The sequence below is a fragment of the Streptomyces sp. NPDC048644 genome (genome assembly GCF_043199105.1).
GTDB lineage: Bacteria > Actinomycetota > Actinomycetes > Streptomycetales > Streptomycetaceae > Streptomyces.
This window is the reverse complement of record NZ_JBICVO010000006.1, coordinates 244,821-360,163: the sequence shown is the minus strand read 5'-3', so window position 1 is coordinate 360,163 and position 115,343 is coordinate 244,821. Positions and strand designations below refer to the sequence as shown.

Here is a 115,343-nt window from a genome sequence, read left to right as displayed (position 1 = left end):
CCACGTCCGCGGTGGGCGCCTCTGTTTCACGGGAAACAGAGGCAGCTGGAAGTGAGGCGACCTTTGCCGCTGCCACGCCCCGCTCGGGAGCCAGGACCGGTACGGCCGACGGCGATGTCGTTCCCCGTCCCACCGTGGGTCCGCCTTGCTCGGTGCTCTGCGGTGCCGCGGGGATCAGCGCACCGAGCCCACGGCCGAGCCCTCTACGTCGTTCGCTCACTGCGTCCCCTCCGGCGTGCTGTGCTGCGCTTCATAGTTCACACTCAGCCCCTGGCCCGCGGTCTGACCCGCGCCGCGCAGGGCAATCTCTCTGGCTGCTTCAAGGTACGAGAGCGAGCCGCTGGATCCCGGGTCGTAGGTGAGCACCGTCTGCCCGTAACTGGGCGCCTCGGAGATGCGCACCGAGCGCGGGATGCTCGTACGCAGCACCTCGTTGCCGAAGTGGCTGCGCACCTCGTCGGCGACCTGGGAAGCCAGCCGCGTACGGCCGTCGTACATGGTGAGCAGAATCGTCGAGACGTGGAGCTTGGGGTTGAGATGACCCCGCACCAGCTCGACGTTGCGGAGGAGTTGGCCCAGGCCCTCCAGCGCGTAGTACTCGCACTGAATCGGGATCAGCACCTCGGCACCGGCGACCAGAGCGTTCACGGTCAGCAGGCCGAGCGAGGGCGGACAGTCGATGAGGATGTAGTCCAGCGGCTGTTCGTACGCCTGGATCGCCCGGTCCAGGCGGCTTTCCCGCGCCACCAGCGAGACCAGCTCGATCTCGGCGCCGGCCAGGTCGATGGTGGCGGGCGCGCAGAACAGACCCTCGACGTCCGGCACCGGCTGCACCACATCGGAGAGCGGCTTGCTCTCCACCAACACGTCGTAGATCGACGGCACTTCGGCGTGGTGGTCGATTCCCAGCGCGGTGGAGGCGTTGCCCTGGGGATCGAGATCGACGACGAGCACGCGGGCTCCGTGCAGCGCCAAGGAGGCGGCCAGGTTCACCGTGGTCGTGGTCTTGCCAACCCCACCCTTCTGGTTGGCGACCACCATGACGCGTGTCTGTTCAGGCCGCGGCAGCGCCTCACCCGCGCGGCCAACTGTCTCCACCGCCAACTGAGCTGCACGACCGATCGGGGTGTCGTCCATCGGGGGTGGCGTTTCACGTGAAACATCCTCCCCGAGCGACTCGCTTCGGGGACCGGGGACCGGATCGGTCATCGGTCCCGCGATGTTGGCGTCGGACCGCACGGATTCACTCTCCTCGACATCAGGCTCGCAATGTTCAGAGCCTGCCATGCTTTCGGTACCACGAACCAGTGAGGTCCGTTCTCCTGTGGATGAATCCACTTCTGTGGATACTTCAGTGACCCGTGTGGGTTTGCGGTCGCGTGGCGCGGAAGCCGCTCGACCACGCCCGATGATCCCTTGCAACAGAGAACGACGTTTCACGTGAAACACGATGCCAGCGTCGCGCCCGATTGAGCCGCGACACTCCGCCTCATGCCCATTTGGTCGCCTTTGCGGCACGTGCCGCCACCCGCCCGCTGTCGGGCACGTGCTCTGATCCGTATCGGGCTGCGCGCCCCCGCGTCAGCGGCGTCGCGCCCGCGAAACCCGGCTCGCCCGCGCCGCCTTCGCCCGCTTGGCAGCGAAGCGCACACCGCCGGGGCTCTCGCCCACCTCGACACGCACCACGGTCGAGAGCGGATCCACGATCCCCTCGCCGACCTGCACCACCGAGGTCGCCACCACGCCGAGCTTGCTCAGCGCGGCGCGCGCACCCTTCAGCTCCTCCTCCGCGGCATCGCCCTTGAGCGCCAGCATCTGTCCGTAAGGACGCAGCAGCGGCACTCCCCAGCCGGCGAGCCGGTCGAGCGGGGCAACGGCTCGCGCGGTCACCACGTGCACCTGCGGCAGCTTCCCCATGACTTCCTCGGCGCGCCCCCGTACGACGGTGACGTGGTCGAGGCCGAGCAGTTCGACGACCTCCTGAAGAAAGTTCGTACGCCGCAGCAGCGGCTCCAGGAGCGTGATCTTCAGGTCCGGACGCACCAAGGCCAGCGGGATGCCGGGCAGTCCGGCGCCCGAGCCCACGTCACAGACCGAGACGCCCTCGGGAACCACCTCGGAGAGCACCGCGCAATTGAGCAGGTGCCGCTCCCACAGCCTCGGCACCTCACGCGGGCCGATCAGCCCTCGTGTCACACCGGCGTCGGCGAGCAGTTCGCCGTACCGCACGGCCTCCGCAAAGCGCTCACCGAATACCTCCTGCGCCTCTTTCGGCGCGGGAGGGAGCTCCGCTGCTGCCTCCGTCACGGGAACCGCCCTTCCTCTGGACTGCTGATGCTGCCGGGAACCGGGGATATGTCCCCCGGGATAACACAGAAGGCTGACAAGTTTTGGCCCCGCCTGCGAGCAGACGGGGCCAAAGACATCTGGATGTGTGGAGCTGGGTCAGGCCGGGAGGACAACCACTCGGCGCTCCGGCTCCTCGCCCTCCGACTCACTGCGCAGACCCGCCGCCGCCACGGCGTCGTGGACGACCTTGCGCTCGAACGGCGTCATCGGGTCCAGCTTCACCGGCTGGCCGGTGCTCTGGGCCTCTTCCGCCGCCTTCGCACCCAGCGCGGCCAGTTCCTCGCGCTTCCGCGCCCGGAAGCCGGCGACGTCGAGCATCAGGCGGCTGCGGTCGCCGGTCTCGCGGTGCACCGCGAGGCGGGTCAGCTCCTGCAGCGCCTCCAGCACCTCACCGTCGCGGCCCACCAGCTTCTGAAGGTCGCGGCTGGTCGAGTCGCTGATGATCGACACCGCGGCGCGGTCGGCCTCGACGTCCATGTCGATGTCGCCATCGAGATCCGCGATGTCCAGCAGGCCCTCGAGGTAGTCGGCGGCGATCTCCCCTTCCTGCTCCAGGCGGGTCAGGGTGTCGGTGCCCTCGGCGGCAGGGGTCGTGTCCGTCACGAAAGGACTCCTTCTTACTTCTTGGACGGGTGCTTGGGGCGCTGCTGGCCCTTGCGCTGTCCGGACTTGGTGGTGCGGGATCCGGAGGAGCTGCCCTTCTCGGCAGAGCCGCCCTTCCCCTTGCCGCTCTGCGTGGTCTTGCTGTCCTGCGGGGCCTTCTTCTCCAGCGACTGCTTCTTCGAGGCGTCCTGGTCGGTGGCCCCGGACTGCGAGCCGGCCCGGGTGCGCGCACCCGGCGTGCCTGCGGGACGTGCACCGCCGGCGGGGGCGGACGTCTGCCGCTTGGACTTCGGCTGCCGCTTGGGCTGCTGGCGGTTCTGCCGGGCTTCCTCGGCGGCCTGCTTCGCCTCGATCTCGGCCGGGTCCTCGACGATCTTGCCCTTGGCCCGCAGCCGCTCCTGGCGCTCGGTGAACGCCTTGCTGCCGGGGGTGGGGTTACGACGGATGACGAACATCTGCTGGCCCATGGTCCACACGTTGGTGGTCAGCCAGTAGATGAGAACACCGACGGGGAAGTTGATGCCGAAGACGGCGAACATGACGGGGAAGACGTACATCAGCATCTTCTGCTGCTGCATGAACGGCGTCTTCACCGTGAGGTCGACGTTCTTGGTCATCAGCTGGCGCTGCGTGTAGAACTGCGAGCCCGACATCAGCACGATCATGATGATCGTGACCACCCGGACGTCGACCAGCGAAGCACCCAGGGACTGGATCTTCTCGGCGCTGTCCATGAACTTCGCGGCCAGCGGGGCACCGAAGATGTGGGCCTTCTGCGCGCTCTGGAGAAGCGCCGGGTCGATGACACCGACGGTCTTGTTCTGCGCGATGTGGCTGAGGACCTGGTACAGCGAGATGAAGAACGGCGACTGGGCCAGAATCGGGAGACAGCTCGAGAGCGGGTTGGTGCCCGTCTCCTTGTAGAGCTTCATCATCTCTTCGGACTGGCGCTGCTTGTCGCTCTTGTAGCGCTCCTGGATGGCCTTCATCTTCGGCTGGAGCGCCTGCATGTTCCGCGTCGACTTGATCTGCTTCACGAAGAGCGGGATCAGGCAGACGCGGATCAGGACCACCAGCGAGACGATGGACAGCCCCCACGCCGCGCCACTGTTCTCGTCAAAAATGAGGCTGTAGAACGAGTGGAACTGGACAATGATCCAGGAAACAGCGTAATAGAGAGGTTTGAGGATCGTGTCCACGAATCAGGCTCCTTGGGCGTTGGGCTGAGTCTCGGGCTGGGCGACGGGCTCAGGGACGGCAGTCCCGCCCAGGCGGCTCCTCAGCCGCTGATGCCAAACCGGATGCTTCCGGGGAGGAACGTGGTCGACGCCACCGAGCGACCACGGGTTGCAACGCAGGATGCGCCAGGCAGTCAACGCAGTCCCTTTTACCGCGCCGTGCCGGTCGATGGCCGTGTAGCCATAGTGCGAGCACGACGGGTAGTACTTGCAGACCGGGCCCAGCAAGGGGCTGATGGTCCACTGATACAGCTTGATCAACAGCAGCAGCGGGTACTTCACTGTGCGCTCCCTCCCGGTTCCCGACCGGGGATCCGAGGGTTGCCCCCCGTGGGATTGCCACTGCGCGGTACCCCACCCAGCAGCCGCTCCAAGGCGGCGTCCAGGTCACGGGCCAACTGTTCATGGCCCGACTCACCCGCACCGGGCAGCGCCCGTACGACAACCAGGCTACCGGCGGGCAGCCGGTACAGCCGGTCGCGCAGGAGATGGCGCAGCCGGCGCTTGACCTTGTTGCGGACGACGGCGCCCCCAACGGCCTTGCTCACGACGAAACCCGCACGCGCGGGGGAAACGTGTTCCCCCGCTGCGTGCGGGTCCGTTGCACCGCTACGAAAATGAACGACAAGGAGCGGGCGCCCGGCCCTGCGTCCCCGGCGTACCGCGGTCGCAAAGTCCTCGCGCCGCCTCAGCCGATGCTCGGTAGGCAGCACGTCATGGACCTAGGGTCTGGCTGCTCAGGCCGACAGGCTGGAGCGGCCCTTGCCACGACGCGAGGCCAGGATGGCGCGGCCGGCGCGGGTCCGCATGCGCAGACGGAAGCCGTGGGTCTTCGCGCGGCGACGGTTGTTCGGCTGGAAGGTGCGCTTGCTCACTCGGGGGCTCCAGGAATACTTGTTGCCTCATGCGAGACAGATGTGGGGCGTCGACTGGCTGTCACCGTGCGCCCACGAGTAGCTCGCAACGCCCAAGTGCACCGCTTCATGACCACTGAGAGTGATCTTTGCCCATCGGAGGCAGGCGGCAGCAGCCATCGACAACTCGACCTGGTCACGGTACGCGCGGCTACGCCATCCGGTCAAACCGGTGGTACCGGGCCCCGTGCGGGACTCTTGTCAGGACACACTATGCACAGCCTGTGGACAACGACTTGAATCCCCAGGCCCGGCCTGACTACCGTGGCCGAACCCCGATTCCTTCCCGCCCGTCCTGAGAATCACACATTCGTGGGACTGCTGAGAGAGCGTGCCCCGTGGCTGATGTACCTGCCGATCTTGCCGCAGTGTGGCCGCGCGTCCTCGAGCACCTCCTACGGGCGGACGGCGACGGCCTCAAGCCCAAGGACCAGGACTGGCTCAAGCGGACGCAGCCGCTGGCGCTGGTCGCCGACACCGCGCTGCTCGCCGTCCCCAATGAATTCGCCAAGGGCGTGCTCGAAGGCCGGCTGGCACCGCTGATCGGCGAGGCACTCAGCCACGAGTGCGGGCGTCCGATCCGAATCGCGATCACGGTCGACGACTCCGCCGAAGAACCGTCGGCTCCGCAGGCACCCCCGCAGTACCAGCAGCCGCAGCAGCACCAGGGCCAACAGCAGCAGTCGCATCCGCAGCAGCCGCCGCAGCAGCACGATGCCTATGACGGCTACGACAACAGGCAGGGCTACAGCCGTCAGGGCGACGAACTGCCGAACGTCCGGCCCGCCTACCCCGACTATCAGCAGCAGCACCAGCAGCCCCGCCACGAGCCCGGTTCCTGGCCGCAGCACTCCTCGTCCATGGGCGCAGGCCCGCGCGAGGAGTACGGCTGGCAGCAGCAGCGCCTCGGCGGCTTCCCCGAGCGCGATCCGTACGCCTCGCCGCCGCCGTCACACATACAGCAGCAGCACCCCCAGCATCAGCAGCCGCAGAACGACTACCGCCAGCAGGGGCCCGAGCGCTCCGGCGGGCCGCAGCACGGGGACGGCCGGGGGCCGTACGACCAGCAGCCGCCGCGCCGCGACCGCTCCGAGCACCAGCCCCCGCACGGCCGGCATCTCGACCCCGGCTCCCAGCTGCCCGCCCCCAGTGGTGCGCCGAGTCCGCTCGCCGCGCAGCCTGCGCCCGCGACGGGCCCCGGAGAGCCGACCGCCAGGCTGAATCCGAAGTACCTCTTCGACACCTTCGTCATCGGCGCGTCGAACCGCTTCGCGCACGCCGCTGCGGTCGCCGTCGCCGAAGCGCCGGCCAAGGCGTACAACCCGCTGTTCATCTACGGCGAGTCCGGCCTCGGCAAGACGCACCTGCTGCACGCGATCGGGCACTACGCGCGGAGCCTGTACCCGGGCACCCGGGTGCGGTACGTGAGCTCGGAGGAGTTCACCAACGAGTTCATCAACTCCATCCGCGACGGCAAGGCGGACGCGTTCCGCAAGCGCTACCGCGACATGGACATCCTGCTCGTCGACGACATCCAGTTCCTGGCGAGCAAGGAGTCGACGCAGGAGGAGTTCTTCCACACCTTCAATACGCTGCACAACGCGAACAAGCAGATCGTGCTGTCCAGTGACCGGCCGCCCAAGCAGCTGGTCACCCTGGAGGACCGGCTGCGCAACCGCTTCGAGTGGGGTCTGATCACCGACGTCCAGCCGCCCGAGCTGGAGACCCGGATCGCGATCCTCCGCAAGAAGGCGGTCCAGGAGCAGCTGAACGCCCCGCCGGAGGTGCTGGAGTTCATCGCCTCGCGGATCTCGCGCAACATCCGTGAGCTGGAGGGCGCGCTGATCCGGGTCACCGCGTTCGCCTCACTCAACCGGCAGCCGGTGGACCTGGGCCTGACCGAGATCGTGCTCAAGGACCTCATCCCGGGCGGTGAGGACGCGGCACCGGAGATCACGGCGACGGCGATCATGGCGGCGACCGCGGACTACTTCGGGCTGACCGTCGACGACCTCTGCGGGTCCTCGCGCAGCCGGGTCCTGGTGACGGCCCGCCAGATCGCCATGTACCTCTGCCGGGAGCTGACCGATCTCTCGCTGCCGAAGATCGGCGCGCAGTTCGGCGGCCGTGACCATACGACGGTGATGCACGCCGACCGCAAGATCCGGGCGCTGATGGCCGAGCGCCGCTCGATCTACAACCAGGTCACCGAGCTGACCAACCGCATCAAGAACGGCTGACGCGCGGGGCGGGAGCCCGTACGGGCCGCCGCTGCCGCGCTCCAGGGCGCTTCGGGACGGGTTCCCGGGGCGCCCTTCGCCGTACGGGCTCCTGCGGCGGCGGCAGCGCTCCCGCCGGGGCCTCCCGGGCAGCGGTGTGCGGTCCTCCGAACGCCGGATCCGGCCTTCCTGACCCCGCCCGCCGTCGTCCCGAACCTGTGGAAGGCACCGGCTCTGTTCGATTCCGCGCCAGGTCACGGCCTCTCTCCACAGATTGGGCAAGAATCTTCCGTCCACACCCTGGGGACTGGAAAGTTATCCCTGTGGGATCCACAGGCCGGTGTCCTGACGGATCATCGGACGAGGTCAGAGGGCTGGGGATTTGTGGTCAACCGTAATCCACAGGCTGTGGACGAAGGATCTGTCCACAGAGGTGGATTTCACTTGTCCACCGGCTGCCCACAGGTGAGCGAGGGTTGTCCCCAGCTTCTCCACACCCCTGTCCACTGTTCGGCAACGCAACACCCGCCCTCACCGTGCCGAGTGAAAGCGGTCACACCAAGGTGGTGGGTTGGGCTGTGGGGAACGTGGGTAAAACTGGGGACGGCGCTGGGGAGAAGTGGCCCTCGCCTGTGTATCGGGTGTGCAGAACTTCGGGCGGTCCACAGAGAGCCCGGGTTATCCACGACCGCCACCCACAGGGCCGGTGGACAAAAAATCCGCGTTGACCTGCGAAAAAGCAGTTGTCCACGGTTTCCACAGGCCCTACTACTACGACCACGGATATCTACCGGGGAACTCGCTCGGAAACGGGGCCTGTGCACAACTCGGGTCCGGAGCGCCGACCGCCCGTCGAGTCGACTTGACCCCGAGCAGCACCGACTGTCGGTGGCGTGCGTCAGACTGGTCTCCGGCAACTCAGCCGACGACGAAAGCCAGCAGGGCGAGAGCCAGCAACAGCAGGAGGCGGTTTCCGGTGAAGATCCGGGTGGAGCGCGATGTACTCGCGGAGGCAGTGGCCTGGGCGGCCAAGAGCCTCCCGGCCCGTCCGCCGGTGCCCGTCCTCGCGGGCCTGCTGCTGAAGACGGAGGACGGCACCCTGTGCCTCTCCGGCTTCGATTACGAGGTCTCGGCACGCGTCTCGGTGGACGCCGAGGTGGAAGAAGAGGGCACGGTCCTCGTCTCCGGCCGGCTGCTCGCCGACATCTGCCGCGCCCTCCCCAACCGCCCGGTGGAGATTTCCACCGACGGTGTACGCGTGACCGTCGTCTGCGGCTCCTCCCGCTTCACCCTCCACACACTGCCTGTGGAGGAGTACCCGGCCCTGCCGACGATGCCCACCGCCACCGGCACCGTCCCCGGTGAGGTCTTCGCCGCTGCCGCCGCCCAGGTGGCCATCGCCGCCGGCCGTGACGACACCCTTCCGGTGCTGACCGGTGTGCGGATCGAGATCGAGGGCGACACCGTCACCCTGGCCTCCACCGACCGCTACCGCTTCGCCGTCCGCGAGTTCCTGTGGAAGCCGGAGAACCCGGACGCGTCCGCCGTCGCGCTGGTACCCGCCAAGACGCTGCTGGACACCGCCAAGTCGCTGAGCAGTGGCGACACCGTGACGCTGGCGCTGTCCGGCTCCGGTTCGGGTGAGGGCCTGATCGGTTTCGAGGGGGCCGGGCGCCGTACGACCACCCGGCTGCTGGAGGGCGACCTCCCGAAGTACCGCACGCTCTTCCCGACCGAGTTCAACTCCGTGGCGGTGATCGAGACCGCGCCGTTCGTCGAGGCGGTCAAGCGCGTGGCGCTGGTGGCGGAGCGGAACACCCCGGTCCGGCTGAGCTTCGAGCAGGGTGTGCTCATCCTGGAGGCCGGCTCCAGCGACGATGCACAGGCTGTGGAGCGCGTCGACGCGGACCTGGAGGGCGACGACATCTCGATCGCCTTCAACCCCGGCTTCCTCCTGGAGGGCCTGTCGGCCATCGACTCCCCGGTGGCCCAGCTGTCCTTCACGACCTCGACGAAGCCCGCGCTGCTCAGCGGCCGGCCCGCGAAGGACGCCGAGGCGGACGACGCGTACAAGTACCTGATCATGCCGGTGCGGCTCTCGGGCTGACGGCCTGCGGCCGGGGCATCAGCCTGCGCGGCCCCGCCCGGCGATCGGTCAGGGCGGCGCCGCGCGGGGGCTGCCCTGACCGGTCCAGGACCCCTTGGGGCGACCGGCTTATGAGCGCTTGAGCCCACAGGTGTGCACGCACCTTCGGGCGTAGGCTCGATGCAGGTACGAAAAGCAACGACTACGTGCAAAGAGGGTCTCTGATGGAGCTCGGTCTCGTCGGTCTCGGCAAGATGGGCGGCAACATGCGCGAGCGCATCCGCCGCGCCGGCCACACCGTCGTCGGATACGACCGCAACCCTGACCTGGCGGATGTCCACAGCCTCGAAGAGCTTGTGGGCAAGCTGAAGGGTCCGCGGGTGGTCTGGGTCATGGTGCCTGCCGGTGCCGCCACCCAGGCGACGGTCGACGAACTGGCCGAGCTGCTCTCGCCGGGCGACATCGTCGTGGACGGCGGCAACTCCCGCTGGACCGACGACGAGAAGCACGCCGAGGAGCTGAAGGCCAAGGGCATCGGCTTCGTCGACTGCGGCGTCTCCGGCGGTGTCTGGGGCCTGGAGAACGGCTATGCGCTGATGTACGGCGGCGCCGCCGATGACGTCGCCAAGGTGCAGCCGATCTTCGACGCGCTCAAGCCCGAGGGTGACTTCGGCTCGGTGCACGCCGGCAAGGTCGGCGCCGGCCACTTCGCGAAGATGGTCCACAACGGCATCGAGTACGCCATGATGCAGGCGTACGCCGAGGGCTGGGAGCTGCTGGAGAAGGTCGACTCCGTCACCGACGTGCGGGAGATCTTCCGCTCCTGGCAGGAGGGCACGGTCATCCGTTCCTGGCTGCTCGACCTCGCGGTGAACGCCCTGGACGACGACGAGCACCTGGAGAAGCTGCGCGGGTACGCCGCCGACTCCGGTGAGGGCCGCTGGACGGTCGAGGCGGCGATCGACAACGCCGTGCCGCTGCCCGCGATCACCGCGTCGCTGTTCGCGCGGTTCGCGTCCCGTCAGGACGACTCCCCGCAGATGAAGATGATCGCCGCGCTGCGCAACCAGTTCGGTGGCCACGCGGTGGAGAACAAGAAGTAGTCAGCAGGTCCGCAGCCGCGGGAGGTCGGCGCAGCTCCATGCACGTATCGCATCTGTCGCTCGCCGACTTCCGCTCGTACGCCCGGGTCGAGGTCCCGCTCGAACCGGGCGTGACGGTGTTCGTGGGCCCCAACGGCCAGGGCAAGACCAACCTCGTCGAGGCGGTCGGCTATCTGGCCACGCTCGGCAGCCACCGGGTCTCGTCCGACGCGCCGCTGGTGCGGATGGGCGCCGAGCGCGCGATCATCCGCGCCGCCGTCGTCCAGGGCGAACGGCAGCAGCTGGTCGAGCTGGAACTGAACCCTGGCAAGGCCAACCGCGCCAGGATCAACAGGTCCTCGCAGGTCAGGCCGCGGGACGTGCTGGGGATCGTCCGGACGGTGCTGTTCGCGCCCGAGGACCTGGCGCTGATCAAGGGCGATCCGGGCGAGCGCCGCAGGTTCCTGGACGAGCTGATCACCGCCCGCTCGCCGCGGATGGCAGGGGTGCGCTCGGACTACGACCGGGTGCTCAAGCAGCGCAACACCCTGTTGAAGACCGCGGCGCTGGCGCGGCGGCACGGCGGGCGCCAGATGGATCTGTCGACGCTGGACGTGTGGGACCAGCATCTGGCCCGCGCGGGCGCCGAGTTGCTGGCGCAGCGGCTCGATCTGATCGCCGCACTGCAACCGCTGGTGGACAAGGCGTACGAGCAACTGGCGCCCGGCGGCGGCCCGGTGGGGCTCGACTACCGCGGCTCGGCGGGCGAGGCGATGGCCGAGGCGTCGACCCGTCAGGAGCTGTACGGCGTACTCCTGGAGGCGCTGGGCGGCGCCCGGAAGAACGAGATCGAGCGCGGGGTGACGCTGGTCGGGCCGCATCGGGACGATCTGCTGCTGAAGCTCGGTCAGCTGCCGGCGAAGGGGTACGCGAGCCACGGTGAGTCCTGGTCGTACGCGCTGGCGCTGCGGCTGGCCTCCTACGACCTGCTGCGGTCGGAGGGCGAGCACGCCGTGGGGCTTTCCCCGGAGGGCGGTGGCGAGCGGCGGGTGGGCGAGCCGGTCCTCGTACTCGACGACGTCTTCGCCGAGCTGGACGCGCGGCGCCGGGAGCGGCTGGCGGAGCTGGTGGCGCCCGGCGAGCAGGTGCTGGTGACGGCGGCGGTGGCCGATGACGTGCCGGGTGTGCTGGCCGGTGCGCGCTTCGCGGTGTCCGACGGCACCGCGGAAAAGCTGGCGCCGTGACGTCCTCGCAGCCGGAGCCGCCCAAGCCGCCCGAACTGTCCGGCATCGATCTGGCGCGGCAGGCGCTGGTCGCGGCGAAGGAGCAGGCACGGGCCCGTGGCGCAGCCGCGCAGCAGAAGAAGCAGGCCAGGCGGGGCGGGCTGCGGTCGGGCGCGCGGGCGGACGGCCGGGATCCGCTGCCGCTGGGCGCCGCCATCAACCGTTTGATCACGGAGCGCGGCTGGGAGACGCCGGCGGCGGTCGGCGGCGTGATGGGGCGGTGGCCGCAGCTGGTGGGGCCCGAGGTGGCGCAGCACTGCGAGCCGCAGAAGTACGACGAGGACGCCCGGGTGCTGACGGTGCAGTGCGACTCCACGGCGTGGGCGACGCAGCTGCGGCTGCTGGCGCCGCAGCTGGTGGCACGGCTCAACCAGGACCTGGGGCAGGGCACCGTCAAGCTGATCAAGGTGCTGGGGCCCGGCGGTCCCGCGCGACGGTACGGACCGCTGCGGGCGCCGGGCAGCCAGGGTCCTGGGGACACGTACGGCTGAGCCGTGCGGAAGCCCTGGTGAGGGGTGTCCGGATGCGGGGCTGATGAGACTCCGCTCACGGTTGCGGCCGGTTGACAGCCCGAAGCGCTGAGTGCCCGCGTGAGCGTCCTGAGGCCCCTTCTCAGATATGGGGAGTCGGCGGACGTGAGTTCAGGGCGGCACATGACGACTCAGGTGCCTGCAAACCCCCATGAGTGTCGGCGCTACCGGTAGACTGATGGCAATCCCGCCCACTTGCGGAACATGTCGAACGACGCAGCCGCTCCCGCCTGTCTTGTCAGGGGTTTTCCCCACAGGCGCGGAAGGGCTCGTGCTGTGCCAGAAAGGGCGCTTCGTGGCCGACTCCGGCGACCTCAACGAGAACAACACGGCTTCTACCGAAGAGGGGGTTCCGGCCGGCGCCATGGGCGACTCCTCGGCGGAGACGTCGTACGACGCCAGCGCGATCACCGTCCTCGAGGGCCTGGACGCGGTACGCAAGCGCCCCGGCATGTACATCGGCTCGACGGGTGAGCGGGGTCTGCACCACCTCGTCCAGGAGGTCGTCGACAACTCCGTCGACGAGGCGCTGGCCGGGCACGCGGACACCATCGACGTGACGATCCTGCCCGACGGCGGCGTCCGCGTCGTCGACAACGGCCGCGGTATCCCGGTCGGCATCGTGCCGTCGGAGAACAAGCCGGCCGTCGAGGTCGTGATGACGGTGCTGCACGCCGGCGGCAAGTTCGGCGGCGGCGGCTACGCGGTCTCCGGTGGTCTGCACGGCGTGGGTGTCTCCGTCGTGAACGCGCTGTCGCAGCGGGTGGCGGTCGAGGTCCGCACGGACGGCTACCGCTGGACGCAGGAGTACAAGCTCGGTGTGCCGACCGCGCCGCTCGCCCAGCAGGAGGCGACGGACGAGACCGGCACCTCGGTGACGTTCTGGGCCGACGGCGACATCTTCGAGACCACCGTCTACAGCTTCGAGACGCTGTCCCGGCGCTTCCAGGAGATGGCGTTCCTCAACAAGGGCCTGACGATCGCGCTGCGGGACGAGCGCCCCGATCACGTGGACGAGGAGGGCAAGCCGCTCTCCGTGCGCTACCACTACGAGGGCGGCATCGTCGACTTCGTGACGTACCTGAACTCGCGCAAGGGCGAGCTGGTGCATCCGACGGTCATCGACGTGGAGGCCGAGGACAAGGAGCGGATGCTCTCGGTCGAGATCGCGATGCAGTGGAACACCCAGTACACCGAGGGTGTCTACAGCTTCGCGAACATCATCCACACCCATGAGGGCGGTACCCACGAGGAGGGCTTCCGCGCCGCGCTGACGGGCCTGATCAACAGGTACGCGCGGGACAAGAAGCTGCTGCGCGAGAAGGACGACAACCTCACGGGCGAGGACATCCGCGAGGGTCTGACGGCGATCATCTCGGTCAAGCTCGCCGAGCCGCAGTTCGAGGGCCAGACCAAGACCAAGCTGGGCAACACCGAGGTGAAGACCTTCGTCCAGAAGGTGGTCTACGAGCACCTCACCGACTGGCTCGACCGCAACCCCAACGAGGCGGCGGACATCATCCGCAAGGGCATCCAGGCGGCCACCGCCCGGGTCGCCGCCCGTAAGGCGCGCGATCTGACCCGCCGCAAGGGGCTGCTGGAGACGGCGTCGCTGCCTGGCAAGCTCAGCGACTGCCAGTCCAACGACCCGACGAAGTGCGAGATCTTCATCGTCGAGGGTGACTCGGCCGGCGGCTCGGCGAAGTCCGGCCGTAACCCCGAGTACCAGGCGATCCTTCCGATCCGAGGCAAGATCCTCAACGTCGAGAAGGCGCGGGTCGACAAGATCCTGCAGAACAACGAGGTCCAGGCGCTGATCTCGGCGTTCGGCACCGGGGTCCACGAGGACTTCGACATCGAGAAGCTCCGATACCACAAGATCATCTTGATGGCGGACGCCGACGTCGACGGCCAGCACATCAACACCCTGCTGCTCACCTTCCTCTTCCGCTTCATGCGACCGCTGGTCGAGGCCGGGCACGTCTACCTCTCCCGCCCGCCGCTCTACAAGATCAAGTGGGGCCGGGACGACTTCGAGTACGCCTACTCCGACCCGGAGCGCGACGCGCTGATCCAGATGGGCAAGCAGGCCGGCAAGCGGATCAAGGACGACTCGGTCCAGCGGTTCAAGGGTCTCGGCGAGATGAACGCCGAGGAGCTGCGGGTGACGACCATGGACACCGATCACCGGGTGCTCGGCCAGGTCTCGCTCGACGACGCGGCCCGTGCGGACGACCTGTTCTCGGTGCTGATGGGCGAGGACGTCGAAGCGCGCCGCTCGTTCATCCAGCGCAACGCCAAGGACGTCCGTTTCCTCGACATCTGAGCCCTGTCGGCCCGTACAACAGCCGCAGCTCGAAAGGATTTTGAACCAGCATGGCCGACGAGAATCCCCCGATCATCCCGGACGGCGTGACCGCCGAGGGCGCCCCCGCCGCCATTGAAGGCGTGGGCATGCGCGTCGAGCCCGTCGGGCTCGAAACGGAGATGCAGCGCTCCTACCTCGACTACGCGATGTCCGTCATCGTCTCGCGTGCGCTGCCCGATGTCCGCGACGGCCTCAAGCCGGTGCACCGCCGCGTGCTCTACGCGATGTACGACGGCGGCTACCGGCCCGAGAAGGGCTTCTACAAGTGCGCCCGCGTCGTCGGTGACGTCATGGGTACGTACCACCCGCACGGCGACTCCTCGATCTACGACGCCCTGGTGCGTCTGGCGCAGCCGTGGTCGATGCGGATGCCGCTGGTGGACTCCAACGGCAACTTCGGTTCCCCGGGCAACGACCCGGCCGCGGCCATGCGGTACACCGAGTGCAAGATGAAGCAGCTCTCCATGGAGATGCTGCGGGACATCGACGAGGAAACCGTCGATTTCCAGGACAACTACGACGGCCGTAACCAGGAGCCGACGGTCCTGCCGGCGCGCTTCCCGAACCTCCTGATCAACGGCTCGGCCGGTATCGCGGTCGGTATGGCCACGAACATCCCGCCGCACAACCTCCGCGAGGTCGCCGCCGGTGCCCAGTGGGCGCTGGAGAACCCCGAGGCGTCCAACGAGGATCTGCTGGAAGCGCTGATCGAGCGCATCAAGGGCCCCGATTTCCCGACCGGCGCGCTGGTGGTGGGCCGCAAGGGCATCGAGGAGGCGTACCGCACCGGCCGTGGCTCGATCACGATGCGTGCGGTGGTGGCGGTCGAGGAGATCCAGAACCGCCAGTGCCTGGTGGTCACGGAGCTGCCGTACCAGGTCAACCCGGACAACCTCGCGCAGAAGATCGCCGACCTGGTGAAGGACGGCAAGATCGGCGGCATCGCGGACGTCCGCGACGAGACGTCATCGCGCACCGGCCAGCGGCTGGTCATCGTCCTCAAGCGGGACGCGGTCGCCAAGGTCGTCCTCAACAACCTCTACAAGCACACCGACCTCCAGACGAACTTCGGCGCCAACATGCTCGCGCTGGTGGACGGGGTGCCGCGCACCCTCTCCCTGGACGCGTTCATCCGCAACTGGGTCAACCACCAGGTCGAGGTCATCGTCCGGCGGACGAAGTTCCGGCTGCGCAAGGCCGAGGAGCGGGCGCACATCCTGCGCGGTCTGCTCAAGGCGCTGGACGCGATCGACGAGGTCATCGCGCTGATCCGGCGCAGCGAGACGGTCGACGTGGCGCGCGAGGGCCTGATGGGCCTGCTGTCCATCGACGACATCCAGGCGAACGCGATCCTGGAGATGCAGCTGCGCCGGCTGGCCGCCCTGGAGCGCCAGAAGATCACCGCCGAGCACGACGAACTCCAGCAGAAGATCCACGAGTACCAGTCGATCCTCGCGTCGCCGGAGAAGCAGCGGCAGATCATCAGCGACGAACTGGCCGCGATCGTCGACAAGTTCGGCGACGACCGGCGCAGCAAGCTGGTGCCCTTCGAGGGCGACATGTCCATCGAGGACCTGATCGCCGAGGAGGACATCGTCGTCACGATCTCCCGCGGCGGCTACGTGAAGCGGACGAAGACCGACGACTACCGCTCGCAGAAGCGCGGCGGCAAGGGCGTCCGCGGCACGAAGCTCAAGGAAGACGACATCGTCGACCACTTCTTCGTCTCGACCACCCACCACTGGCTGCTGTTCTTCACGAACAAGGGCCGGGTCTACCGCGCGAAGGCGTACGAACTGCCGGACGCGGGACGGGACGCGCGCGGCCAGCACGTGGCCAACCTGCTGGCCTTCCAGCCGGACGAGCAGATCGCCCGGATCCTGGCGATCAGGGACTACGACGCCGCCCCGTACCTGGTGCTCGCCACCAAGGCGGGTCTGGTCAAGAAGACCCCGCTCAAGGACTACGACTCGCCGCGTTCCGGCGGCGTGATCGCGATCAACCTGCGCGAGCAGGAGGACGGCACGGACGACGAACTGATCGGTGCCGAGCTGGTGTCGGGCGCCGATGACCTGCTGTTGATCAGCAAGAAGGCGCAGTCGATCCGCTTCACCGCCACGGACGAGGCGCTGCGCCCGATGGGCCGCGCGACCTCCGGTGTGAAGGGCATGAGTTTCCGCGAGGACGACGAACTGCTCTCGATGAATGTGGTGCGCGCCGATACCTTCGTCTTCACCGCGACGGACGGCGGGTACGCCAAGCGCACCCCCGTGGACGAGTACCGCGTCCAGGGCCGCGGCGGTCTGGGCATCAAGGCGGCCAAGATCGTGGAGGACCGGGGTTCGCTGGTCGGGGCGTTGGTCGTCGAGGAGAGCGATGAGATCCTGGCGATCACCCTCGGCGGTGGCGTGATTCGTACGCGGGTCAGCGAGGTCAGGGAGACCGGCCGTGACACCATGGGCGTCCAACTGATCAACCTGGGCAAGCGTGATGCCGTTGTCGGCATCGCACGGAACGCCGAGGCCGGGCGCGAGGCCGAAGAGGTCGATGGGGTCGAGGGGCCCGATGAGACCACTGAGGCCGAGGGGACCGAGTCGGCGGCGGCCGAGGGCGGGCAGCCCGCGGCGGAGTAGCACGAGGAGTAGGTCGTGAGTGGAGCCACGGGCGCTGCGGCGGGTGGATCGGGAGCCGGGAAAGGCTCGTCATCCGGACCCGCAACCGTGACGGAAGACAGCGCCCGTGGCTCCGCCGCGCCCGGCGGCCCCCGGGAAGAGGGCCCGTACCAGGGGGGAACCGTGACCGATACACGCCAGCCGTACCCGCAGTCACAGCCGCAGCCCGCGCCGCAGCCGGGCCGGCAGCAGCCCTACGAGCCGCCTCAGGCGTACGCCACGGGCGGCGGCAAGGGCGGCGCCCCGTCGGTGCGGCTGCCCCGCACCGGGGCCCGTACGGAGCCGCGGACGCGCAAGGCCAGGCTGCGGGTGGCGCGGGCCGATCCGTGGTCCGTGATGAAGGTCAGCTTCCTGCTGTCCATCGCGCTGGGTGTCTGCACGATCGTGGCGGTCGCCGTGCTGTGGATGGTGATGGACGCGATGGGCGTCTTCACCACCGTCGGCGGGACGATCAGCCAGGCGACGGGGTCGAGCGACGGCAGCGGCTTCGACCTGGAGTCGTTCCTCTCGCTGCCGCGGGTGCTGATGTTCACCACGATCATCGCGGTGATCGATGTCGTTCTCGCGACGGCGCTGGCGACCCTCGGATCGTTCATCTACAACCTGTCGGCGGGCTTCGTCGGCGGGGTGGAGCTGACGCTCGCCGAGGACGAATGACGGGTCGGGGAGCGGGTCGTGGAGGCGGCCCGCGAACCGATTTTGGGAACGCCTCTGAAGTGCGCTAATCTTTCGGTGCAGCGAACGAGCGGCTATAGCTCAGACGGTTAGAGCGCTTCCCTGATAAGGAAGAGGCCCCAGGTTCAAGTCCTGGTAGCCGCACCGCAGCATCGGCCCGGCCGGAGATTTCTCCGGCCGGGCCGATGCTTTTGCAGGGGGCGGAAGTTGGCACTGCGCGCGCCGCCGGCGCCAGGTCGTTGCCAACGGTGGACTAGGTAACCGATCGGTATCGACCGGTGTGTATCATCGGCCCACATAGGTCCCCTACGTCAACGAAAGACGAGGTCGCGCGGTGAAGAAGCTTCTCCTGGTCGCACTGGCCGCCATCGGCGGGCTCCTCGTGTACCGCCAGATCCAGGCGGATCGCGCCGAGCAGGATCTGTGGACGGAGGCGACCGACTCCGTGCCCGCAGGTTCGGGTGTGTGAGACCAGACGCACAGCACATTTCGTACGGACCCCGGTCGCCGGTTGGCGGCCGGGGTTCCGTGCGTCGCGGGACGGGTGGGGGCCGCGGCGGTGGCCGCGGGCGGGACGGCCGGCGGCCGGGGTCGCAGGACCGTGACGCCCCACTCATGAATTTGCTACAGCACATTATTGAGTTGCATTGGCAAAGTCTAGGTAGGCGGGCCTGCCGCACGGTGCGCGAGGGGGACGAGAAACGTGTCACGACGACATCGAGGAAGGACGGCGGCGCTGGTCGGAGGGCTGCTGCTGGCCCTGTGCGGGACGCCGCTCCAGACCGCCGCAGCCGCGCCCGCCGCGCCCGTGGCACCGGCCGGTGACGGTTCCGGAATGGTGATGGTGCTGGACTCGTCCGGCTCGATGGCCGGCGGCGACGGCTCCGGCAGCACCCGAATCGCCACCGCGCGCAAGGCCGTTGGCACGGTCGTGGACGCCCTGCCCGACGGGTACCCCACCGGACTGCGGGTCTACGGAGCCGACCGGCCCAAGGGCTGTGCCGACACCCGCCTCGCCCAGCCGGTCACCGCGCTGGACCGGTCCGGCATCAAGAAGGCGGTGGCCGCCGTCGAACCCAAGGGCGACACCCCCATCGGGCTGTCCCTGCGCAGCGCCGCGAAGGACCTGCCGGCCGCCGGCGCCGGCTCCGACGGCAGCCGGACGATCCTGCTGATCTCCGACGGCGAGGACAACTGCCGTACGCCGCCGCCCTGTCAGGTGGCGGCACAGCTCGGCAAGAGCGCCGCCAACCTGCGGATCGACGCGATCGGCTTCCAGGTCGCGGGCAAGGCCAGGGAACAGCTGGAGTGCGTCGCCAAGGCGGGCAACGGCCGTTACTACGATGCGCCGGACGCCGGGTCGCTGACCCGCCAGCTCCAGAGAGCCGGTCAACTCTCCGCCGACGGCTACCGCTTGAAGGGCGACAAGGTCCGCGGCACGGCCACCCGCACGGGCGCGCCGGGCATCGTTCCGGGGCAGTACCGCGACACCATCGGCCCCAACGAGACGCGGTATTACGCCACGGACCTCGACGCCGCCTCCACCGCCGACTTCTCGGCGACCGTGGTGCCGCAGCCAGGCGCCGCCGTCGACTCCCTCGACGCTCTGAACACCAAGGTCGTGTACGGCACCGACAGTTCCTGCGACTCCACCACGGAACTGTTCGGCCAGCACGAAGGAGCCGCCCCGCTCACCTCCGGCGTCAGCCGCATCCCGTCCCAGAGCGGCACCGGCGGCTGCGACAAGGCCGGCCGCTACTGGCTGGCCGTCCAACGGAAGGCGGCCAGGGGATCGGAGGCCGCACGCTGGCCGCTGGAGCTGATGTTTCACGTGGAACATCCGCTGAAGAAGGGCGTCACCCCGGCTCAGTCGGAGCCGGAGTACGGCGCGGGCGGCAAGGGCGCCTCGCTGCCCACAGGAGCCCCTCAGGACGTCACAGGCGGCTCCGGCTTCAACGATGCCCGCACGCTGCGTCAGGGCGTCTGGCGGGACCGTCTGCTGCCCGCACAGACCCTCTGGTACAAGGTGCCGGTCGGCTGGGGCCAGCAGCTGCGCTACGACGTGCAGTTCGCCAACGAGCCGACGGTCAACGGCCACGGCGGCCACTTCTCCTTCGGGCGCACCCAGGTCTACACGCCCCACCGCGCTCCGGTGGGCAGCGGAACCGGTGAGTTCACCCAGCAGACCCTGTACACCGGCCGTCCGGCCCTGCTCCGGATGGGAACCGTGCCGGTCGCCTGGACCAACCGCTACGAGACGAACCCCAATGTGAAGCCGGTGCACAGCAACGGCGACTTCTACATCGCGGTGACGCTGGGCGCCAAGGCCGCCGAGATCGCCCGCGATCCGCAGATCGGTGTGGTGCTGCGGGTCGCGGTGCTGGGCACGGCGAAGTCCGGCCCGCAGGCCGGTTCGGTCGCGGTGCAGCGGACCGCACCGGACGATTCCGCAGCCTCGGCGGACAACGGGCCCACCCGCGGTGGAGGATGGACTTCCGGTCCGCTGCTGCCGGTCGTCTCCATCGGCGTGGGCGTGCTGCTGCTCGCCGGGCTCGCGGTGGCCTTCCTCCGCGCGCGCAGGAAGCCGCGGCCGGACGGCGGGAATGCGGATCCGACGAGGGGTGGATCGTGGTGACGGGGCGTACGACGCACAGCGGGCTCGCCGTACTGACGGCGCTGGCGGTGGTGACCATCATGCCGGGAGCGGTGGGTGTGGCCTCGGCCGACGGCCTCCCCGCGTACCGGACGGCGGACGGCGCCACCCCGCTCCGGGGCACCGCCAGCGCCGCGGACGCCCAGGAGTTCGGCAAGGGGCCGCACACCGACACCCTCAAGCGCGGCGAGCAGAAGTACTACGTGGTCACTCTGGACGCCCGCACCAACGCCTACTTCTCCGTGGTCGCCGCCCCGCCGCACGGCACCAAGGTCGAGGACCACCGCGACAAGCTGACCCTCAGCGTGCAGGACAGCAGCGGCACCACCTGCGACAGGGATGCCGACGCGGCCTTCCACGGCGGCGGTGCGCCGTACCCCATCGGCGACTACGCCACCCGCCGGATCGGCGGCGACCGTACGAACTGCCAGAGCGCCGGCCCGTACTACCTCGTCGTCGGCCGCGAGGGCTCGGCCACGTCCGGGCCCGACACCTGGCCGATCGAGCTGACCCGCATCGCCGAGCCCGCCCTCAAGGGCAGCACCCCGGCGAAACCCGCCGAGGGCAGCCGGCCCACCGAGACGCCGGCGCCGCCCACCACGGGCAGCAAGCGCAAGGCCCGGGGCGGCACCGGGTTCAACGACGCGGGATCCATCGGCCAGGGCCTGTGGAAGGACCGCATCCGGCCGGGCGAAACCCGCTTCTACCGGGTGCCCGTCGACTGGGGCCAGCGGCTGAACCTGAGCGCCGAACTCCCCAACTCCACTGCCACGGCCTCCGCGCACGTCTCGGACGCGTTCGGCCTGACCGTCTACAACCCGGCACGCGGCACCGTCGACGACGACGCCTTCGTCCCGTACGACGGGAAACCGGCCGCCGCCAAGATGTTCACCGCGCCGGTCGACTACGGGAACCGCTTCGACTACAGCGACGCCGTCCAGGCGATGCGGTTCGCGGGCTGGTACTACCTGGAGGTCACCCTCCACCCCGACACCACCCAGTTCTTCCCCCAGGGCGCCGACCTCACCCTGCGGGTGGACGTACGGGGCAAGGCCCACGCCGGGCCCGGATACGCCGAGCCCACCCGCGACTTCACCGTCACACCCGACGACCGCGAGACGGCCGACAAGGGCCTGACCGCGCAGGAAGCGACGGACGGCGGCAGCCTCAGGACACTGGGCTACGCCGGGCTCGGGGCGGGCGTGGTGCTGCTGGCCGGTCTGGCGGCTTGGACGCTCGTGGCACGGCGGCGGGGCGCGGCGGCGGTACCGGCCGCGCCGCCGCCCTTCCCGCAGCAGGTGTCCCCGTCCCAGCCCACCGAGCCCGCCCAGCGCCCGGTACCGCCCGCGCCGCCTTCCCAAGAGGACCTGCCGCCACAGCAGTTCGGGCAGCCGGGGGACCGGTAGCGGCTGACCGTCCCGGCGTCCCCTGGGACGGACGCGTCAGGAGGAGAGCAGCGCCCAGACCCCGAACGCGATGCACAGCAGCGCGACGATCAGTACCGGGACCGCCACCTTCGGGGGCGGTCCCGGTCGTCTCGCCGGTGCGGCGGCGGCCTGTGCCAGGGGCGGGTGCCCACCGGGTGCCATGGCCGGAGGCTGTCCGGGGGCCGGGTACGGGCCCGCCGTGTACGGCCGGGTCGCCGGCGGATCGTTCCGTACCGCTGCGGTCGGCCGGTAGCCAGGTCCCGGGGGCGGCACGGCCGGTGCGGCGGGCATCCGCGGCGCCGGCGGAGTGGATCCCGGTTGTGGCGCCGACGGCGTGGCACCCGGCTGCGGCACCGGCGTCGGCGGGGTACCCGGCGGCTGCGGCACGGGCAACCGCCCACCAGGAGGTGCGAGAACGAAGCTCCCGGTGTCGGACATCGAGATCTGTCCGGCCGCCGGCGCGGTGCCGGTGCCCTCGCCGCCCTTCGCGTTACGGAGCGGCCCGTCAGGACCGAAGCCGGAAGGCAGCGGTCCTATGTGGTCGAAGACCTCGACGATCTCTTCCTCGATCGTCGCCTCGGGCAGCAGCTCGGCCACGGAGAGCACCGCCTTGCGCGCCCCCGTCGCCGTCTTGAACCGCGATTCCGGGTCCGGGTGCAGCAGCATGGCCAGCACCTGCCACAGCGGCTCCGGCACGCCCTCGGGCGCGTTCGGGACGCCGTGCTCCAGGAAGCGCCCCACCAGCGCCTCGGCGTCCGGCTTGACGCCCGTGATCAGATACAGCGCGACCAGGCCGACGGCGAAGAGATCGGCGGGGAAGTCCGGTTCGGCGCCCCACATCTGCTCGGGCGCGAAGTAACCCGGCGTGCCCACCACGTAGTTGGTCTCGGTGAGCCGCGGTTCGCCCTTGCGCATCGCGATCCCGAAGTCGGAGAGCCGCAGATGCGGGCGGCCGGTGCCGGTCGACTCCAGCAGGATGTTCGCCGGTTTGATGTCGCGGTGCACCACACCCTCGGCGTGCACCGCGGTCAGCCCCGCCAGCAGCTGGTCCAGCAGGACGCAGACGAACCGTGCGGGCAGCGGACCGTAATCACCGGTCAGATGCGCCAGCGAGCCGCCGTTCACCAGATCCATGGTGAACAGGACCTTGTCGTCGTCGGCGGCCCAGCTCGCCGGGGCCAGCACATGCGGATGGTCGATCCGCAGCGCCTGCTCGCGCACGAACCGCAGCAGCGTGTGCGCGTCGCTCTGCTGGAGCACCTTCGCCGCGACGTAGCGGCGGCGCCGGTGGTCCCAGGCACGCCAGACCGCACCCACACCACCGCGTCCGATCGGGTCGATCAGCTCGTACCGACCGGCGAAGATCTCACCCATGGTGCCCCGTCCGCTTTCCTGAAATCCGCACGCTCCGCTGCGGGCCCGCGCCGTGCCTAACCCTGGTGCGCCTCGTAGTGCGCGACCGCGTCGCCGGTGCGACCGGCGCCGTAGACCCTGAGGAACTCTGCCAGTTCCGGATGCGTGGGGGCGAGGGTGTTCGCCGCGTCGATGATGTCGCCTGCGTCCGAAACGGACCGCAGGAGTGACTGGATTTCGCGCACTACGCGCCGCACCGTCGTCGCTCCGGTCGACGACGTCGCCTGCGCGGTGTTGTTCAGCACCGAGCCTCCGGCGGTCTTCTTGATCTCGTCCATGCGGTCGGTGGCCTCGGCGGCGCTCACGCTGCCGTCGGCGACCTGGCCGGCCAGTTCCTGCAGCGCCTGCACCCGCTGCACCACGGCCGGGTTGCCTATCTTCGCGCGCTGACCACTCATCAGCTGCGACAGCATCGGCGCGGAAAGACCGAGAACGGAGGCGAGTCGTGCCTGGTTGAGGCCCAGGTCATCGATGAGACGACGGAACAGCGCACCCAGAGGCTCCCCGTACCAACTGCGCTGTAGATCCCGGGCCCGCGCGGTGGCTTCCTGCTGTGCTGTGTCCATGCCGTCTCCCCATCTCCCCGATCCCGCTTCGCTGCCGCGAATCTCGCGGTGCATCCTACGGAGAGCGACGGTGTCCGGCGATACCCGGTCGGGAAACCACCGGTGCACCAGGTACCCTGGTTCGCGAAGGGGCCTTAGCTCAGTTGGTAGAGCGCTGTCTTTGCATGGCAGATGTCAGGAGTTCGACTCTCCTAGGCTCCACCTCTAAATGCCCTCTGAACTGCGGAAACGCGGGTTCAGGGGGCATTTTTAGTGCGCATACGGTGCGCACATGTGCGCACGCCGGGGCGGGTGCGAGGGGATGCAGCCCTTGTTTCCCCAGGGGGCGCGCACTCGCCTGTCCCCTGTGCCCCCTGACGATCCCCTGGACGAATGAGTCCGATGCCTTCAGTGGTCATAGGGGATCAGGGATCGTTTGGTCTTGGCTCCGGTGGTCCAGTTGTGCCGGATTGCGGCGCCAAGAGCGAGGAGTTGTTGGCCGACGTGGGCTATGACGCCGGCCGGGGTTCGGCCGCCGTAAGGTTCGAGGCTGAGCCGGCCTTGAGGGGGTCGAAGACGGCCTCGATCCACTGGCGGCGGCGGGCCAGACGGTCGTGCCGGGCTAGCTCGTCGCGGCGGCTGGGCCGCACCGGATGGACCCCCGAACGCTCGGTGAGGAACGAGTGGCCTCAACTCCAGACTGCAAGGCTGTCGGTCAGGCCGGCGAAGATCCGTCAGCGCGTGGCGCGGTACCCAGAGCGGTGGCAGGGCACGAAGGTCTGCAGCAAATCAGTGACGGTCGTTTACGTTCCATGGCGTCCGCCGGAGAACTGCCGGTTCGGCCATGCGCACGAGTGCCTGCCACCTTCGAACGTAGGTCAACTCCTACAGCCGGTCCGAGCCGGAATGAATAGCCGGCTCGTTTTGGGCTTGGCCGCCCAGACGATGATGGTCCCGGGCCCGCGCCCCCGATGCACACGCTGGGCAACCCGCATCCTGACCCGCTGGGTAGTAGGTCAGCACAAGCGGCCGAGGCCGGGTGGCAAGTGACCGGCGCGGGCGGCGTGCTGGCGCCAGGCACCTCGCGGGCGCGGGCTCCAGATTGGCAGTTGGACGGTCAGTGACGTCCGTCGTCCATCTTCATTTGTGGGAGTGGGGCGGTTGGCGGAGTTCCAGGGTGATGGCGTCACGGAGCAGTTGGTGGGCGCGTCGGAGTGAGGTGGTGCCGCTCAGCCACCGTTCGCTCAGTCCCTCTACCAGGGCGGTGAGGCGTTCTGCGGTGGCCTCGGGGTCTGCCTCGGGGGCGGCGAGGCCCGCCGCCTGGGCCCGGCGGATCAGATGTGCGAGGTCATCCACCCATCGGCTGGTTGCGGCGGCCAGCTGTTCCCGGAGGTCCGGGTCGAAGACGGCGGTGGCTCGCAGCTCCCCCCAGGCCGCACTGTTCTCCCGCACGTGGGGGTCGTCCTGTAGTTCCAGCAGGAGCATGTCGGTGAGCTGGGTGCGGGCATCGGCGGAGGTGTCCAGCGCGACGTCGGTGTAGAGGATGGCGCGCCGATTGATGTGCTCCAGGGTGTGCCGCAGCAGCCCGCCACGGCCCTTGAAGTGGTAATAGATCAGCGCGGTGGAGACGCCGGCCTCGGCAGAGACCTCCTCCACGCGCAGCCCGCGCACGCCGTGGCGTGCGATGAGCCGGGCAGCGGCTTGGAGTATCTGGGTGTGCCGGTCGGACATCAAGCGCTCCCGGGGTATCAGCGTGCAGGCGGTTGCAATGATCGCCTACTGTCATCCTGACCAAATTTTCAGTCAGGAGGCAGTCATGCGCATATCCAGGCGGCACACACTGCAGGCGGCATTCCTGGCCGTCCTGGGCGGGGCGGCCGGCGCCTGCGATTCGAAGGGCAGCGGCGGCTTTGCACAGGGTGCGGGCGGCAGCCCCTCCCCGGTGGCGGCGACGCCATCCGGCGGGTGGCGTATGCCCGACGAGGCGCACCCGCACGAGCTCACGTACATGTCGTGGCCCACCCGACGGATCTGGAAGTCGGACATCCACGGTGTGCGGGACGACATCGCGGGAATCGCGCGGGCGATCGCCGAGTTCGAACCCGTGGCCATGCTGGCCGACGAGCAGGATGCCAAGGCGGCCGGGAAGGCATGCGGCTCCGGGGTGGAGATCGTGCCAATCCCGGTGGACGACCTGTGGATCCGCGACACCGGCCCGACCTTCGTGCTCGGCCCCCGGGGTATCGCCGGAGTCGACCTCAACTTCAACGGCTGGGGCGACAAGCAGACTCACGACAACGACAGCCGGGTAGCCCGCGAGATCCTTGCCGATGAGCGGATCAAGAGGATTCAGGCACCGATCACCGGCGAGGGCGGCGCGATCGAGATCGACGGCAGGGGCACCCTGATGGCGACCGAGAGTGCGCTGGTCAACGCCAACCGCAACCCCGGCATGTCCCGCGACGACATCGAGCGGGCGCTGAAGGACCTCTTCGGCGTCACCACGGTCATCTGGGTGGACGGTGTCAAGGGCCATGACATCACCGACTACCACATCGATGCCCTGGCACGGTTCTCCGAACCCGGAGTCGTGGTCATGAGCACCCCGGACGAGCAGGCCCCCCAGGACGTGTGGACCGGCGCCTACGACCAGGCCCGCAAGGTGTTGGACCAGGCGGTCGACGCTCGCGGCAAGCGCCTGGAGATCGTCGAGCTGCCGGAGCCGGTCGACATCGGCCGCCGAGGAGAAGGCTTCCTGGCCAGCTATGTGAACTACTACGTGGTCAACGGCGGAGTCGTCCTGCCCCGCTTCGGCGACAAGCGGGCCGACAGGGACGCCGTATCCATCGTGCGCGACCTGTATCCGGGCCGGAAGATCGTGCAGGTGCCCGTCGACACCCTCGGCGAGGGCGGGGGCGGTATCCACTGCTCCACTCAGCAACTCCCCAAGACCAGCTGACCGCATCGACCCGCCCCAGGGGCTCTCTCGGGCCTTCGTGACCCCGTCCGCCGTCGGCCCACGTTCGGCCAGGCCGCCCTCCGGGCCGCGGGCGGGGGTGCGACATCCCGTGAGTTCTCCCGAGCCCCGGAGGGCCCGCCCCTGGGCGGGCCCGTGATTTGCGCAAAGAAGCGATACTCGGGTCCTGATCCCTGTGGTGAAGCCACTTTTCCGTGATCGTCATTGCTCTTGCAACCGGTGACGTGCCCGAAATCCCGTTCGTCGAGGGCCCGTCGGCCGACCGGCGTCACCGCCGCGCGCCACCCGGTAGTGGCTCCCGGCACGGCGGTGCCCGTCACCCCACGACAGGGTGACGGGCACCGTACGCACGTCCGCGTCCGCCGGTCAGGCGCTGCTGCCGCCCTTGCCGCCGTTGCCGCGCTCGTCGGCCTCGGCCTGCTTGGCCTGGACATCGGGATCCAGCGTGGCGCCCCCGCTGCCGTCGACCGAGCTGAGCCGGCCCCGGTCGCCGACCTCGGTCGGGGCCGGCGGCTCCACCAGCCAGTCGGGGTTGGCCTGCTTGTCCCACCACTTCCAGGCGGCGACCGCACCGCCGGCCAGGATGCCGAGCATCACGAGCCGCTTGGCCGCCTTGCCGGCGCTGCAGCGCCTGCGGTGCTTCTTCGCGAGCTTCTCGATCTCGGCAGCCGTCACCTGCCCGCGCAGCGCGGCGAGCGCGGCGCTGCCACGCGCGAACGCTTCCTCACGCACCGGCTCGGCCGCCGCGCGCGCGGTGTGCACGGCGCTCTCCACCCGGGGCGCGGTGTAGTCGGCGGCCTGCCGGGCGGCGCTGCGGGTACGGCAGGCGGCACGGGTCGCCGCCGCGTCGACCTTGGGCGGCAGCGCACCGCGGGCGTGCTCGATCCGCGGGTGCAGATGGGCGTCGTACTGGGCGCGGGCCTGGTGGGCGGCCTCCGCCACCATCGGTGTCATACGCGTACGCGCTTCCTGGGCGAACTGCATCGCGGTGTCCTTGGCCGTACCGGCATACGGAGCCACCGCCTCCGCGGCGTGCCGCACGCTGTCCCTGGCCGTACCGGTCGCGGCGCGCACGCTGTCCTTGCGGGTCACGGGATCCTCCTCCTCGGTGGCGTGTCCGGGGCTGTGGGGGCTGATCCCCCATGTCTGCTGTGTCGCCTGTCCACCCGATTGAAGATCATGCCCGCTCGCTCCTCGTACGGCAGGTGCTGGCGGGCATCCGGGTCATCGGGGACCTTCCGGAAGCCTTGGGGTGACAATGCCACGATTTGCCGCACCGCGCCCCGGATGGGACGGCACGCCACGCGTCGGCCGGCGGCTGCCGGCGGGGCGGCGGCGGAAAAGAGCCGTCGTGCCGCCCGAAGAGCGGCGGCCGGGCGACGGGTGAGCCGCCCCGTGCGAGGATCGGGAACCGACAGCGAAGACTTATGGAAGGTAGATCCGTGGCTGAGCAGCTCTACGCCACCCTGAAGACCAACCAGGGCGACATCGAGATTCGGCTGCTGCCGAACCATGCACCCAAGACGGTCAAGAACTTCGTCGAACTCGCCACCGGTGAGCGGGAGTGGACCAACCCGGCGACCGGCAAGAAGTCCACGGACAAGCTGTACGACGGCACCGTCTTCCACCGTGTCATCAGCGGTTTCATGATCCAGGGCGGTGACCCGCTGGGCAACGGCACCGGCGGGCCCGGCTACGAATTCGGCGACGAGTTCCACCCCGAGCTGGCCTTCACCAAGCCGTACCTGCTGGCCATGGCCAACGCGGGCCCCGGCACGAACGGCTCGCAGTTCTTCATCACGCTCGCGCCGACCGCCTGGCTGACCGGCAAGCACACCATCTTCGGCGAGGTCAGCAACGAGGCCGGCAAGAAGGTCGTGGACGCCATCGGCGGCACCCAGACCAACCCGCGCACCGACCGTCCCCTCCAGGACGTCATCATCGACTCGGTCGTCGTGGAGACCCGCGAAGGCTGACGCACGCGGGCATCCAGCCCGAGGGAACCATTGCGCCCCGCCCGGTCGTAGACCAGGCGGGGCGCACAGCGTGTCCGGGCCGCGCAGGAAGGCCGCGACGCCCGCCGCGGGCGCTGGCCGGGCGACCGGCGGGTGTGCTGTGATGACGCGCTCAGCCGCAGAGAGGACGAGGGACCGATGGATCAGGTGCCAGGCAGCCCACAGGAGCCGCAGAACGCGGACGGCGAGCGCGGCCTCCCCGGTTGCTACCGCCACCCGGACCGCGCGACCGGCATCCACTGCACCCGCTGTGAGCGGCCGGTCTGCCCGGAGTGCATGGTCAGCGCCTCGGTCGGCTTCCAGTGCCAGGACTGCGTACGCGGCGGCAGCGGCACCGGGCATGCGGCGCACGCGACGGCGCCGCGCACGATCGCCGGCGGCGTGGTCGCCGCCGACCCGCGGCTGATCACCAAGATCCTGCTGGGCCTCAACGTGGCCCTCTTCATCGCGGTCTCCGCGGCCGACGACGGACTGATCGGGCGCCTCGACCTGATCGGCCTGGCCTTCGACCCGGATCAGTACCAGCTCGTCGGCGTCGCGGAGGGCGAGTGGTATCGCCTGGTCACCGCGATGTTCCTGCACCAGCAGGTCGCGCACATCGCGTTCAACATGCTGTCGCTGTGGTGGCTGGGCCCGCCCCTCGAAGCGGCGCTCGGCCGGATCCGCTTCGTGGCGCTCTACCTGATCGCCGGGCTCGGCGGCAGCGCCCTGTCGTATCTCCTCGCCGCACAGAACCAGCCCTCACTCGGTGCCTCCGGCGCGATCTTCGGGCTCCTCGGGGCGACCGCGGTGCTGCTGCGCCGGCTGAACCACGACATGAAGCCGGTCCTGATCCTGCTCGCCCTCAACCTCGTCTTCACCTTCCTGTGGCCGAATATCGCCTGGCAGGCGCACGTCGGCGGACTGGTGGTGGGCGCCGCGGTCGCGTACGGCATGGTGCACGCGCCGCGTGACCGCCGGACGCTGGTGCACACCCTGACGTGTGTGGGCGCGCTGCTGGCGATCGTCGCCGTGGTGTGGGTACGGACCCTCCAGCTCGTGGGCTGAAGGGTCATCGGCGCCTCGGCGGGCTGGGGGTAACTAGGGCACGAGGCCCCGTTCCGTCAAGTTGTCCACAGCGCGTGGCGGATCTTGTGCACGCTGTGGGGAACCTCGGCCCCGGACCGTACGGACCTGCGTTTCCCCAGTAAGGGCAGGGGGAGCGACGGGCTCGACGCGGGTGTGACAGGTCACACCGGCGTCAACGTCCGAGAGGTTATCCACAGATCTTCTGAAGTTTTCCCCGACTGTGGATAACCGTGTGGATGGCCTTGGGCAGGGCTTGCGCTACTTCCACTGCGTGGAGACGCCGAAGCCCACCGCGATGAAGCCGAATCCGCACACGATGTTCCAGTTGCCCATGGCCTTGATCGGCAGATCGGCCTCGGACACGTAGTACAGCACGATCCAGGCAAGACCGATCAGGAACATCGCCAGCATCAGCGGCGCGACCCAGCCACGGCCCGAGTTCACCTTCAGGCTGGTGGTCTTCGCCGGCGGCGGCGTGAAGTCGTCCTTCTTACGGATCCGTGACTTCGGCACGAGGAACTCTCCTGTCGATGCGCTGCTCCCCCACTCTCGACTTCCCTCGAGCGGGAGGTGCCCCCTTCCACGCGGGGGCGTACGGGATGGGAGCCGGATGGATGCGCCGGGGAGCGGGTCCTCGCCCCAGGGCGTCCGTTAGCGTAGTGCTTCCGCGGCGTCGTAAGGAGCAAGGGTACGTTGAGCACTTCCGCCGACCCCTCCGCCCGCCCGCCCCGCTCGCGCCTGCGGCCTGTGCGTCTGCTCACTCTCGCCGTCTTCGCCCTCGCCGGGCTGATGTTCTGGCTGAGCTTTGACACCGCGCGTGGCACGGACCTGCGTTCGGACGACTCCATGCTCCGGCTGTCGGACCTCATCCAGGAACGCAGCCAGAAGAACGGTACGCACGACGAGCGTAACGCCGCCCTGCGCGAGGACGTCGAGACGCTCGCCCGGCGCGACAACGGCAGCTCCAAGGCCCAGGACGCCAAGGTCAAGGCCCTGGAGGAGAACGCCGGCACCGAGAAGCTGCACGGCCAGGGCATGTCCGTCACCCTCACCGACGCCCCGCCGAACGCGAGCGCCAAGATCCCCGGCGTCCCCGAGCCGCAGCCCAACGACCTCGTCATCCACCAGCAGGACCTGCAAGCCGTGGTGAACGCGCTGTGGCAGGGCGGCGCCAAGGGCATCCGGATCATGGACCAGCGGCTGATCTCCACCAGCGCGGTGCGCTGCGTCGGCAACACCCTGATCCTCCAGGGCCGCGTCTACTCACCGCCGTACAAGATCACCGCGGTCGGCGACCGCGAGGAGCTGAACAAGGCGCTCAACGCCTCGCCCGCGATCCAGAACTACCTGCAGTACGTGAACGCCTACGGCCTGGGCTGGAAAGTCGAGCAGCACGAGGCGGTGACTCTTCCCGGCTACTCCGGCACAGTGGAACTCCACTACGCACAGCCTGTGAAGCCGTAGCCCGCCCCGCCGGGCCGGCGGGAAGGGGCGGGGCCGGTATGACGGTGCGGTGGATCGTACGGACGCTCAGCGAAATCTGTGTCACCGCCGGCACCCTGATCGTCCTCCTCGTCGTCTACACCCTGTTCTGGACCGGAGTGCGGGCCGACAGCGCGATGGACGGCGAACTGGGCACGCTGCGGAAGCAGTGGTCGGCCGCCCCGGCCGCCGGGCACCACGACGCACCCGGCCCCGCGCCGTCCGCCAGGCCGCGCCCCTACGAAGCGGGCAGGCCCTTCGCCGCCATGTACATCCCGCGCTTCGGGGCGGACTGGTCCAAGCCCGTCATCGAAGGCACCGCGACCGACGTACTCAAGCGTGGCCTCGGTCACTACGCGGGCACCGCGCGGCTCGGCGCGCTCGGCAACTTCGCCGTCGCCGGGCACCGCCGTACCTACGGCGACCCGTTCAAGGACTTCCCGCGGCTGCGGCCGGGCGACGCCGTGGTCCTGACCGACGGCACCACCTGGTTCACGTACCGCATCGACAGGCGGCCGTACACCACGCTGCCCGGCGACATCGACGTGATCGACCCGGTGCCCCGAGCCTCCGGATACAACGGCCCAGGCCGCTACCTGACGCTGACGACCTGCGAACCGGAATGGGGCCACAGCCACCGGCTGATCACCTGGGCGCATCTGGATTCCACCCAACCCGTGGCACAGGGAAGGCCATCGGCTTTGCCCGGCTGACCCACGTGCCCCCACCCTCTCCCCTTAGTCTGGAGGGGCAATCGACATCGTCATCGTCATCGGCAAGTAGGGGCAGCGACAGCATGTACGGCTGGATCTGGCGGCATCTGCCGGGCAACACGTGGGTGAAGGCGCTGATTTCACTGGTGCTGGTGCTGGCGGTCGTCTTCGTGCTTTTCCAGTACGTCTTTCCGTGGGCGGAGCCGCTGCTCCCCTTCAATGACGTCACGGTCGATCAAGGGATGGCAGCCGTCCGATGAGCGCACGCATTCTGGTCGTCGACAACTACGACAGCTTCGTCTTCAACCTCGTGCAGTACCTCTACCAACTGGGCGCCGAATGCGAGGTACTGCGCAACGACGAGGTCGCCCTGAGCCACGCCCAGGACGGCTTCGACGGCGTGCTGCTCTCCCCGGGCCCCGGCACCCCCGAGCAGGCGGGTGTCTGCGTCGACATGGTCAGGCACTGCGCGAAGACCGGCGTCCCGGTGTTCGGCGTCTGCCTGGGCATGCAGTCGATGGCGGTCGCCTACGGCGGCGTGGTGGACCGGGCCCCCGAGTTGCTGCACGGCAAGACCTCGCTGGTCTCGCACGAGGGCGCCGGCGTCTTCCGTGGCCTGCCCTCGCCCTTCACCGCCACCCGCTATCACTCGCTGGCCGTCGAGCAGGGCACCGTGCCGGACGAACTGACCGTCACCGCCTGGACCGACAACGGCATTCCCATGGGGCTGCGCCACCGTGAACTGCCCGTCGAGGGCGTGCAGTTCCACCCCGAGTCGGTGCTGACCGAATGGGGCCACCGGATGCTCGCCAACTGGCTGGTGGAGTGCGGTGACACGGGAGCGGCGGAGCGCTCGACGGGGCTTGCCCCGGTGGTCGGCAAGGCCGGCGCGTGACCACCACGCGCCCCGAGCGTGACGGCAGGTCCCAGGATCCGTACGACCAGCCGTCGCCCGGGTACGAGGCCGCCGGCCAGTACGGAGGCGACGCGGCCTTCGAGGCGGCGGTGGGACAGCTCAACGACCCGCTGACGGACCCGCTGCCGGGCCCGGCCGGGACGTACGGCGCGGACACGGCCGATGCCCCGAGCGGGCCGGACAGCTCGGCGGGGCAGCCGCAGGGCCCCGCGGGCCGTACCGGGACGCGGCCCGGCGGCGAACAGGCCCGGCAGGCGCCGCGCGGACAGGGCTCGCCCTGGTTCCGCCCGCACCCCCAGACGCCGCAGACGCAGCCGTCGGCCGAAGCGGCGGCGACGTCTCCCCACGGCGGGGAACAGCCCTACGACGGTGGCTACGCCCCGAGGCCCGGCAGTGCCTACGGCACCGGCCGTGAGGCGGGCTACGGCACCGGCCAAGAGCCCCACTCGGTGCACGGCGACCCGATATCCGTCCCTCCCGCCGCCGATCCGTTCTCCGGCGGCGAGCCGGCGGCACCGCGCCCGGCCGCGGCCCGCCCCTTCCGCTCCGCAGCGGTGCCCCCGCCCGCTCCTCCGGTCCCGTCCTCCCACCCTGGCCCGGGTCTGGACGAGTCGACCATGGCGCTGCGTCAGGCCGATGAGCCTGCGGCGACCGGCGGCAAGAGCCATGCGGGCGGTGACGGTGACGACGTTTCACGTGAAACCGACTCGACGATGGGCCTGTCGGTTTCACGTGAAACCGATCCGGCTCCGGGCGGGCGTGCTGCCCGGCGCAAGGCCGCCCAGCAAGCGGCCAAGCGCGGCGGCAGGCGCGGCAAGCGCGGTGGTGCGGCGACCGCGTCAGCCGCGGCCGAGCCGCCGCCCGCGCCCACCTCGCGGCTGGAGGCCCGTCGCGCCGCCCGAGCCGCCAAGGACAGCCTCGGCCTGATCGCCAGCCGCGCTGTGGGCGAGGTGTTCATCACGCTCGGCGTGCTGATGCTGCTGTTCGTGACCTACCAGCTGTGGTGGACGAACGTACTGGCCAACGAAGAGGCCGGTGGCGCCGCCAGCACCCTCCAGCACACCTGGGACGAGGGCGGCGAGGAGAAGAAGACGCTCACACCCGGCGAACGCTTCGCGATCATGTATATCCCCAAGCTGGACGTGAAGGCGCCGGTGGCCGAGGGCATCGACAAGCACTCGGTGCTGGACCGCGGCATGGTCGGGCACTACGACAAGAGCAGCGGAATCAAGACCGCGATGCCGTGGGACAAGAAGGGCAACTTCTCGGTGGCCGCCCACCGCAACACCCATGGCGAGCCGTTCCGTTACATCAACAAGCTCACTCCGGGCGACAAGATCGTCGTGGAGACGCAGAGCACGTATTACACGTACCAGATGGAGAGCATCCTCCCGCAGACCAGTCCGCAGAACGTCAGCGTCATCCAACCGGTGCCGCAGGCTTCCGGGTTCAAGGGGCCGGGCCGCTACATCACGCTGACGACCTGCACTCCGGAATTCACCAGTACCTATCGGATGATCGTCTGGGGCAAGATGGTCGACGAGCGACCGCGGAGCAAGGGCGAACCGGATGCGCTCACCGGCTGACCGAAGGTAAGAGGGGTATTACGCGGTGACTGCCACGGACCACGAACAGGACATCGACAGGTCCACGCCGTCACGCCGCCCACGCCGGGTGCGAGGGGTGATCGCCTCGATGATCAGCGTCTTCGGTGAGCTGCTGATCACGGTAGGGCTGATCCTGGGCCTCTTCGTCGTCTACTCCCTGTGGTGGACGAACGTCCTCGCCGACCGCGCCTCCCACAAGCAGAGCGACGAGGTACGCAAGCACTGGGAGTCCAGCGGGCCGAAGGGGCCGGGAAAGCTGGACACCAAGGACGGCATCGGCTTCCTGCACGTACCCGCCATGAAGAACGGCGAGGTGCTGGTCAAGCAGGGCACCGAAGACACGATCCTCAACGAGGGCGTGGCCGGCTATTACACCAAGCCGGTCAAGTCGGAGCTGCCGCAGGACAAGAAGGGCAACTTCACGCTCGCCGCCCACCGCGACGGCCACGGCGCCAAGTTCCACAACATCGACAAGCTCAAGGACGGCGATCCGGTCGTCTTCGAGACGAAGGACACCTGGTACATCTACAAGGTCTACGCGACGCTCCCCCAGACCTCGAAGTACAACGTCGATGTCCTCGACGAGATCCCCAAGGAGTCCGGCAAGCACAAGGCGGGCCGCTACATCACGCTCACCACCTGCACCCCGGTCTACACCTCGGACTACCGCTACATCGTCTGGGGCGAGCTGGAACGCACGGAGAAGGTCGACGCCGACCGTACGCCGCCCCCGGAGCTCCGCTGAGGCGCATCCGCCGCGGGTCTGCCGACGCGGGCGGGGCAGGCGCCATGACGTGAGCCCCGGTGGCCCTTTCCAGGGCCGCCGGGGCTCAGTCGTACCGTTCGGCGCTGTGGCCCCGGGAGCCGGGGCCACAGCGGGCCGTCAGTGGTGCCAGCCGAGGATGCCGCCGTCTTCGTTGTCATCGCCGCCGCCACCGATGGTGGTCAGTGTCACGGTCGTCGACTTCGGGTCGGACGGGGTCTGTCCCGCGGGATCCTGCGACATGACACGGGCGTTGTCGTCATCGGAACTGCCGTCGGCGAACTGGATGTTGGTGAATCCCGCCTGCTCCAGCGCCTTCTTGGCGTCCTTCACCTTCTGGGTGACCACGTTCGGCACCGGCGTCTGCGCGGCGGCCTTGCCGACGGTCAGCGTGACCATCGAGTTCTTGTCGACCTCGGTGGTGCCCGGCGGGTTCATCGCGGTGACCTTGCCGACCTGCGCCGGGTCGGACACGTCCTGCTCCTGCTTGGTCACCTGGAGGCCGAGGTCCTTCAGCTGCTTCTCCGCCGAGGCGAAGTCGTTGCCGACGACGTCGGGGACCTTGACCTTCGGGTTCGCCTTGGCGATGGACAGCGTGATCGTCGTGTCCTTGGGCTTCTTCGTGCCCGCCTTCGGGTCCTGGGAGACCACCGTGCCGGGTTCCCGGTCGGCGACGACGGACTGGGTCTCGATGTTGGTGAAGCCCTTGTCCTTGAGGTCGGCCTTGGCGTCTTCCTCGGTGAGGTTCGTCAGGCTCGGGACCGTGATCTGGGCGGGCCCTGTGCACATCGTGACGGTGACCGTGCCGTCCTTGTCGATGTTGCTGTCGGCCTCCGGCTCCTGCTTGGTGACCTGGCCCTTGTCGGCGTTCTCGCAGGACTCGCTGCCGCCCTTGACGACCTTGAAGGTGCCGTTGCGGCCCGCTTCCTTGGCCTGGTCCAGCGTCTTGCCGATGAGGGAGGGCACCGGCACCGTCCCGCCGGCCTTGTTGCCGCTGAACATCGCCTTGCCGATGAAGATCGCGCCGACCAGGACGAGCACACCGGCGACGGCGAGCAGGATCGTCGAGGTGTGGCTCTTCTTCTGGCCGCCGGATGAACCGCCGCGGCGCCGGCCGTCCCGCTCGTCGTAGCCGTAGCCGCCGTCGTCCGGGTTCATCGGCGGCAGCATGGAGGTCTGCCCCGCCGGGTCCTGCGGACGCAGCATGGTGGTGGGCTGGTCCTGGTCGAAGCCGCCGGCGCCCATCGCCGCGGTGGCCGCCACCGGCTGCCCGTCGAGGGCCGCCTCGATGTCGGCCCGCATCTCGTCGGCCGACTGGTAGCGGTAGTCGGGGTCCTTGACCAGCGCCTTGAGGACGATGGCGTCCATCTCCGGCGTGATCTCGGGATCGAAGTTGCTGGGCTTCTGCGGTTCCTCGCGCACGTGCTGGTAGGCCACGGCGACGGGGGAGTCACCGACGAACGGCGGTCGCACGGTGAGCAGTTCGTAGAGCAGGCAGCCGGTGGAGTACAGGTCGGAGCGGGCGTCGACCTGCTCGCCCTTGGCCTGCTCCGGGGAGAGGTACTGGGCGGTGCCGATGACCGCGGCGGTCTGCGTCATGGTCATTCCGGCGTCGCCCATCGCGCGGGCGATACCGAAGTCCATGACCTTGACCTGGCCGGTGCGGGTCAGCATCACGTTGGCCGGTTTGATGTCGCGGTGCACGATGCCGGCCCGGTGCGAGTACTCCAGCGCCTGGAGCACCCCGGTGGTCATCTCCAGCGACCGTTCGGGCAGCAGCTTCCGTCCGGAGTGCAGCAGCTCTCTCAGCGTGGAACCGTCGACGTACTCCATGACGATGTACGGGATCGAGACGCCGTCGACATAGTCCTCGCCGGTGTCGTAGACCGCGACGATGGACGGATGGTTCAGCGAGGCGGCCGACTGGGCCTCACGGCGGAACCGGGCCTGGAAGGACGGGTCGCGGGCGAGGTCCACCCGGAGCGTCTTCACCGCTACGGTGCGGCCCAGGCGGCTGTCGTGCGCGAGGTACACCTCGGCCATGCCACCGCGGCCGAGCACCGAGCCCAGCTCGTACCGGCCGCCGAGGCGACGCGGCTCTTCCATAAGCTTCTCCAGCCCTCTCCGTCAGTCCCGACCGCACCCGTGTGTGGTCCGGCGGTGTGCTGTCCGGGCATACCGTACCCGGCGCACTGCTCCGGGCCGGGCCGTAGCCGCAAGCTGATATCCGACCGGTATGGCCATGCCCAGGGTCACTTCTTGTCGCTGAGCACCGCTTCCATCACGCTCTTCGCGATCGGGGCGGAGAGCTTGCCGCCCGCGATGTCGTTGCGAAGTGTGTCGGAGCCCTCAATGACGACGGCGACGGCGACCGGGGTGCCCTTGTCGGTCTTGGCGTAGGAGATGAACCAGGCGTACGGGTTGTCCTTGTTGTTCTCGCCGTGCTGGGCGGTACCCGTCTTGCCGCCGACCTTGACGCCGTCGATCTGGGCGGTGGTTCCCGTGCCCTTCTCGACCACGGTCTCCATCATGTCCTGGACCTTCTGCGCGTTCTCCGGCGACAGCGGCTTGCTCATCTCCTTGGGAGTGTGCTGCTGCACGACGTTCAGATTCGGCGCGACCAGCTTCTCGACCATGTACGGCTGCATGAGCTTGCCGCCGTTGGCGATCGCGGCGGTCACCATGGCCATCTGGAGCGGAGTGGCGCGGTTGGACGCCTGGCCGATGCCCGCCATGGCGTTCTGCGGCCGGTTGTCCTTCGGGTAGACGCTCTCGGACGCCCGGACCGGGGTGTCGACCTTCGGGTTGTTGAAGCCGAACTTCTCCGCCTCTTCCTTCATCGCCTTGTTGCCCAGGTCGGCGCTGATCTTGCCGAAGACGGTGTTGCACGACACCCGCAGCGCCTCGCGGAGGCTGGCGTTCTCGCAGGGGAGGTCGCCCTCGTTGTTCAGCGGTTGGTGGGCGGTGTCGGGCAGCGTCCAGGGCAGCGGCGAGCGCGTCTTGGCGTCGATGTCGGTGTAGAGGCCGTTCTCCAGGGCCGCCGACGCGGTGACCACCTTGAAGGTGGAGCCGGGCGGGTAGGTCTGGCGCAGCGCCCGGTTGAGCGTCGGGTCGTCCGGGTTGTTCGTCCTCTGGAGCGCGTTGTACGCCTTGGAGTCCTTGTCGGTCATCCCCGCGAAGGTGGAGGGGTCGTACGACGGGGCGGTGGCCAGCGCCAGGATCGCGCCGGTCTCCGGGTTGATCGCGGCGACCGCGCCCTTCTTGTCGCCGAGCCCCTCGAAGGCGGCCTTCTGGGCCTTGCCGCTGAGGGTGGTGACGACGTTGCCGCCCTCCTGCTTGCCGCCGCTGAGCATGTCGACCGTGCGACTGAAGAAGAGCTTGTCGTCGGTGCCGGTCAGGATGGAGTCGTTGAGCTTCTCCAGGAAGTTGGCGTCGAACGCCTGTGAGGCGTAGCCGGTGACCGGCGCCCACATCTTGCCGTTCGTGTACGTCCGCTTGTACTTGAAGTCGCCGCTGCCGGTGGTCGTCGAGCCGGTGACCGGCTTGCCGTCGACGATGATGTCGCCGCGCGGGGTGCTGTAGCGCTCGATGGCGACCCGGCGGTTGTATTTGTCGTTCTTGAGTTCGTCGCCCTGCACGAACTGCACCCAGTTGATGCGGACGAGCAGAGCGAGCACGAGCAGGCCGCAGAAGATCGCGACCCGGCGCAGGGGCTTGTTCACGGACGGACCACCTGGGTCATCTCGGCGTCGGTGGACGGAGCGGGGGCCGGGGCGGGCCGCCGCGCGGTGTCGCTGATGCGGAGCAGGATCGCGACCAGGGCCCAGTTGGCGATCACGGAGGAACCGCCCTGGGCGAGGAACGGCATCGTCATACCCGTCAGCGGGATCAGGCCCGTCACGCCGCCGGCGACGACGAAGACCTGGAGCGCGAAGGCGCCCGACAGGCCGACGGCGAGCAGCTTGCCGAACGGGTCGCGGGCCGCCAGCGCCGTACGGAGACCGCGCTCGATCAGCAGGCCGTACAGCAGCAGGACGGCCATCAGGCCGGCCAGGCCGATCTCCTCGCCGACAGTGGCGAGGATGTAGTCGCTCTTCGGCGCGATGCCGAGGATCAGCCGGGAGTAGCCCTGGCCGAGGCCGGAGCCGAGGATGCCGCCGGAGCCGAAGGCGTACATGGCCTGTGCGGTCTCGGTGACGCCGCCGTTGAGCAGTGCCAGTGGGTTGAGCCAGTTGTGCACACGTTCCTGGACGTGTGATTCGAAGGTCGCCACGGCGACCGCGCCGCCCGCGCTGAGCAGCAGGCCGAAGACGATCCAGCTGGTGCGCTCGGTGGCGACGTACAGCATGACGACGAAGAGGCCGAAGAAGAGCAGCGAGGTGCCCAGGTCGGTCTCGAAGACCAGGATCATCAGGCTCAGCGCCCAGATGACGAGGATCGGGCCGAGGTCACGTCCGCGCGGGAGGTAGAGGCCCATGAAGCGGCGGCTGGCCAGCGCCAGCGCGTCCCGCTTCACCATGAGATAGCCGGCGAAGAAGATCGCGATGATGATCTTCGCGAACTCTCCGGGCTGGAGCGAGCCGAGGCCCGGGATGGTGATCCAGATCTTGGCGCCGTTCACGCCCGGGAAGAACATCGGGGCGATCAGCAGGACCAGCGCGACGACCATGGAGATGTAGGTGTAGCGCTGGAGGACGCGGTGGTCCTTGAGAAAGATCAGGATGCCGAGGAAGAGCGCGACGCCGAGGGTGGACCACATCATCTGGTTCGGCGCCATCGCCTTGCCCAGTGAGGGTTCCTGGTCGAGGCGCCAGATGAAGACCAGGCCCAGACCGTTCAGGAGCGTGGCGATCGGCAGCATCAGCGGGTCGGCGTACGGCGCCCACTTGCGGACGACGAGGTGGGTGACCCCGGCCAGCAGTCCGAGGCCGAGGCCGTAGCCCAGGACGCCGGCCGGGACGGTGTGCTCCTTGGCCAGGCCGACGTTGATGTACGCGAACACCGGAATCAGCACCGCGAAGACGAGCATGACCAGCTCGGTGTTACGGCGGCTGGGCGCTCCGATGGTGCCGATGGTGGTGGTGTTGGTGGTACTGCTGCTCATAAAAGTAACGGCCCCCTACGCCCTCACTGCTGGGTGCTGCAATTCTTTTCCAGCTTCTGCTGCTCCTCGGAGGGGGCCTGGCTGGTGGTGGGAGTGGGAGTCGGTGTCGCCGCGAGCGTGCCGACGGTGCCGCTGGTGCCGGCCTTCCCGGTCTTGCTGCCGGGGGTGGTGGGCTTGCTGCCCGGCTTGCTGCCCGGCGTACCGCCGGCCTGGCCCTGGCCCTTGGCCTTCGCGGCGGCGCGCTCGGCGGCTTCCCGCTGTGCCTTGTCGAGGCAGGCGCCGGCCTGCTTGCCCAGCTCGGTGACCTTCTCGGTCGCCTCGTCGCGGCTGTCGGCCGGGATCGTCTCCTTGACCTGGTTCTGCTGGTACACCGGTAGGTACTTGAGTTCGATCTCGGGGTGATCCTTGTCGACCTTGTTCAGCGAGATCCACGCGAGGTCCTGGCTGAGACCCCGGTAGAGCGCGACGTGATCGTCCTTGGCGCCGACGAAGTACTGGGTCTGCGTCCAGCGGTAGCCCCCGTAGAGACCACCGCCGACGACGGCCAGCGCGAGGACGGCGATCAGCGACCGCTTGAGCCACTTCCCGCGCCGCTCGGGCTTGAGGAAGTCCTCGTCGGTGAACGCGCCGAACGAGCCCTGCGGCGGCCCGGCGATGTCACCGTCACCGCTTCCGGGCGGCCCGAACGCGCCACCAGGGGCGGTCTGTTGCGGGACGTCCCTGTTGCGGCCCAGCTCGGCGGCGCGGGCGGCCGGAGTCTGGAGCGTGCTCGGGTCGTTGAGCTGGTTCTGGTTCTCGGCGACCGCGCCCACGATGACCGGGGTGTCGTTGAGCTGCCCGGCCAGGGCTTCGTTGCCGTCGACGTCCAGGACGTCGGCGACGATGCAGGTGATGTTGTCGGGGCCGCCGCCGCGCAGCGCGAGCTGGATCAGCTCCTGCACGGTCTCGTGCGGGCCGTGATAGCTGGCGAGGGTCTCTTCCAGCGTCTGCTGGCTGACCACGCCGGACAGCCCGTCCGAACAGATCAGGTACCGGTCACCGGCCCTGACCTCCCGGATGGACAGGTCGGGCTCGACGTGATCGCCGCTGCCCAGCGCCCGCATCAGCAGCGAGCGCTGCGGGTGGGTCGTGGCCTCTTCCTCGGTGATCCGGCCCTCGTCGACGAGCCGCTGCACCCAGGTGTGGTCCTGGGTGATCTGGGTGAGCTGGCCGTCCCGCAGGAGGTAGGCGCGCGAGTCGCCGACGTGCACCAGGCCGAGGCGCTGACCCGTCCACAGCAGGGCGGTCAGGGTCGTGCCCATGCCCTCCAGCTGGGGGTCCTCCTCGACCATCACCCGCAGCTGGTCGTTGGCGCGCTGCACGGCCGTCCCCAGGGAGGTGAGGATGTCCGAGCCGGGGACGTCGTCGTCGAGCTGGACCAGGGTGGAGATCACCTCGGACGAGGCGACCTCGCCGGCCGCCTGGCCGCCCATGCCGTCGGCGATGGCCAGCAGGCGCGGGCCCGCATAGCCCGAGTCCTCGTTGCCCTCGCGGATCATGCCCTTGTGCGATCCGGCGGCGAAGCGCAGTGACAGACTCATGCGCACCTCACCCGTCGGCTCGGGGTACAGCCGGTCTCGTCGAGCCACACTGCCCACCCTCCGGTCGGGAGCACGCTCGGGTCCGTCGAGTGGACCGCCGCGGCTCGCTCGCTCCGCTCGCTCATTGTCGTACTACTTCCGCAGCTCGATGACGGTCTTGCCGATGCGGATCGGGGCTCCCAGCGGAATCGGGGTCGGCGTGGTGAGCCGGCTCCGGTCCAGATACGTGCCGTTGGTGGAACCGAGGTCCTCGACGATCCACTGGCCGTCACGGTCCGGATAGATCCTGGCATGCCTGCTGGACGCGTAGTCGTCGTCCAGGACGATCGTGGAATCGTGCGCGCGGCCCAGCGAAATGGTCTGGCCCTGGAGCGCGACGGTGGTGCCCTGCAGGGTGCCTTCGGAAACCACCAGTTTGGTGGGGGCACCGCGGCGCTGGCGGTTGTTGCCGCGACCGCCGTCCTGGCGGCGCTGCTGCGGTGGAGTGGCGGGTTGGCGCTGGGTACGCGCCTCCTGGCCGCCCCGCCGGGCGGCGCCGCGCTGTGTGACGCGCGTGCCGAACAGATCGCTGCGGATGACCTGAACGGCCACGATGACGAACAGCCACAGTACGGCGAGGAAACCCAACCGCATGACCGTGAGGGTCAGCTCTGACATTGCCCCCGCTTCACCCTTCGGCTTGCCGGTAAACGATGGTGGTACTGCCCACGACGATCCGCGAACCGTCGCGGAGATTAGCGCGGGTGGTGTGCTGCCCGTCCACCACGATCCCGTTCGTGGAGCCCAGATCCTGGATCGTGGGGGGCGTGCCGACACGGATCTCACAGTGCCGCCGGGAAACCCCGGGGTCGTCGATCCGTACGTCGGCGTCGGTGCTGCGGCCCAGCACGAGAGTGCCGCGCGAGATCTGGTGGCGGGTGCCGTTGATCTCGACCCAGCGCCTGGTCTGTGCGTGCGGCTGCGGTCCTGCACCCGGCGGCGCCGTACGGGGTACGGGCTGCGCGCCGGGAGGCGGGGACGAGGGCATGGGGGGCGGGCCCACGTGACCTCCGCCGGTGTAGCCGCCGCGCGGCGCCGAAGAGGCGCGCGGGCCGGCTGCCTGGCCCGGCTGTTCCTGGGATGAGCTGGAGGCAAGGGTGCGGCTGCGGACGCGGTACAGGCCGGTGTCGAGATCGTCGGCCTTTTCCAGGTGCACCTTGATCGAACCCATGAAGGTGTACCGCTGCTGCTTGGCGTAGTCGCGGACCATGCCCGACAGCTCGTCACCGAGCTGCCCGCTGTAGGGGCTGAGCCGCTCGTAGTCGGGGGTGCTCAGTTCGACGATGAAGTCGTTGGGGACGACCGTGCGGTCGCGGTTCCAGATGGTGGCGTTGTTGTCGCATTCGCGCTGGAGCGCACCGGCGATCTCAACGGGCTGCACCTCGGACTTGAACACCTTGGCGAAGGTGCCGTTGACGAGCCCCTCAAGACGCTGCTCGAAGCGTTTCAGTACTCCCACGGGACACCTCCTTCCTCAGGCTTCGTCAGGGTCGTCCTGATACTGCTTACTGATCGTATCCACGCGTCGGGAAATCGGCTGGTTCCCCTTTCCCGCCCGGAGTGACGAGTGTCGCCCCACACAGGGTTGCCCGCTGCTTCCTTGTTCCTCGGCCGGTTGCTTGTGCACTGCGATCGTAGATGTGCCCGGAAGACAGTGTCCCGCAACCGCCGACCTCTCTTGCCGGGCGGGGGGCCGAGACCTTGTCCGGCCGGTGTCCGTCCGGCCCGGGGATGCCGGGTCACCTGGGACGGCGGGTGCGCCGGCGTCCGCTCCGGGTGCCGGACCTTTCCACACCGGCCGGCCGTCGGGAAGGGGCCGGCGGGCCGTGCTGCGGGGGCGACGAAAGGGCAGGTGAAACCACCCGCCACGCCGTGCTAATGTTCTGCATGTCGGAAGGCGCTCGCACAAGACCCGGACCGAAAAGCCCGGATCGCGTGAGAGGATCATTCGGCAGCACCCATGCGCGGGTGGCGGAATAGGCAGACGCGCTGGATTCAGGTTCCAGTGCCCGAAAGGGCGTGGGGGTTCAACTCCCCCCTCGCGCACAGATGAGACCCCCGGTCTCCGGAGAAATCCGGAGACCGGGGGTCTCTCGTTGTGTCCGGAAACGGCCGCGCTCGCCGGCCATTCCTGTCCGGAAGCTATCGCTCGCGGGGCGTCGTGGCCGCGATCCTCCGTACCCCGTAAGGCAGTTGGCCGCGCGCTCCGCCGTCGGGAAGCCCGATGGCGGCGGTGGGCAGGGGAGTTGCGGGCTACGTCAGCACGTCCGCGACCGCGGTGCCGAAGGCGCGGATCCTGGCGGTCTCGTGTGCGCCGCGGTGGAGCAGCCCGAGGACGGAGCCCGGCAGGCCGGACACGGGGAGGAAGGTCAGGTCCCGGCGGCCGTGATAGTCGGCGGTGGGGCGGCACAGCAGCATCGCTCCGCGGCCCGTGGCGGCCAGGGTGAGGCCCTCCTGGAGGGTGCCGACGGAGGGGCCCGGAGGGATCGGGCGGCCTCCAGGGGTGGCCGTGGGGGCCTGCGCCCGGCGCCAGTAGGCCGGAGCCGGGCCGCCGATGGAGATCAGCGGTACGGACGCGAGGTCCTCCGCGGTGAGGGCGGAGCGCGCGGCGAGCGGGTGCCGTACGGAGAGCGCGAGGGTCTGCGGCTGGGCGGCGAAGACCGGGCCGATGACGAGGTCGGGTTCGGCGGCCGGCAGCAGAGCCACAGCGATGTCGACCGTGCCCGCACGCAGCGCGCCGAAGGGGTCGCACAGCGGGATTTCGGTGAGTGAGGTGACGCACCCGGGGTGCCGGGTGTGGAAGGTGTCGATGGCGCGCATGATGCGGTCGTCCGCGGTGCCCTGGAAGCCGATGGTGAGGGTGCCCTCGATGCCCCGGGCGGCGCTGCGGGTGGCGTCGAAGGCGGCGTGCAGGGTCGCGTACGCGGGGCGCAGGGTGGTGCGGAAGTCCTCTCCCAGAGGGGTGAGGCACACCCGTCTGCTGGTGCGGTCCACGAGGCGGGCGCCGATGCGGGACTCCAGGGCGCGCAGCAGTTGGCTGACGCGGCTCTGCGAGAGGCGGAGCCGTTCGCCGGTACGGCCGAAGTGCAGTTCCTCGCTGAGTACGAGGAAGCACTCCAGTTCGCGAAGCTCCATGCCGCTCACGGGCATCCCTTCGGTGGTGCCTGACCGGTCGCGGCGGCGGCCGGCCGGGAAGCTCTGCTCGTGGAAGATCCATGAGTCCTGCTCATGGAAGGGTGAGAACTTCGGCGTTGTTCCCCGTGGCGGCCGGGCGTTGGCTGGGGGCATGACGAAGACCGGTGAAGTGGCGGGGGAAGAAGGCGTGTTGGGGCGCCCCGGGGGCGGCTGGCCGGCCGTGGGAGTGCTGGCGGCGGCGACGTTCACGGTGGTGACGTCGGAGATGCTGCCGGTGGGGCTGCTCACGCCGATCGGCGGGGACCTGGGGGTTTCGGACGGGACGGCGGGGCTGACGCTCACCGTCACCGGGCTGGTCGCCGCGGTGTCGGCACCGTTGCTGACGATGCTGGTGGGGCGGTGGGACCGGCGTGCCGTGCTGATCGCGCTGATGGGGACGCTGGCGGCGGCGAATCTGCTGGCGGCGGCTGCTCCGGGTGTCGTGGTGCTGTTGGTGGCCCGGGTGCTGGTGGGCCTGGGGATGGGCGGGGTGTGGGCGCTCGCGGCGGGGCTCGCGGTGCGGCTGGTGCCGGAGGGGCGGGTGCCCGCGGCGACGTCCCTGATCTTCAGCGGTGTCGCCGCCGCGTCGGTGCTGGGCGTACCGGCGGGCACGCTGGTCGGTGAACTCGGCGGCTGGCGTGCGGCGTTCGTGGCGATGGGCGCGGTGTGCGGTGTGGTGGCCGGGGCGCTCGCCCTGCTGCTGCCGTCGCTGCCGTCCACCGGTGCGGTGCGGCTCGGCGGGGTGCTGGCGCTGTTCGGCAGGGCGTCGGTGCGGACCGGGCTGGTGCTGGTGGCGCTCTTGGTGACGGGCCATTTCGCGGCTTACACGTATGTGCGGCCGGTGCTGGAGGAGGTGGCGGGGGCCGGTGCCGCGCAGGTCGGCAGCCTGCTGCTGGTGTTCGGCGTCGCCGGGCTCGTCGGCAACTTCGTGGCCGGTGCGGGGGCGGCCCGGTCGCCGCGTGGTGCGTTGCTGGTGATCTGCGCGGTGCTGGCGGGGGCAGTGTTGCTGATGCCGGTGTGCGGGCGCGCGTGGGGCGTCGCGGGGGGCGCGGTGGCGCTCGCGGTGTGGGGGCTCGCCTACGGGGGCGTGTCGGTCAGCACACAGACCTGGTTGATGGCCGCGGCGCCCAAGGGGCGTGAGGCGGCTTCGGCCCTCTTCGTGGCGGTGTTCAACGGTGCCATCGCCCTGGGCGCGCTGGCCGGTGGCCGGGCGGCGGACGGCTGGGGCGCCGTGGGCGTGCTCCGGCTGGGCGGCGTGCTCGTGGTGGGGGCGCTGGTGACCGCGGGCGTCGGACGGGCGCCGGCGGCGGGATGACGGCGGCGGCCTCCCGGGGGCCGTTGGTACGCGGCGCCCCGGGGCGCGCGGGGAAGGCGGCGCTCCCGGGGCGGGCCGGTGCCGTGGGCCGGCACGGTGGCCGTGGCGTCAGGCGGCGGCGCGCTCGGCGACGGCCTTGCCCTTCGACGCGGCGTCCTGGAGGGACTTCTCGCGGGAAGCCTCGTACTGCGGGATCAGCTCGGCCATCGCCGGGTTGGCGGGCGCCATGGTCAGCTCCGGGACGATGAAGTCGACCTCCAGGCCGAAGCCGTCGCCCAGCACGGTCTCCAGGTAGTTCTGCACGTAGTCGGAGCCCGCACGGGGCGTCCCCGGGGCGTACGAACCGCCGCGGCTGGCGACGACGGTGACCGGGGTGCCCTTGGCGGACGGCTCGGCTCCGGCCGTGCGGCCCATGATGATCACCTGGTCGAGCCATGCCTTGAGCGTCGAGGGGATCGTGAAGTTGTACATCGGCGCGCCTATGACGATCGCGTCGGCCTGCTCCAGCTCCTCGGCGAGCCGGGTGCGCAGCGCGAAGGCGGCCTGCTGCTCGGGGGAGTGGGTCGCGGGGTCGGAGAAGCCGGCGGACGCGGCGATCCCGTCGATGTGCGGCAGCGGGTCGGCGGCCAGGTCGCGGTAGATGACGGTGCCGTCGGGGTGCTGCGCCTGCCATGCGTCGCGGAAGGCCGCGGTCACGGCGCGGGAGGCGGAGCCGGTCTCGGGGAAGACGGAGGAGTCGAGGTGCAGAAGCGTGGCCATGGTGATCGTTCCTCAGGGGTTCGCGGCCGGCGGGCGAGGCCGCGGCACGATGGTTGAATTCCGTACGTCACTATTCATAACACAGGGACTTACTTTTCCGCAGTAGCCAACGGGAAAGCGGTACGCTGAGGGCATGGCGGATCACAGCGAGGCGACGTGCAGGCAGGTCGACGGCGGCATGACGCGCGTCTTCGAGCTGTTCGGGAAACGCTGGACCGGCCTGATCGTCGCCACCCTGATGCCGGGCCCTGTGCACTTCGCCGACCTGCGACGGGCGATTCCCGGCATCAGTGAGCGGATGCTGTCCGACCGCCTCATGGAGCTGGCGGCGACCGGCCTGGTGGTGCGCGAAGTGGACGCCGGACCTCCGCTGCGGGTCGCCTACCGGCTGACGGAGGCGGGCCGGGCGATGGAGCCCTCGCTCAAGGAGCTGGCCCGCTGGGCCGAGACCTACCTGGCCGAGGGCGGGCAGTGCCCGGAGCGCTTCCGGAAGTAGCGCGCACCGGGGCGGCGCCGGGCCGCCATGGGGCGGTGGCGGTCAGCCGAGCCGTTCCTGGGCGGCGTTGTAGCGCAGCAGGTACAGCGCGAAGCGGTTGAGATCCGCCTCGCTCCAGTCGGCCAGCCGCTCGTGGAATGCCTGTCGGCGGCTGTTCGAGGCGTTGTCCAGCACCTGGGCGCCCTCCGCTGTGGGATGCAGCACCTGGACGCGGTGGTCGGCAGGGTCCAGACGGCGCTCGACGAACCCGAGCTTCTCCAGCGCGGCGATCTGCCTGCTGACCGTGGACTTGTCCAGGAGGTAGTGCGCCGCGAGGTCCGTTGCCCGGCATCCCTGCTGGTCATCGAGGTGCGCAAGCAGGGTGTACGAGACCAGCGACAGCTCCGGGTGGATGCGGGCCGCGGTGGCGCGGGCCCGCCGGGCGAAGGCGGTCAGCTCCTGCTGGATGGTCTCGACGGAGTCGTCGCGGTGGGCCACGAGGTTGCCTTTCGTTGAAGTAGTTGTATAGTACAACGTGGTTTGGGAGTTGTATAAGCCAACCACTAAGAGTTGTAAAAGCCATCTATTGGCTGTATCCGAGCCGACTAGCTTGAGAAGGCACCATGAGTCCGGTCCGCCGTTCCGACCGCCACCGTGATCACGGACTTGATCACCGCCCCGACCGCCGCAACCCCCACGCGGCCGGGCTGCGCCACGTCCTGCTGCACCTGGTCACCCCGCTGCTGATGTGCATCGGGATGGGCCTGGCCTACCTCGGGGCGTTCGCCGATCCGGCACCGCACCACCTGCCGGTCGCGGTCGTCGGTTCAGGGCAGAGCGCGCAGCTGCTGGCGCAGTCGATCAACGACAAAACGGGCGGTGACCTGGAGGTACGCACCGTCCCCGACCGCGCGACGGCCACCGGACAACTGCGGCACCAGGACATCTTCGGCGCCTACCTCCCCCACGGAAAGAGCGGAACGGCCGCCCGCGGCGACGACTCCGCCCGCCCGGCCAAGACCGCGAGCACGGCCGGACCCGCGCCGGAACTGATGGTCGCGACCGCCGGGTCGGACACCACCGCCTCCGTGGTGCAGAAGGTCTTCACCCCCGTCGCCGCCCAGCAGGACCGGCCCCTGAAGGTCACCGACGTCGCACCGACCGTGCAGCACGACCCGACCGGCCAGGGCATCTTCTTCCTGCTGGTCGCGATCAGCATCGGCTCGTACGCATCGGTCGCGGTGATCGGCGGCGCGGGGGCGGCGCTGCCGATGCGGCTGCGCGCCCTGCTGGCCGTCGGCACCTCCTTCGTCGTCAGCATCATCGGGACGCTCTTCGCCGGCCCGGTCTTCCACCTCGTCGACCACGGCATGTGGGGCCTGTGGAGCATGGCCTGGCTGTACTCCGCCGGCATCCTGCTGATCGGAACGGGGCTGCACACCTTCCTCAAGCGCTGGACCACGCTCGGCGTGATGGCTCTGTTCGTGATGCTCAACTTCACCTCGTCGGGCGGCATCTTCCGGCCCGAGATGCAGAACGGATTCTTCGCGGCCCTGCACTCGTTCTGGAACGGCGCAGGCTTCGTGGAGGGCACCCGAAGCCACGTCTACTTCGACGGCTACGGACTGGCCGGGCACGTCTGGACGCTGGTGATCTGGCTGGTCATCGGTGCGGCAGTGGCCGCCATCGCCGGCCTCACCGAGAACCGCAGGAAGACCGCCGAGGAAGCGGCAGCGGAACGGGCCACCGCCGTCGCGGCTGCCGCGGTGGCCGCGACGGTGACCGAGGGCGCACGCCATGCGGAGCAGGCGGATGTGGTGGATGGCCGGGGGCGGCGAGGGCGGGTCGCGGACGCTGAGGCCGAGGCTGAGGAAGAGGAGATGGAGGAGGCTGTGGGGGTGTAGCGGGGTGTGAGGGGAGCGGGCGTTCCCGCCGTAGCAGGGGCTCGTCGAGCAGTGGCGGAAGCGGGCCGACCAGCCGCTGAACCGGGCGTCGGGGAGAGGGCCGTACGCTGGCCGGGTGACGAACTCGCACGCGGAGAACGCGCAGGACGGCCAGCACCGAACGGACGCCCAGGGAGCGGCGTACGTCACCGATGGACCGGGGGAGGCGGGCGAGCCGGGGGTGCCTGGTGGGTCCGGCGAGCATGTGGTGTCCGGTGAGGGCGGCGCGTCCGGGGATGCGGAGGCACCTGGCGGCAGTGAGCGGGACCGGGCCGCCGAGGACGCGGCGACCCGGCGGCTGGCGAAGGCGGTGTTGGCTGCCGAGCAGGCGCTGATCGAGTTCGAGATCGCGGTGGAGACCTTCCGGGTGGAGGTGGAGAACTTCTCCCGGCTGCACCACCAGCGGCTTGGCCCCATGTATGCGCGGCTGGACGAGCTGGACGCGCAGATCGCCGAGGCGGTCGCGGCCAGTACCGGCGATCCGGAGGACGTCCGCAAGGCACGCGAGGCCCGTGCTTCGGTGCTGCCGATGCCGAATGTCGAGGAGCTGTTCCACGGCTGGATCGGGTCGGACGGGCTGTTCCCCGAGGCGCAGGCGATGCTCACCGAGCAGCCGGTACAGCCGCCGCAGAAGGTGCGGCCCAGCGAGGACGCCCGCAAGGCGTACCGCGATCTGGTGCGCAAGGCACACCCCGACCTGGCGCGTGACGACGCGGAGCGGGAGCGTCGGGATGCCTTCATCGCGCGGGTCAACGCCGCGTACGGCGCGGGGGATGAGGCGGCACTGCGCGAGCTGGCGAAGGAGTGGGAGGCAGGACCGGCGCCCGCTGAGGAGCGGCTCAGCGAGAGCGAGGAGCTGTACGCACGGCTGGAGTGGCTGGCCGAGCGCAAGGAACTGCTGGCGGCCGTCGCCGCCGAGCTGGAGGAAAGCGCGATCGGCGCGATGATCAAGATGGCGCCGCAGGATCCGGACGCCCTGCTGGACGAGATCGCCGAGAAGCTGCTCGCCGATGTCGCAGAGCGCGAGACCCGCCTCGCCCAGCTGGTCGGGTAGCGTCGGGGACATGCGATTTGGTTCTCTGCCCACGGTCGGTGTCGACGCGCTCACGTCCCAGGACTTCCTCTTGGACGTGCGCGAGGACGACGAGTGGGAAGCGGGGCATGCCGAAGGCGCGCTGCACATCCCGATGAGCGAATTCGTCGCCCGTTATGGGGAGTTGACCGAGGCCGCGCCCGCGGACGGCAAGGTTTATGTGCTCTGCCGGGTCGGCGGGCGGTCCGCGCAGGTCACGCAGTACCTCGTCCAGCAGGGCGTCGAAGCGGTGAACGTCGACGGCGGCATGCAGGCGTGGGAGGCCGCCGGCCGTCCGGTCACGGATGGCCGGGGTGGCGCGGGAACGGTTATCTGAGGGCGCTTGGTTGGGGGTGGGGCGGCCGGGGTGGACCGGACCGCTTTCTGGCGGGGCCTTTCCTCTTCTCCCCCCCCGCCCCACCCCTCCCCCACCTCCCGATACGGCCGCCCCGCCCAAGTCTCAGGCGCCAAGCCTCAAGCGCCCCACCTACCCCCTACTCCCCTCCCACCTCACGCCAACATGTGATCGGCCAGCAGATCCCCCAGAGCTTCTTCATGGGCGGCGGCGGGGCCCAAGGACAGCTCCAGTTGCTTGGCCCAGGCGTGGTAACGGTGGAGTGAGTAGTCGGTGTCCGCGCCGAAGCCGCCGTGCAGGTGCTGCGCGGTCTGGACGACCCGGCGTATGCCGTCCGATGCCCAGATCTTGGCGACCGCGACGTCCCCGGCGGGTGGCAGGGCCCCGTCCGTGTCGGTGCTGATGCGCCACGCGGCCTGCCAGAGGGTGGCCGCCATCGCCCGTAGGTCGATGAAGCGGTCCGCCGCCTGGACGGCGACCGACTGGAAGGTGGCGACCGGGAAGCCGAACTGTTCGCGTTTGCTCGTGTAGTCGGCGGTCATGGTGAGTACGGCTTCGCCCAGGCCCAGTGCGAGTGCGCAGGTGCCGGTGGTCAGCAGCAGCCGCAGTTGGTCCCAGGCCGCCGGGTCGGTGAGGGTCTCCCGGCCTGTGACGCGTACGGCGTCCAGCCGGACCTCGGCGTATCGCTCGCCGTTCGTCGAGATCTGTGCGTCGAGCGTGACGCCGGTTCGGGTGGGCGGGACCAGCGCGAGGATCGCCCGGCCGTCGGCGGTGTGCGCGGGCAGCAGGATGTGGTCCGCGCCGTGGGCCCAGGGGACTGCCGTCTGTACGCCGTCGAGTATCCAGTGCTCGTCCTCGGGGCGTGCGTCCACGGCGAGTTCGGCGGCTTCGTGCCCGGTGCGTCCTCCGGAGGCGACGGTCACCACCAGCTCGCCGGTTCCGATGCGGGGCAGTATCTCGGCGCGCAGTGCGTCCGAGCCGTGGTGCTGGAGGGTGAGTGCCGCGGCGCCGCACTCCAGCAGCGGGACGCGCGCCAGTACCTTCGCCGATTCGCGCAGCACCAGGCACAGGGCCACCGGGTCGAGGCCGGCGCCGCCGTGTTCGGGCGCTATCAGCAGGCTCAGCAGGTCGGCGTCGGCGAGGGTCCGCCACAGCGTGCGGTCGAAGTCGTCGGCGACCGCGCCTGGGGTGAGCGCGGGGCTTGGCACGCTGTCGGGTGCGACCCCGGAGAAGACGGCTTTCGCCGCTTCGAGCGCGGCCTGTTGCTCCTCGGCGAAGGTGAAGTCCACTGGTCCGTCCTTCCGGGGCGCTTCGACCTGACGGAGTGTCAAGTTAGAACAGGTTGCAGGAATTGGGAATGGCGGGCGAGGCGTGAGCTGGCGACCGATCGTTCGGTTCCATGGTGGGAGGGGTGCGGTGCGGGGGTCAAACCCTGTGGATAACTCGGTGAGGCTGTGCCCGGTGGGGGCGGCCTGGGTACGGTTCCGTGGCGGAGTCAGCCGAGCGGGATTCTGGGAACGGGGCGGGAATGCAGTCATACGGGGACGAAACGCGGCCGGTGGCCGCGCTCTCGCTACCCTCGCGGATCGTCATATGTGTGGCGGCCAGTGCCGTGGCGGTTGCCGTGGCGATCCACCTGGCCATGATGTTTCTGCACGTCGCGCCGTCGAACACGCTCAGCAAATCGCAAGGGAAGCTGATCGGCGACTACGTCTATCCCGAGTACGAGCAGAACTGGAGACTGTTCGCGCCGAACCCTCTCCAGCAGAACATCGCGGTGCAGGTCCGTGCGGAGCTGCGGACCCGGGACGGCGGTCTGCGGACCACCGGCTGGACCGATCTGACCGCCCGCGACGGGCAGGCGATCCGTCACAACCTCTTCCCCAGCCACTCCCAGCAGAACCAATTGCGCCGCGGCTGGGAGAACTTCCTCAGCTCGCACGACGCGCAGAACCGCCCCAACGGGCAGCGCGGTGAGCTGGCCGAGCGCTACATCCGGCGGATCATGATGCAGCGGATGGGCGCCGAGTGGGCCAAGGACGGGCAGGTCGAACGGATACAGGTCCGCTCGAAGACGACGCCGGTCATGCCGCCTCCGTGGAGCACGGAGAAGATCAGCAACAAGCCCGAGTTCCGGGTGCTGCCCTGGTGGCAGGTCACCGCAGCCGACCTGCCCGAGGGGGCGACGACCAAGTGACCGTGCCGCACTCACCGAAATCACCGAAATCATCGGAATCGTCGGCCGCGTCGAAAGCGCCGGACTCGGCCGGTCTTCCGGGGCCCTCGCGGTCACCGGAGTCTCCGGGCGAGCCCGCCGCCCCGCCCCCGCCCACCGGCCTCGTGACGGAGACGCGCTTGGAGCGGACCATCGGCCGCGGCTTCCGGCAGGTCACCGGCCGGGCCATGGCCCCGTACCAGACCGCCGTGATCCGTATCGGCTTCGCGGCGACCTGGCTGCTGTTCCTGCTCAGGGAATGGCCGCATCGCGCGGAGCTCTACGGGCCCGACGGCCCCTGGAGCCTCGACATGGCGCGCCGGATGCTCGACGGCAACCAGGCATTCTCCGTGCTGGCCTGGTCCGACGGGCGCGGCTGGTTCGAGTGCGTCTACCTGCTGGCCATCGTCTCCGCCGCACTGCTGATGGTGGGCTGGCGCACCCGCACCATGTCGGTGCTTTTCATGATCGGCGTGCTGTCGCTGCAGAACCGCAGCATCTTCATCGGTGACGGCGGAGACAACGTCATCCACCTGATGTCGATGTACCTGGTGCTGACCCGGTGCGGCCAGGTGTGGTCCCTGGACGCCCGCCGCGCCCGGCGGGCGGCTGCCAGGAACGCCGCGGCGTCCGACGCCCCCGGCACCGACGCCGCCCCGGGACGGGACCTGCCCGGCATGCTGCTGTGGACCGTCTCCGGGCTCGCCCTGGCCACCGCGCAGCTGCTGGGCTGCCAGGGCCTGGGCTGGTTCGACGGCGGGCCGTTCCCGGATCTCGGCTGGGGCCTCGCGCTGTGGATCCTGTGGGCCGGGCACGGCCTGTGGTGGGCCGCGAACCGCTACGCACCCGGGGAGCCGCGGATCGTTCTCGACGTGCTCGCCAAGCTCGCGCACAACGGCGCCCTGCTGGTGATCATGGTCGAGGTCTGCCTCGTCTACTCCACCGCCGGCTGGTACAAGATCCAGGGATCGCGCTGGCAGGACGGCACGGCCGTCTACTACCCGATGCACCTGGACTACTTCTCGCCCTGGCCCGAACTGTCCCGGCTGCTGGGCGACAGCGGGCTGCTGGTCATGCTGCTGACCTACGGCACGGTGATCGTGCAGGTCGCCTTCCCGTTCACGCTGTTCAACCGCCGCCTCAAGAACGTCCTGCTGGTCGCGATGATCTGCGAACACCTGTCGATCGCGTTCCTGCTGGGGCTGCCGTTCTTCTCCCTCGCGATGATCGCCGCCGACGCCGTCTTCCTGCCGACGAACTTCCTGACCTGGCTCTCCGACCGGATCTCGGCGCTGCGCCGGCGGTTGTTCTCCGGGGGCGGTCCGGCACGCCCGGCCGCGGCGCCAGGGGACGACGAACCGGAGGCCCGTACGCACGGCTCCGGCGGGGGCCATACGCTCGTGGGGTGAGCAGCGAGAAAACCGCCCCGGCCGAGCAGCGCCCCGAGGCCGCAGGGGAGCCGGGCGCCCCGACCGAGCCGGTCCAGTACGACGAGGGCTTCGGCCAGGAGATCGGCGTCGGGCCGCACCCGGCGCCGTGGCCCCGGGACGACCGCTACGACCCGGAGCTGCTCGCGCAGGGCGACCGGCGCAATGTCGTCGACCGGTACCGCTACTGGACGCGCGAGGCGATCGTCGCCGACCTCGACACCCGGCGCCACGACTTTCACGTGGCGGTCGAGAACTGGGGCCACGACTTCAACATCGGTTCGGTGGTGCGGACCGCCAACGCCTTCCTGGCCCGGGAGATCCACATCGTCGGACGGCGCCGCTGGAACCGCCGCGGCGCGATGGTGACCGACCGCTACCAGCACGTCCGCCATCACCCCGGCACCGAGGACCTGACCGCCTGGGCCGCGTCCGAGGGGCTGCCGATCATCGGGATCGACAACCTCCCCGGCGCCGTCCCGCTGGAGACGACGGAGCTGCCGCGCCGCTGTGTGCTGCTCTTCTGGCAGGAAGGCCCCGGGCTGACGGAGGAGGCGCGCCGGCATGTGTCCGTGGTCTGCTCGATCGCGCAGTTCGGGTCGACCCGCTCGATCAACGCGGGTGCCGCGGCAGCCATCGCCATGCACGCCTGGATCGGCCGGCACGCCGTGATCGAGGCACCCGGCACCTCCTGACGGCCGCCCGCCCGCCCGCGTACCCCGGACGCCGTCCGGCCGTCTCCCCGGGGCACTGCCGCGCCCCGGGGACCTGGTGTCCGCGTCACGCCGGGCGGCGTACCTCCACCGTCCGGAAGCGGTTCGCCACGAACGCGCCGTCGCACAGCGCCGCGTTGGCCGCCGGATTGCCGCCCGAACCGTGGAAGTCGGAGAACGCCGCGGTCTGGTTCACATAGACGCCGCCGGTCAGGTTCAGCGACAGCTGGGCGCACTCCTCCAGGCAGACGTCCTGGATCGCGTCCTCCACCTCGGCGGACGTGGTGTACGCGCCGACGGTCATGGCGCCCTGCTCCCGGACCGTGCGCCGCAGCAGCTCCACCGCGTCGGCCGCGGAGTCGACGGCCACGGCGAAGGACACCGGGCCGAAGCACTCCGAGAGGTAGGCCGCTTCGTCCTCCGGCTTCGCGCCGTCCAGCTTGACGATCACCGGTGTACGCACCATCGCCCCGGGGAACTCCGGGTTGGCCACCGCCCGGGTTGCCAGGGCCACTTCGCCCAGCCCGGACGCCGCGTCGATCCGCGCCTTCACCTGCGGGTTCACGATCGCGCCCAGCAGCGCGTTGGCGCGTGTGTCGTCGCCGAGCAGGCCGCTCACCGCGCCCGCGAGATCGGTGACCACCTCGTCGTACGACTTGGGGCCCGCTTCGGTGGTGATGCCGTCCCGGGGGATGAGGAGGTTCTGCGGGGTGGTGCACATCTGGCCGCTGTAGAGCGACAGGGAGAAGGCGAGGTTGCCGAGCATGCCTTTGTAGTCGTCCGTCGAGTCGATCACGACGGTGTTGACGCCGGCCTTCTCGGTGTAGACCTGCGCCTGGCGGGCGTTGGCCTCCAGCCAGTCGCCGAACGCGGTCGACCCGGTGTAGTCGATGATGCGGACCTCGGGGCGGACCGCCAGGGTCTTGGCGAGCCCTTCATCGGGGCGGTCCACGGCCAGACACACCAGGTCGGCGGGGAAGCCGGCCTCGGTGAGCACCTCGCGCGCCACCCGTACCGTCAGCGCCAGCGGCAGTACGGCGCGCGGGTGCGGTTTGACGAGCACTGGGTTGCCGGTGGCCAGCGAGGCGAACAGGCCCGGGTAGCCGTTCCACGTCGGGAAGGTGTTGCACCCGATCATCAGCGCGACGCCGCGCGGCACGGCGGTGAAGGACTTGGCCAGCTCCAGCGGGTCGCGCTTGCCCTGGGGTTTGGACCAGGGGGCCTGCTGCGGGGTGCGGGTCTGCTCGGCGTACGCGTAGGTGACCGCCTCCATGCCGCGGTCCTGCGCGTGCGGCCCGCCCGCCTGGAACGCCATCATGAACGCCTGGCCGCTGGTGTGCATCACGGCCTGGGCGAACTCGTGGGTGCGGGCGCTGATCCGCGCCAGGATCTCCAGACAGACCGCCGCCCGTACCCCGGGCCCTGCGTCCCGCCAGGCAGGCATCGCGTCGCGCATGGCCGGCAGCAGCACATCCACGTCGGGGTGCGGATAGCTGATGCCCAACTCCGGTCCGTACGGCGACACTTCCTGGCCGACCCAGTCGTTCGTACCGGGCTGGTCCAGCTCGAAGCGGGTGCCGCGCAGCGCCTCGAACGCGGCCACGCCGTCGGGCGCCGCGGTCTCGCCGTACGCCTTCGGGTGCTCGGGATGGGGCGACCAGTACGCGCGGGTGCGGATCGTCTCCAGCGCTTGGTCGAGGGTCGGGCGGTGCTTTTCGATCAACTGCGCTGCGGTCATTTCGGCGGCCATCGATGACCAACTCCTCGTCGAGCCGGGCGGAGAGCGAACAGGGAAAGGGCGCGCGGTGGGGCGCGGTGGAGGGATGGGGACGGAGGCGGAAGGAGCGGAGGTGAGAGTGCGGGCAGGGAGTGTGGGGTCGGTGGATGTGCGTAGGTGGGAGGTACTAGGGCGATGGAGTTAGAGTAACCGAACGATCGGTCGGTGCAAGAGGGTCCGGTGAGCCTGTGGATAACTCGGTCGGGGAGGGGCGGTCGGCGTGGCGGGAACCGGGCCGGGTGGCGCCCTTGCGGCGGTGGGCGTGAGGGCCGTGGGACACGGGTTCCCGCAGGTGGCCGTGGGTGCCGGCCGCATCGTGCGGCTCCGGGGCACGACGCGGTGCCGTGCCGGACGGGCCGTGCCGGACGGGCCGTGGCGGAGGCCGTGCGTCGGCCGGACCGGCGTGCCGAGAAAGGCCGGATCCCGGCGCATCGGCGGGATCCGGCGCGCGGAGGCCCGCTCCCCTCCCGCGGTCGGCTCTCGCCCCCTGCGGCCGTTCATGCCTCCCTGCTCGCCGGAGCGCCCCTGGGGCAACTCACGGAAACGCAGGGCCTGTTCACGGCGCGAGTGCGGCGGTGCCGGCCGGTGGGGCGGTCGGACCGTGCCGACCGGCCGGGGCCCGGCGGCCCGTGGAGCGGACCGGGCGTTGTGGTGCGTCCTGGATCCGGGATGTGCTGGACTCCCTGCACCACCGGTACACCGGCGGCACCCGCGTGCCGTCCCCGCGCCCTGCGGCGCCGTGCAGACCAAGAGGAATGAGTGCTCTAATCATGACCATGGCCAAGCGCGACACCTACACGCCCGATTCGCTGCTCGCGGTCGCCGCCGAGGTGTTCAACGAGCGCGGGTACGACGGCACATCCATGGAGCACCTCTCCAAGGCGGCCGGAATCTCCAAGTCCTCGATCTACCACCACGTACGCAGCAAGGAAGAGCTGCTGCGCCGGGCGATAAGCCGCGCCCTGGACGGGCTGTTCGGGGTGCTGGAGGAGCCGGGTGCCGTCGAGGGGCGGGCGATCGAGCGCCTGGAGTACGTGACCCGGCGCGAGGCCGAGGTGCTGATGGACGAACTGCCGTATGTGACGCTGCTGCTGCGGGTGCGGGGCAACACCGACACCGAGCGGTGGGCCATGGAACGCCGCCGGGAATTCGACCACAAGGTCGCCGGTCTGCTGAAGCTGGCCGCCGCCGACGGCGACCTGCGGGCGGACGTCGACATTCCGCTGGCGACCCGGCTGCTCTTCGGCATGATCAACTCGATTGTGGAGTGGTACCGCCCGGGGCGCGGCGGCGCGGCCAGCAGGGACGAGGTCGCCGAGGCGGTCGTCCGTACGGCGTTCGCGGGACTGCGCACCTCCTGACGGAACCGCCCCTGCTCGTCGGATCCTCCTCACCGGGTGAGGGGCGTGCGCCCGTGCGCCTCCTGGCCGCCCGGCATCCGGCAGGGTTCCGGAGCGGGCCTCACTGCTGCTGGGGCCCCAGACCGGTCTCTTCGAACACCAGCAGCGTGCGGGTGCTGAGGACTTCGGGAATCGACTGGATCCGGGTCAGCACCAGCTCCCGCAGCTCCCGGTTGTCCTTGGTGTGCACCAGCAGCAGGACATCGAAATCGCCGCTGACCAGCGCGATGTGCGAGGCGCCGGGGAGCGCGGTGAGCTGCTCGCGCACCGTACGCCAGGAGTTCTGCACGATCTTCAGCGTGATGTAGGCGGATGCGCCCTGACCTGCTCGTTCCTGGTCCACGCGGGCGCTGAAACCGCGTATGACGCCGTCGTCGATCAGCCGGTTGATGCGCGCGTAGGCGTTGGCGCGCGAGACGTGCACCTGGTCGGCGACGGAGCGGATGGAAGCCCGTCCGTCGGTCTGCAGCAGGTGCAGGATCGAGCGGTCGATGGTGTCCAGCGGACGCGCGGGCGGCACGGAAGGGCCCGTCGCGGACGATCCCGGTGCGGTCGTTCCGGGCGCCGCCGGTGGCGCCCCGCCGGGATTGGCCATCTGTTCCTCCGGCATGTGGTCCCGCCTCCCCTTGGTGGACGCCCTGACTTCATCTCAAGCTGTGGAGAACCGTTTGTCCACAGGCTGGGCCCGCCTGTAGCCAAAATGTGCTGGCGACCGAACAATCGGTAGGGACGGGGTCGCTCGGCCCGGCCTTGGCGATCCTGCCCATCCGTCGCCCGCCCCCACCCCATATGAGGCGCTTCGCGCCACCCCTTCGATTCGAGGAGGTGCTCGTCATGACGGTCCTTGAGCAGCCCGGCAGCAGCAGGAACAAGGGCGCCCTGCCCGGCCCTGCGCCCGCCTGGCGTCCGCGCGTCGATCCGGCGCCTCTCCTGCCGGACGCTGAACCCCATCGCGTCCTGGGGACGGACGCCGCCCGCAAGCTCGACCCCGCCCTGTTGACCAGGCTTTATGAACAGCTCGTACGCGGCCGGCGGTACAACACCCAGGCGACCGCCCTGACCCGGCAGGGCCGCCTGGCGGTCTACCCGTCGTCCACCGGCCAGGAAGCCTGCGAAGTGGCGGCGGCGCTCGTCCTGGAAGAGCAGGACTGGCTCTTTCCCAGCTACCGCGACACCCTCGCCGCCGTGGCCCGCGGCCTGGATCCGGTGCAGGCACTGACGCTCCTCAGGGGCGACTGGCACACCGGCTACGACCCCCGCGAGCGGCGGATCGCCCCCCTGTGCACCCCGCTCGCCACCCAGCTCCCGCACGCCGTGGGGCTGGCGCACGCCGCCCGCCTCAAGGGGGACGACGTGGTCGCGATGGCCATGGTCGGCGACGGCGGCACCAGCGAGGGCGACTTCCACGAAGCCCTGAACTTCGCCGCCGTCTGGCAGGCACCGGTCGTCTTCCTCGTCCAGAACAACGGATTCGCGATCTCCGTGCCGCTGGCCAAGCAGACCGCCGCGCCCTCGCTCGCCCACAAGGCGGTCGGCTACGGCATGCCGGGCCGCCTGGTGGACGGCAACGACGCAGCGGCCCTGCACGAAGTCCTCACCGAGGCCGTCGAACGGGCCCGCAACGGCGGCGGCCCGACCCTCGTCGAGGCCGTCACCTACCGCATCGAGGCGCACACCAACGCCGACGATGCCACGCGCTACCGCGCCGCATCCGAGGTCGAGGCATGGCGGGCACACGACCCGATAGCCCTCCTGGAGCGCGAGTTGGCCTCCCGCGACCTGCTGTCCGACGACTTCGTGGCCGCCACCAGGGACGGCGCCGAGGCGATGGCCGCCGACCTGCGGGAGCGGATGAACCAGGACCCGACCCTGGACCCGATGGACCTGTTCCCCCATGTCTACGCCGAGCAGTCCGGCCAACTGCGCGAACAGGCGGCACAGTTGCGTGCCGAGCTGGCCGCGGAGGCCGCCGGAACCGAAGCCGGCAACGAGCCCGCCCAGGAGGCCCGGCCATGACGACGACCGCACCGGCCACCGCGCGCAAGCCCGCCACCATGGCGCAGGCACTGACCCGCGCGCTGCACGACGCCATGGCGGACGACCCCGCCGTCCACGTCATGGGCGAGGACGTGGGCACCCTGGGCGGTGTCTTCCGCGTCACCGACGGCCTGGCCGAGAAGTTCGGCGAGGACCGGTGCAGCGACACCCCGCTGGCCGAGGCAGGCATCCTCGGCACGGCCGTCGGCATGGCCATGTACGGGCTGCGGCCGGTCGTCGAGATGCAGTTCGACGCCTTCGCCTACCCGGCGTTCGAGCAGCTGGTGAGCCACGTCGCCAAGATGCGCAACCGCACCCGCGGCGCCCTGCCGATGCCGCTGACCATCCGCATCCCGTACGGCGGCGGCATCGGCGGTGTCGAGCACCACAGCGACTCGTCCGAGGCGTACTACCTGGCGACCCCCGGGCTCCAGGTGGTCACCCCCGCCACGGTCGAGGACGCCTACGGCCTGCTGCGGGCCGCCATCGCCTCCGACGACCCGGTCGTCTTCCTCGAACCCAAGCGGCTCTACTGGTCGAAGTCCGACTGGTCGCCCGATGATCCCGAGCCGGTCGAGCCCCTGGGCCGTGCCGCGATACGCCGCCGCGGCGCGGACGCCACGCTGATCACCTACGGCCCCTCGCTGCCGGTCTGCATGGAAGCCGCGGAGGCGGCCCGTGCGGAGGGCTGGGATCTGGAAGTGGTCGACCTGCGGTCCCTGATGCCGTTCGACGACGAGACCGTCTGCGCGTCGGTACGGCGCACCGGCCGGGCCGTCGTCGTCCACGAAGCCCACGGATTCGGCGGCCCCGGTGGCGAGATCGCCGCCCGCATCACGGAGCGCTGCTTCCACCACCTGGAGGCGCCGGTGCTGCGGGTGGCGGGATTCGACATTCCGTATCCGCCGCCCATGCTGGAGAGGCATCATCTCCCTGGTGTGGACCGGATTCTCGATACGGTCGCCCGGCTCCAGTGGGAGTCGGACTGGATCGAAGGAAGGGGGGAGTGATGGCTGTGGTCCGTGAATTCACCCTGCCTGACCTGGGGGAGGGGCTCACCGAAGCCACCATCGTCCAGTGGATGGTCGAGGTCGGCGAGGTGGTGGCCGTGGATCAGCCGGTCGTCGAGGTCGAGACGGCCAAGGCGATGGTGGAGGTGCCCTGCCCGTACGGCGGCGTGGTCACCGCCCGCTTCGGCGACGAGGGCGCCGATCTCCCGGTCGGAGCACCCCTGTTGACCGTCGCCGTCGGTGCGTCCTCGGAGCCCGATGACGCGGAGCCGGCGCCCACCGCGCCGTCGGAAGCTTCCCCGGAGCCGCAGGCCGAGGGCTCGGGGAACGTGCTGGTCGGCTACGGAACCAGCGCATCCGCATCCCGCCGCCGTCGCGTCAGGCCGGGCCCCGGCACCACCAAGGCCAACGGCGGCGGCACGGGCCTCGCGGACGACGCCAGGACCGGGGCCGTGGCGGAGGTGCACGAGCGGGCCGAGACGTCCGGGCAGTGCCGCTCGGTGGCCGTCATCTCCCCGCTGGTGCGCCGCATGGCACGGGAACACGGCCTCGACCTGAGCGCACTGCACGGCAGCGGGCGGGACGGTCTGATCCTGCGAACGGATGTCGAGCGCGCGGTCCGGCAGCGGGAAGCGGCAGCCTCCGGAGCCACCGCGGGTCTCGTCGGCCCGGCCACCGTGACCGCGCCGCCCGCACCCGCAACGGCCCTCGGCACCCGCTCCGCCCCGGGGGCGGCACCCGAGCCCCCGGCCCCGGCGGAGGGCGAACGCATTCCGCTCCGGGGGATGCGCGGCGCTGCGGCCGAGAAGTTCAGCCGCAGCCGCCGGGAGATCCCGGACGCGACCTGCTGGGTGGACGCCGACGCCACCGAACTCCTCGCCGCCCGCAGGGCGATGAACACCCCGGGCGCCCCCAAGGTGTCACTGCTCGCGCTGCTGGCCCGGATCTGCACCGCGGCACTGGCGCGGTACCCCGAGCTGAACGCGACGATCGACACCGAGAGCCAGGAGATCGTCCGGCTGCCCGCGGTCCACCTCGGGTTCGCCGCGCAGACCGACCGGGGTCTGGTGGTGCCGGTGGTGCGGGACGCCCAGGCCCGCACGGTCGCGGGGCTCTCCGAAGAGATCGCCCGCCTCACCGACAGCGCACGCTCCGGCGGACTCTCCCTCGCCGACCTGACCCGCGGCACCTTCACCCTCAACAACTACGGCGTCTTCGGGGTGGACGGCTCCACACCGATCATCAACCACCCCGAAGCCGCGATGCTCGGCGTGGGCCGGATAGCCGCCAAACCCTGGGTGCACGAAGGCGAGTTGGCCGTCCGTCAGGTCGTCCAGCTCTCGTTCACCTTCGACCACCGGGTGTGCGACGGCGGCACGGCCGGCGGCTTCCTGAGGCATGTCGCCGACTGCGTGGAGCAGCCCGCGCTGCTGCTGCGCAACCTGTAGGCGGGCACGGGCGGCGGCCGGGATGCGCACCCGGGGCGCGCACCCCGGGGTGCGCCGGGAGCCGGTGGCGCCCGTGTGACGGGTGGCGTCCCGGCGCCGTCCGTGGCGCCGACCCGACCGTTGGTGTCCCGACCGTTGGCGTGCCGACCGTTGGTGTGCCGACCGTTGGCGTGCCGACCGGGTCCGTGATCCCGAAGGTGTCCGTGACGTCGGTGTGGCCGCCCGGATCCCGGCGATACTCAAGGGGTGAGCGACCACACCGACTACGACACCATCGTGCTGGCAGGCGGCGCGGCCAGGCGGCTCGGCGGGGCGGACAAACCCGCCCTGTCCGTCGGCGGTCGCCCGCTCCTGGACCGCGTACTCGACGCCTGCCAGGACGCCGCGACCACGGTCGTCGTCGGCCCCGCACGCCCGACCGCACGCGCCGTCGTCCGCGCCAGGGAGAACCCGCCGGGCGGCGGCCCGCTGGCGGCCCTGGACGCCGGACTGCGGCACACCACCGCGCCCTGGGTGCTGGTCCTCTCCGCCGACCTCCCCTTCCTGACGGCGGCGACCGTACGCACCCTCCTGGAGGTGGCGGCGGGCGAGCCGCCCTCGGGGACGGGGCCCGCTCCCGAGGGCGCCATGCTGCGCGACGCGGGCGGGCGCGACCAGCCACTGGTGGCCGCCTACCGGGCCGATGCGCTGCGCCGGGAGATGGACCTGCTGCGCACCGAACGCGGCACCCTGGCCGGCCTTCCGCTGCGCGCCGTGCTGTCCCGACTCGCGGTCGAACGGGTCCAGGACGCCACGGCCACGGCATCCTTCGACTGCGACACCTGGGAGGACATCAGCGCAGCTCGCGCGCGTATCAGGGAGCATGGCAACGTGTTGGACGAATGGATCACCGCAGTCAAGGCCGAACTGGGCATCACCCTCGATGTCGACACGACGGCGCTCCTGGACCTGGCCCGTGACGCGGCGCACGGCGTGGCCCGCCCGGCAGCGCCGCTGACGACGTTCCTGATCGGCTACGCGGCGGGCCGCCAGGACGGCGACGTGACGGCGCTGGCCGAGCGGGTCGCCGCACTGGCCAACCGCTGGGCCGCGGAAACCACGGACGACGGCGATGACGCCCCGTCCACCGGCGGCAGGCCCGCAGAGAAGCCCGCGGAATGACCGACGGGGAGTTCGACGACGCGTTCGCCGACGCACTGGCCCTGGCCAACGGCGACCGGGCGGCGGCGCGGGCCCCGCGGCCCGAGGGACGCACCGCTCCGGGGACGGCCGAAACCGCGTCCGACGCGGGCGGCACCGGCCCTGGAGAGGCCGAAGCCGCTCCGCACGCCGACCACACCGACCCGGTGGCCGGAGGCCCCGCGGCAGGCGGCGCACGCGGTGACGCGCCACCGGACGCGTGCTTCGGCTGGGACTTCTGGCCCGACGAGCCCCGGGGCGCGGACGCCGGTCAGCCCCAGGACACCGGCCGGAACGAGCGCCGGGGCACGGCCGGAAGCCGGGCCAGGAACCAGGCCACGGCCGCGGACCACGGCGCGGCGCACGAACCGGACTCCGGCACCGGCGCGGCACCCACACCCCGGGAGCCCGCTCCGAGCACCGCCACCACCGCGAAGCCGTTCGCCACCACGGCGCCGTCCACGACCGCGGAGCCGTCGGCCACCGCGGAGCCGCCCGTCACCGCAGACCGGCCCACCGCCCGCCTCGCGACCGACGCCCTCGACGCCCTCTGCCCCCCGCTCATCGCCGCCGACCCCGGCGGGCCTGCGGAGCCCGGCAGTCCCGGCGACCGCAAGGCCCCGGCGGCCCGCGGCGGGCACTCCGAGCCGCCCTCTCCCTGGCACGTGGCCCGGGAGATCGCCCGGAAAGCGGCCGAGGGCCCGCGTCCGCCCGGGACGACCGTGCCGGCCGACGCACTCGGCCGTACGCTCGCCGCGCCGCTCACCGCCCTGACCGACCTGCCCTCGTTCGACACCTCCGCGATGGACGGCTGGGCCGTCTCAGGCCCCGGCCCCTGGTTCCTCGACCAGGAGGCGGCCGGCGACCGCCCGTCCGGCACGTCGGCCCTCGGGACGCACCGCCCGCCCGCATCCCACGGCCTCCTCGCCGGTCATACCTCCGCCGCCGTACTCGCCGACGGGCACGCGGTGGCGATCGCCACCGGGGCGCGGGTACCGGCCGGGGCCACCGCCGTGCTGCGCAGCGAGCACGGTGAGGTGCGTGAACTGGCGGACGGGCGCGCCCGGTTGTTCTCCCCGTGGCCCGCGCCGCTGGGCCAGGACATCCGCCCGCGCGGCCAGGAGTGCCGTCGCGGCGATCAGTTGCTGCCGGCCGGTACGCCGGTGACCCCCGCGGTCCTCGGCCTGGCCGCAGCCGCCGGATACGACGAGCTGACGACGTTTCCGCGGCCCCGCGTCGAGGTCCTCGTCCTGGGCGATGAACTGCTCCGGCACGGCCTCCCCCAGGACGGCCGGATCCGGGACGCGCTCGGCCCGATGCTCGGCCCCTGGCTGCGGGCCCTGGGTGCCGACGTGGCCCCGCCCCGGCATCTCACCGACGACCTCGGCACGCTCCACGCGGCCGTATCCGCGTCCACCGCCGACCTGGTCATCACCACCGGCGGCACCGCGTCGGGCCCCGTCGACCACGTGCATCCCACGCTGCGCAGCCTGGGCGCCGAGGTGCTGGTGGACGGCGTGCAGGTGCGGCCCGGCCATCCCATGCTGCTGGCCAGGCTCGCCCCCGGCCGGCACCTCGTGGGGCTGCCGGGCAACCCCCTCGCCGCCGTCTCGGGCCTGTTGACCCTGGCCGAACCGCTGCTCGGAACACTCGCCGCGCGCCGCCCCTCGCTCCCGCACCGCGCGCCGCTCGACGACGCCGTACCGGGGCATCCGCACGACACCCGGCTGGTCCCGGTGCTCTACCGCGATGACGCACGCGGGCTGATGGCACAGCCGCTGCGCTTCCACGGGCCCGCCATGCTGCGCGGCATCGCGGCGGCCGACGCGCTCGCCGTCATCCCGCCCGGCGGCGCGAAACGCGGCACCGAGGTCGGCATCCTGGAATTTCCCTGGCCGGCCGACGGGACGGCGGGCGGCCCCGAGAGCGAGCTGACGGACCGGTCCGCGCCGGGCCCCGCGTACGGACCCGGTGCGCACCCCGGCCCCGCCGGTCCCGTACGCTCCACTGTTCCCGCACCCCCGACCGGAGGCGCCGCGTGAAGCTCCCCTCCCACGATGCCGCGGCGCGTGAGATCCCCGAGGACAACTCCCACCAGGTGATGCTGCCGCGCCGGACGCCGGTGGCGCCGATACGGCAGGTCGCCAGGCGGCTGCTGATGGCCCTGCTGGTCCTCGTCGCGACGGTCGTCATCGTCTGGATCGACCGCGACGAGTACCACGACAACGCCAACGGCTCGGTCGACCTGCTCGACTGCGTCTACTACGCCACCGTCACGCTCTCCACCACCGGCTACGGCGACATCGTCCCGTACGGCGACAGCGCACGGCTGCTGAACATCCTGCTCATCACGCCCCTGCGGGTGCTCTTCCTGATCATCCTGGTCGGCACCACACTGGAAGTGCTGACCGAGCGCACCCGCGAGCAGTGGCAACTGAAACGCTGGAGAAAAACCTTGCGTGACCACACCGTCGTCGTCGGCTACGGAACCAAGGGCCGTTCCGCGGTCCAGACCCTCTGCGCCACCGGCCTGACCCGCGACCGCATCGTGGTCGTCGACCCCAGCCCCAAGGTGATCGACTCGGCGGTCGCCGAGGGCTTCGTGGGCGTGATCGGCGACGCCACCCGCAGCGATGTGCTCGTACGGGCCGAGATCCAGCGCGCCCACCAGGTGGTCATCGCGACCCAGCGCGACGACACCGCCGTACTGGTCTCGCTGACCGCGCGTCAGCTGAACAAGAAGGCCAACATCGTGGCCGCGGTCCGCGAGGAGGAGAACGCGCCGCTGCTGCGGCAGTCCGGCGCGGATTCCGTGATCACCTCGGCCAGCGCGGCCGGACGCCTGCTGGGACTCTCCGTCCAGAGCCCCAGCGCCGGCACGGTGATGGAGGACCTGATCCAGCAGGGCAGCGGCCTCGATCTGATCGAGCGTCCGGTGGTGAAGGCCGAGGTCGGCAAGTCCGTACGCGAGACGGGCGACCTGGTCGTCTCCGTCCTGCGCGGCCACCGGCTCCTCGGCTACGACGACCCGGCGGCCAGCCCGCTCCAGGCCGCCGACCGGCTGATCACGATCGTCCGCGCGGTCCCGGACGACCCGGACCTGGCGGGCAGGAGCAGCCGCACCGGCAAGTCGCCGCTGCCCGGCTCCGGGGTCTCGCCGATGCGCCGGGCGGACGACTGAGCACGGACGCAAGGACGGTCTGCGGCCTGCCCACACGGGGCGGGGCCGCGCGGCCCCGTGCTGTCGCCCCTGGCACCACCGGCGAGTAGCCTCGCGGCCATGCGAGCGATCACCATTCCCGAACCCGGCGGCCCCGAAGCCCTCGTCTGGGCCGACGTGCCGGATCCGCAGCCCGCCGAAGGCGAGGTCCTGATCGAGGTCGTGGCCAGCGCGGTCAACCGCGCTGATCTGCTGCAACGTCAGGGCTTCTACGATCCGCCGCCCGGCTCGTCCCCCTACCCCGGCCTCGAATGCGCCGGACGGATCGCGGCGCTCGGGCCCGGCGTGCACGGCTGGTCCGTCGGCGACGAGGTGTGCGCCCTGCTGGTCGGCGGCGGGTACGCGGAGAAGGTCGCCGTCCCGGCGGGACAGGTGCTGCCGCTGCCGCAGGGCCTCGACATGGTGTCGGCCGCCGCGCTGCCCGAAGTCGCCTGCACGGTCTGGTCGAACGTCTTCATGATCGCGCATCTGCGCCCCGGCGAGACCCTGTTGGTACACGGCGGGTCCAGCGGCATCGGCACCATGGCGATCCAGCTGGCCAAGGCCGTCGGCGCGCGCGTCGCGGTCACCGCGGGCGGCGCCGAAAAGCTGGCGCGGTGCGCGGAGTTGGGCGCCGACATCCTCATCGACTACCGCGAACAGGACTTCGTCGAGGAGATCCGCCGGGCCACCGACGGCAAGGGCGCGGACGTCATCCTCGACATCATCGGCGCGAAGTACCTGGAACGGAACGTCAAGGCGCTGGCGGTCAGCGGGCGGCTCGCCATCATCGGCATGCAGGGCGGGATCAAGGCGGAGCTGAACATCGGCACCCTGCTCTCCAAGCGTGCCGCGATCACCGCGGCCGGCCTGCGCGCCCGCCCGCTGGGCGAGAAGGCCGCCATCGTCGCGGCCGTACGCGAACACATCTGGCCGCTGATCGCCAACGGCCAGGTCCGCCCGATCATCGACCGCACGATCCCGATGGACCAGGCCGCTGAGGCGCACCGCGTCGTCGACGCGAGCACCCACGTCGGCAAGGTCGTCCTGACGACGGGCTGAGCACGACCGGACGGGCCGGCCACCGCGGGACGATGGCCGGCCCGCCGCTTGCCCGCACCCCGGCCCGCCTTCGCAGGGCCCGCGTTCCCCTCCCCGCCCGTCACCTGAGCGACATCTCCAAGATGCCGCGAACCGGGTGCCGTGTGACGCTGAGCACGTCACTCGACGGCTCGGCACGGGAGGGGCACGACCGTGGCTCCACGATTCCGTACGCGCTTTGCCACCGGCCTGCTGGTGTTGTCCGCCGCGCTGCCCGTCCCGGCGGCGGCCCTCGTCGCGATGGCGTCACCGGCGGGCGCCGCCCCCACCGACCGCAGCTTCCTGCGTGCGGCCCGCGCCGCCGACACCGCTCCGCCGCGTCTGCGGCTCACGGGCGGCGGCGCGACCCACCGTCACCGTCACGACGGCCCGGCATCCGACAGTCACCTGCCGGAAGCCTTCGCCGGTCTCGCCGAGCTGCCGGACGCCTTCCTCGGGCTCCTGGACGAGCCGCGGCACCCGCACGGCCGGTACGCCGATGACACCCCGTGGTCCCATGTCCCGCCGCACGGCCCGCCCGCCGTCACCCCGCCCCCGGCGGATTCCGTACCGGGCGACGCCGGCCGGGACGCGAACGGACCGCCTGCGAACGGTGCCTTCCCGCCCGGGGGATGGCCGGACCCGGCGGACGCGCCCGCCGAGGCCGGCGGTCCCGGCGCCCCCGCCGGGCCGATCCCGTCCGGCCCGCCCCGGCACGCGGCAGACCCTGACGCCGGCCGTCCCGCCCCCGGAGCCGAAAGGCCGGGCAAGGGCACCCCGTCCGGCAAGGCGAAGCCGCCCCGCCCCGCCGCCTCGCCTTCGGCCTCCCCCAGCTCCGCCGTCTCGCCGAGCCGGCCGTCGCACCGGCGGGGCACCGGGACGTCGAGCCGTCCGCCCCGCTGGGACGAGCCGACGGCAGCCGTCGGCAGCGAGGGCCGGCGCAGTTCGGAGCCGGCGGCGGTGGAGGCCGAATCGCCCACCGCGGGCGGGCCGTACACCTTCAACGGTTCGACGGCCCGGGTCGAGCGGGTGCTGCCGATGGGAGCCGGACTGGCCCTCACCGGCCTCGGCCTGGCCTTCCTCGCCCTGCGGCTGCGCCGGTACTGATCTCCGGCCGGGAGACGTGCACGGCATGCCGCAGTGCCGGTTTCACGTGAAACCCGAATGGCGGACACGGTCGGCCCCGCCGGTTTCACGTGAAACCTCGCGGCCCCGAAGCGAGGGACGGCCGCCTCCCGCCTCCGGCCGCCCCTCGCTACCGCAGGTCACCAGAGGTGGACGGAGCGGCCCGGGGTTCGCGGAGGGTGGATCACGGTGTGGTGGGGGCACCCTCGTGGAAGGTCGCGTGTACGAGAGAATGGCGGCATGGATATGCCGATGAACGAACGGTCGCAGGAGAGTCCGCACGTCCTGGTTGTCGGCCCGGACGGCATGGCGCTCGGCAGCGCCGGCTCCGGCGGCGGGGACGGCGACGAAGAGCCCCGGGAGATGCCGGTGACGGACATGGTCGAGCAGCCGGCGAAGGTCATGCGGATCGGCAGCATGATCAAGCAGTTGCTGGAGGAAGTGAAGGCCGCTCCGCTGGACGAAGCGAGCCGGGTCCGCCTGAAGGAGATCCACTCCAGCTCGGTCAAGGAGCTGGAGGACGGGCTGGCGCCCGAACTGGTCGAGGAACTGGAGCGGTTGTCGCTGCCGTTCACCGACGAATCGGTGCCCACCGACGCGGAACTGCGCATCGCGCAGGCCCAGTTGGTCGGTTGGCTGGAGGGCCTGTTCCACGGCATCCAGACCGCGCTGTTCGCGCAACAGATGGCCGCCCGCGCCCAGTTGGAGACGATGCGCCGGGCACTGCCGCCCGGTGCCGCAGCGGCGGAGGACGGCGAGGATCACCTCGGCGGTCACGGCGCCACCCGCTCCGGCCCGTATCTCTGACCGTCCGGCTCGCCGGTGTTCTTTCACCGGGCGAGGCAGGGAACGCAGAGAGGGGCCCGGCACGCGGAATGCGTGCCGGGCCCCTCGCTATGTGCGGTCCCGGGTCAGTTGCTGCGCCCCGTCGAGACGGTGAGCTCGATGGGTTCGCCGCTGTCCGGATCCCACCGGTCGAGGCCGGTCGGCGACTGCTTCGTGACGGTGTTCTTCCCCCAGAGCGAGTCGTTCTCTTCCTTGACGGTGTACTTCCAGCCCGCCGCGTCCATGCACTCCTTCACCGACTCCAGGTTCCGGTAGATGAAGGACGGGAAATAGATCTTCTTCTTCTCGCCGTAGGGGTGGGAGGCATTGGTGCACCTGTCGGTCGTCACCGTCGAGTTCTTGTCCTCCGGTCGGGTGCTCACCGTGGGGGACGAGTACGGCGTGTACGTCGACGTGGGGCTGCTGCCGCTGCCCTTGTTGTCGCCGGATCCGGCGCTCAGCCCGATGCCGATCGCGATGGCGGTCACCACGACGACGCCGACGATCGCCGAGACGACGATCACCGGGGTGTTGTTCTTCCGCGGTCGCGGGCCGCCGCCGACCGGCATCGGAGGCGCCACGGGCGGCGGTGTGAACGGCGCCGGAGCCGGGGCGGGGGTCGGGAAACCGCCGGCGTTGTACGGCGCGGGGCCCGGCACCGGGGTCGGGAAGGCGTTGTTCACCGGCGGCGGGGTGGAGGGTCCGAAGCCCCCGCTCTGCGGCGGCTGGTACGGCTGCTGCACGTTCGGCGGCGCCGGGGTGTGCGGAGCGTTGCCGGTCGCCGTGGGGAACACCGCGGAGGAGACCGACGCACCGCTCGTGCGTGCCCGCGGGCCCTCACTGATGATCAGCGGTGTCCCGCCGGACTGCGCGGTTCCAGCGATGCGCAGGCACTCGTCCTGCATCGCCTCGGCGGTGGGAAAACGCTCGTTGGGGTTCTTCTTCAGCGCACGGGCGACCAGCGCGTCCACCGCGGGCGGCACCGACTGGTTGATGCTCGACGGAACCGGCGGCTCCTCCTGCACGTGCGCGTACGCGATCGCGAGCGGGGAGTCCGCGTCGAACGGCAGCTGTCCGGTCAGCAGCTCGAAGAGCATGATGCCGACGGAGTAGAGGTCGGAGCGGGCGTCCACGGCACGGCCCAGTGCCTGCTCGGGCGAGAGGTACTGCGGGGTGCCGACGACCATGCCGGTCTGCGTCATCGACGTCACACCGGACTGCATGGCGCGGGCGATACCGAAGTCCATGACCTTGACGACGTTGCGCTTGGTCATCATGACGTTGCCCGGCTTGATGTCCCGGTGGACCAGGCCCATCTCATGGCTCGCTTCGAGCGCGGCGAGCACATCCGCGGTGATTTTCAGTGCTTTTCCGGTCGGCATCGCGCCGTGCTGCGCAATGTCGTTGTCCAGTTCGGAGCGGAGCGGCTGTCCTGAGACGTACTCCATGATGATGTACGGCACCATGCCGCCGTCGATTTCGTCCTCGCCGGAATCGAAAACCGAGACGATATTGGTGTGCGTCAGCTTGGCGACGGACTGCGCCTCACGCCGGAATCGCTCACGAAATGCCTGCTCACGACCCAGTTCCGTGTGCAGGGTCTTGATCGCCACCTCGCGGTCGAGCACGCTGTCGTAGGCGAGGTGCACGGATGCCATACCGCCGGCGCCGAGAAGATCACGAAGCTGGTAACGTCCTCCGCCGACCGCCCGGCCATCGAATTGGCCCTGAGCGCCGTCCTGGCTCATCGTTCCGCTTCCCCCTCGGCGCACTGCCTGCATGTATGGCGATCAAAATCCATGATTTCGCTGCCAAGTCTGCCGTAGGCCGGGGACACGTCAAGCTGTGTGCCCGTTCCGTGACCAGATGTGCAAGATCCGGTTACGGCCGGGAACGGACGAGGGCTTCGATTACCCGCGGTCAACTTGCGACACTTGGTATCCGGAAGGTTTGATGGCCGGTCCTCCACGGACCGGCGGGTGCCGCGGAGCCTGTAGCGTGCTCCAACAGGGCGGGCGCAGTTTCGCCAGACCCTGGCGAGGACCGAGACCTTACCGCTCACGCGGATCGATTCGACGGCGAGGACCGATGGCACCGACGCAGAGCCCCCAGGGCCCGTCCGATCCTGACGCCACCGGCTCCAATATCCCCGACGTACCGGAGATGTGGGGCAACGGCGGGCTGGTCGGCGACGGCCGCTACCGGCTCACGCACCGGCTCGGCCGCGGCGGCATGGCGGAGGTGTTCGCCGCCGAGGACGTACGGCTCGGCCGTACCGTCGCCGTGAAGCTGCTGCGCGCCGACCTCGCCGAGGACCCGGTGTCCAAGGCCCGCTTCACTCGCGAGGCACAGTCCGTGGCCGGCCTGAACCACCACGCGGTGGTCGCGGTCTACGACTCGGGCGAGGACTTCGTCGGCGGCAACACCGTGCCGTACATCGTGATGGAGCTGGTCGAGGGCCGGACCATCCGTGACCTGCTGCTGAACGCCGACGCACCGCCGCCGGACCAGGCGCTGATCATCGTCTCCGGTGTGCTGGAGGCGCTGGCCTACAGCCATCAGCACGGCATCGTGCACCGTGACATCAAGCCCGCGAACGTGATCATCACGAACAGCGGCGCCGTCAAGGTCATGGACTTCGGCATCGCCCGCGCGCTGCACGGCGCCCAGTCCACGATGACCCAGACCGGCATGGTCATGGGTACCCCGCAGTACCTCTCCCCTGAGCAGGCGCTCGGCAAGACCGTCGACACCCGCTCCGACCTCTACGCCACCGGCTGTCTGCTGTACGAACTGCTCGCGCTGCGACCGCCGTTCACCGGCGAGACGCCGCTCTCGGTCGTCTACCAGCACGTCCAGGACATGCCCGTCCCGCCGTCCGAGGTCGCCGACGCGGTGCCGCCGGAGCTGGACGGCCTGGTCATGCGCTCGCTGGCCAAGGACCCCGACGACCGTTTCCAGACCGCGGAGGAGATGCGCGGCCTGGTCCAGTACTCGCTGCAGATGCTGCACGAGCAGGGCGGCCACACCGGCACCTGGAACACCGGCCCGGTCGCCGTGCACGAGGGCGGCACCCCCGCGATGGGCACCGCGGCCACCACCGCGATGCCGCGCTCGGACGCCGGCCCCACCGCGGCCAACCCGATCCTGCCGCCCGGCATGCACGCGGACGACGGCGCCTTCGAGGGCGGCCACCGCTCCGCGAAGAGCGGACGCGGCAAGATCTGGCTGATCGCGGCGCTCGCGGTGATCGCCATCGCCGTCGGCGTGGCCTTCGCGCTGCAGAACAGCGGCAACGGCGGCGGCACGTCCCCCGACCCCACCAAGTCGCCCTCCGCCTCGTCCTCGACGGAGGAGGAGACCACCGAGCCGCCGAGCGACGAGCCGACGGACGAGACCACCGAACCCGGCGGGGCCGGCGGCTACACCCAGCCGCAGCCCGAGACCACCCCGCCGCCCGAGACCCCCACCACACCCCAGACCCCCTCCAGCCCGGTGGAGACCCCGACGATCACGCCCCCGACCAGCACGACGGGCGGCACCACCGACGGTGGGACGACGGACGGCGGCACCACTGACGGCGGGACGACGGACGGTGGGACGACCGACGGCGGCACCACCGACGGCGGGACGACGGACGGCGGGGCCACCGACGGGGGCTCCACCACGGGTACGGACGCCGGCGCGGTGGCCGGGGCGGGCGGCTGAGCCGTCCCGCGGCTCACCCGGTGAACGCGTCCCGTACCGCCTCGTATTCGCGCGTCCACCACACGGCCAGCGCGGAGGCGGCGGGGAACTGCGGATCGGTGCGCCGGTCGCCCAGCCGGTAGCGCCAGGTGAGCATCCAGAAGTCGTTCAGCCGCTCCCACCACACCCGGTGGACGGCCGCGGCCAGCTCTCCGGCATCCGCGCCGCGCGCGCTGCGGTAGGCGCCCGCGTACGCCGCGACCTTCGCCAGGTCCAGCGTCCCGCCGGGACGCACGAAGAAGATCGCCGCGGCGCGTACCGCTTCCTCCGCGCGGGGCTGCACGCTCAGCCGGTCCCAGTCCACGATCGCGGCGGGTTCGGCGTCCCGGTAGAGGACGTTCAGCGGGTGGAAGTCGCCGTGCACCCAGCCGGTGGCGGCTGCGGCGGGGTCCGCGGGACGCCGGTGGGCATGGCGCGCCAGCAGCGTCCGGCGCTCCCGCAGCCGGTGTTCGGCCAGTTCGTCGAAGCTGGTGCGCGGGCGGGTGCCGCGGGCCATGGCCAGCAGTTCGTCGATCATTTCGAAGGTCCGCGCGGGCTCCGCGCTGCGCTGCGGACGCGGCGTGCGCCGTGGTGCGGAGCCGGTCTGTATGACCTGTTCCAGGGCGGTGTGGACGAGGCCGAGCAGCGCTCCGAGGTGCCGGGACTGGCCGGGGCTGAGCGCGGCGCCGCCGAGGTGTTCGCCCTCGACCCACGGATGCAGGGCGTAGCAGCGGCCGTCCAGGACGGTGACCGTGCGGCCGTCGGCGCGGGCGCGCGGCGGGGCGACGGGCAGACCGAGCGCGGCGAGCCTGCGGGTGGCGCGGTGTTGGCGCGCGATGCCGGTGCGGTCGCCGTCGAGGTGGTGCTTGAGGAAGAACCGGCCGTGGGTGGTGACCAGGACGTATCCGTAGTTGAGCAGCCCCTCGGCGACGGGTTCGCAGGAGAGCGGCTCCCCTGCGTCGACGTAGTGGTGCAGTAACGAGTCGAGGGTGGGTCCGTCGGGCGCGACCGCCGTTCGGACTACAGATGAGCGCAGCACGCGCCAGATGTTAGATCACTGGCCAGGGGCTAGTGGGCGTATCGGAAGACCGGTACGTCCGCCAGGTGGTGCATCGTCATGAATTCCGGCTCGATGCGCAGGAACACCGGGTCGAACGGCACGCCGTCGGCCAGCCGCGGGGTGCGGCCGAAGCGCTCGCGTTCGGCCGGCGCGGGCTCGATGACCTTGGCGGTGCCGGTGCACTGCACGGACCAGGCGTCGCAGGCGCCACTGTCGACATTGTCCGCCTCGTACGTGACGACGCTGCCGTCCAGCGCGTGGTGGTAGCCGTAACCGCGGTGCAGCCGCAGGATCAGCCGGCCGTCGGTGACGAGATGCCGGGTGACGGTGGTGAAGGGCAGCGCCCGCCGACTGGCCGACACCCGTCCGTACGGGGTGCGGCTGAGCAGTTCGATCGCGTGGTGGTCGTCGGTGGGCATGCTGCCAGCGTGCCCATGGCAATCGGCCGTCAGTAGAGGCAGCAGCCCCGAGAATCCGGGACGTTGGTCCCGATTGGCGCGCCGGAACCCGGGACGGCGGGCCGGGGGTGCCGGCGGCGCCGTTCCGGCGGGGATCAGCGGCGCTCGGCCTGCATCCGGGCGACGTAGGCGGCGGCCTGGGAGCGGCGGGCCATGCCGAGCTTGGAGAGCAGGCTGGAGACGTAATTCTTGATCGTCTTCTCGGCGAGGTGAAGCCGTTCGCCGATGGCGCGGTTGGTCAGGCCCTCGCCGATCAGGTCGAGGATCTTGCGCTCCTGGTCGGTGAGGCTCGCCAGCTTGTCGTCACCCTTGTCGGCGCCGCCGCGCAGCCGTTCGAGAACCCGGGCGGTGGCCACGGGGTCGAGCAGTGACTTTCCGGCCGCGACGTCACGGACGGCGGCCAGCAGCTCATTGCCGCGGATGGCCTTGAGGACATATCCGGCCGCACCGGCCATGATCGCATCGAAAAGGGCCTCGTCGTCCGCGAACGAGGTGAGCATCAGGCAGGCGATGTCCTCGTTCTGCGCCCGGATCTCGCGGCAGACCTCGACGCCGCTGCCGTCCGGTAGCCGGACATCGAGTACGGCGACGTCCGGACGCGTCGCCGGGATCCTGACCAGGGCATCTGCGGCGGTGCCTGCTTCACCGACCACTTCGATGTCATCCTCGACCGCCAGCATTTCGTGGACGCCCCGCCGCACCACTTCGTGATCATCGAGCAGGAATACCGTGATTTTTCCGTCTTCGCGCACGGCCCCAGTCTCACACACCGACTCTTCCCGTGCTCCAGGTCACCGATATAACGTGCCGTTGTCCCGGCGGCCTGCAACGCTGTGACCAGGAGTTGTTCCCAGCCTTGGCGATTTTACTTGGAAATCCAAGCAAAATCGCAGGTCAGGGCCGTTTCCACTTAGGCTTTGACAATAGGTAACGTGCAATGAGCAGGCCACCTTCCGGGGCGCTTTGTTCCACCCGGATCAGGCCGCGTTCGCACACACCCCGTGCGCCGTATCGGATACCGGGTGAGCCGCAATACGGCCACCGGCGGACCCCGGGGGCCGGACAGACGGAGGAGCAGCACGTGACCGTGGAAGGCACTGCCCAGCGGAAAACCACCCGCAGCGGCAGCAAGCGCACCACCGCCAAAAAGGCGTCACCGGCCAAGGCCAAGGCCGCTGACCAGGCGGAAAGGGATCAGCTCGTTCAACTGCTGACTCCCGAGGGAAAGCGGGTCGAGCACCCGGACTATGCGATCGATCTGTCCCCCGACGAACTGCGCGGTCTCTACCGCGACATGGTGCTGACGCGGAAGTTCGACGCCGAGGCCACCACGCTCCAGCGCCAGGGCGAGTTGGGCCTGTGGGCCTCGCTGCTCGGCCAGGAGGCCGCCCAGATCGGCTCGGGCCGCGCCCTGCGGGACGACGACTACGTCTTCCCGACCTACCGCGAGCACGGCGTGGCCTGGTGCCGCGGCGTCGACCCGACGAATCTGCTGGGCATGTTCCGTGGCGTCAACCACGGCGGCTGGGATCCCAACAGCAACAACTTCCACCTCTACACGATTGTCATCGGCGCGCAGACGCTGCACGCGACCGGTTATGCGATGGGTGTGCAGAAGGACGGCGCGGATTCCGCGGTCATCGCCTATTTCGGTGACGGCGCCTCCAGCCAGGGAGATGTCGCCGAATCCTTCACCTTCTCCGCGGTCTACAACGCCCCGGTCGTCTTCTTCTGCCAGAACAATCAGTGGGCGATTTCCGAGCCCACCGAGAAGCAGACCCGGGTACCGCTCTACCAGCGCGCCCGCGGATTCGGCTTCCCCGGCGTCCGCGTCGACGGCAACGACGTACTGGCCTGTCTCGCGGTGACCAAGGCCGCCCTGGAGCGGGCCCGCACCGGCCAGGGACCGATGCTGGTCGAGGCGTTCACCTACCGGATGGGCGCGCACACCACGTCCGACGACCCGACGAAGTACCGGGCCGACGAGGAGACGCTGGCCTGGGAGGCCAAGGACCCGATCCTGCGGCTGCGGACGTACCTGGAGGCCGAGGGCCTCGTCGACGACGCCTACCTCGCCGGGATCGAGGAGGAGAGCGACGCCCTGGGCAAGCGGGTCCGCGACGCCGTACGGGCGATGCCCGACCCGGACACCATGGCGATCTTCGAGAACGTCTATGCCGACGGGCACGCGCTCGTCGATGAGGAGCGCGCGCAGTTCGCCGCGTACCAGGCGTCGTTCGCCGACGCCGATGCCGCCGCGGAGGAGAACTGATCATGGCCGTCCACGAGAAGATCACCATCGCCAAGGCGATCAACGCCTCGTTGCGGGCCTCCATGGAGGCCGACCCCAAGGTCCTCGTGATGGGTGAGGACGTCGGCAAGCTCGGCGGCGTCTTCCGCGTCACCGACGGCCTTCAGAAGGACTTCGGCGAGGACCGGGTGATCGACACCCCGCTCGCCGAGTCCGGCATCGTCGGCACCGCGATCGGCATGGCCCTGCGCGGCTACCGCCCGGTCGTGGAGATCCAGTTCGACGGTTTCGTCTTCCCCGCCTACGACCAGATCGTCACCCAGCTCGCGAAGATGCACGCCCGCGCGCTGGGCAAGGTCAAGGTGCCCGTCGTCATCCGCATCCCGTACGCGGGCGGCATCGGCGCGGTCGAGCACCACTCCGAGTCCCCCGAGGCGCTGTTCGCGCACGTCGCAGGACTCAAGTGCGTGACGCCTTCGAACGCGTCCGACGCCTACTGGATGCTCCAGCAGGCCATCGCGGGCGACGACCCGGTCATCTACTTCGAGCCCAAGCGCCGCTACCACGACAAGTCGCGCCTGGACACCGAGGCGATCCCGGACCCGCTGCACAAGGCCCGGGTCACCCAGGCCGGTTCGGACCTCACGCTCGCCGCCTACGGGCCGATGGTGAAGGTCTGTACGGACGTCGCCAAGGTCGCGGCCGAGGAGGGCAAGTCCGTCGAGGTCGTCGACCTGCGCTCGCTCTCCCCCGTCGACTTCGACACCGTCCAGGCGTCGGTGGAGAAGACCCGCCGTCTGGTACTCGTGCACGAAGCTCCGGTCTTCCTCGGTCTTGGCGCCGAGATCGCCGCCCGCATCACGGAGCGCTGCTTCTACCACCTGGAGGCCCCGGTCCTGCGGGTCGGCGGCTTCCACTCCCCGTATCCGCCGTCCCGGCTGGAGGACGAGTACCTCCCGGGCCTTGACCGGGTGCTCGACGCCGTCGACCGCGCGCTGGCGTACTGAGGGGTTTGAGGAGAGCCGTGACCATGACTGCAACCGCCGCCCAGGCACAGCGTTTTCGCGAGTTCAAGATGCCCGACGTGGGCGAGGGACTCACCGAGGCCGAGATCCTCAAGTGGTACGTCCAGCCGGGCGACACCGTCGCCGACGGCCAGGTCGTCTGCGAGGTCGAGACCGCCAAGGCCGCCGTCGAACTGCCCATCCCCTACGACGGGGTGGTGCACACGCTGAACTTCGATGAGGGCAGCACCGTCGACGTCGGCACCGTCATCATTTCGGTGGACACCGACCCGGGCGCGGGCCCCGCCGACGCGCCCGCCCCGGCGGAGACCCCGGCCGCGCCCGAGGAGGAGGCCGAGCCGCAGGGCCGGCAGGCCGTGCTCGTCGGCTACGGCGCCGCCCCGTCGTCGACCAAGCGCCGGCCGCGCAAGGCGCAGCCGGGGGTTCCGGCCCAGCAGGAGCCGGTGACCGCGGGCCTTCAGGCCGAGCTGAACGGGCGGACCGCACCGGCACCCGCCCCCGAGCCGGTGGCGCCCGCCGTGCCGTCGGCGGGCCGCCCGCTGGCCAAGCCGCCGGTGCGCAAGCTCGCCAAGGACCTCGGCATCGACCTGGCCGCCGTGGTGCCGACGGGTGCCGACGGTGTCGTGACCCGGGAGGACGTGCACGCCGCGGCGTCCGCCGCCGCGCCGGTTTCACGTGAAACCGCCGGCGCGCCCGAGGAAGCCGCACCGGCCGTCGGCACGGTCGAGGCGTCCGCACGCGAGACCCGTATCCCGGTCAAGGGCGTGCGCAAGGCCACCGCGCAGGCGATGGTCGCCTCGGCCTTCACCGCGCCGCACGTCACGGAGTTCATCACCGTCGACGTCACCCGCACCATGAAGCTCGTTCAGGAGCTCAAGCAGGACCCGGACATGGCGGGCCTGCGCGTCAACCCGCTGCTCTTCGTCGCCAAGGCACTCCTGGTCGCCCTCAAGCGCCACCCGGAGGCCAACGCGTCCTGGGACGAGGAGCACCAGGAGATCGTGCAGAAGGACTACGTCAACCTCGGGATCGCCGCGGCGACCCCGCGCGGGCTGATCGTCCCGAACATCAAGGACGCCGGCGTCAAGACGCTGCCCCAACTCGCTGAGGAACTGAGCGCGTTGGTCGCCACCGCCCGCGAGGGCAAGACCTCGCCGGCCGCGATGTCCGGCGGCACGGTCACGATCACCAACGTCGGCGTCTTCGGCGTCGACACCGGTACGCCGATCCTCAACCCGGGGGAGTCGGCGATCCTCGCCTTCGGCGCGGTCAAGCTCCAGCCGTGGGTGCACAAGGGCAAGGTCAAGCCCCGTCAGGTCACCACGCTTGCCTTGTCGTTCGACCACCGCCTGATCGACGGCGAGTTGGGCTCCAAGCTCCTCGCCGACATCGCGGGCATCCTGGAGAAGCCGAAGCGGCTGATGACCTGGGGCTAGTGCCCGGGGCGGAAAAGAGCGGCCCGTGATCGCAACTGCGGTCACGGGCCGCTGCCGTCGATCGGCGGATGTCAGCCGCGGATGAGCTCCACGGCACGGCTGAAGTGCGCGACCGGGCCCGTCGGGGCCGACGGGTCGGCGTGCGCGGCGCTGCGGGCCAGGCTGGTGCCGGCCCAGACAGCGGCAACGAGCAGTGCCACCACAACGGTGTTCCGGGTGCGGCGGCCGGCGGTCGTCCTGGGCTGCATGGTGTTTCTCCCCCTCCGGTGCCGGAGCCTGTCCGGCTCCGCACCTCTATTCACCCATGGAATCCTCGCGGGTTCGTACGCGTCAGGTACGGATTCGGCTCCGACTTGAGACGTACCGGCTGTCCCCCTTCCGGCATACGAGGGGCGGGCGGGCCCGTCCGTCGTGGGGTGCGACCGGAAAGAATTTGCCGCTGCCGTCGGCGCTGTTTAGCGTCGGCGGCATGAGCAGCGACATGATCATCCGGCCTTATCGGTCAGCCGACGAGGCGGCCGTCACCGACCTGTGGTCGCGGGCGGTACGCCAGGCCCACCCCTTCATCCCGGGTGAGGGCGAAGGCGAACGGGCCCGCAGCCTGCGGGAGGTGTACCTGGTCACGGCGGACAACTGGGTGGCCGAACGCGAGGGCACCGTCGTCGGTCTGCTGGGGCTGCTCGGGCCGGAGATCGGCGGCCTGTTCGTCGCCCCCGAGGCGCAGGGCCGCGGCACCGGCCGGGCCCTGGTCGAGCACGCCGCCTCGCTGCACGGCGCGCTCACCCTCGAAGTCTTCGCGCGCAACGAGCGCTCCCGCAGGTTCTACGACGGCCTCGGCTTCACCGAGCGGGCCCGCCGGGTGGACGAGGAGACCGGCGAGGTGCTGATCGCGCTGGACCGTACGGCGCCGCTGCGCTCGGTGGGCTGGCTGCACCTGCGCGACGGGCGGCTGCTGAGCGTCCGCACGCGCGGCAACGACACGTTCTATCTGCCGGGCGGCAAGTACGAGGAAGGGGAGACCGCGCCCGAGGCGCTCTCCCGTGAGCTGGCCGAGGAACTGGGCCTCACGGTTCCGGCCGGCCGGCTGGCGGAGGCATTCGTCATCCACGACGTCGCCCACGGCCAGAACGGCCGCCGTCTGCACATGACCTGTTTCACCGGCGGCCCCCAGGACATCGAGCCGGTGCCCGGCCGGGAGATCGCCGAGTACGCCTGGTTCGACCGCCAGGAGGCGCGGGAGCGCTGTGCGCCCGCGCACTCCCAGGTTGTGGACCGGCTCGTGGCTCAGGGCCTGATGCGGGCCTGAGACCTGGCCGGGCCGGGACTCCGCGGTCCCGGCCCGTGCCGTCTCCCACGTGCACTCCGTGCCCTTCCCCGTCCGCATGGTGGAAGGCACAGGCGTTCGTATACCTGTTGTATCTATCCTGTGTGCATGCCACCAGCGTCTGCGCCCACCGTCCCGTCCCGGCAGCGCACCGGGACCGCCCCCACCAAGCAGCCACCGGCCGCCGAGCGGGTCTACACCCACGTCAAGGACGCCGTGCTCCAGCGTCGCTACGAGGGCGGCATGCTGCTCACGGAAGGCGAGCTGGCCGAGGCCGTCGGCGTATCGCGGACACCGGTGCGGGAGGCGCTGCTGCGCCTTGAGGTCGAAGGGCTGATCAAGCTCTACCCGAAGAAGGGCGCGCTGGTGCTGCCGGTCTCCGCGCAGGAGATCGCCGATGTGGTCGAGACCCGGCTGCTGGTGGAGAAGCACGCGGCGGCCAAGGCGGTGCCGGCGTCCAAGGCGCTGCTCGCCGAGCTGGCCGAGCACCTGGAGACCATGCAGGAGCAGGCCGCGGCGGGTGACCTGGCCGCCGTCTCCGTCGCCGACCGCTGCTTCCACGCCGCCCTCGTGCGCAGCGCGGGCAACCAGATCCTCGACCGGCTCTACGAGCAGCTGCGGGACCGGCAGCTGCGGATGGGTGTCGCGGTGATGCACGCCCACCCCGGCCGGATCGCCAAGAACATCACCGAGCACGCCGAGATCCTCGACGCCCTGCGCGCCGGTGACCCCGAGGCGGCCACCGGCGCCCTGCACCGGCACGTCAGCTGGGTCCGCAACCTCGCGCAGGGGGACGACCGATGAGCGGCACCACCGGCGTCGGCAACTCCCCGGCCCGCGCCCTCGGCGGCGATCCGCCCGGCGGCGGCAAGGCCATGGCCGTCTGGGGCATCGGCGTCGCCGTCTACTTCGTCGCGATCACCTACCGGACGAGCCTGGGCGTGGCCGGTCTGGACGCGGCCGAGCGCTTTCACATCAACGCCTCGGCCCTGTCCACCTTCTCGATCCTCCAGCTGCTGGTCTACGCCGGCATGCAGATACCCGTCGGCCTCCTGGTCGACCGGCTCGGCGCCAAGAAGGTGCTGGCCATCGGCGCGGTGCTCTACACCATCGGCCAGTTCGGCTTCGCGTTCTCCAGCTCGTACGGCATGGCGCTCGGCTCGCGTGCGCTGCTCGGCTGCGGTGACGCGATGACGTTCATCAGCGTGCTGCGGCTGGGCGCCCGGTGGTTCCCGGCCCGCCGCGGTCCCCTGATCGCGCAGATCGCCGCGCTGGTCGGCATGGCGGGCAACCTCGTCTCCACCCTGGTGCTGGCCCGGCTGCTGCACTCCTTCGGCTGGACTCCCACCTTCGCCGCCAGCGCGCTGGGCGGCGTCGTCGTCCTCGTCGTGCTGCTGGTCTTTCTCAAGGACCACCCCGAGGGCTTCGAGCCGCCGCCGGCTCCCTCCGGACACACCGGCATCGCCTTCATCCGCCGGCAGATCGCGGACGCCTGGCGCGAGCCCGGCACCCGGCTCGGCATGTGGATCCACTTCACGACGCAGTTCCCCGCGATGTTCTTCCTGCTGCTGTGGGGGCTGCCGTATCTCGTCGAGGCGCAGGGCCTGTCCCGGGGCACCGCGGGCGAACTGCTCACCCTCATCGTGCTCTCCAACATGGCCGTCGGCCTGGTCTACGGGCAGGTCATCGCCCGCCATCACGCGGCGCGGCTGCCGCTGGTGTTCGGAACCACCGCGGTCACCGCCGCGCTGTGGGCGCTCACCGTGTTCTGGCCCGCCGCGCATGCGCCGATGCCGCTGCTGATCGTGCTGTGTCTGGTGCTGGGGGCGTGCGGCCCCGCCTCGATGATCGGCTTCGACTTCGCCCGCCCGGCCAACCCGCCCGAGCGTCAGGGCACCGCGTCCGGCATCGTCAACATGGGCGGCTTCACCGCCTCGATGACGACGCTGCTGGCCGTCGGCGTGCTGCTGGACGCGACCGGCGACAACTACCGGATCGCCTTCGCCTCGGTCTTCGTCCTGGAGGCGATCGGCGTCTCGCAGATCCTGCGGCTGCGCAGACGCGCGGTACGCCGCGAGCAGGAGCGGCTTGTGGTGAGCCGGGTCGAGGCCGTTCACGTCCCCGCCTGAGGACCGGACGGCGGCGGGGCGGCGGCTCTTCACAGGGCGGGGCGGGATCAGCCGCGTCCCGCCCGTCCCGGTCGCTCCGCCCGCTCAACACCGCCGGGACGGGCCGCATCGCCGACGTTGTCTCCCTGGCGCCTCGCAGCCCGCGCCCCGCGTTCCAGGGGGCGCCCGCTGCGGGGCGCCAACGTCTCTACAGGGGCGGTCAGTTGACCGGGCGGATCGCCGGGTGGCGTTTCACGTGAAACGGCGTCATCGGCGTGCGTGGCCGACGGTCGGCAGGGGGCGGGGATCCAGCCGCCGCTGCCCTCGGGGCTTTCGTCGTCCCCCGTGCGCATGGCCCCGTCATGCCCCGTGCCGACGGCCCGCCGTGCTGCCTACGGCGTGACGGCGAAGTGGTCCAGGATCACGTCGGCCAGTTCACAGTCCCCGTCGATCTTGATCTGGTCGGCGACGGCGGCGGGCCGGACCCGGCCGCAGGCCAGCCGGGCGAAGATGTCCCACTCCAGCGCGAGGGTCACCGTCGGGCCGAGCGAGACGCTGCCGTTGACCGTGCCGTTGCCCTCGGCGTCGACGCGGACCGTGCGCATGAACTCCACAGCGCCCGCCACATCGAAGACCACCGCCGAGTCGGCAGGCGCCTGCGCCCGCTTGGCGACGATCCCGGGCAGTGTCTTCACCAGCAGATCACGGGTCACATACGCACCGGGCGAGTCGAGATTGCCCGGCTTGCCCAGCGCGCGGCGCAGGTCCTGCTCGTGCACCCAGACGTCGAACGCCCGCTGCTGCAGCACGAAATCGAGCGATCTGTCCTCGTCGAGCGGGCTGCGCACCACCGCGTCGGGCTGCCGGGTCTCGTTGCGCAGCTGCCGGGAGCGGCGGATGACGATGTATTCGAGCTCGGAGAGCATCTCCGGTGCGGTGTGGTGCCGGCGGACATCGACCTGGACCTCCATGCGGCGGGCCGACTCGCTGCGCACGTGGTAGAGGTCGCGCGGCAGCGAGTGGATCGGCCGCGGGTCGCCGAGCATCTCGCTTTCCATGCCGATGATGTGGGAGACGACATCGCGAACGGACCACCCTGGGAGGTCCGTTGCCCCGCTCCATTCGCTTTCGACGAGCGGTGTCACCAGCTCGACTACCGCTTCTATGGAGTGCGTCCAGGCATCGATGGAGGACTGAAGGCTGGGATGGACGGTCACGTGACCCCTCGGACGGTTCGTACGCGGGCTGCTGTCTGGCAGTTAAGTTACGCTGCGCACGGGCACCCCGGCAGTGCTTTCGGATGACCATCGTAGGTGGATTTCCGGCGGCGGCCCGGCCTGAGACCTTGAGCGGTGGTACTGTGCCCGCCCGCCTCGCTCCAGAACGGCGCATACCCTCCGCAAACGGTCAATTCCCGGCGCGTGCAGGCCGTTTGGTCCGGTCGCGGAGGGGGCGGAGGCCGCCCCGTGAACCGCGGCGCGGCCCGCCGCCGGCCGACGTCAGTTCTCGCCCCGCTCCCGCTCCGCCATCCTGATCACGCACACCGCGATCGCGATCAGCAGCGCCGGATCCGCGTCCTCCCGGACGACGTTGATGCCGTAGGTGTCGCGCAGGGTCAGCCAGCGCCGGGAGATCTCGGCGAGCAGTTCGCCGTCGTACTCGACCGCGAACTCCCGGTCGAGGATCTTGCCGCTGACGTCCAGCTCGGTGCCGTCCGCCAGCTCGACGCGGTAGTGGTGGCGCAGCAGCGAGAGCCGCTTGCGCTTGATGACCGCCAGCGTCCGGTCGTCCCGCTCGATGGTCATCGCGTCGCGCAGGCTCAGCACCTTCTTGCGGATGGTGATCAGCACCCGGCCGTCGGTGTCCTTCAGCTCGAAGGTCTCCCGCAGCCGCAGTGCCTTCCCGTCCACGAGAAAGACGTGCCGCCCGTGGTCGTCCTCGATCCAGTAGTCGTCACCGATACCGAAGATCCGGTCACGGACGAGGTACTTGCGCGAGTGCGGGGAGTGGTGCCCGGGGTATTGCTGCATGGGTGACGTGTTCCCCAGGGCCCCGGCGGAATGCGTACGCACCGGGGTGACGTTGAATGTGGACATGGCTTCACGTGCACGCGTCCGCGCCCCCGAGCTGACCGGCAAGGGCGGCTGGCTGAACACGGGCGATACCGACCTCACCCTCTCCGACCTGCGAGGATGCATCGTCGTCCTCGATTTCTGGACCTTTTGCTGTGTGAACTGTCTGCATGTTCTGGACGAGCTGCGCGAGCTGGAGGAACGCCACCGCGACACCGTCGTGATCATCGGCGTGCACTCGCCCAAATTCGTGCACGAAGCCGAGCACCAGGCCGTCGTGGACGCCGTCGAGCGGTACGGCGTCGAACACCCGGTGCTCGACGACCCCGAGCTGGCCACCTGGAAGCAGTACGCGGTGCGGGCCTGGCCGACCCTCATCGTCATCGACCCCGAAGGCTATGTCGTCGCCCAGCACGCCGGTGAGGGCCACGCCCACGCCATCGAGACGCTGGTCGACGAGCTGGAGGCGGAACACACGGCGAAGGGGACGCTGCGCCGCGGCGACGGCCCGTACGTACCGCCGGAGCCAGTCGCCGGTGACCTGCGCTTCCCCGGCAAGGCGCTGCGCCTGCCGTCGGGCACCTTCCTCGTCTCGGACACCACCCGGCACCAGCTCGTGGAGCTGTCCGACGACGGCGAGCGGGTGCTGCGCCGGATCGGGTCCGGCGAGCGGGGCCTGGCCGCCGGTGCTCTCAACGAGCCGCAGGGCCTGGCGCTGCTGCCCGACGGCAAGGTCGCCGTCGCGGACACGGTGAATCACGCGATCCGGGTGTTCGACCCCGAGAGCGGCACGCTGGAGACGGTGGCAGGTACCGGCAAGCAGTGGTGGCAGGGCTCGCCCACCTCGGGCCCGGCCCTGGAGACCGCCCTCTCCTCGCCCTGGGACGTGGCCTGGTGGCAGGACCGGCTGTGGATCGCGATGGCCGGCGTCCACCAGCTGTGGACGTACGACCCGGCGACCGGCACGGTCGAGGTCGCGGCGGGCACCACCAACGAGGGCCTGGTGGACGGGCCGGCCGCCGAGGCGTGGTTCGCGCAGCCCTCCGGGCTCGCGGCCGGCGGCGACCGGCTGTGGGTCGCCGACTCGGAGACCAGCGCGGTGCGCTGGGTGGAGCGCGCCGCCGGGAACGACGCCGGATATGTGGTGCGTACCGCCGTCGGCACCGGACTGTTCGACTTCGGGCACCGCGACGGCGCCGCCGAACAGGCTCTGCTCCAGCACCCGTTGGGTGTCACGGCGCTGCCCGACGGCTCGGTGGCCGTCGCCGACACGTACAACCACGCGCTGCGCCGCTTCGACCCCGCGAGCGGCGAGGTGAGCACGCTCGCGACGGACCTGCGCGAGCCGTCGGACGCGGTGCTCGCCGACGACGACATCGTCGTGGTGGAGTCGGCACGGCACCGCCTGACCCGGCTGCGCCTCCCCGATGAGGCGGTCCGCGTCGAGTCGGTCGCCCACCGCACCCAGCGCGCGGCCACCGAGGTCGCGCCGGGTGCCCTGCGGCTCGACGTGGTCTTCCAGGCCCCCGCGGGACAGAAGCTGGACACCCGCTACGGCCCGTCGACCCGGCTGCTGGTCAGCGCGACGCCGCCGGAGCTGCTGGCCGACGGCTCCGGCGCGGGCACCGACCTGGCGCGCGATCTGGTGCTCGCCGACGGCGTGACCGAAGGCGTGCTGCACGTCTCGGCGATGGCCGCGTCCTGCGACGACGACCCGGAGATCGAGTACCCGGCCTGCCATGTGCACCAGCAGGACTGGGGCGTGCCGGTCACGGTCACCGCAGGCGGACAGGCCCGGCTGGGGCTGGTGCTCGCGGGGCTGGACGCAGCGCCCTAGTCCACGGCGGCGGTTTCACGTGAAACCGCCGCCGTTCAGCGGCTGTTGGTCAGCTGTCGGTCCGGATCTTGGCCGCCAGCTTGGCGCCGGACAGCAGCCCGTTCCAGTTGGTGACCTTGGTGGTGCCGACGGAGATGTGATCGTTCTTCTCGTCGAAGGGGAAGTCGGTCTGCCCGATGGTCATGTCCGAGCGGTTGGTCATGAACTCGATGTGCACAGTCTTCTTCCGGGTGCCCTTGGCGGCGGGGGTGCCGGTCGGAATGACGGCGTATGCCTTGCCCTTCGAGGGGACGTCGACCTTGGTGTCGTCCATGAGGCCCGGCTCGCCCTGGAGCAGCGGCAGCGGTTTCGCGGCGTTGTCGAAGCGCAGCCGGGGCGCGTTGTGCAGCCGGCAGGTGGTGCTCGACGAGTTGAAGAAGGTGACCGTCACATAGCCCTGCGGGTCCGACTGCTGGGCGAACCGGATCTTGTAGTTGTCGGGCCGGCAGTCCCTGATCCGGTGCGCCGCGGCACCCGCGCCCGCGCCCGCTGCCGCCGCACCACCAGCGGCGGCGATGTGCTTCTTGCTCTTGTGGCTGGACGACGAGGAGTGCTTCTTCGACTTCTTCGAGTGGCTGTTGCAGCCCGTCAGTGCGAGCGTGCCGCACAGCCCGAGGGCCAGCGCGGCATACGCGGCGGAACGGCGGCGGGAGCGGTGTGCGGTCATCGGTGGTTCCCCCAGTGAGTTGCTGCGATCAGCTGAGCGTCTGTGTCATGGCATCGCCACGATAGCGATTCGCGTCCGATGCGCCAGGGCGGACCCGGCGGAGCGCGGAACCGGGCGGACGGAGCGTGCGCCGCCCGCCCGGACATGTCGCCATCAGTGCGGGCAGACCGGCAGCTCGGTGTTCTCCAACTGCTCGGGGCGGACGCGGATTCCCGGCATCCACGCCTCGCCGCCTGCGTGCTCGACGCGCAGCCAGATGCTGCTGTGCCCGCCCACCTCGTCGGTGACCGAGACGCCGTCGGCGATCCGGCAGCGGGCGTGCAGCACGTCGCCGTGCCAGACGTGCCCGACGACGTTGGAGCGGCCGTAGGACACGTACGGGTCGCGGGCCAGACCGAGCCCGCAGTTCGGGCTGCGGCTGTGCCGGCAGGCCAGCTCGACGTTGTTGACCGTGAAACGGGCGGTGCCGGTGACCGCGGGCGCCGCGTCCCCTGATCCTTCGGGTGCGTCCGCCGAGGTGCCGGTGAGCGTCGTGACGGCCACCGCGGCGGCGGCCAGGACGACGGCGGTACCGAGGCCGGCGAGCGCCAGGCGCAGCCGGCGGCGGCCCGGGACGGCAGCCGCCGGGTCCGCGGCTGCCGTGGTGTCCGGCGCCGCGGTCGCCTGCGCCACCGGGACGGGCCCCTCGCCCGCTTCGCCGCCGTGCTCCTCCGCGGGAGCCTGCGCCGGGGGCGTCTCGTTCGCCTCGTGGGCGCGGTGCAGCAGCTCGACGAGGGCGGGCAGCCGGTCCTCGCCGGTGAACGAGAGCTTGCACCACTGCACGAGCAGCCGTTCGTCGGGCAGGCTCTGGCCGCGCAGGTACCGCGAGAGGGAGGAGCGGCTGGCGGGCAGCCGGTTCTCCACGTCCGTGAGGCTGTAGCCCAGTTCACCGTGCATCCGCCGCAGGGCGGAGACGAACTCCCGTATCGGCCCCGACAGTTCGGCGGGCAGCGGGGCGAGCGGTTTGCGGCGGGCGTTCGCGGCGTGGTTCTGGTGGCCAGGCACGTCCCGCATTCCAGCACAGTGGGCATACGCGCGCGAGAGGCACTTCCGCTCCCCTGTGACGGAAGTGCCCCTCGTGACACGATCCGGACCGCACGCGGACCGAACCGTGAAGAATGCGCGCCCCGAAGGGCCGGGGATCAGTCCCCGAACGCCACCGGGCGGTACGGCGTGAACTCCGCGTCGCCGCCCGGCAGTCCGTAGGTCAGGCTCCGGTGGTCGGTGCCGTGGCCGCCGCGCTGTTCGTACGCGGTGTACGAGCGGTGTGCGGCGTCGTTCCACTTCTCGAAGATCACGACGTGCCGGGTGTCGCTGGTGCCGTCCGCGTCGATGAGCAGGTCACCGGGTTCGAGTTCGGCCGTCGTGATCGGGCGGGTGAGCGCGCGGCTGGTGGCCAGGCCCACGGTGTCGGTGCCGGGCGCGGGCAGGCCGAGCGCCATCGACGCATAGCCCGAGCAGTCCTGCCGGTAGCCGTCCTTCCAGACCTTCTCCTGGCTGTACGGGACCTGGGCGCCGTCGTCGGCGGTGAGCCAGGTGGCGGCCCGCCGGAGCACCTCCTCGCGGGAGGTGCCGGGCTGCTGGGGCGGCGGGCCGCCCTTGACCGGTATGCCGGGCAGCCGGTCCTGCGGTATGTCCACGGCGACCACGCTGAGGAAGCCGCTGACCGGCCCGGTGAGGTGCGCCATGAGCGTCGAGCAGGCGCTGTCCTCGCACACCGTGCGGCCGGTGTCGACCTGGTAGTCCGCGGTGATCCGGTCCTGCCCCGCGCCGGACGTGTTGAGCATCCCGACGGATGGCGAGCCGACGTCGGCCGAGGCGTGCACCACCCACCGGGTGCCCCAGGTGGGGAAGCCGGCGGCCTGCCGTGCCGCGGCGGGCGCCTCCGTCCCTGTGGGGGCCTGGCCGCCGTACGCCGCACCGGCGAAGCCCGCGACGCCGATGCCGGCCGCCGCGGCCGAGGGCAGCACCCTGCGCAGCACGGTGCGCCGGAGCGCGGGGCCGCCGCCCGCCGGTGCCGCTTTGCCGCCCGGTGTGCCGGGGGTCTCCGCAGGGCTTGTGCCGTGTGCCCTGTGCGTGGTGCCGTCGTCCTGCATCCGTTTCCCCTCCACGTCCAGCCGGTCGAGAAGCCGCCGGGCGTCCGGCCCCGACGGCGTTCACCATCGTCGGGCCGACGGCGGGCCGATCCGGCCGGGATCCGTCCCGTGGGACGAAGTCACTCCCGTTCCAGGGCTGTGACCTGCCCGAACGACCTGAGCGTGGATCAGGCGCGGGACAGCGGACGGCCCCGCGTGGGACATGACGGGACGTCGGGAGCGGGCATCTGCCGCAGGGGGAGGTGCGGCAGGGCGCCCGCTGGGGGATGCGGGCGCCCTGGTTCGGTGGGGCAGCCGTCGTGGGCTACCACTGGGTGGCGTCGGCGAGGTCCGACTGCCAGTACGTGACCCAGGCGCTGTCGTCGATGTACGCCGAGCCGCCCGGCAGTCCGACCTGCGCGGCGCCGCCCGAGCTGCCCTGCCCGTCGCGGCCGGCCAGGAGGACCGACAGGGAGGTCCTCGTGTGGCCGTGCGCGCCGCCGCCGTCGGCCGATGAGGTCAGCACCCCGGCGTAGCCGGACTCGCCGGGGGCGAGGCTGACGACCGCCTGCGGCTTGCTGTCGTCGAAGGAGGCGACGGGCGCCTGGTCGTCGTCGAACCGCAGGAACGGGTACGCGTACAGGTCGCAGGTGCTGCCCGAGGTGTTCTTGGCCTCCAGCAGCAGGTGGTTGACCGGCCGGGTGAGCGGCGCGGCGGTGAGGTGCAGGCGGGAGGCGTCGCAGGGCTGGTGGGGGCCGGTGTCGGCACTGCCGTTGCCGGAATTCGCGGCGGTGTCCTCCGCGTCCGGGCCGGTCGCGTTGCCGCCGGGCTCGGGGGACGGCTGCCCGGACGGCTTGCTGCCGCCGCCCTTGCCGTCCGAATCGCCCGCCCCGCTCGGCGCCGTCCCGCCGTTCCCGGCCGCCGGGTCCTTGGCGTCCTGCGGCGCGGGGTCGAAGTGCTTGGCGTCGTGCGTCTTGAGCGCATCGCCGCTGCCGCCGCAGGCGGTGAGGGTGAGCGCGGCGACGGCGGTCAGACCGGCCGCCGCGATCCGCAGGGTGCGACGCCGGGCGGCGCTCCGGCCGTTGCCGCGGCGGGCTGCGGCGTCGGGGGTGCGTGCGGTGCGGGGCATGAGGTCTCTCCCGTTGGGGGTGCGTCCTGCTGTGCCACCACACTGCCGCCCGCCGCTGCCGTGCCACTAACGGACGCCTAACGCACCGCCCGGCCCCGCCATGCCCCGCCCGCTCCGCTCAGCCGGTACCGCCGCGGCCCGCGCCGCCGTCCGTGTCTCCCGAATGGTCCTTCTCGTCCCGCGCGAACAACTGCGTGAGAGCGCTGATCGTGTAGACGTCGGTGGCTTCCTCGTCCACCAGGTGCATGTCGGCGAGCCGGTCCAGGCCGTCCTGGGTGCGCTCCGGGTCGTAGCCGGCCAGCGCCGCCGCCACCGAGGCGTTCAGGTGCCCGTCGGCGCTGGTGGCCAGGGCGCTCAGCAGCCGGGCGTCGTCGGCCGACAGCCGGGCGACGGACATCCGCAGCGCGGCGGCGATACCGGTGTCCTCGGCCGACAGCAGGGCCAGCCGCCGCTGTTCGTCACGCAGCGCGGCTGCCAGCCGGGCCAGCCGCCAGCGCGGTCTGGCCATCAGCTGGGCTGCGGCGGCCCGCAGCGCCAGCGGCAGCCCGTCGCACAGCGCGACGAGTTCCTGGGCAGCCGCCGGGTCCTCGGCGACGCGTTCCGCCCCGAGCATGGCGCCGAGCAGCGCCGCGCCCTCCGCGTGGCCGAGCGCCTGGAGGCTCACCGGGCGGGCGCAGTCGGTGGCGACCAGGCCGTCGAGCCTGCTGCGGCTGGTGACGACGGTGGCGCAGCTCAGGCCGCCGGGCAGCAGCGGCCTGACCTGCGCCGAGCTGCGGGCGTTGTCCAGGACGACCAGCAGCCTGCGGTCGGCGACCAGGGAGCGGAACAGCGCGGACGCGGCCTGCGCCGAGGTCGGCACCCGCTCCGGGGGCGTGCCCAGCGCCAGCAGGAAGTCCCGCAGGATCTCGGCGGGCGCCGCCTCGTCGCCCTCCCCGAAGCCGCGCAGATCGGCGAAGAGCTGCCCGTCGGGGAACGCCCCCGCGTACTGGTGCGCCCACTGCACGGCGCAGGCGGTCTTGCCGACGCCTGCCGGGCCCGCGACCACAGCCAGCGGACTCTCGCCCGTCGAACGGTCCGTCAAGGCGTCTGTCAGCGCGGCGAGTTGGTCCTGTCGGCCCAGGAAGCGGGCCGGCGGCCTGGGCAGCAGCCGGGGCGCGGAAGGCGTGCGTCCGCGGGCGCCGGAGCCTGCCGGGCCGCCCTGTGCGGGCACCCGCTCCTCGCCGGCCGCCGCTCCCGTGGTGCCACCGGTGCTCCGCTGCTGGGTGCCGCGCGCGGCGGATCCCGCCTCGCGCCGGTCGGCGGCCTCGGCCCGCAGGATCTCCTCGTACGCGTCGCGCAGCCGCTCGCCGGGGTCGACGCCCAGCTCTTCGTTGAGCAGCCGCCGGGTGCGGTGGAACCACTCCAGCGCGTCGGACTGCCGCCCGGTACGGAACAGCGCCCCCATCAGGCCGGCGATCAGCCCTTCCCGCAGCGGGTGGTTGACGGCGGCCGAGTAGAGGATGGCCGCGGCCTGTTCGTGCTCGCCGAGGGTGCCGTGCGCGCGGCCAAGCGCCTCGACCGCGGTCAGCCTGCGCTCCTCCAGGGCATGGGCGGCGGCGGCGAACGGCGGGCTGGTGACCGTGCCGGTCAGCGCCGGGCCGCGCCACAGCCCCAGTGCCTCGCGCAGCAGCGGTACGGCGTCGGCCGGTGCCTCCTCGGGCCGCGCCAGCGCGACCAGTTCACCGAACCTGTGGGCGTCGATCAACTCCTCGGGAAGCCGCAGGAGATAGGCCGATCCGTGGGTGGCCAGCTCGATGCCGTACGCGTCGGCGCCGCCCTCGGCGAGCGTCGCGCGCAGCCGCGAGACATGGCCCTGGACGACCGTACGGGCGTGTTCGGGCGGCTCGTCCTCCCACAGGGAGTCGATCAGCTGCTCCAGGGGGACGGTGGTGTTGGGCTGCAACAGGAGCAGCGCCAGCACACTGCGCCGTTTCGCGGGCCCGAGCGACAGCTCGCCGGAGCCGGACGTGACGGCGATCGGGCCCAGCAGTGAGAAGTCCAACTCAGCCCTCCAGGAAGGCCGTCAGGGCGTTCGCCAGCAGATACGGGTCTTCGGCGCCGCACAGTTCGCGAGCCGAGTGCATGGAGAGGATCGCGACGCCGATGTCGACGGTGCTGATGCCGTGCCGGGCCGCGGTGATCGGCCCGATCGTGGTGCCGCACGGCATCGCGTTGTGTGAGACGAACGCCTGCCAGGGAACGCCGGCCCGCTCGCAGGCGTCGGCGAATACCGCGCGCCCGCTGCCGTCGGTGGCATATCTCTGGTTGACGTTCACCTTCAGGATCGGACCGCCGTTGGGCATCGGGTGATGTCCGGGCTCGTGCCGCTCACTGTAGTTGGGATGCACGGCGTGCCCGGTGTCGGACGACAGGCAGAGGGTACCCGCGAGCGCCCGCGCCCGGTCCTCGTACGAGCCGCCGCGGGCGAAGACCGAACGCTCCAGGACGGTGCCGAGCAGCGGGCCGTCGGCGCCGGTGTCCGACTGGCTGCCGTTCTCCTCGTGGTCGAAGGCGGCCAGGACCGGAATGGCCGTCAGGTCGCCGCCCGCGCCGGCCGCCGCGACGAGCGCGGCGGTACCGGCGTGCACGGAGAGGAGGTTGTCCATCCGCGGCCCGGCGAGCAGCTCGCGCTCGCGCCCCAGGTAGGCGGGCGGCTCGATGCTGTGCACCATCAGGTCCCAGCCGCGTACGTCCTCGGGGGCGACGCCGATCTCCTCGGCCACGAAGGCGATCAGGTCGCCCTCGGCGACCTTGCCCAGGCCCCAAATCGGCGTCATGTGGCGCTGCTTGTCCAGCTTCAGACCGTCGGTGTTGACCGAGCGGTCGAGGTGCACGGCGAGCTGCGGCACCCGCAGCAGCGCCCGGTCGACGTGCACCAGGTGGTGTCTGCCGTCCCGCAGGGTCACCCGGCCGCTGAGGCCCAGGTCGCGGTCGAGCCAGGTGTTGAGCAGGGTGCCGCCGTAGACCTCGACGGCGATCTGCCGCCAGCCGTTCGCGCCGGTGTCGGGGACCGGCTTGACCCGCAGGTTGGGGGAGTCGGTGTGCGCCCCCACGATCCGGTACGGCGTCGCCGGGCCCGCTCCCTCCGGGACGTACCAGGCGATGATCGCGCCGCCCCGCAGGACGAACTTGCCGCCGCCGCTGCCGTCCCAGGCGTCCGTCTCCGCCACCTGCCGGAAGCCGGCCTCCGCCAGCCGCGCCGCCGCGTTCGCCACCGCGTGGTACGGGGACGGACTTGCGGCGAGGAAGGACATCAAGTCGTCGGTGTGGCCGCGATCGAAGCGGGCGGAGTTGGTCATGGATTCAGCATAAGGAGCCGGGCCCCCCGAACCCCGCCTGCGTGCGGGGTGACTCCGCTCCCTTCCGCTCTCTTCCGGCCAGGATGCGTGCAATCGCCATGAATGTGCCACGGGGGACGGGGATACGGCCGTGCCCGCCGCCCCGGGGGAAGGGCGGCGGGCACGGCCGTAACGGACGCCGGATCAGGGCGGACGCGCGCCGGACGGGCCGGCGCGGTCACCTCAGAACGCGGCCTCGTCCAGCTCCATCAGCGACTGGTCGACGGCCTCGGCCAGACCGCGCTGCACCGAGACACCCGGCAGGACGTTGTGGGCGAAGAACTTCGCCGCCGCGATCTTGCCGGTGTAGAACTGCTTGTCCTTCGCCGGGGCGCCGCCGAGCTTCTCCGCGGCCACCGCCGCGCCCTTGAGCAGCAGGTAGCCGATGACGACGTCACCGGACGCCATCAGCAGCCGGGTGGTGTTCAGGCCCACCTTGTAGATGGACTTGACGTCCTTCTCGGTCGCCGCGAGGTCGGTCAGCATCGCGCCGACGATCGCCTCCAGGTCGGCTGCCGCCTTCGCCAGCTCGCCGCGGGCCTGCTCCAGCTCCGCGCCGCCGGTGCCGGCCGCGAGGAACGTCTTGATTTCCTCGGACAGCACGGTCAGCGACTGGCCCTGGTCGCGGACGATCTTCCGGAAGAAGAAGTCCTGGCCCTGGATCGCGGTGGTGCCCTCGTAGAGGGTGTCGATCTTGGCGTCCCGGATGTACTGCTCGATCGGGTACTCCTGGAGGTACCCGGAGCCGCCGAAGGTCTGCAGCGACTGCGCCAGCTGCTCGTAGGACTTCTCCGAGCCGTAGCCCTTGACGATCGGCAGCAGCAGGTCGTTGAGGCGGGTGGCGGCGCTCGCGTCCTCGCCCGCGGCCTCCTTGACGAGGATCTCGTCCTGGACCGTCGCGGTGTAGAGCACCAGCGCGCGCATGCCCTCGGCGTACGCCTTCTGCGTCATCAGCGAGCGGCGCACGTCGGGGTGGTGGGTGATGGTGACGCGCGGCGCGGTCTTGTCGGTGAAGGCCGCCAGGTCCGGGCCCTGCACGCGCTCCTTGGCGTACTCAAGGGCGTTGAGGTAGCCGGTGGAGAGGGTGGCGATGGCCTTCGTGCCGACCATCATGCGGGCGAACTCGATGATCTTGAACATCTGGCGGATGCCGTCGTGCTTCTCGCCGAGCAGCCAGCCCTTGGCGGGGCGGTTGGCGCCGAACGTCATCTCGCAGGTGTTGGACGCCTTGAGGCCCATCTTGTGCTCGACGTTGGTCGCGTAGGCGCCGTTGCGCTCGCCCAGCTCGCCGGTCTCCCAGTCGAAGTCGTACTTCGGCACGATGAAGAGCGACAGGCCCTTGGTGCCGGGACCGGCACCTTCGGGGCGGGCGAGGACGAAGTGCACGATGTTCTCGGACATGTCGTGCTCACCGGAGGTGATGAAGCGCTTGACGCCCTCGATGTGCCAGGTGCCGTCCTCCTGCTGGACGGCCTTGGTGCGGCCGGCGCCGACGTCCGAACCGGCGTCCGGCTCGGTGAGCACCATGGTGGAGCCCCACTGCTTGTCCACCATCAGCTGCGCGATGCGGTGCTGCTCGTCGGTGCCCTCGTCGTACAGGACGCCGGCGAAGGCGGGGCCTGACGCGTACATCCAGATCGCCGGGTTGGCACCCAGGATCGTCTCGGCGAAGGCCCACAGCAGGGAGCGCGGCGCGGTGGTGCCGCCGATCTCCTCCGGGATGCCGAGGCGCCACCACTCGGCGTCCATGTACGCCTGGTAGCTCTTCTTGAACGTGTCGGGGACCGGCGCGGTGTTGGTGTCCGGGTCGAAGACCGGCGGGTTGCGGTCGGTGTCGGCGAAGGATTCGGCCAGTTCGTTCTCGGACAGCCGGGCGATCTCGGACAGGACGCTTCTGGCGGTGTCGACATCCATCTCCGCGAACGGACCGGTGCCGTACACGCTGTCACGGCCGAGCACCTCGAAGAGGTTGAACTCGATGTCGCGGAGATTCGACTTGTAGTGCCCCATGGGTACGGCTCCGTATCAATTCAGCAAGAGTGGCGCTCGTTACGCGATACCAGCTAGTAGCTACCGATGATGCTACCCACCGGTAATAAGGCGCAACCCTTTCCGCCCATCTGTGACGCGCGTCCCCTGCCGGAGGGGTCGCCTCCCTTGGGGCGCGGCCCCGTGCGGGAGTTCCCGGACGGGCCGGTGCGGCCCCCGCCGAATCAGTACGCTGTGCCGCATGTACGGCTATGACCAGAACCCGGGTGCCGGGCAGCAGCAGTACGGCGCGCCGCCCCCGCCGCCGCAACCGCCCTCCGGGGGCTACGGCGAGCAGCCGCTGTATCCGGAGCCGTCCCCGCCCTCGCTCGCCGACGCGGTGCGCGCCTTCACGACCGGCTCGATGTCGGCGGAGGACTTCCAGGGCATCTTCTCCACGTCCAAGATCTACTGCCCGCGCGGCGACAACCCCGGGTTCCTGGCGCTGCACAACACCCAGCAGCCGGTGATCCCGATGTTCACCTCGCTCAAGGAGCTGCGCCGGTACGCGGGCAAGGAGTCCAAGTACTTCGTCATCACCGGTGCCGAGGTGCTTGACCTGCTGCCCACCGGCTACGGCTTCGTGCTCGACATGGAGGGCGACCACCGGATGGTCTTCGACGCGAAGGCCGTGGAGCAGATGGTCGACTTCGCGATGCGCCGGATGTATGGCTAGACGCCATTGCTGCGCAGACGGCTGAAATTCCCCGTTTGACCTGGAGCGGCACCTGAGGGAATGCCGCACGCCTTGCAGGTTGTTCAGCATTCAACTAAGTTGAAACCCGAACGACCGAGGAGGCCGTCATGCCCGCAGTGACCGTAGAGAACCCGTTGACCCTGCCGCGTGTGGCGGCACCCACCGACGCGCGCAGCCGTCCGGTGCTGGCCGTCGCCACCGCGCCGACCGGTTTCGAGGGCGAGGGCTTCCCGGTGCGCCGGGCGTTCGCCGGCATCGACTACAAGCACCTCGACCCGTTCATCATGATGGACCAGATGGGCGAGGTGGAGTACGCGCCGGGAGAGCCCAAGGGCACGCCCTGGCACCCGCACCGCGGCTTCGAAACCGTCACGTACCTGATCGACGGCACCTTCGTGCACCAGGACTCGCACGGTGGCGGCGGCGTCATCAACGACGGCGACACCCAGTGGATGACGGCGGGATCCGGCCTGCTGCACATCGAGGCGCCGCCGGAGTCGCTGGTCATGTCCGGCGGTCTCTTCCACGGCCTCCAGCTGTGGGTGAACCTGCCGAAGAGCGACAAGATGATGGCCCCCCGCTACCAGGACATCGGCGGCGGCCAGGTCAAGCTGCTGACCTCCGCCGACGGCGGTGCGCTGCTGCGGCTGATCGCCGGCGACATCGACGGCAACAAGGGCCCCGGCGTCACCCACACGCCGATCACCATGCTCCATGTGTCGGTGAACCCGGGCGCCGAGGTGACCATCCCGTGGCGGGCCGACTTCAACGCCCTCGCGTATGGCCTGGCCGGGCGCGGCACGGCGGGCGCGGAAGGACGTCCGTTCCGGATGGGACAGGCGGTCGTCTTTGGCTCCGGTGACGCGCTCACGATCCGGGCGGACGAGAGCCAGGAGTCACGCAGCCCGAACTTCGAGGTCGTGCTGCTGGGCGGGCTGCCGATCCGCGAGCCGATGATGCACTACGGCCCGTTCGTGATGAACACCCACGCCGAGCTGGCCCAGGCCTTCGAGGACTTCCAGGCAGGGCGGCTGGGAACGGTGCCGACCGACGCGGGCTGACCGCGCGCGCCGGGGGTGAACTCCGGTGAAGGGGGCGGCGTTTCACGTGAAACGCCGCCCCCTTCCGCATGCCAGGACCCGGTCCCCGGACGATCCCGCGGCCGGGACGGCACGGCGCTGGACCCGGCCGCCGTCGGCGACCGGCCCGGCCCGCGTGGTGGACTGTCCGGGTGCGAAACGAACTGGAACAAAACCGGCCCCGTGACGGGGCGCCACTGCTCCCGATCGCGGCCCGCCGGGTCGCCGCCTGGTGCGGGGTCGGCCTGCTGGTCGCCGGCGTGGTCGCGGTCGGCATCTGGCTGTGCGTCGAACTGAGTACGGCCGTCACGCCGGTGCTGCTGGCGCTGCTGGGCAGCGCGCTGCTCGGCCCGCTGTACCGGCGGCTGGTGGCGATGAAGCTGAACAGCTCCCTCGCGGCCGGACTGACCTGTGCCGTGCTGCTGATCGTCGTCGGCGGCGCCGGCTACATCGTGGTCAGCGCGCTGGTCGACACCGGCGACCAGATCATCGCCTCGCTCAAGGACGCGGCCAAACAGGTCTCCCAGCACTTCGGCGCCGCGGGCACCTCGCTCGACGACCTCGCCTCCAACGCCAAGCAGCTGCTGGGCAAGTTCGGCGGCACCGCGGCATCCGGGCTGCTGGCCGGCGTCAGCATCATCGGCCAGTTCGTCGCCGCCGCGGTGCTCGCGCTGCTGCTGACGTTCTTCTTCCTGCGGGACTCGGACAAGGCGGTACGGGCGCTGCACGACTGGGCCCCCGGCGAATCCGCGCCCCAGCTGGAGCGGATGGCCCGCCGCGGCTTCCAGGCCATCGAGGGCTTCATGCGCGGCACCACCCTCATCGCCCTGATCGACGCCGTCTGCATCACCGTCGGCCTGCTGGTCCTCCAGGTGCCCAACGCCTTCGGCCTGGGCGCACTGGTCTTCGTCGGCGCCTACATCCCCTACCTCGGCGCGTTCATCTCGGGCGCGGTGGCGGTCCTGGTGGCGCTCGCCGAGGGCGGCTTCGTGGAGGCGCTGTGGGTGCTCGGCGTGGTGCTGGCCGTCCAGGTGCTTGAGGGGCACGTCCTTCAGCCGATGATCCAGAGCCGCACGGTCCAGATGCACCCGGCGACGGTGATGCTGGCGATCACCGCGGGCGCCAGCGTCGCGGGCATCCTCGGCATGCTGCTGTCCGTACCGCTGACCGCCGCCGTCTTCGGCGTGCTGCACGAGCTGCGCCGGCACTACGCGAGCTCGGGGACCGACTCCTCCGGGCCGCCGGAAGGTCCCGCGGGCCCGCCGGACGCCTCAGGTCCCGGCACCCCGGCGGAGCCCGGCACCGAAGGCCCGTCCGCGCCGCCCGCGCCCGCGTCCTCGTAGAGCTCGAACCACGTCGACTTGCCGTCCCCGCGCGGATCCACACCCCACGCACCGGCCAGCAGTTCCATCAGCATCAGGCCGCGCCCCGACGACGCCAGCTCGCCGGGGCTGCGGCGGTGCGGCAGCTCGTCGCTGCCGTCGGCGACGTCGACGCGGATCCGGCGTCCGCCCCGCTCGCCGGAGATCTCGGCGATCAGCAGCGCGTCCCCGTCGGTGTGCAGCAGCACGTTGGTGACCATCTCGGAGACCATCAGCACCGCGGAGTCCACCTGATCCGGGTCGGCCCAGTCGTGCAGCACATCGCGGACCTGCCGGCGCGCCTCGCCTATCCGCTCAGGCTCGGCCTGCGCGACGGTCAGCACGGTGCGCCGGACGGGCTGCCGCGGCATCCGGCCGCCGGTGCCCACCCCGCAGCTGCCGCCCTCGCGGCTCAGCAGCAGCACCGCGATGTCGTCCTCGCGGCGGTCTATCAGCGGTCCGGTCCTGTGGTGCGACGAGGGGCCGTGGACGGCCTGCACCAACTCGTCGGCCAGCCGTTCCAGACCCTCGGCGCCCTCGCCGTCGTCGTGCCGTTCGATGATCTCGCGCAGCCGCGCCCAGCCGGTCTCCAGGTCGTGGCCGCCGGTCTCGATCAGCCCGTCCGTGCACACCATCATCGTCTCGCCCGGCTCCAGGACCAGCCGGGTGGTGGGGTAGTCGGTGTCCGGGTCGATGCCCAGCGGCAGCCCGCCCGATGTGGGGCGCACCAGCATCGTGCCGTCGTTCATCCGGATCGCCGGATCGGGGTGCCCGGCGCGCGCGATGTCCAGCAGCCCGGTCGCCGGGTCGACCTCGATGTAGAGGCAGGTCGCGAAGCGCGGGTCGGCGCCCTGGACGGTCTCGTTGATGCCCGACAGGAAGCGGGAGGCGCGGGAGAGCACCGCGTCGGGATGGTGCCCCTCGGACGCGTAGGCACGCAGGGCGATCCGCAGCTGGCCCATCAGGCCGGCGGCCCGCACGTCGTGCCCCTGGACGTCGCCGATGACCAGGGCTATCCGGCCGGACGGCAGCGGAATCATGTCGTACCAGTCGCCGCCCACCTCCAGGCCGCCGCCGGTCGGCACGTACCGGGCGGCGACCGTCATCCCGGGGATGTCCGGCTGCACCGTCGGCATCATGCTGCGCTGGAGGCCGACGGAGAGTTCGTGCTGCGACTCCTGCGCGCTCGCCCGCGCCAGCGCCTGGGCCAGCATCCGGGCGACCGTGGTCAGCACCGACCGCTCGTCGGGTGTGAAGGTGACCGGGTGGTTGAAGCCCGCCATCCAGGCGCCGATCGTCCGGCCCGCGTTGATCAGCGGCAGGAACGCCCAGGACACCCGGTCGAAGCGGGCGGCCAGCGGCCAGGCGGTGGGGTAGCGCTCCAGATACGCGTCGGGATTGGGGAGGTAGATCGCCCGGCCGGTCCTGATCACCTCGGCCGCCGGGTAGTCGGTGCTCAGGGTCATCTCGGTGAACGGCCGCTCGTCGCCGTGCTTGTGGCCGTGGTGGCCGATGACCGAGATGCGGTCGCCCTCGATGCCGAAGACGGCGAGGCCGTCCGGGGTGAATCCGGGCATCGACAGGCCGGCCGCGACCCGCAGCACCTCGGCGGTGGACCGCGCCTCGGCCAGCGCCCGGCCCGCGTCCAGCAGGAACGCCTCGCGCGAGCGGCGCCAGTCGCCGGTGACGGGGGTGTGCGCGGAACCGGTGCCCGGCTGCGGTTCCGGGACCTCCTGGAGCGTGCCGACCAGGACGAATCCGCCGTCGGCCTTCATCGGGCGGGAGCGGGAGCGGACGGTCCGCAGCACCCGGCCGCGGGTGTCCACGACGCGCAGCCTGGCCTCGGCGAGGGTCCTCTCGGAGACGGCGAGCTGCACCACGCCGTTGATCTCGGCGAAGTCGACCGGGTGGAAGCGGGAGCGTATGGCGGCCTCGCCGAGTTCGACGGGCTCCGCCGGCAGACCCAGCAGCCGGGCCGCTTCGGCGTCGAGGCTCACCCGGCCCGTCGCGTCGTCCCAGCGCCACAGGCCGGTCGCGATGGCGGCCAGGAGATCCTTGGTGCGCATTGCATCACTTTATGTGGGTTTGCCGATGCCCGACCAACGAGGGCGAGGTGACCATCGTCCCATGGCGGCCCGCCACGCTCGGGACACCCGGATCCCCGCCGCCCTGACACGTCTATGCCAATCGAGCGACGGAGCCCGGGACGGTAACCTGGAGCGGTTATCACAAACCTGGGGCGCCTTCCGCGGACGGAAACGGTTCGTCCGCCGGCGGCACGCGGTCCGTCCGCGATCTCCCCACCTCGACTCGCGACGACTTGGATGAGCGATGCATCGGTACCGGTCCCACACCTGCGGCGAGCTTCGGGCCGCGGACGTCGACACGGACGTCCGCCTCAGCGGCTGGCTGCACAATCGACGTGACCTGGGCGGCATCCTCTTCATCGATCTGCGCGACCACTACGGTCTGGTGCAGCTCGTCGCCCGCCCCGGCACCCCGGCCAACGAAGCGCTCGGCTCGCTGACCAAGGAGTCCGTCGTCCGCATCGACGGCAGGGTCAGCGCACGCGGCGCGGACAACGTCAACCCCGACCTGCCGACCGGCGAGGTCGAGATCGAGGTCACCGACGTCGAGGTGCTCGGCGCCGCCGACCAGATCCCCTTCACGATCAACGCCGACGACGGTGTCAACGAGGAGCGGCGCCTCGAATACCGCTTCCTCGACCTGCGCCGCGAGCGCATGCACCGCAACATCCTGCTGCGCACCGCCGTCATCTCCGCCATCCGGCACAAGATGACCGCCCTGGGCTTCAACGAGATGGCCACCCCGATCCTGTCGGCCACCTCCCCCGAGGGCGCCCGCGACTTCCTGGTCCCCTCCCGCCTGCACGCCGGCAAGTTCTACGCGCTGCCGCAGGCCCCGCAGCAGTTCAAGCAGCTGCTGATGATCGCCGGCTTCGACCGCTACTTCCAGATCGCGCCCTGCTTCCGCGACGAGGACGCCCGCGCGGACCGTTCGCCCGGCGAGTTCTACCAGCTCGACGTCGAGATGAGCTTCGTCGAGCAGGAGGACGTCTTCGGCCCGATCGAGACGCTGATGACGGAGCTGTTCACCGAGTTCGGCAACGGCCGCACGGTGACCTCGCCGTTCCCGCGCATCCCGTTCCGCGAGTCGATGCTCAAGTACGGCTCCGACAAGCCGGACCTGCGCGCCGAGCTGGAGCTTGTGGACGTCTCGGACGTCTTCGCGGGCTCCGGCTTCAAGGCGTTCGCCGGCAAGCACGTCCGTGCCCTGGCCGTCCCGGACACCGCGGGCCAGTCGCGGAAGTTCTTCGACCAGATGGGCGACTTCGCCGTCCAGCAGGGCGCGAAGGGCCTGGCCTGGGTCCGCGTCGGCGAGAAGGGCGAGCTGACCGGCCCGATCGCGAAGTTCCTCACCGAGGACGACACCAAGGCGCTCGTCGACGCCCTGGGCCTGGAGCCCGGCCACGCCGTCTTCTTCGGCGCCGGCGAGTTCGACGAGGTCTCCAAGATCATGGGCGCGGTCCGCGTCGAGGCCGCCAAGCGCACCGGCAACTTCGTCGAGGACGAGTTCCGCTTCTGCTGGATCGTCGACTTCCCGATGTTCGAGAAGGACGAGGACACCGGCAAGATCGAGTTCTCGCACAACCCGTTCTCCATGCCCCAGGGCGGCCTGGAAGCGCTGGAGACCAAGGACCCGCTGGACATCCTGGCCTGGCAGTACGACATCGTCTGCAACGGCACCGAGCTGTCGTCGGGCGCGATCCGTAACCACGAGCCGGACGTCATGTACAAGGCGTTCGCCATCGCGGGCTACGACAAGGACACCGTCGAGGCGGAGTTCGGCGGCATGCTCCGCGCCTTCAAGTTCGGCGCCCCGCCGCACGGCGGCATCGCCCCCGGCGTCGACCGCATCGTGATGCTGCTGGCCGACGAGCCCAACATCCGCGAGACCATCGCCTTCCCCCTCAACGGCAACGCCCAGGACCTGCTCATGGGTGCCCCCAGCGAGGTCGAGGAGGCGCGCCTCAAGGAGCTGCACCTCAACATCCGCAAGCCGCAGGTGAAGACGCAGGGCAAGTAAACACCGCCCAGCGGAAAGCCCCCGGAACCTGGTCCCGGGGGCTTTCCGCTGCGGTGGCTACGCGGCGTCGTCGCCGCCGAACCGCTCACGGTACGACTCCAGGTCGTCCTCGGTGATCTTGGCGAAGAGCACCGGCGGCACCGTGAACGCGGTACCCGCCGGGACCGAGGACAGCGCCCTGGCCTCTTCAGGGGAGACCCACACCGCGGTGTCGTCCGCCAGCGCGAACGCGCCCCGCATCGCCTTCGCCGACGCCGGGATGAACGGCTCGGAGACGATCGCGTAGAGGTGGATCAGGTTCATCGCGGTCCGCAGTGTCAGCGCCGCCGCGTCCTTGTCGGTCTTGATCTCCAGCCAGGGGGCCTTCTCCTCCAGGTAGGAGTTGCCCGCGCTCCACAGGGCGCGCAGCGCAGCCGCCGCCTTGCGGAACTGGAGCGCCTCCATGTGGCCCTCGTACTCCGCCAGCAGTCCGGCGATCTCCTCGCCCAGCTTCTGCTCGGCGGCCCCGGCTTCGGCGCCCGCGGGCACGTCGTCTCCGAACCGCTTGCGCGAGAACGACAGCACCCGGTTGACGAAGTTGCCGAGCGTGTCCGCCAGGTCCTTGTTGACCGAGGCGGAGAACAGCTCCCAGGTGAAGGACGTGTCGTCGGACTCGGGGGCGTTGGCGATCAGGAAGTAGCGCCAGTAGTCGGCCGGCAGCAGCTCCAGCGCCGCGTCCGTGAAGATGCCGCGCTGCTGCGAGGTGGAGAACTTGCCGCCGTAGTAGTTCAGCCAGTTGAACGCCTTGAGGAAGTCGACCTTCTTCCAGGGCTCACGGGTGCCGAGCAGCGTCGCCGGGAACATCACGGAGTGGAACGGGACGTTGTCCTTCGCCATGAACTCCGTGTAGCGGACGTCGTCGGCCTCGTACCACCAGGACTTCCAGTCCCGGCTGCCGTCGGACGCGGCGTCCGCCCACTCCTTCGTCGCGCCGATGTACTCGATCGGCGCGTCGAACCAGACGTAGAAGACCTTGCCTTCGGCCGCCAGATCGGGCCACACGTCGGCGGGGACCGGAACGCCCCAGTCCAGGTCGCGGGTGATCGCCCGGTCCTGGAGGCCCTCGGTCAGCCACTTGTGGGCGATGGACGAGGCCAGCGTCGGCCACTCCGTGCTGCCGTTGCCTGCCAGCCACTCCTCGACCTCGTGCTGGAGCTTGGACTGGAGCAGGAAGAGGTGCGTGGTCTCGCGCACCTCCAGATCGCCGCTGCCGCTGATCGCCGAGCGGGCGTCGATCAGGTCGGTCGGGTCCAGCACCCGGGTGCAGTTCTCGCACTGGTCGCCGCGCGCCTTGTCGTAGCCGCAGTGCGGGCAGGTGCCGACGATGTAGCGGTCGGGCAGGAAGCGGTCGTCGGTGATCGAGAAGACCTGGCGGATCGCCCGCTCCTCGATGAAGCCGTTCTCCTGGAGCCTGCGGGCGAGGTGCTGGGTCAGCTCGACGTTCTGCTGCGACGAGCTGCGCCCGAAGTGGTCGAACTTCAGGCCGAAGCCCTCGTAGATCGCCTTCTGCTTGTCGTGCTGCTCGCCGCAGAACGCGTCCACCGACTGCCCCGCGGCCTTCGCCGCCAGCTCGGCCGGGGTGCCGTGCTCGTCCGTCGCGCAGATGTAGAGCACGTCGTGCCCGCGCTGCCGCATATACCGCGCATACACATCGGCCGGGAGCATGGACCCCACCATGTTGCCCAGGTGCTTGATCCCGTTGATGTACGGAAGGGCGCTGGTGATGAGGTGTCGAGCCATTGCCGGCTGCTCCCAAGTCGCTACGGTGAGTGAAGAATTGCTTTACGGAACGTCAATATCGTACTGGACTGCGCGGTACGAATCCGCTGGCATTTCCGCACGCATTTCCGACGGCTATTCCGTAGGCCGCGACGGGCCGTACGGCGGGGCGCCGCCGCTGTACGGCGGCCCGGGACCGCCTTCCCCCGACGGGCACCGCAGGCCCGGCCTCACACCGCAGCCGTCGCCGCGTCCCGCGCGGGCCTCGGCCGGTGCTTCGGGGCCCGCGCCGTCACCATGAACCAGGCCACCACGGCTGCCAGCAGCATGATCGCCGAGCCCACGCCGATCGCGACGGTGAAGCCGTGCACCACGGCGTCCTTGACGATGCCGCTGCGCACCGCCGGCGTGAGCTGCCCGGTGCGCGACGCGTCCGCCATCCGGGACGCGAGGTACGTCGCGCTGCTCGACGTCGCGAGGGTGTTCAGCAGTGCCGTACCGATCGAACCGCCCACCTGCTGCGCGGTGTTGACGGTCGCCGACGTGACGCCGGAATCCCGGGACGCGACACCCGTCGTGGCGGTGGCCATCACCGGCATGAAGATCAGGCCCATGCCGAGGCCGACGAGCAGTTCGGCGGGCAGCACGTGCGAGACGAACGCCGGCTCGGCGGTCAGGAACGTCAGCAGGAACAGGCCCACCGCGGCCAGCAGCGCGCCCGGAGTCATCAGCAGCCGGGGTGCGAGATGGTGCAGCAGCCGCGCCGATATCTGCGTCGAGCCGATAACGATCGCGGCCGTCATCGGAAGAAAAGCAAGACCGGTCTTTACCGGCGAATATCCGAGTACGGCTTGAAAGTAATAGGTCATGAACAGGAACATTCCGAACATCGCGATGACGGCGAGCCCCATCGTCAGGAAAGCGCCGCCGCGATTACGGTCCCGCACGATGGGCAACGGGAGCAGCGGATACCGGGCCCGGGTCTGCCACCAGGCGAAGAGCGCCAGCAGCAGCACGCCGCCCGTCAGCAACCCCAGTACCAGAGCGTCACTCCAGCCCCGCGGCCGTGCCTCACTGCACCCGTAGACGATCGCCACCAGGCCACCGCACCCCAGCAGCACACCGGGCACGTCCAGCCGGGCCCGCCCGCGGTCCGGCCGGTCGTGCAGGAACACCGCGGCGCCCGCGAACGCCAGTACCGCGACCGGGACGTTCACGTACAGACACCAGCGCCAGTCCAGATACTCGGTCAGCAGCCCGCCGGCGATCAGCCCGATCGCCGCGCCGCCACCCGCGATGGCGCCGTAGATCCCGAACGCCTTCCCCCGCTCCTTCCCGCCGGTGAACGTCGTCGTCAGCAGCGACAACGCGGACGGCGCCAGCAACGCCCCGAACGCCCCCTGCAACGCCCGCGCCCCGAACAACAGCCCCGGCCCGGTCGCAGCCCCACCCAGTCCCGACGCGACCGCGAACCCCACGAGCCCCACCATGAACGTCGTCTTCCGCCCGACGAGATCCGCGATCCGCCCGCCCAACAGCAACAACCCACCGAACGCCACCGTGTACGCGGTGATCACCCACTGCCGGTTCCCGTCCGACATCCCCAACTCCCGCTGCGCGGACGGCAACGCGATATTCACGACGGTCGCGTCCAGCACCACCATGAGCTGGGCGAGAGCGATGACGAGGAGGGCCCACCAGCGGCGGGGGCCGCCCGCCGCACCGCCGGACACGGCGGGCCCGCGCGCCCCGCCTTCCCCCTGCCCGCCTCCACTCACCACACAACCCGCCTCCACCGGCCGTCGCCCCGGCCCACCTGCCCTGCTCAGCGGATATACCGGAATAACCGGATCACTTCACCCACTCAGCGTAGGTAGTGGGGGGTGGGGGCGCTTGGTGGGACGGGAGCGCGGGGCCACCTCAGTCTGCGGGCCGTTCGGCGATGTGGTCGTCGCCGACGGCGGCAGTTATTCGGGTGGTGTTCGATGTTTCCGCTGCGCGGCTCACGACGAATGCGCCGCTGTGGACCGCCACGTTCCTCGACTCGCCTGATTTCTGCATGGGGTCTAATGTCGTGGAACTCGTTGGTGAATTCCGCCACGGCAACCTGGGTATGCCGCTTACCGGGGCCGCCAGCTCGTGAATGCTCAGGGGGTTTTGCATCCGGGATGAAGTGGCGATGCTGGTGCGCTCAGAAGTTGTGGGTGACGATCCAGTAGTCATCATCTTCGACTGAAATCGCGCAAAGGTGACGTCCGTCTGTAGATAGTGCCAAGAACTCTGGTGACGCCTTTGCCTCCATCAAGCGAGAGGCCAAGCTTTCTCCCCGCAATGGATCTTGGATGAGGAGCCATCCGACATCATCGGGACAAACGACTGGCGAACAAACGAGAATTTCTCCATTTTCTGAGTATAGTGCTGATGCCTCCACGTGCCTTTCCCATTGGTGATCCAGGGTGGGCAAAAAATCTGGGGCGTGCGCGTTGATCGCCACACTTGGCTCTACGTCCACGCCATTTACGGCATAGAGGCCGACTGTGGCAGAGGTCTCCCGTTCTATGGGGGTTTTCTGCAAGACCGTCATTCCTGCGAATGTGAGTTCATCGATCCACTTTTGTGCGTACTCTTCGCTTGTCGTCATGGGCTGGCCCTGTCTCCTTCGTCAAGATCCCCACCCTTTCTCGTAGAAAAAGTGGTGATCTCCGCCTGGCTTGTTCACTTTTCCGTATCTTTCCATTGAGTCCTTGTATCGTTTTGCACCCTCCCCCTTTTCGTTGTCCCATCCGAAGTTTACTCCGTCTCGGTGCGGGTTCCCCTTGGGTTCGCCCACGTGAAAGTGTGCTCCGGCCCTGTCGAAAGTGTGTTCCACTATGACTCGCGACCCAGAGGGAGTTTCGAACTGTTGGAAGTTTCCCCAGTGTGAAGGGTTGTTGCTGTACACGTATCCCGGCATATGTGAAAATGCCTTGTTTCCTGTCACGATCCACTCGGCGTCGGGTGTTGTGCCGTGGGGGACTCCGGCGAGTTCGTGGGCTGCCTGCGCGGCTTCGGATTTGTACTCGAACGGATTTGATGCCTCACCTTTGGGCTTGCATGAAAACAAGCCCAAGGGGTCGGCGCTGGCGTGAGGGTTGTTTACATACGCGTAGCCGTTAGGTTTCGGCAGAATTCCTAGTGGGTCTGGTGACAGGTATCTGCCCGTGTTGGAATCATAGTAGCGATGGTAGTTGTAATGAAGCTGGCTCTCTGGGTCAAAATACTGTCCGAGAGACCTCAGCGGCGTCCAGGCTGTGGCACCGCTGTTCCATGTGGTCGTACCCCAGAGCGTGGAGCGCGAAAGCCAAGTTATATTGCCGGTTTTGGATGCAAGTTTGACAGGCGTTCCGGTCGAATCTGTGACTATGGCGTAGAAGCGCTCATGGAATCTCTGGTGGGTTTCTGGTGGTGAGGAATCTTTGCGCTCGGTCTGGCTGATTGGTTCCAGCCCGTTGTAATCCCATGTAAGAGAGATGAAATTTGAAGCGTGCGCCGTTTGTTCGGTTACAGTCGGTCCGTCCCAGCTGAAATCCGTTTGTTCGGCCACCGAGTAGTCGTCAGGACCCAACCGCTGCTTCGCAACCCGCCTCCCGAACGGGTCATACAAATACCGCCACGTCACCCCGTCCGGCGTCACCACCGACGTCAGCCGGTCCTCCGTATTCCACGTGTAGTGCCAGGTGTCCGGTTTGCGGGAGAGGCGGGTTTTTTGGCGGAGGGTTACTCGGCCGAGGGGGTCGTGTTCGTAGCGGATGGTGCCGGCTCGGGTGATGCGGGTGCCGGTGTAGGTGCGGTCGCCTCGGGCTGAGGGGTTGGGGTGGCGGTCGGGCCAGGTGGCGTGGGTTTGGTTGCCGGCTTCGTCGTAGGCGTAGGTCTCGGTCCAGTCGGTGGCGTGGACGGCGGTGACGCGGCCCGCGCGGTCGAGGTCGAAGGTGCGGCGGCCGGTGTGGGAGTCGTCGATGGCGGTGAGGTGGCCGTCGGCGCGGTAGGTGTAGGCGCGGTGGTGGAGGAGGGATGAGGGGGAGGGCGTGGCGGGGAGGGGTGGCTGGGTGGTGTGGAAGTCGGCGGTGGCGCCGGTGCGGCTGGTGCTGTCGAAGCCGCTGGTGCCGTCAGCGTCTGCGGAGCCGCTGTTGCCGGTGGTCGTCTGCGTGAGTGAAGGGGCGGTGGGGGTGGTCAGGAGGGACTGGGTGGTGAGGCGGCCGGTGGGATCCCAGGTGGTGGTGAGGCGGATGTGGTCACCGATGGTGCGGGTGAGTTCGTTGCCTGTGGCGTCGTGGTGGAAGGTGAGGGCGTGGCCGGCGACGTCCATCGCGGTGCGGTTGCCGGCGGCGTCGTAGGTGTAGGTGGTGGTGTGGCCGGTGGGGGTGGTGCGGGAGGTGCGGCGGCCCAGGGCGTCGTAGGTGAACGTCATGGTGCGGCCGTTGACGGTTTCGGCGGTGACGCGGCCGAGGATGTCGCGGGAGTAGGAGACCGTGGCGTCGGGGTTGGCGGCCTGGAGGAGTGCGCCGGTCGGGGAGTGCGTGAAGGTGGTGGGGAGGCCGGCGGCGTCCTTGGTGGTGATGCGGCCCATGAGGTCGCGGGTGTAGGCAGTCACCTCGCCCAATGTGTTGGTGCGGGTGGTGAGTTGGCCCGCCGCGTCGTGGGTGTAGGTGAGGACGCGGTCGTCGAAGTCCGTCTCGGAGGTCAGGCGGCCGGCGGCGTCGTAGGCGTAATTCCAGGTCAGGCCCTGGGGGTTGGTGACCTGGGTGAGGCGGAGTTCGGTGTCGTGGGTGAAGGAGTGGCGGACGCCGTCCGGGTCGGTGCGGGCCGTGAGCAGGTCGAAGTGGCCGTACGCGAAGTGGGTGGTCTGGCCCAGGGGGTCGGTGTGGGTGGTGCGGTTGCCCTCGCCGTCGTAGGTCCAGCGTTCGGTGGCGCCGGTGGGGTCGGTGCGGGTGGCGAGTTTTCCCTCGACGGTCCAGGTGAGGTGTGTGGTGCCGCCGAGCGGGTCGGTGACGGATATGACCCGGCCGAAGGCGTCGCGCGCGTAACGGGTGGTCGCGCCGAGCGGGTTGGTGACGCCGAGCGGGAGACCGGCAGCGTCGCAGTGGAGGCGGGTGGTGTGGCCGAGGGCGTCGGTGACGGAGGTGAGGTGACCGGCGGCGTTGTGGGTGTAGGTGGTGGTGGCGCCGGTGGGGTCGGTGGATGAGGTGCGGTTGCCGGCGGCGTCGTAGGTGTGGGTCCAGGTGGTGCCGTCGGGGGCGGTGGTGCTCAGCGGGTGGCCGTCGGCGTCGAAGACGGTGGTGGCCGTGGTGTCGTCGGGGAGGGTGAGGAGAGTGGGGCGGCCCTTGTCGTCGTAGCCGATGCGGGTGGTGCGGCCCAGGGGGTCGGTGGTGGCCAGGATGCGGTGCTGGGGGTCGCGGACCGTGCGGGTGGTGGCGCCGGTGGGATCGGTTTCCGCGACGATCTGGTGGCGGTCGTTGACCTGGTAGGTCGTGACCTGGTCGAGGGAGTTGCGGAGGGAGTTGGTCCGCAGGCCGGTGGCCGGGTCCGGGTCGCCCCAGGTGAAGTGGGCGTGCAGATGGCCATCGACGCCGCTCTGCCAGATGCAGCGGTCCTGGTCGTCGTAGGTGTAGGAGTAGCTGCTGTGGTTGGTGTCCGTCCAGGACGTGATGCGGCACTGCGGGTCGTAACCGAAGCGCAGCGGGATGCCGGACGACTTGGTGACGGTGGTGAGGTGGCCCGCCGCGTCGTAGCCGTAGCTGACGAGGAGTTGGTCGCCGCCGTCGGGGGCGCCGCCCGCCAGGTGGAGGGCCGTGACGCGGTCGCCTTCGGTGGTGAACAGCAGGCGGTAGCCGGCGCTGTGGGTGAGGGCGGTGGGGGTGCCGTCCTCGGTGTGGTCGAAGGTGTGGTGGTTGCCGCGCCGGTCGGATATCTCGTCGAGTACGGCGAGGCCCTCGGTGTACTCGGTGAAGTACCAGCGCATGCCGGTGTCCGGGTCGCTGAGGAGGTAGTCGCCGTCGGGGGTGCGTTCCAGCGGGCGGCCAGGACCTTCGACGGGGAGGGTGGGGACGCCGACGGCGGGATGGGGATAGGTGTAGAAGTCGCCTTCCTCGCCGATGAGGATGACGCCTTCCGCGTCGATCTCCAGGCGCTGGTCGACGGTGCTCATCCACGTCGGGCCGAACCACCGCCCGGTGCGGTACGACGACTCGAAGGTGCGAGTGAAGGCGAGGGGCAGGCCGCCGGGCAGCTGGACGTCGGTCTGCGGGAGGATCATCCGGCCCGTGGCCATGTCCACGGGATCGTTGCCGAAGGTCTTGCACCAGGCGGTGCGGGCGCGGTCCCTGAGGGTCCGCTTGCCGCCCTCCCTGGCGGCGGTCCGCGCGGCGCTCCGGCCGGCGTCCTTCACCCCGGCTCTCGCCGCGCCCTTGGCCAGACCGCCGGTGCCCTTCCCGCCGATGAGGTTGCCGAGGAAGCCGCCGTACGCGTCGCCCGGATCGCTGCCCCAGCCCGAACCGAGCATGCCCTTGGCGGTGTTGACGGGGTGCAGGGGGGCGGACGCCAGGCCCATCAGGGTGGTGGTGGCGTTCGATGCGAACTGCCAGGGGTGGGCGATGTTGTACGGGTCGAGCGGATTGACCATCCGGGCGAGCTTGAGGGTGTCGGCGCCTGCCTTCAGGGCGCCGCCGGCGATGTGCACGCTCTCCACGGCGTAGGCGGTGCCGTAGTCCTTGACGTTCGCCGACAGAAGCTCGGTGGTCTGCGGCGCATCCGGGGCGTGCGCGAGCGCGGCTTTGACGGCGCCACGGGCCCGCTCGGCCGCTTCGTTGCGCTGGCTGCGGGCGTCCTTGAGCATGTCCTGTGCGGCTTCCCGCCCGTCGGCGCCCGGGTCGGTGAAGTCGCCGGGGCGCTGCGGGACGGCACCGGGGTCGTCGCCGCGCTCGGCGGCGGCGTTGTAGGTGTCGACCTTCTCCCGGTAGCTCTGGCACGTCGCGTTGTACGCCTTCTGCGCCCGCTGGGTGGTCTGCTGCGCGTGCTGGTACTTCTCGATGGCGTCCGTGGCCTTGCCCTGGGCCCAGGTGACCGTTTCGGCGAAGTTCTTCAGCGCCTTCGACGCGTCGCCGCAGGCGTCGGCGGCACGCATCCACTGCTTGGGGTGCATGTCGAACTTCTCGCGGAAGGCGTCCGCGGCCTTGCCGCCCCAGTCGCCCTTGGACCCCAGCTTGCGCATGCCGTCCGCCACGCGGTCGAAGGCGGCGGAGAAGTCCTTGAGGTGGGCGGCGGTTTCGTTGATCTTCGTCGGGTCGCCGTGGATGAGCTGCCGCGGGTCATCGGTCTCGCCCAGCTGCCGCTCGTCGACGTGCGCTCCCATGGCGCCGGCGAGTTGGTCGCCGCCGGAGCGGACCCGCTGCGCCAGACCGTCGGCGCCGACGGTCTCCAGGGCGTCGCCGGTCTTGTCGGTCGCGAACTCGACCACCTCGCCGGCGCCGCGCCCGACGGCGTCGGTGAACTCGCCCGCGGCTTTGCCGATGGCGTTGACGCCGTCGGAGAAGAGGTTCACTTGTCGGCGCCCCCGCCCTTGGTGCCGGCCGGGTCGTCGTCGCCGGTCATGCGGTCGGGTATCGAGGTGATGTCGTGGCCGAGCCCTTCGGCAGCGTCGACGGCGCGTTGGCCCGCGTCCCGCGAGGCGGCGGAACTTGGATCCCAGTCGGCGCCCTTGAGGGGGTTGGCGACGTCGGCCCAGGACTTCTTGTGGATCTGCTCGGGGGTCGCGCCGGGGTCGCCGACCGCGTCACTCACCACGGTCTTGAGGGTGTCGGATGCGTACTGCTCCTGCTCGTAATAGAAACCGGCCGTGATGCCGAGCTTCTTGGAGAAGCCGTTCGCGTCCTGCATCAGCGTCCGTATGCCCCAGCCCCACCGTTCGCAGAACGTGTCGAGGACGGCGGCCAGGCCGTCATCGCCGCATGCCACGCCGTCCAGGGACAATCTGTCGAATCCGCGGCCCTGCTGGGCTTCGACGTCAAAGCCCAGTTCTTTCAGTTCGGCGGTCGCGGCTCTGATGCCCTGGGTGAGTTGCTCGAATGCCTCCGGTTCGAGCTGATATCCGGCGCCACCGATGAGCCCCATTTACTGCTTCCCTCCGGGGAGCGTTTCCTGTATATCGAGAGCCGCCGCATCCGGAACGATTCCGGCCACCGGCGGGAAGAGCATGCCGTACGGGCTTCCGGCGTCCAGCGCGATGCCGGCCGGGCCTTCCACGCCGGGGACCAGGACGTCGAGCAGACGGGCTCCGGTGCAGGTCAGGTACTCCCAGTCGGCGCCGGGCCCGCCCTCGCGGGCCGCCGCGAAGCGGACCAGCGCGTCCTCGTCGGTGAAGGCGTAGAGCCAGCGGATTCCGTCCATCTCGGCGCTCAGCAAAGAGTCGTTGACGGTCGGAATCAGGACTGCGGTGCGCCGGAATTCTCCCAGCATGGCCGCCGGATCAGGTCGGCCTGTATGGAATGCGGCGACTTCTTCGGCCAAGGACATCAGGACCCCTCCCCCTGTTTTCCGTTGATCCCCCCTGAAGATGTGCGCTCCACCCTGCCACAGGGCACTGACAGTGCGTTCGAAGGGTGGGGAAAGGGCTGTGGATAAGGGGACGGAAACCGACCGGTGGGAAGGTTATGGGGAATTCGGAGGGGGCGAGGGCATGCGGCCCTCGGGGAAAAGCGCCGGCCGCGGGGGGGGGGGCGGGGGGGCCCCCCCCCCCCCGGGGGGGGGGGGGGGGGGGGGGGGGGGGGGCGCGGGGGGGGGGGGCGGGGGGGGGGGGGGCCGGGGGGG

Annotated in this window: 95 protein-coding genes, 3 tRNA genes and 2 pseudogenes (1 of these 100 only partly in view); 53 read left to right on the top strand and 47 right to left on the bottom strand. The window is 70.4% G+C overall.

Going from position 1 to position 115,343, the window contains the following annotated elements:
- The 8 genes and pseudogenes from ACGFNI_RS16700 to rpmH all read right to left on the bottom strand — a co-directional run.
- Positions 1–220 carry the 5' portion of a ParB/RepB/Spo0J family partition protein gene (locus tag ACGFNI_RS16700; protein ID WP_393684391.1) on the bottom strand. The gene continues 878 nt to the left of window position 1, outside the view, so 220 of the gene's 1,098 nt are visible here — the first part of the coding sequence; it begins with the start codon at positions 218–220; the stop codon falls past the left edge of the window.
- Entirely contained in the window at positions 217–1,287 is a 1,071-nt protein-coding gene (locus tag ACGFNI_RS16695; RefSeq protein ID WP_393684390.1) for an AAA family ATPase, read from the bottom strand. The genes ACGFNI_RS16700 and ACGFNI_RS16695 overlap by 4 nt, the downstream gene beginning before the upstream one ends.
- A gap of 294 nt (positions 1,288–1,581) precedes the next feature.
- Positions 1,582–2,307, bottom strand: a complete 726-nt coding sequence (gene rsmG, locus ACGFNI_RS16690; RefSeq protein WP_393684388.1) for a 16S rRNA (guanine(527)-N(7))-methyltransferase RsmG — start codon at positions 2,305–2,307, stop codon at positions 1,582–1,584.
- 138 nt (positions 2,308–2,445) lie between these two features.
- Complete coding sequence (locus ACGFNI_RS16685) at positions 2,446–2,952, bottom strand: protein jag (protein ID WP_393684386.1); 507 nt, start codon at positions 2,950–2,952, stop codon at positions 2,446–2,448.
- A 14-nt stretch (positions 2,953–2,966) separates the two neighbouring features.
- On the bottom strand, positions 2,967–4,151 hold the full coding sequence (yidC, locus tag ACGFNI_RS16680; RefSeq protein ID WP_393684384.1) for a membrane protein insertase YidC: 1,185 nt from the start codon (positions 4,149–4,151) through the stop codon (positions 2,967–2,969).
- Positions 4,152–4,154: 3 nt separating this feature from the next.
- Positions 4,155–4,472, bottom strand: coding sequence for a membrane protein insertion efficiency factor YidD (gene yidD, locus ACGFNI_RS16675; protein ID WP_393684382.1), 318 nt, complete (start codon positions 4,470–4,472; stop codon positions 4,155–4,157).
- A gap of 62 nt (positions 4,473–4,534) precedes the next feature.
- Positions 4,535–4,903, bottom strand: a pseudogene (gene rnpA / locus ACGFNI_RS16670) (ribonuclease P protein component); the annotation flags it as partial.
- 24 nt (positions 4,904–4,927) lie between these two features.
- Positions 4,928–5,065, bottom strand: coding sequence for a 50S ribosomal protein L34 (gene rpmH, locus ACGFNI_RS16665; RefSeq protein WP_143940007.1), 138 nt, complete (start codon positions 5,063–5,065; stop codon positions 4,928–4,930).
- A 377-nt stretch (positions 5,066–5,442) separates the two neighbouring features.
- Here rpmH and dnaA point away from each other — a divergent pair, with 377 nt between their 5' ends.
- The 12 genes from dnaA (at position 5,443) to ACGFNI_RS16605 (ending at position 22,078) form a co-directional block, all read left to right on the top strand.
- Positions 5,443–7,344 carry a chromosomal replication initiator protein DnaA gene (gene dnaA / locus ACGFNI_RS16660; RefSeq protein WP_393684380.1) on the top strand — a complete coding sequence of 634 codons (1,902 nt, stop codon included), beginning with the start codon at positions 5,443–5,445 and terminating at the stop codon, positions 7,342–7,344.
- Between the two features lie 955 nt (positions 7,345–8,299).
- The gene (gene dnaN / locus ACGFNI_RS16655; RefSeq protein WP_393684378.1) at positions 8,300–9,430 is read left to right on the top strand and encodes a DNA polymerase III subunit beta; all 1,131 of its coding nucleotides are present in this window, start codon (positions 8,300–8,302) and stop codon (positions 9,428–9,430) included.
- A 203-nt stretch (positions 9,431–9,633) separates the two neighbouring features.
- Positions 9,634–10,512, top strand: a complete 879-nt coding sequence (gene gnd / locus ACGFNI_RS16650; protein ID WP_393684376.1) for a phosphogluconate dehydrogenase (NAD(+)-dependent, decarboxylating) — start codon at positions 9,634–9,636, stop codon at positions 10,510–10,512.
- A 38-nt stretch (positions 10,513–10,550) separates the two neighbouring features.
- The gene (gene recF / locus ACGFNI_RS16645; RefSeq protein ID WP_393684374.1) at positions 10,551–11,735 is read left to right on the top strand and encodes a DNA replication/repair protein RecF; all 1,185 of its coding nucleotides are present in this window, start codon (positions 10,551–10,553) and stop codon (positions 11,733–11,735) included.
- Positions 11,732–12,265: a DUF721 domain-containing protein gene (locus ACGFNI_RS16640; RefSeq protein WP_393684372.1), complete on the top strand. Its 534-nt coding sequence runs from the start codon at positions 11,732–11,734 to the stop codon at positions 12,263–12,265. Before recF ends, ACGFNI_RS16640 begins: the two co-directional genes overlap by 4 nt.
- Positions 12,266–12,575: 310 nt before the next feature.
- Complete coding sequence (gene gyrB, locus ACGFNI_RS16635) at positions 12,576–14,630, top strand: DNA topoisomerase (ATP-hydrolyzing) subunit B (protein ID WP_393684371.1); 2,055 nt, start codon at positions 12,576–12,578, stop codon at positions 14,628–14,630.
- A 50-nt stretch (positions 14,631–14,680) separates the two neighbouring features.
- The gene (gene gyrA, locus ACGFNI_RS16630; protein WP_393684369.1) at positions 14,681–17,305 is read left to right on the top strand and encodes a DNA gyrase subunit A; all 2,625 of its coding nucleotides are present in this window, start codon (positions 14,681–14,683) and stop codon (positions 17,303–17,305) included.
- 15 nt (positions 17,306–17,320) lie between these two features.
- A complete protein-coding gene (locus ACGFNI_RS16625; RefSeq protein ID WP_393684367.1) occupies positions 17,321–18,001 on the top strand; it encodes a DUF3566 domain-containing protein in 681 nt (226 codons plus the stop codon).
- 88 nt (positions 18,002–18,089) lie between these two features.
- Positions 18,090–18,163: transfer RNA gene (locus ACGFNI_RS16620), tRNA-Ile, on the top strand.
- Between the two features lie 190 nt (positions 18,164–18,353).
- A complete protein-coding gene (locus tag ACGFNI_RS16615; protein WP_003958712.1) occupies positions 18,354–18,488 on the top strand; it encodes a DLW-39 family protein in 135 nt (44 codons plus the stop codon).
- A gap of 234 nt (positions 18,489–18,722) precedes the next feature.
- Complete coding sequence (locus ACGFNI_RS16610; protein WP_393684365.1) at positions 18,723–20,654, top strand: VWA domain-containing protein; 1,932 nt, start codon at positions 18,723–18,725, stop codon at positions 20,652–20,654.
- Positions 20,648–22,078, top strand: coding sequence for a hypothetical protein (locus ACGFNI_RS16605; RefSeq protein WP_393684363.1), 1,431 nt, complete (start codon positions 20,648–20,650; stop codon positions 22,076–22,078). Before ACGFNI_RS16610 ends, ACGFNI_RS16605 begins: the two co-directional genes overlap by 7 nt.
- 36 nt (positions 22,079–22,114) lie before the next feature.
- Here the strand turns inward: ACGFNI_RS16605 and ACGFNI_RS16600 are convergent, their stop codons facing one another.
- The gene (locus ACGFNI_RS16600; protein ID WP_393684361.1) at positions 22,115–23,473 is read right to left on the bottom strand and encodes a serine/threonine-protein kinase; all 1,359 of its coding nucleotides are present in this window, start codon (positions 23,471–23,473) and stop codon (positions 22,115–22,117) included.
- Positions 23,474–23,529: 56 nt separating this feature from the next.
- Entirely contained in the window at positions 23,530–24,078 is a 549-nt protein-coding gene (locus tag ACGFNI_RS16595) for a helix-turn-helix domain-containing protein (protein ID WP_393684359.1), read from the bottom strand.
- Positions 24,079–24,206: 128 nt separating this feature from the next.
- On the opposite strand from ACGFNI_RS16595, the gene ACGFNI_RS16590 reads away from it, so the two are divergent.
- Positions 24,207–24,279, top strand: a tRNA-Ala gene (locus ACGFNI_RS16590).
- 918 nt (positions 24,280–25,197) lie between these two features.
- On the opposite strand, the gene ACGFNI_RS16585 is transcribed toward ACGFNI_RS16590, so the two are convergent.
- Positions 25,198–25,788, bottom strand: coding sequence for a TetR/AcrR family transcriptional regulator (locus ACGFNI_RS16585; RefSeq protein ID WP_393684358.1), 591 nt, complete (start codon positions 25,786–25,788; stop codon positions 25,198–25,200).
- 85 nt (positions 25,789–25,873) lie between these two features.
- On the opposite strand from ACGFNI_RS16585, the gene ACGFNI_RS16580 reads away from it, so the two are divergent.
- Positions 25,874–27,016, top strand: a complete 1,143-nt coding sequence (locus ACGFNI_RS16580; protein ID WP_393684356.1) for an agmatine deiminase family protein — start codon at positions 25,874–25,876, stop codon at positions 27,014–27,016.
- A gap of 384 nt (positions 27,017–27,400) precedes the next feature.
- On the opposite strand, the gene ACGFNI_RS16575 is transcribed toward ACGFNI_RS16580, so the two are convergent.
- Positions 27,401–28,126 (bottom strand): DUF5324 family protein, encoded by a 726-nt coding sequence (locus ACGFNI_RS16575; RefSeq protein ID WP_393684355.1) that lies wholly within the window; start codon positions 28,124–28,126, stop codon positions 27,401–27,403.
- Between the two features lie 350 nt (positions 28,127–28,476).
- On the opposite strand from ACGFNI_RS16575, the gene ACGFNI_RS16570 reads away from it, so the two are divergent.
- Positions 28,477–29,010, top strand: coding sequence for a peptidylprolyl isomerase (locus tag ACGFNI_RS16570; protein ID WP_393684354.1), 534 nt, complete (start codon positions 28,477–28,479; stop codon positions 29,008–29,010).
- 177 nt (positions 29,011–29,187) lie between these two features.
- Complete coding sequence (locus ACGFNI_RS16565; RefSeq protein ID WP_393684352.1) at positions 29,188–30,096, top strand: rhomboid family intramembrane serine protease; 909 nt, start codon at positions 29,188–29,190, stop codon at positions 30,094–30,096.
- 279 nt (positions 30,097–30,375) lie between these two features.
- Here ACGFNI_RS16565 and crgA read toward each other — a convergent pair whose 3' ends face one another.
- Positions 30,376–30,630: a cell division protein CrgA gene (gene crgA, locus ACGFNI_RS16560; protein WP_393684351.1), complete on the bottom strand. Its 255-nt coding sequence runs from the start codon at positions 30,628–30,630 to the stop codon at positions 30,376–30,378.
- 180 nt (positions 30,631–30,810) lie between these two features.
- Here crgA and ACGFNI_RS16555 point away from each other — a divergent pair, with 180 nt between their 5' ends.
- From ACGFNI_RS16555 to ACGFNI_RS16530, 6 genes are all read left to right on the top strand, one after another.
- Positions 30,811–31,581 (top strand): DUF881 domain-containing protein, encoded by a 771-nt coding sequence (locus tag ACGFNI_RS16555; RefSeq protein ID WP_393684349.1) that lies wholly within the window; start codon positions 30,811–30,813, stop codon positions 31,579–31,581.
- A gap of 38 nt (positions 31,582–31,619) precedes the next feature.
- On the top strand, positions 31,620–32,312 hold the full coding sequence (locus tag ACGFNI_RS16550) for a class E sortase (protein WP_393684347.1): 693 nt from the start codon (positions 31,620–31,622) through the stop codon (positions 32,310–32,312).
- Positions 32,313–32,395: 83 nt separating this feature from the next.
- Entirely contained in the window at positions 32,396–32,572 is a 177-nt protein-coding gene (locus tag ACGFNI_RS16545; RefSeq protein ID WP_033266980.1) for a hypothetical protein, read from the top strand.
- Positions 32,569–33,207 carry an aminodeoxychorismate/anthranilate synthase component II gene (locus ACGFNI_RS16540; protein ID WP_393684345.1) on the top strand — a complete coding sequence of 213 codons (639 nt, stop codon included), beginning with the start codon at positions 32,569–32,571 and terminating at the stop codon, positions 33,205–33,207. Before ACGFNI_RS16545 ends, ACGFNI_RS16540 begins: the two co-directional genes overlap by 4 nt.
- Positions 33,204–34,814, top strand: a complete 1,611-nt coding sequence (locus ACGFNI_RS16535; RefSeq protein ID WP_393684343.1) for a class E sortase — start codon at positions 33,204–33,206, stop codon at positions 34,812–34,814. Before ACGFNI_RS16540 ends, ACGFNI_RS16535 begins: the two co-directional genes overlap by 4 nt.
- Before the next feature lie 25 nt (positions 34,815–34,839).
- Positions 34,840–35,580, top strand: coding sequence for a class E sortase (locus tag ACGFNI_RS16530; protein WP_393684342.1), 741 nt, complete (start codon positions 34,840–34,842; stop codon positions 35,578–35,580).
- Between the two features lie 138 nt (positions 35,581–35,718).
- Here ACGFNI_RS16530 and pknB read toward each other — a convergent pair whose 3' ends face one another.
- The 6 genes from pknB to ACGFNI_RS16500 all read right to left on the bottom strand — a co-directional run bounded on the left by pknB (position 35,719) and on the right by ACGFNI_RS16500 (position 43,780).
- Positions 35,719–37,704 (bottom strand): Stk1 family PASTA domain-containing Ser/Thr kinase, encoded by a 1,986-nt coding sequence (gene pknB, locus ACGFNI_RS16525; RefSeq protein WP_393684340.1) that lies wholly within the window; start codon positions 37,702–37,704, stop codon positions 35,719–35,721.
- A gap of 146 nt (positions 37,705–37,850) precedes the next feature.
- A complete protein-coding gene (locus ACGFNI_RS16520) occupies positions 37,851–39,320 on the bottom strand; it encodes a peptidoglycan D,D-transpeptidase FtsI family protein (protein ID WP_393684338.1) in 1,470 nt (489 codons plus the stop codon).
- Positions 39,317–40,702: an FtsW/RodA/SpoVE family cell cycle protein gene (locus ACGFNI_RS16515; RefSeq protein WP_393684336.1), complete on the bottom strand. Its 1,386-nt coding sequence runs from the start codon at positions 40,700–40,702 to the stop codon at positions 39,317–39,319. The genes ACGFNI_RS16520 and ACGFNI_RS16515 overlap by 4 nt, the downstream gene beginning before the upstream one ends.
- 23 nt (positions 40,703–40,725) lie before the next feature.
- Positions 40,726–42,282 (bottom strand): Stp1/IreP family PP2C-type Ser/Thr phosphatase, encoded by a 1,557-nt coding sequence (locus ACGFNI_RS16510; protein ID WP_393684335.1) that lies wholly within the window; start codon positions 42,280–42,282, stop codon positions 40,726–40,728.
- A gap of 132 nt (positions 42,283–42,414) precedes the next feature.
- Entirely contained in the window at positions 42,415–42,939 is a 525-nt protein-coding gene (locus ACGFNI_RS16505) for an FHA domain-containing protein (RefSeq protein WP_393684333.1), read from the bottom strand.
- 10 nt (positions 42,940–42,949) lie between these two features.
- Positions 42,950–43,780 carry an FhaA domain-containing protein gene (locus ACGFNI_RS16500; RefSeq protein ID WP_393684331.1) on the bottom strand — a complete coding sequence of 277 codons (831 nt, stop codon included), beginning with the start codon at positions 43,778–43,780 and terminating at the stop codon, positions 42,950–42,952.
- A gap of 503 nt (positions 43,781–44,283) precedes the next feature.
- On the opposite strand from ACGFNI_RS16500, the gene ACGFNI_RS16495 reads away from it, so the two are divergent.
- Positions 44,284–44,367: transfer RNA gene (locus ACGFNI_RS16495), tRNA-Leu, on the top strand.
- Positions 44,368–44,574: 207 nt separating this feature from the next.
- Here the strand turns inward: ACGFNI_RS16495 and ACGFNI_RS16490 are convergent.
- Entirely contained in the window at positions 44,575–45,471 is an 897-nt protein-coding gene (locus tag ACGFNI_RS16490) for a LysR family transcriptional regulator (protein ID WP_393684329.1), read from the bottom strand.
- 136 nt (positions 45,472–45,607) lie between these two features.
- On the opposite strand from ACGFNI_RS16490, the gene ACGFNI_RS16485 reads away from it, so the two are divergent.
- On the top strand, positions 45,608–46,810 hold the full coding sequence (locus tag ACGFNI_RS16485; RefSeq protein ID WP_393684327.1) for an MFS transporter: 1,203 nt from the start codon (positions 45,608–45,610) through the stop codon (positions 46,808–46,810).
- Between the two features lie 108 nt (positions 46,811–46,918).
- Here the strand turns inward: ACGFNI_RS16485 and ACGFNI_RS16480 are convergent, their stop codons facing one another.
- The gene (locus tag ACGFNI_RS16480) at positions 46,919–47,569 is read right to left on the bottom strand and encodes an FMN-dependent NADH-azoreductase (RefSeq protein ID WP_393684326.1); all 651 of its coding nucleotides are present in this window, start codon (positions 47,567–47,569) and stop codon (positions 46,919–46,921) included.
- A gap of 133 nt (positions 47,570–47,702) precedes the next feature.
- Between ACGFNI_RS16480 and ACGFNI_RS16475 the strand changes: the two genes are divergently transcribed.
- Positions 47,703–48,065, top strand: coding sequence for a winged helix-turn-helix transcriptional regulator (locus tag ACGFNI_RS16475; RefSeq protein WP_393684325.1), 363 nt, complete (start codon positions 47,703–47,705; stop codon positions 48,063–48,065).
- A gap of 42 nt (positions 48,066–48,107) precedes the next feature.
- On the opposite strand, the gene ACGFNI_RS16470 is transcribed toward ACGFNI_RS16475, so the two are convergent.
- Positions 48,108–48,542 carry a MarR family winged helix-turn-helix transcriptional regulator gene (locus ACGFNI_RS16470; RefSeq protein ID WP_393684324.1) on the bottom strand — a complete coding sequence of 145 codons (435 nt, stop codon included), beginning with the start codon at positions 48,540–48,542 and terminating at the stop codon, positions 48,108–48,110.
- Between the two features lie 125 nt (positions 48,543–48,667).
- Here ACGFNI_RS16470 and ACGFNI_RS16465 point away from each other — a divergent pair, with 125 nt between their 5' ends.
- The 3 genes from ACGFNI_RS16465 to ACGFNI_RS16455 all read left to right on the top strand — a co-directional run bounded on the left by ACGFNI_RS16465 (position 48,668) and on the right by ACGFNI_RS16455 (position 51,396).
- A complete protein-coding gene (locus tag ACGFNI_RS16465; protein WP_393684322.1) occupies positions 48,668–49,948 on the top strand; it encodes an ABC transporter permease in 1,281 nt (426 codons plus the stop codon).
- A 115-nt stretch (positions 49,949–50,063) separates the two neighbouring features.
- Positions 50,064–51,041, top strand: a complete 978-nt coding sequence (locus tag ACGFNI_RS16460) for a J domain-containing protein (RefSeq protein WP_393684321.1) — start codon at positions 50,064–50,066, stop codon at positions 51,039–51,041.
- A 25-nt stretch (positions 51,042–51,066) separates the two neighbouring features.
- Positions 51,067–51,396, top strand: a complete 330-nt coding sequence (locus tag ACGFNI_RS16455) for a rhodanese-like domain-containing protein (protein WP_393684653.1) — start codon at positions 51,067–51,069, stop codon at positions 51,394–51,396.
- Between the two features lie 173 nt (positions 51,397–51,569).
- Here ACGFNI_RS16455 and ACGFNI_RS16450 read toward each other — a convergent pair whose 3' ends face one another.
- Positions 51,570–52,703, bottom strand: coding sequence for an acyl-CoA dehydrogenase family protein (locus ACGFNI_RS16450; protein WP_393684319.1), 1,134 nt, complete (start codon positions 52,701–52,703; stop codon positions 51,570–51,572).
- A gap of 239 nt (positions 52,704–52,942) precedes the next feature.
- On the opposite strand from ACGFNI_RS16450, the gene ACGFNI_RS16445 reads away from it, so the two are divergent.
- Genes ACGFNI_RS16445 through ACGFNI_RS16435 form a run of 3 tightly spaced genes read left to right on the top strand, consistent with a single transcriptional unit; the run spans position 52,943 to position 55,751 of the window.
- Complete coding sequence (locus ACGFNI_RS16445) at positions 52,943–53,611, top strand: DUF5819 family protein (protein WP_393684318.1); 669 nt, start codon at positions 52,943–52,945, stop codon at positions 53,609–53,611.
- Positions 53,608–55,038 carry an HTTM domain-containing protein gene (locus ACGFNI_RS16440; RefSeq protein ID WP_393684317.1) on the top strand — a complete coding sequence of 477 codons (1,431 nt, stop codon included), beginning with the start codon at positions 53,608–53,610 and terminating at the stop codon, positions 55,036–55,038. The genes ACGFNI_RS16445 and ACGFNI_RS16440 overlap by 4 nt, the downstream gene beginning before the upstream one ends.
- Positions 55,035–55,751, top strand: coding sequence for a TrmH family RNA methyltransferase (locus tag ACGFNI_RS16435; protein WP_393684316.1), 717 nt, complete (start codon positions 55,035–55,037; stop codon positions 55,749–55,751). The genes ACGFNI_RS16440 and ACGFNI_RS16435 overlap by 4 nt, the downstream gene beginning before the upstream one ends.
- A gap of 85 nt (positions 55,752–55,836) precedes the next feature.
- Here ACGFNI_RS16435 and paaN read toward each other — a convergent pair whose 3' ends face one another.
- On the bottom strand, positions 55,837–57,519 hold the full coding sequence (paaN, locus tag ACGFNI_RS16430; protein ID WP_393684314.1) for a phenylacetic acid degradation protein PaaN: 1,683 nt from the start codon (positions 57,517–57,519) through the stop codon (positions 55,837–55,839).
- A gap of 797 nt (positions 57,520–58,316) precedes the next feature.
- On the opposite strand from paaN, the gene ACGFNI_RS16425 reads away from it, so the two are divergent.
- Entirely contained in the window at positions 58,317–58,907 is a 591-nt protein-coding gene (locus ACGFNI_RS16425; RefSeq protein ID WP_393684651.1) for a TetR/AcrR family transcriptional regulator, read from the top strand.
- A gap of 100 nt (positions 58,908–59,007) precedes the next feature.
- On the opposite strand, the gene ACGFNI_RS16420 is transcribed toward ACGFNI_RS16425, so the two are convergent.
- Complete coding sequence (locus ACGFNI_RS16420; protein WP_393684312.1) at positions 59,008–59,556, bottom strand: Lrp/AsnC family transcriptional regulator; 549 nt, start codon at positions 59,554–59,556, stop codon at positions 59,008–59,010.
- 224 nt (positions 59,557–59,780) lie between these two features.
- Between ACGFNI_RS16420 and pdhA (ACGFNI_RS16415) the strand changes: the two genes are divergently transcribed.
- The 9 genes from pdhA (ACGFNI_RS16415) to ACGFNI_RS16375 all read left to right on the top strand — a co-directional run bounded on the left by pdhA (ACGFNI_RS16415) (position 59,781) and on the right by ACGFNI_RS16375 (position 70,831).
- Positions 59,781–60,962, top strand: coding sequence for a pyruvate dehydrogenase (acetyl-transferring) E1 component subunit alpha (gene pdhA / locus ACGFNI_RS16415; protein ID WP_393684310.1), 1,182 nt, complete (start codon positions 59,781–59,783; stop codon positions 60,960–60,962).
- Positions 60,959–61,993 carry an alpha-ketoacid dehydrogenase subunit beta gene (locus ACGFNI_RS16410; RefSeq protein ID WP_393684309.1) on the top strand — a complete coding sequence of 345 codons (1,035 nt, stop codon included), beginning with the start codon at positions 60,959–60,961 and terminating at the stop codon, positions 61,991–61,993. Before pdhA (ACGFNI_RS16415) ends, ACGFNI_RS16410 begins: the two co-directional genes overlap by 4 nt.
- Entirely contained in the window at positions 61,993–63,441 is a 1,449-nt protein-coding gene (locus ACGFNI_RS16405) for a dihydrolipoamide acetyltransferase family protein (RefSeq protein ID WP_393684307.1), read from the top strand. The genes ACGFNI_RS16410 and ACGFNI_RS16405 overlap by 1 nt, the downstream gene beginning before the upstream one ends.
- 246 nt (positions 63,442–63,687) lie before the next feature.
- Positions 63,688–64,602: an NTP transferase domain-containing protein gene (locus ACGFNI_RS16400; RefSeq protein WP_393684305.1), complete on the top strand. Its 915-nt coding sequence runs from the start codon at positions 63,688–63,690 to the stop codon at positions 64,600–64,602.
- A gap of 581 nt (positions 64,603–65,183) precedes the next feature.
- Positions 65,184–66,662: a molybdopterin molybdotransferase MoeA gene (locus ACGFNI_RS16395; RefSeq protein WP_393684650.1), complete on the top strand. Its 1,479-nt coding sequence runs from the start codon at positions 65,184–65,186 to the stop codon at positions 66,660–66,662.
- On the top strand, positions 66,659–67,801 hold the full coding sequence (locus ACGFNI_RS16390) for a potassium channel family protein (RefSeq protein WP_393684304.1): 1,143 nt from the start codon (positions 66,659–66,661) through the stop codon (positions 67,799–67,801). Before ACGFNI_RS16395 ends, ACGFNI_RS16390 begins: the two co-directional genes overlap by 4 nt.
- Positions 67,802–67,900: 99 nt before the next feature.
- Positions 67,901–68,881 (top strand): NAD(P)H-quinone oxidoreductase, encoded by a 981-nt coding sequence (locus ACGFNI_RS16385; protein ID WP_393684302.1) that lies wholly within the window; start codon positions 67,901–67,903, stop codon positions 68,879–68,881.
- Between the two features lie 192 nt (positions 68,882–69,073).
- Complete coding sequence (locus ACGFNI_RS16380; RefSeq protein ID WP_393684300.1) at positions 69,074–70,006, top strand: hypothetical protein; 933 nt, start codon at positions 69,074–69,076, stop codon at positions 70,004–70,006.
- Positions 70,007–70,264: 258 nt separating this feature from the next.
- Entirely contained in the window at positions 70,265–70,831 is a 567-nt protein-coding gene (locus ACGFNI_RS16375; protein ID WP_393684298.1) for a bacterial proteasome activator family protein, read from the top strand.
- Positions 70,832–70,935: 104 nt separating this feature from the next.
- Here the strand turns inward: ACGFNI_RS16375 and ACGFNI_RS16370 are convergent, their stop codons facing one another.
- Positions 70,936–72,597, bottom strand: coding sequence for a protein kinase (locus ACGFNI_RS16370; RefSeq protein ID WP_393684296.1), 1,662 nt, complete (start codon positions 72,595–72,597; stop codon positions 70,936–70,938).
- Between the two features lie 340 nt (positions 72,598–72,937).
- On the opposite strand from ACGFNI_RS16370, the gene ACGFNI_RS16365 reads away from it, so the two are divergent.
- Positions 72,938–74,557, top strand: coding sequence for a protein kinase (locus tag ACGFNI_RS16365; protein ID WP_393684294.1), 1,620 nt, complete (start codon positions 72,938–72,940; stop codon positions 74,555–74,557).
- 13 nt (positions 74,558–74,570) lie between these two features.
- On the opposite strand, the gene ACGFNI_RS16360 is transcribed toward ACGFNI_RS16365, so the two are convergent.
- From ACGFNI_RS16360 to ACGFNI_RS16350, 3 genes are all read right to left on the bottom strand, one after another.
- Positions 74,571–75,614, bottom strand: coding sequence for a phosphotransferase (locus tag ACGFNI_RS16360; RefSeq protein WP_393684292.1), 1,044 nt, complete (start codon positions 75,612–75,614; stop codon positions 74,571–74,573).
- Positions 75,615–75,643: 29 nt separating this feature from the next.
- Positions 75,644–76,054, bottom strand: a complete 411-nt coding sequence (locus ACGFNI_RS16355) for a pyridoxamine 5'-phosphate oxidase family protein (RefSeq protein WP_393684290.1) — start codon at positions 76,052–76,054, stop codon at positions 75,644–75,646.
- 134 nt (positions 76,055–76,188) lie between these two features.
- Positions 76,189–76,845, bottom strand: a complete 657-nt coding sequence (locus ACGFNI_RS16350) for a response regulator (protein ID WP_393684288.1) — start codon at positions 76,843–76,845, stop codon at positions 76,189–76,191.
- Between the two features lie 329 nt (positions 76,846–77,174).
- Here ACGFNI_RS16350 and pdhA (ACGFNI_RS16345) point away from each other — a divergent pair, with 329 nt between their 5' ends.
- Genes pdhA (ACGFNI_RS16345) through ACGFNI_RS16335 form a run of 3 tightly spaced genes read left to right on the top strand, consistent with a single transcriptional unit; the run spans position 77,175 to position 80,805 of the window.
- Positions 77,175–78,365, top strand: a complete 1,191-nt coding sequence (pdhA, locus tag ACGFNI_RS16345; RefSeq protein WP_393684286.1) for a pyruvate dehydrogenase (acetyl-transferring) E1 component subunit alpha — start codon at positions 77,175–77,177, stop codon at positions 78,363–78,365.
- Between the two features lie 2 nt (positions 78,366–78,367).
- Positions 78,368–79,351 (top strand): alpha-ketoacid dehydrogenase subunit beta, encoded by a 984-nt coding sequence (locus tag ACGFNI_RS16340; RefSeq protein ID WP_393684285.1) that lies wholly within the window; start codon positions 78,368–78,370, stop codon positions 79,349–79,351.
- Between the two features lie 23 nt (positions 79,352–79,374).
- Positions 79,375–80,805 carry a dihydrolipoamide acetyltransferase family protein gene (locus tag ACGFNI_RS16335; RefSeq protein ID WP_393684283.1) on the top strand — a complete coding sequence of 477 codons (1,431 nt, stop codon included), beginning with the start codon at positions 79,375–79,377 and terminating at the stop codon, positions 80,803–80,805.
- A gap of 71 nt (positions 80,806–80,876) precedes the next feature.
- Here ACGFNI_RS16335 and ACGFNI_RS16330 read toward each other — a convergent pair whose 3' ends face one another.
- Positions 80,877–81,053: a hypothetical protein gene (locus ACGFNI_RS16330; protein WP_393684282.1), complete on the bottom strand. Its 177-nt coding sequence runs from the start codon at positions 81,051–81,053 to the stop codon at positions 80,877–80,879.
- A gap of 221 nt (positions 81,054–81,274) precedes the next feature.
- Between ACGFNI_RS16330 and ACGFNI_RS16325 the strand changes: the two genes are divergently transcribed.
- The 3 genes from ACGFNI_RS16325 (at position 81,275) to ACGFNI_RS16315 (ending at position 84,258) form a co-directional block, all read left to right on the top strand.
- Complete coding sequence (locus ACGFNI_RS16325; protein WP_393684281.1) at positions 81,275–82,111, top strand: GNAT family N-acetyltransferase; 837 nt, start codon at positions 81,275–81,277, stop codon at positions 82,109–82,111.
- A gap of 126 nt (positions 82,112–82,237) precedes the next feature.
- A complete protein-coding gene (locus ACGFNI_RS16320) occupies positions 82,238–82,933 on the top strand; it encodes a GntR family transcriptional regulator (RefSeq protein ID WP_393684279.1) in 696 nt (231 codons plus the stop codon).
- Positions 82,930–84,258, top strand: a complete 1,329-nt coding sequence (locus ACGFNI_RS16315; RefSeq protein WP_393684278.1) for a nitrate/nitrite transporter — start codon at positions 82,930–82,932, stop codon at positions 84,256–84,258. The genes ACGFNI_RS16320 and ACGFNI_RS16315 overlap by 4 nt, the downstream gene beginning before the upstream one ends.
- A gap of 371 nt (positions 84,259–84,629) precedes the next feature.
- Here ACGFNI_RS16315 and ACGFNI_RS16310 read toward each other — a convergent pair whose 3' ends face one another.
- Positions 84,630–85,454, bottom strand: a complete 825-nt coding sequence (locus ACGFNI_RS16310; RefSeq protein ID WP_393684276.1) for a maleylpyruvate isomerase family mycothiol-dependent enzyme — start codon at positions 85,452–85,454, stop codon at positions 84,630–84,632.
- Between the two features lie 282 nt (positions 85,455–85,736).
- Positions 85,737–86,267: an LURP-one-related/scramblase family protein gene (locus ACGFNI_RS16305; protein WP_393684275.1), complete on the bottom strand. Its 531-nt coding sequence runs from the start codon at positions 86,265–86,267 to the stop codon at positions 85,737–85,739.
- Positions 86,268–86,331: 64 nt separating this feature from the next.
- On the opposite strand from ACGFNI_RS16305, the gene ACGFNI_RS16300 reads away from it, so the two are divergent.
- Positions 86,332–88,146, top strand: a complete 1,815-nt coding sequence (locus tag ACGFNI_RS16300; protein WP_393684273.1) for an NHL domain-containing thioredoxin family protein — start codon at positions 86,332–86,334, stop codon at positions 88,144–88,146.
- Between the two features lie 49 nt (positions 88,147–88,195).
- On the opposite strand, the gene ACGFNI_RS16295 is transcribed toward ACGFNI_RS16300, so the two are convergent.
- From ACGFNI_RS16295 to ACGFNI_RS16265, 7 genes are all read right to left on the bottom strand, one after another.
- On the bottom strand, positions 88,196–88,852 hold the full coding sequence (locus tag ACGFNI_RS16295; protein WP_393684272.1) for a DUF4232 domain-containing protein: 657 nt from the start codon (positions 88,850–88,852) through the stop codon (positions 88,196–88,198).
- A 153-nt stretch (positions 88,853–89,005) separates the two neighbouring features.
- Complete coding sequence (locus tag ACGFNI_RS16290) at positions 89,006–89,905, bottom strand: helix-turn-helix domain-containing protein (RefSeq protein WP_393684270.1); 900 nt, start codon at positions 89,903–89,905, stop codon at positions 89,006–89,008.
- Between the two features lie 128 nt (positions 89,906–90,033).
- Positions 90,034–90,987: a hypothetical protein gene (locus ACGFNI_RS16285; protein WP_393684269.1), complete on the bottom strand. Its 954-nt coding sequence runs from the start codon at positions 90,985–90,987 to the stop codon at positions 90,034–90,036.
- Positions 90,988–91,291: 304 nt separating this feature from the next.
- Positions 91,292–92,095 (bottom strand): DUF4232 domain-containing protein, encoded by an 804-nt coding sequence (locus tag ACGFNI_RS16280; RefSeq protein WP_393684268.1) that lies wholly within the window; start codon positions 92,093–92,095, stop codon positions 91,292–91,294.
- 118 nt (positions 92,096–92,213) lie between these two features.
- Positions 92,214–94,136, bottom strand: coding sequence for a BTAD domain-containing putative transcriptional regulator (locus ACGFNI_RS16275; protein WP_393684266.1), 1,923 nt, complete (start codon positions 94,134–94,136; stop codon positions 92,214–92,216).
- Between the two features lies 1 nt (position 94,137).
- Positions 94,138–95,433 carry a M18 family aminopeptidase gene (locus ACGFNI_RS16270; RefSeq protein ID WP_393684264.1) on the bottom strand — a complete coding sequence of 432 codons (1,296 nt, stop codon included), beginning with the start codon at positions 95,431–95,433 and terminating at the stop codon, positions 94,138–94,140.
- A 222-nt stretch (positions 95,434–95,655) separates the two neighbouring features.
- A complete protein-coding gene (locus ACGFNI_RS16265) occupies positions 95,656–97,482 on the bottom strand; it encodes an acyl-CoA dehydrogenase (RefSeq protein ID WP_393684262.1) in 1,827 nt (608 codons plus the stop codon).
- Positions 97,483–97,702: 220 nt separating this feature from the next.
- On the opposite strand from ACGFNI_RS16265, the gene ACGFNI_RS16260 reads away from it, so the two are divergent.
- From ACGFNI_RS16260 to ACGFNI_RS16250, 3 genes and pseudogenes are all read left to right on the top strand, one after another.
- A complete protein-coding gene (locus tag ACGFNI_RS16260; RefSeq protein ID WP_393684260.1) occupies positions 97,703–98,176 on the top strand; it encodes an SseB family protein in 474 nt (157 codons plus the stop codon).
- Between the two features lie 128 nt (positions 98,177–98,304).
- Positions 98,305–99,258 (top strand): pirin family protein, encoded by a 954-nt coding sequence (locus ACGFNI_RS16255; protein ID WP_393684258.1) that lies wholly within the window; start codon positions 98,305–98,307, stop codon positions 99,256–99,258.
- Positions 99,259–99,428: 170 nt separating this feature from the next.
- Positions 99,429–100,550 (top strand): annotated as a pseudogene (locus ACGFNI_RS16250) (AI-2E family transporter); the annotation flags it as partial.
- Here ACGFNI_RS16250 and ACGFNI_RS16245 read toward each other — a convergent pair.
- Positions 100,484–102,703, bottom strand: a complete 2,220-nt coding sequence (locus ACGFNI_RS16245) for a SpoIIE family protein phosphatase (RefSeq protein WP_393684256.1) — start codon at positions 102,701–102,703, stop codon at positions 100,484–100,486. The pseudogene ACGFNI_RS16250 and the gene ACGFNI_RS16245 sit on opposite strands and share 67 nt — an antisense overlap.
- A 265-nt stretch (positions 102,704–102,968) precedes the next feature.
- Here ACGFNI_RS16245 and aspS point away from each other — a divergent pair, with 265 nt between their 5' ends.
- Positions 102,969–104,744, top strand: coding sequence for an aspartate--tRNA ligase (gene aspS / locus ACGFNI_RS16240; RefSeq protein ID WP_393684254.1), 1,776 nt, complete (start codon positions 102,969–102,971; stop codon positions 104,742–104,744).
- A gap of 57 nt (positions 104,745–104,801) precedes the next feature.
- On the opposite strand, the gene metG is transcribed toward aspS, so the two are convergent.
- The 7 genes from metG to ACGFNI_RS16205 all read right to left on the bottom strand — a co-directional run bounded on the left by metG (position 104,802) and on the right by ACGFNI_RS16205 (position 115,049).
- Positions 104,802–106,523, bottom strand: a complete 1,722-nt coding sequence (metG, locus tag ACGFNI_RS16235) for a methionine--tRNA ligase (protein ID WP_393684253.1) — start codon at positions 106,521–106,523, stop codon at positions 104,802–104,804.
- Positions 106,524–106,732: 209 nt separating this feature from the next.
- The gene (locus ACGFNI_RS16230) at positions 106,733–108,166 is read right to left on the bottom strand and encodes an MFS transporter (protein WP_393684648.1); all 1,434 of its coding nucleotides are present in this window, start codon (positions 108,164–108,166) and stop codon (positions 106,733–106,735) included.
- 256 nt (positions 108,167–108,422) lie between these two features.
- Positions 108,423–108,563 (bottom strand): hypothetical protein, encoded by a 141-nt coding sequence (locus ACGFNI_RS16225; RefSeq protein WP_393684251.1) that lies wholly within the window; start codon positions 108,561–108,563, stop codon positions 108,423–108,425.
- Between the two features lie 130 nt (positions 108,564–108,693).
- Positions 108,694–109,143, bottom strand: coding sequence for a hypothetical protein (locus ACGFNI_RS16220; RefSeq protein ID WP_393684250.1), 450 nt, complete (start codon positions 109,141–109,143; stop codon positions 108,694–108,696).
- A gap of 21 nt (positions 109,144–109,164) precedes the next feature.
- Entirely contained in the window at positions 109,165–114,078 is a 4,914-nt protein-coding gene (locus ACGFNI_RS16215; protein ID WP_393684248.1) for a putative T7SS-secreted protein, read from the bottom strand.
- On the bottom strand, positions 114,075–114,647 hold the full coding sequence (locus ACGFNI_RS16210) for a hypothetical protein (protein ID WP_393684247.1): 573 nt from the start codon (positions 114,645–114,647) through the stop codon (positions 114,075–114,077). The genes ACGFNI_RS16215 and ACGFNI_RS16210 overlap by 4 nt, the downstream gene beginning before the upstream one ends.
- The gene (locus tag ACGFNI_RS16205) at positions 114,648–115,049 is read right to left on the bottom strand and encodes an SseB family protein (RefSeq protein WP_393684245.1); all 402 of its coding nucleotides are present in this window, start codon (positions 115,047–115,049) and stop codon (positions 114,648–114,650) included. It lies immediately after the preceding gene.
- Positions 115,050–115,343 lie beyond the last annotated feature (294 nt).

What these genes read in the sequence shown, in the direction of transcription:
- ACGFNI_RS16355 (WP_393684290.1), bottom strand. Translation starts at nt 76,054, where the DNA reads ATGCCCACCGACGACCACCACGCGATCGAACTGCTCAGCCGCACCCCG.
- ACGFNI_RS16320 (WP_393684279.1), top strand. Translation starts at nt 82,238, where the DNA reads ATGCCACCAGCGTCTGCGCCCACCGTCCCGTCCCGGCAGCGCACCGGG.
- ACGFNI_RS16300 (WP_393684273.1), top strand. Translation starts at nt 86,332, where the DNA reads ATGGCTTCACGTGCACGCGTCCGCGCCCCCGAGCTGACCGGCAAGGGC.
- ACGFNI_RS16405 (WP_393684307.1), top strand. Translation starts at nt 61,993, where the DNA reads ATGGCTGTGGTCCGTGAATTCACCCTGCCTGACCTGGGGGAGGGGCTC.
- ACGFNI_RS16230 (WP_393684648.1), bottom strand. Translation starts at nt 108,166, where the DNA reads ATGGTGGTGCTGGACGCGACCGTCGTGAATATCGCGTTGCCGTCCGCG.
- ACGFNI_RS16295 (WP_393684272.1), bottom strand. Translation starts at nt 88,852, where the DNA reads ATGACCGCACACCGCTCCCGCCGCCGTTCCGCCGCGTATGCCGCGCTG.
- pknB (WP_393684340.1), bottom strand. Translation starts at nt 37,704, where the DNA reads ATGGAAGAGCCGCGTCGCCTCGGCGGCCGGTACGAGCTGGGCTCGGTG.
- ACGFNI_RS16285 (WP_393684269.1), bottom strand. Translation starts at nt 90,987, where the DNA reads ATGCAGGACGACGGCACCACGCACAGGGCACACGGCACAAGCCCTGCG.
- ACGFNI_RS16545 (WP_033266980.1), top strand. Translation starts at nt 32,396, where the DNA reads ATGTACGGCTGGATCTGGCGGCATCTGCCGGGCAACACGTGGGTGAAG.
- ACGFNI_RS16225 (WP_393684251.1), bottom strand. Translation starts at nt 108,563, where the DNA reads ATGCAGAAATCAGGCGAGTCGAGGAACGTGGCGGTCCACAGCGGCGCA.
- ACGFNI_RS16365 (WP_393684294.1), top strand. Translation starts at nt 72,938, where the DNA reads ATGGCACCGACGCAGAGCCCCCAGGGCCCGTCCGATCCTGACGCCACC.
- ACGFNI_RS16290 (WP_393684270.1), bottom strand. Translation starts at nt 89,905, where the DNA reads ATGCGGGACGTGCCTGGCCACCAGAACCACGCCGCGAACGCCCGCCGC.
- ACGFNI_RS16325 (WP_393684281.1), top strand. Translation starts at nt 81,275, where the DNA reads ATGAGCAGCGACATGATCATCCGGCCTTATCGGTCAGCCGACGAGGCG.
- ACGFNI_RS16385 (WP_393684302.1), top strand. Translation starts at nt 67,901, where the DNA reads ATGCGAGCGATCACCATTCCCGAACCCGGCGGCCCCGAAGCCCTCGTC.
- ACGFNI_RS16490 (WP_393684329.1), bottom strand. Translation starts at nt 45,471, where the DNA reads ATGCCCGTGAGCGGCATGGAGCTTCGCGAACTGGAGTGCTTCCTCGTA.
- ACGFNI_RS16305 (WP_393684275.1), bottom strand. Translation starts at nt 86,267, where the DNA reads ATGCAGCAATACCCCGGGCACCACTCCCCGCACTCGCGCAAGTACCTC.
- ACGFNI_RS16600 (WP_393684361.1), bottom strand. Translation starts at nt 23,473, where the DNA reads ATGGGTGAGATCTTCGCCGGTCGGTACGAGCTGATCGACCCGATCGGA.
- ACGFNI_RS16425 (WP_393684651.1), top strand. Translation starts at nt 58,317, where the DNA reads ATGACCATGGCCAAGCGCGACACCTACACGCCCGATTCGCTGCTCGCG.
- ACGFNI_RS16505 (WP_393684333.1), bottom strand. Translation starts at nt 42,939, where the DNA reads ATGTCAGAGCTGACCCTCACGGTCATGCGGTTGGGTTTCCTCGCCGTA.
- ACGFNI_RS16335 (WP_393684283.1), top strand. Translation starts at nt 79,375, where the DNA reads ATGACTGCAACCGCCGCCCAGGCACAGCGTTTTCGCGAGTTCAAGATG.
- paaN (WP_393684314.1), bottom strand. Translation starts at nt 57,519, where the DNA reads ATGGCCGCCGAAATGACCGCAGCGCAGTTGATCGAAAAGCACCGCCCG.
- metG (WP_393684253.1), bottom strand. Translation starts at nt 106,523, where the DNA reads ATGGCTCGACACCTCATCACCAGCGCCCTTCCGTACATCAACGGGATC.
- ACGFNI_RS16465 (WP_393684322.1), top strand. Translation starts at nt 48,668, where the DNA reads ATGAGTCCGGTCCGCCGTTCCGACCGCCACCGTGATCACGGACTTGAT.
- ACGFNI_RS16510 (WP_393684335.1), bottom strand. Translation starts at nt 42,282, where the DNA reads ATGAGTCTGTCACTGCGCTTCGCCGCCGGATCGCACAAGGGCATGATC.
- ACGFNI_RS16550 (WP_393684347.1), top strand. Translation starts at nt 31,620, where the DNA reads ATGACGGTGCGGTGGATCGTACGGACGCTCAGCGAAATCTGTGTCACC.
- ACGFNI_RS16375 (WP_393684298.1), top strand. Translation starts at nt 70,265, where the DNA reads ATGGATATGCCGATGAACGAACGGTCGCAGGAGAGTCCGCACGTCCTG.
- ACGFNI_RS16245 (WP_393684256.1), bottom strand. Translation starts at nt 102,703, where the DNA reads ATGCGCACCAAGGATCTCCTGGCCGCCATCGCGACCGGCCTGTGGCGC.
- ACGFNI_RS16315 (WP_393684278.1), top strand. Translation starts at nt 82,930, where the DNA reads ATGAGCGGCACCACCGGCGTCGGCAACTCCCCGGCCCGCGCCCTCGGC.
- ACGFNI_RS16255 (WP_393684258.1), top strand. Translation starts at nt 98,305, where the DNA reads ATGCCCGCAGTGACCGTAGAGAACCCGTTGACCCTGCCGCGTGTGGCG.
- ACGFNI_RS16270 (WP_393684264.1), bottom strand. Translation starts at nt 95,433, where the DNA reads ATGACCAACTCCGCCCGCTTCGATCGCGGCCACACCGACGACTTGATG.
- recF (WP_393684374.1), top strand. Translation starts at nt 10,551, where the DNA reads ATGCACGTATCGCATCTGTCGCTCGCCGACTTCCGCTCGTACGCCCGG.
- gnd (WP_393684376.1), top strand. Translation starts at nt 9,634, where the DNA reads ATGGAGCTCGGTCTCGTCGGTCTCGGCAAGATGGGCGGCAACATGCGC.
- ACGFNI_RS16585 (WP_393684358.1), bottom strand. Translation starts at nt 25,788, where the DNA reads ATGTCCGACCGGCACACCCAGATACTCCAAGCCGCTGCCCGGCTCATC.
- gyrA (WP_393684369.1), top strand. Translation starts at nt 14,681, where the DNA reads ATGGCCGACGAGAATCCCCCGATCATCCCGGACGGCGTGACCGCCGAG.
- ACGFNI_RS16695 (WP_393684390.1), bottom strand. Translation starts at nt 1,287, where the DNA reads ATGGCAGGCTCTGAACATTGCGAGCCTGATGTCGAGGAGAGTGAATCC.
- ACGFNI_RS16595 (WP_393684359.1), bottom strand. Translation starts at nt 24,078, where the DNA reads ATGGACACAGCACAGCAGGAAGCCACCGCGCGGGCCCGGGATCTACAG.
- ACGFNI_RS16580 (WP_393684356.1), top strand. Translation starts at nt 25,874, where the DNA reads ATGCGCATATCCAGGCGGCACACACTGCAGGCGGCATTCCTGGCCGTC.
- ACGFNI_RS16485 (WP_393684327.1), top strand. Translation starts at nt 45,608, where the DNA reads ATGACGAAGACCGGTGAAGTGGCGGGGGAAGAAGGCGTGTTGGGGCGC.
- ACGFNI_RS16565 (WP_393684352.1), top strand. Translation starts at nt 29,188, where the DNA reads ATGGATCAGGTGCCAGGCAGCCCACAGGAGCCGCAGAACGCGGACGGC.
- ACGFNI_RS16475 (WP_393684325.1), top strand. Translation starts at nt 47,703, where the DNA reads ATGGCGGATCACAGCGAGGCGACGTGCAGGCAGGTCGACGGCGGCATG.
- ACGFNI_RS16445 (WP_393684318.1), top strand. Translation starts at nt 52,943, where the DNA reads ATGCAGTCATACGGGGACGAAACGCGGCCGGTGGCCGCGCTCTCGCTA.
- ACGFNI_RS16260 (WP_393684260.1), top strand. Translation starts at nt 97,703, where the DNA reads ATGTACGGCTATGACCAGAACCCGGGTGCCGGGCAGCAGCAGTACGGC.
- ACGFNI_RS16515 (WP_393684336.1), bottom strand. Translation starts at nt 40,702, where the DNA reads ATGAGCAGCAGTACCACCAACACCACCACCATCGGCACCATCGGAGCG.
- ACGFNI_RS16205 (WP_393684245.1), bottom strand. Translation starts at nt 115,049, where the DNA reads ATGTCCTTGGCCGAAGAAGTCGCCGCATTCCATACAGGCCGACCTGAT.
- pdhA (WP_393684310.1), top strand. Translation starts at nt 59,781, where the DNA reads ATGACGGTCCTTGAGCAGCCCGGCAGCAGCAGGAACAAGGGCGCCCTG.
- ACGFNI_RS16410 (WP_393684309.1), top strand. Translation starts at nt 60,959, where the DNA reads ATGACGACGACCGCACCGGCCACCGCGCGCAAGCCCGCCACCATGGCG.
- ACGFNI_RS16210 (WP_393684247.1), bottom strand. Translation starts at nt 114,647, where the DNA reads ATGGGGCTCATCGGTGGCGCCGGATATCAGCTCGAACCGGAGGCATTC.
- ACGFNI_RS16330 (WP_393684282.1), bottom strand. Translation starts at nt 81,053, where the DNA reads ATGCAGCCCAGGACGACCGCCGGCCGCCGCACCCGGAACACCGTTGTG.
- ACGFNI_RS16420 (WP_393684312.1), bottom strand. Translation starts at nt 59,556, where the DNA reads ATGCCGGAGGAACAGATGGCCAATCCCGGCGGGGCGCCACCGGCGGCG.
- ACGFNI_RS16480 (WP_393684326.1), bottom strand. Translation starts at nt 47,569, where the DNA reads ATGGCCACGCTTCTGCACCTCGACTCCTCCGTCTTCCCCGAGACCGGC.
- ACGFNI_RS16280 (WP_393684268.1), bottom strand. Translation starts at nt 92,095, where the DNA reads ATGCCCCGCACCGCACGCACCCCCGACGCCGCAGCCCGCCGCGGCAAC.
- ACGFNI_RS16340 (WP_393684285.1), top strand. Translation starts at nt 78,368, where the DNA reads ATGGCCGTCCACGAGAAGATCACCATCGCCAAGGCGATCAACGCCTCG.
- ACGFNI_RS16265 (WP_393684262.1), bottom strand. Translation starts at nt 97,482, where the DNA reads ATGGGGCACTACAAGTCGAATCTCCGCGACATCGAGTTCAACCTCTTC.
- ACGFNI_RS16540 (WP_393684345.1), top strand. Translation starts at nt 32,569, where the DNA reads ATGAGCGCACGCATTCTGGTCGTCGACAACTACGACAGCTTCGTCTTC.
- aspS (WP_393684254.1), top strand. Translation starts at nt 102,969, where the DNA reads ATGCATCGGTACCGGTCCCACACCTGCGGCGAGCTTCGGGCCGCGGAC.
- ACGFNI_RS16370 (WP_393684296.1), bottom strand. Translation starts at nt 72,597, where the DNA reads ATGAGCCAGGACGGCGCTCAGGGCCAATTCGATGGCCGGGCGGTCGGC.
- ACGFNI_RS16220 (WP_393684250.1), bottom strand. Translation starts at nt 109,143, where the DNA reads ATGACGACAAGCGAAGAGTACGCACAAAAGTGGATCGATGAACTCACA.